The 113,236-nt window shown below is 60.7% G+C and carries 104 protein-coding genes, 2 tRNA genes, 1 other RNA gene, 5 pseudogenes and 1 riboswitch (2 of these 113 cut by a window edge); of the genes and pseudogenes, 58 read left to right on the top strand and 54 right to left on the bottom strand.

The genetic code is table 11. The features are described from left to right. Positions 1-387, top strand: partial view of a PqiB family protein gene (locus E3Z29_RS26795; protein ID WP_134787333.1) — the end only. The gene continues 1,917 nt to the left of window position 1, outside the view; 387 of the gene's 2,304 nt are visible here — the last part of the coding sequence; its start codon lies off the left edge, out of view; its stop codon occupies positions 385-387. 214 nt (positions 388-601) lie between these two features. On the opposite strand, the gene mksF is transcribed toward E3Z29_RS26795, so the two are convergent. The 3 genes from mksF to mksB are packed head-to-tail and all read right to left on the bottom strand — an operon-like array spanning position 602 to position 5,410. Then, complete coding sequence (gene mksF / locus E3Z29_RS26790) at positions 602-3,442, bottom strand: Mks condensin complex protein MksF (protein WP_134787332.1); 2,841 nt, start codon at positions 3,440-3,442, stop codon at positions 602-604. Next, a complete protein-coding gene (gene mksE, locus E3Z29_RS26785; RefSeq protein ID WP_016773189.1) occupies positions 3,439-4,140 on the bottom strand; it encodes an Mks condensin complex protein MksE in 702 nt (233 codons plus the stop codon). Before mksE ends, mksF begins: the two co-directional genes overlap by 4 nt. Then, positions 4,130-5,410, bottom strand: coding sequence for an Mks condensin complex protein MksB (mksB, locus tag E3Z29_RS26780; RefSeq protein WP_167734176.1), 1,281 nt, complete (start codon positions 5,408-5,410; stop codon positions 4,130-4,132). Before mksB ends, mksE begins: the two co-directional genes overlap by 11 nt. A gap of 232 nt (positions 5,411-5,642) precedes the next feature. Here mksB and E3Z29_RS26775 point away from each other — a divergent pair, with 232 nt between their 5' ends. Both E3Z29_RS26775 and rimI read left to right on the top strand, forming a co-directional pair. Continuing rightward, positions 5,643-6,389: an energy transducer TonB gene (locus tag E3Z29_RS26775; RefSeq protein WP_134787621.1), complete on the top strand. Its 747-nt coding sequence runs from the start codon at positions 5,643-5,645 to the stop codon at positions 6,387-6,389. Next, positions 6,382-6,835: pseudogene (gene rimI, locus E3Z29_RS26770) on the top strand (ribosomal protein S18-alanine N-acetyltransferase). The gene E3Z29_RS26775 and the pseudogene rimI overlap by 8 nt, the downstream one beginning before the upstream one ends. A gap of 114 nt (positions 6,836-6,949) precedes the next feature. On the opposite strand, the gene E3Z29_RS26765 reads toward rimI, so the two are convergent. Beyond that, a complete protein-coding gene (locus E3Z29_RS26765; protein ID WP_027612254.1) occupies positions 6,950-7,354 on the bottom strand; it encodes a hypothetical protein in 405 nt (134 codons plus the stop codon). 140 nt (positions 7,355-7,494) lie between these two features. Here E3Z29_RS26765 and can point away from each other — a divergent pair, with 140 nt between their 5' ends. Further along, positions 7,495-8,139 (top strand): carbonate dehydratase, encoded by a 645-nt coding sequence (gene can, locus E3Z29_RS26760; RefSeq protein ID WP_003228196.1) that lies wholly within the window; start codon positions 7,495-7,497, stop codon positions 8,137-8,139. A 6-nt stretch (positions 8,140-8,145) separates the two neighbouring features. Here the strand turns inward: can and E3Z29_RS26755 are convergent, their stop codons facing one another. The 7 genes from E3Z29_RS26755 to E3Z29_RS26730 all read right to left on the bottom strand — a co-directional run bounded on the left by E3Z29_RS26755 (position 8,146) and on the right by E3Z29_RS26730 (position 17,068). Then, on the bottom strand, positions 8,146-8,661 hold the full coding sequence (locus E3Z29_RS26755) for an SET domain-containing protein-lysine N-methyltransferase (RefSeq protein WP_098965607.1): 516 nt from the start codon (positions 8,659-8,661) through the stop codon (positions 8,146-8,148). A 177-nt stretch (positions 8,662-8,838) separates the two neighbouring features. Continuing rightward, positions 8,839-10,020, bottom strand: a complete 1,182-nt coding sequence (locus tag E3Z29_RS26750; RefSeq protein ID WP_134787331.1) for a hypothetical protein — start codon at positions 10,018-10,020, stop codon at positions 8,839-8,841. Between the two features lie 117 nt (positions 10,021-10,137). Continuing rightward, the gene (gene acpA, locus E3Z29_RS26745) at positions 10,138-11,832 is read right to left on the bottom strand and encodes an acid phosphatase (RefSeq protein ID WP_134787330.1); all 1,695 of its coding nucleotides are present in this window, start codon (positions 11,830-11,832) and stop codon (positions 10,138-10,140) included. A gap of 173 nt (positions 11,833-12,005) precedes the next feature. Next, positions 12,006-12,254, bottom strand: coding sequence for a hypothetical protein (locus E3Z29_RS29830; RefSeq protein ID WP_305955828.1), 249 nt, complete (start codon positions 12,252-12,254; stop codon positions 12,006-12,008). A 46-nt stretch (positions 12,255-12,300) separates the two neighbouring features. Next, positions 12,301-13,740, bottom strand: a complete 1,440-nt coding sequence (locus E3Z29_RS26740; RefSeq protein WP_305955827.1) for a J domain-containing protein — start codon at positions 13,738-13,740, stop codon at positions 12,301-12,303. Between the two features lie 12 nt (positions 13,741-13,752). After that, entirely contained in the window at positions 13,753-15,450 is a 1,698-nt protein-coding gene (locus E3Z29_RS26735) for a molecular chaperone HscC (protein ID WP_003228190.1), read from the bottom strand. Between the two features lie 199 nt (positions 15,451-15,649). Further along, positions 15,650-17,068, bottom strand: coding sequence for a short-chain fatty acid transporter (locus tag E3Z29_RS26730; protein WP_134787329.1), 1,419 nt, complete (start codon positions 17,066-17,068; stop codon positions 15,650-15,652). 311 nt (positions 17,069-17,379) lie between these two features. Between E3Z29_RS26730 and E3Z29_RS26725 the strand changes: the two genes are divergently transcribed. After that, positions 17,380-18,693, top strand: a complete 1,314-nt coding sequence (locus E3Z29_RS26725; RefSeq protein ID WP_098968455.1) for an MFS transporter — start codon at positions 17,380-17,382, stop codon at positions 18,691-18,693. A gap of 6 nt (positions 18,694-18,699) precedes the next feature. On the opposite strand, the gene E3Z29_RS26720 is transcribed toward E3Z29_RS26725, so the two are convergent. Then, a complete protein-coding gene (locus E3Z29_RS26720) occupies positions 18,700-20,070 on the bottom strand; it encodes a gluconate:H+ symporter (protein ID WP_134787328.1) in 1,371 nt (456 codons plus the stop codon). A 191-nt stretch (positions 20,071-20,261) separates the two neighbouring features. On the opposite strand from E3Z29_RS26720, the pseudogene E3Z29_RS30080 reads away from it, so the two are divergent. The 4 genes and pseudogenes from E3Z29_RS30080 to E3Z29_RS26705 all read left to right on the top strand — a co-directional run. Beyond that, a pseudogene (locus tag E3Z29_RS30080) lies at positions 20,262-21,038 on the top strand (PAS domain-containing protein); the annotation flags it as partial. Further along, positions 21,018-21,626, top strand: a complete 609-nt coding sequence (locus E3Z29_RS30075; RefSeq protein WP_372241231.1) for a methyl-accepting chemotaxis protein — start codon at positions 21,018-21,020, stop codon at positions 21,624-21,626. The pseudogene E3Z29_RS30080 and the gene E3Z29_RS30075, both read left to right, overlap by 21 nt. Positions 21,627-21,800: 174 nt before the next feature. Then, the gene (locus E3Z29_RS26710; RefSeq protein WP_134787327.1) at positions 21,801-22,400 is read left to right on the top strand and encodes a flavin reductase family protein; all 600 of its coding nucleotides are present in this window, start codon (positions 21,801-21,803) and stop codon (positions 22,398-22,400) included. Positions 22,401-22,475: 75 nt separating this feature from the next. Continuing rightward, positions 22,476-23,102: a LysE family translocator gene (locus E3Z29_RS26705; protein WP_134787326.1), complete on the top strand. Its 627-nt coding sequence runs from the start codon at positions 22,476-22,478 to the stop codon at positions 23,100-23,102. An 80-nt stretch (positions 23,103-23,182) separates the two neighbouring features. Here E3Z29_RS26705 and ggt read toward each other — a convergent pair whose 3' ends face one another. Continuing rightward, a complete protein-coding gene (ggt, locus tag E3Z29_RS26700) occupies positions 23,183-25,018 on the bottom strand; it encodes a gamma-glutamyltransferase (RefSeq protein WP_134787325.1) in 1,836 nt (611 codons plus the stop codon). Between the two features lie 265 nt (positions 25,019-25,283). On the opposite strand from ggt, the gene E3Z29_RS26690 reads away from it, so the two are divergent. Then, positions 25,284-26,393, top strand: a complete 1,110-nt coding sequence (locus E3Z29_RS26690; RefSeq protein WP_134787324.1) for a DUF2817 domain-containing protein — start codon at positions 25,284-25,286, stop codon at positions 26,391-26,393. A gap of 109 nt (positions 26,394-26,502) precedes the next feature. On the opposite strand, the gene E3Z29_RS26685 is transcribed toward E3Z29_RS26690, so the two are convergent. Together E3Z29_RS26685 and E3Z29_RS26680 are read right to left on the bottom strand one after the other, a co-directional pair. Continuing rightward, positions 26,503-26,579 (bottom strand) — tRNA-Met (locus E3Z29_RS26685). Between the two features lie 115 nt (positions 26,580-26,694). Next, the gene (locus E3Z29_RS26680; RefSeq protein WP_134787323.1) at positions 26,695-28,752 is read right to left on the bottom strand and encodes a methyl-accepting chemotaxis protein; all 2,058 of its coding nucleotides are present in this window, start codon (positions 28,750-28,752) and stop codon (positions 26,695-26,697) included. A 428-nt stretch (positions 28,753-29,180) separates the two neighbouring features. Here E3Z29_RS26680 and E3Z29_RS26670 point away from each other — a divergent pair, with 428 nt between their 5' ends. Beyond that, the gene (locus E3Z29_RS26670) at positions 29,181-30,398 is read left to right on the top strand and encodes an MFS transporter (RefSeq protein WP_096797288.1); all 1,218 of its coding nucleotides are present in this window, start codon (positions 29,181-29,183) and stop codon (positions 30,396-30,398) included. A 187-nt stretch (positions 30,399-30,585) separates the two neighbouring features. On the opposite strand, the gene ychF is transcribed toward E3Z29_RS26670, so the two are convergent. From ychF to E3Z29_RS26630, 8 genes are all read right to left on the bottom strand, one after another. Further along, positions 30,586-31,686 carry a redox-regulated ATPase YchF gene (gene ychF, locus E3Z29_RS26665; protein ID WP_047599160.1) on the bottom strand — a complete coding sequence of 367 codons (1,101 nt, stop codon included), beginning with the start codon at positions 31,684-31,686 and terminating at the stop codon, positions 30,586-30,588. A gap of 22 nt (positions 31,687-31,708) precedes the next feature. Then, positions 31,709-32,293 carry an aminoacyl-tRNA hydrolase gene (gene pth, locus E3Z29_RS26660; protein ID WP_095136805.1) on the bottom strand — a complete coding sequence of 195 codons (585 nt, stop codon included), beginning with the start codon at positions 32,291-32,293 and terminating at the stop codon, positions 31,709-31,711. Between the two features lie 169 nt (positions 32,294-32,462). After that, entirely contained in the window at positions 32,463-33,065 is a 603-nt protein-coding gene (locus E3Z29_RS26655; protein WP_095136806.1) for a 50S ribosomal protein L25/general stress protein Ctc, read from the bottom strand. A gap of 141 nt (positions 33,066-33,206) precedes the next feature. Beyond that, positions 33,207-34,148 carry a ribose-phosphate pyrophosphokinase gene (locus E3Z29_RS26650; RefSeq protein ID WP_003171603.1) on the bottom strand — a complete coding sequence of 314 codons (942 nt, stop codon included), beginning with the start codon at positions 34,146-34,148 and terminating at the stop codon, positions 33,207-33,209. A 45-nt stretch (positions 34,149-34,193) separates the two neighbouring features. Next, positions 34,194-34,268, bottom strand: a tRNA-Gln gene (locus E3Z29_RS26645). 37 nt (positions 34,269-34,305) lie between these two features. Next, positions 34,306-35,157 (bottom strand): 4-(cytidine 5'-diphospho)-2-C-methyl-D-erythritol kinase, encoded by an 852-nt coding sequence (gene ispE, locus E3Z29_RS26640; protein ID WP_027612238.1) that lies wholly within the window; start codon positions 35,155-35,157, stop codon positions 34,306-34,308. A 3-nt stretch (positions 35,158-35,160) separates the two neighbouring features. Beyond that, positions 35,161-35,778: a lipoprotein insertase outer membrane protein LolB gene (gene lolB / locus E3Z29_RS26635; protein ID WP_095136807.1), complete on the bottom strand. Its 618-nt coding sequence runs from the start codon at positions 35,776-35,778 to the stop codon at positions 35,161-35,163. A gap of 3 nt (positions 35,779-35,781) precedes the next feature. Further along, on the bottom strand, positions 35,782-37,506 hold the full coding sequence (locus E3Z29_RS26630) for a tetratricopeptide repeat protein (protein ID WP_096797286.1): 1,725 nt from the start codon (positions 37,504-37,506) through the stop codon (positions 35,782-35,784). 182 nt (positions 37,507-37,688) lie between these two features. Between E3Z29_RS26630 and hemA the strand changes: the two genes are divergently transcribed. From hemA to E3Z29_RS26600, 6 genes are all read left to right on the top strand, one after another. Continuing rightward, entirely contained in the window at positions 37,689-38,975 is a 1,287-nt protein-coding gene (hemA, locus tag E3Z29_RS26625; RefSeq protein WP_064589169.1) for a glutamyl-tRNA reductase, read from the top strand. Then, positions 38,972-40,054, top strand: coding sequence for a peptide chain release factor 1 (gene prfA / locus E3Z29_RS26620; protein WP_027612234.1), 1,083 nt, complete (start codon positions 38,972-38,974; stop codon positions 40,052-40,054). The genes hemA and prfA overlap by 4 nt, the downstream gene beginning before the upstream one ends. Beyond that, complete coding sequence (gene prmC / locus E3Z29_RS26615; RefSeq protein WP_098965581.1) at positions 40,055-40,885, top strand: peptide chain release factor N(5)-glutamine methyltransferase; 831 nt, start codon at positions 40,055-40,057, stop codon at positions 40,883-40,885. After that, positions 40,879-41,634, top strand: coding sequence for a molybdopterin-synthase adenylyltransferase MoeB (locus E3Z29_RS26610; RefSeq protein ID WP_134787322.1), 756 nt, complete (start codon positions 40,879-40,881; stop codon positions 41,632-41,634). Before prmC ends, E3Z29_RS26610 begins: the two co-directional genes overlap by 7 nt. Then, a complete protein-coding gene (gene murI, locus E3Z29_RS26605) occupies positions 41,627-42,418 on the top strand; it encodes a glutamate racemase (protein WP_134787321.1) in 792 nt (263 codons plus the stop codon). The genes E3Z29_RS26610 and murI overlap by 8 nt, the downstream gene beginning before the upstream one ends. Positions 42,419-42,530: 112 nt before the next feature. Continuing rightward, complete coding sequence (locus E3Z29_RS26600) at positions 42,531-43,049, top strand: acyloxyacyl hydrolase (protein ID WP_027612230.1); 519 nt, start codon at positions 42,531-42,533, stop codon at positions 43,047-43,049. Between the two features lie 133 nt (positions 43,050-43,182). On the opposite strand, the gene E3Z29_RS26590 is transcribed toward E3Z29_RS26600, so the two are convergent. From E3Z29_RS26590 to E3Z29_RS26535, 12 genes are all read right to left on the bottom strand, one after another. Then, positions 43,183-43,488 (bottom strand): YkgJ family cysteine cluster protein, encoded by a 306-nt coding sequence (locus E3Z29_RS26590; protein WP_007967664.1) that lies wholly within the window; start codon positions 43,486-43,488, stop codon positions 43,183-43,185. Between the two features lie 53 nt (positions 43,489-43,541). After that, positions 43,542-44,033 carry a DUF2878 domain-containing protein gene (locus E3Z29_RS26585; protein ID WP_098965576.1) on the bottom strand — a complete coding sequence of 164 codons (492 nt, stop codon included), beginning with the start codon at positions 44,031-44,033 and terminating at the stop codon, positions 43,542-43,544. After that, on the bottom strand, positions 44,026-45,291 hold the full coding sequence (locus tag E3Z29_RS26580) for a cyclopropane-fatty-acyl-phospholipid synthase family protein (protein ID WP_134787320.1): 1,266 nt from the start codon (positions 45,289-45,291) through the stop codon (positions 44,026-44,028). The genes E3Z29_RS26585 and E3Z29_RS26580 overlap by 8 nt, the downstream gene beginning before the upstream one ends. Then, positions 45,278-46,093: a DUF1365 domain-containing protein gene (locus tag E3Z29_RS26575; protein WP_134787319.1), complete on the bottom strand. Its 816-nt coding sequence runs from the start codon at positions 46,091-46,093 to the stop codon at positions 45,278-45,280. The genes E3Z29_RS26580 and E3Z29_RS26575 overlap by 14 nt, the downstream gene beginning before the upstream one ends. After that, complete coding sequence (locus tag E3Z29_RS26570) at positions 46,090-47,337, bottom strand: NAD(P)/FAD-dependent oxidoreductase (RefSeq protein WP_134787318.1); 1,248 nt, start codon at positions 47,335-47,337, stop codon at positions 46,090-46,092. Before E3Z29_RS26570 ends, E3Z29_RS26575 begins: the two co-directional genes overlap by 4 nt. After that, on the bottom strand, positions 47,334-48,116 hold the full coding sequence (locus E3Z29_RS26565; RefSeq protein WP_095136816.1) for an SDR family oxidoreductase: 783 nt from the start codon (positions 48,114-48,116) through the stop codon (positions 47,334-47,336). The genes E3Z29_RS26570 and E3Z29_RS26565 overlap by 4 nt, the downstream gene beginning before the upstream one ends. After that, positions 48,113-48,535 (bottom strand): nuclear transport factor 2 family protein, encoded by a 423-nt coding sequence (locus E3Z29_RS26560; protein ID WP_027612224.1) that lies wholly within the window; start codon positions 48,533-48,535, stop codon positions 48,113-48,115. Before E3Z29_RS26560 ends, E3Z29_RS26565 begins: the two co-directional genes overlap by 4 nt. Then, complete coding sequence (gene phrB, locus E3Z29_RS26555) at positions 48,528-49,973, bottom strand: deoxyribodipyrimidine photo-lyase (protein WP_098968454.1); 1,446 nt, start codon at positions 49,971-49,973, stop codon at positions 48,528-48,530. Before phrB ends, E3Z29_RS26560 begins: the two co-directional genes overlap by 8 nt. Positions 49,974-49,984: 11 nt before the next feature. Continuing rightward, on the bottom strand, positions 49,985-50,926 hold the full coding sequence (locus tag E3Z29_RS26550; protein WP_096797277.1) for a MerR family transcriptional regulator: 942 nt from the start codon (positions 50,924-50,926) through the stop codon (positions 49,985-49,987). Then, positions 50,926-51,888, bottom strand: a complete 963-nt coding sequence (locus E3Z29_RS26545; protein ID WP_027612221.1) for a DUF523 and DUF1722 domain-containing protein — start codon at positions 51,886-51,888, stop codon at positions 50,926-50,928. The genes E3Z29_RS26550 and E3Z29_RS26545 overlap by 1 nt, the downstream gene beginning before the upstream one ends. A gap of 188 nt (positions 51,889-52,076) precedes the next feature. Next, positions 52,077-52,292, bottom strand: coding sequence for a TIGR02450 family Trp-rich protein (locus E3Z29_RS26540; protein WP_027612220.1), 216 nt, complete (start codon positions 52,290-52,292; stop codon positions 52,077-52,079). After that, positions 52,289-53,275, bottom strand: coding sequence for an NAD(P)/FAD-dependent oxidoreductase (locus E3Z29_RS26535; protein WP_134787317.1), 987 nt, complete (start codon positions 53,273-53,275; stop codon positions 52,289-52,291). The genes E3Z29_RS26540 and E3Z29_RS26535 overlap by 4 nt, the downstream gene beginning before the upstream one ends. Before the next feature lie 197 nt (positions 53,276-53,472). Here E3Z29_RS26535 and E3Z29_RS26530 point away from each other — a divergent pair, with 197 nt between their 5' ends. Both E3Z29_RS26530 and hemH read left to right on the top strand, forming a co-directional pair. Continuing rightward, the gene (locus E3Z29_RS26530; protein ID WP_115988916.1) at positions 53,473-54,375 is read left to right on the top strand and encodes a TIGR01777 family oxidoreductase; all 903 of its coding nucleotides are present in this window, start codon (positions 53,473-53,475) and stop codon (positions 54,373-54,375) included. A 13-nt stretch (positions 54,376-54,388) separates the two neighbouring features. Next, positions 54,389-55,416, top strand: a pseudogene (gene hemH / locus E3Z29_RS26525) (ferrochelatase). A 118-nt stretch (positions 55,417-55,534) separates the two neighbouring features. Here the strand turns inward: hemH and E3Z29_RS26520 are convergent. Next, positions 55,535-56,809 (bottom strand): uracil-xanthine permease family protein, encoded by a 1,275-nt coding sequence (locus E3Z29_RS26520; protein WP_003228120.1) that lies wholly within the window; start codon positions 56,807-56,809, stop codon positions 55,535-55,537. Between the two features lie 2 nt (positions 56,810-56,811). Further along, positions 56,812-57,450: a uracil phosphoribosyltransferase gene (upp, locus tag E3Z29_RS26515; protein WP_003228118.1), complete on the bottom strand. Its 639-nt coding sequence runs from the start codon at positions 57,448-57,450 to the stop codon at positions 56,812-56,814. A gap of 161 nt (positions 57,451-57,611) precedes the next feature. Between upp and E3Z29_RS26510 the strand changes: the two genes are divergently transcribed. From E3Z29_RS26510 to E3Z29_RS26495, 3 genes are all read left to right on the top strand, one after another. After that, positions 57,612-58,169: a hypoxanthine-guanine phosphoribosyltransferase gene (locus E3Z29_RS26510; protein ID WP_016987197.1), complete on the top strand. Its 558-nt coding sequence runs from the start codon at positions 57,612-57,614 to the stop codon at positions 58,167-58,169. A 178-nt stretch (positions 58,170-58,347) separates the two neighbouring features. After that, positions 58,348-58,833: a hypothetical protein gene (locus tag E3Z29_RS26500; protein WP_027612216.1), complete on the top strand. Its 486-nt coding sequence runs from the start codon at positions 58,348-58,350 to the stop codon at positions 58,831-58,833. A gap of 63 nt (positions 58,834-58,896) precedes the next feature. Beyond that, a complete protein-coding gene (locus E3Z29_RS26495; RefSeq protein WP_134787316.1) occupies positions 58,897-59,184 on the top strand; it encodes a PA4642 family protein in 288 nt (95 codons plus the stop codon). Between the two features lie 235 nt (positions 59,185-59,419). Here the strand turns inward: E3Z29_RS26495 and mqo are convergent, their stop codons facing one another. After that, positions 59,420-60,928, bottom strand: a complete 1,509-nt coding sequence (gene mqo, locus E3Z29_RS26490) for a malate dehydrogenase (quinone) (protein WP_027612214.1) — start codon at positions 60,926-60,928, stop codon at positions 59,420-59,422. Between the two features lie 709 nt (positions 60,929-61,637). Continuing rightward, a complete protein-coding gene (locus E3Z29_RS26485) occupies positions 61,638-61,871 on the bottom strand; it encodes a hypothetical protein (RefSeq protein WP_003228102.1) in 234 nt (77 codons plus the stop codon). A gap of 205 nt (positions 61,872-62,076) precedes the next feature. On the opposite strand from E3Z29_RS26485, the gene E3Z29_RS26480 reads away from it, so the two are divergent. Continuing rightward, positions 62,077-62,661 (top strand): YajG family lipoprotein, encoded by a 585-nt coding sequence (locus tag E3Z29_RS26480; protein ID WP_003228101.1) that lies wholly within the window; start codon positions 62,077-62,079, stop codon positions 62,659-62,661. Between the two features lie 248 nt (positions 62,662-62,909). Here the strand turns inward: E3Z29_RS26480 and E3Z29_RS26475 are convergent, their stop codons facing one another. Beyond that, a complete protein-coding gene (locus E3Z29_RS26475) occupies positions 62,910-63,116 on the bottom strand; it encodes a hypothetical protein (protein ID WP_027612213.1) in 207 nt (68 codons plus the stop codon). A 194-nt stretch (positions 63,117-63,310) separates the two neighbouring features. Here E3Z29_RS26475 and E3Z29_RS26470 point away from each other — a divergent pair, with 194 nt between their 5' ends. Next, positions 63,311-63,589 carry a hypothetical protein gene (locus tag E3Z29_RS26470; RefSeq protein ID WP_007967709.1) on the top strand — a complete coding sequence of 93 codons (279 nt, stop codon included), beginning with the start codon at positions 63,311-63,313 and terminating at the stop codon, positions 63,587-63,589. A gap of 143 nt (positions 63,590-63,732) precedes the next feature. Here the strand turns inward: E3Z29_RS26470 and E3Z29_RS26465 are convergent, their stop codons facing one another. Further along, positions 63,733-64,896, bottom strand: coding sequence for a 1-acyl-sn-glycerol-3-phosphate acyltransferase (locus E3Z29_RS26465; RefSeq protein WP_171061843.1), 1,164 nt, complete (start codon positions 64,894-64,896; stop codon positions 63,733-63,735). Positions 64,897-65,038: 142 nt separating this feature from the next. Between E3Z29_RS26465 and E3Z29_RS26460 the strand changes: the two genes are divergently transcribed. Genes E3Z29_RS26460 through E3Z29_RS26450 form a run of 3 tightly spaced genes read left to right on the top strand, consistent with a single transcriptional unit; the run spans position 65,039 to position 66,151 of the window. Beyond that, positions 65,039-65,221 carry a CPXCG motif-containing cysteine-rich protein gene (locus tag E3Z29_RS26460; protein ID WP_134787315.1) on the top strand — a complete coding sequence of 61 codons (183 nt, stop codon included), beginning with the start codon at positions 65,039-65,041 and terminating at the stop codon, positions 65,219-65,221. A 9-nt stretch (positions 65,222-65,230) separates the two neighbouring features. After that, positions 65,231-65,491, top strand: a complete 261-nt coding sequence (locus E3Z29_RS26455; RefSeq protein ID WP_003228093.1) for a putative signal transducing protein — start codon at positions 65,231-65,233, stop codon at positions 65,489-65,491. A 36-nt stretch (positions 65,492-65,527) separates the two neighbouring features. After that, a complete protein-coding gene (locus E3Z29_RS26450; RefSeq protein ID WP_134787314.1) occupies positions 65,528-66,151 on the top strand; it encodes an SOS response-associated peptidase in 624 nt (207 codons plus the stop codon). A gap of 459 nt (positions 66,152-66,610) precedes the next feature. Here E3Z29_RS26450 and E3Z29_RS30070 read toward each other — a convergent pair whose 3' ends face one another. Both E3Z29_RS30070 and E3Z29_RS30065 read right to left on the bottom strand, forming a co-directional pair. After that, positions 66,611-67,315 (bottom strand): methyl-accepting chemotaxis protein, encoded by a 705-nt coding sequence (locus tag E3Z29_RS30070; RefSeq protein ID WP_372241230.1) that lies wholly within the window; start codon positions 67,313-67,315, stop codon positions 66,611-66,613. A gap of 198 nt (positions 67,316-67,513) precedes the next feature. Continuing rightward, positions 67,514-67,573 (bottom strand): annotated as a pseudogene (locus tag E3Z29_RS30065) (hypothetical protein); the annotation flags it as partial. Between the two features lie 1,442 nt (positions 67,574-69,015). Between E3Z29_RS30065 and E3Z29_RS26440 the strand changes: the two are divergent. Continuing rightward, complete coding sequence (locus E3Z29_RS26440; protein WP_027612207.1) at positions 69,016-69,834, top strand: M48 family metallopeptidase; 819 nt, start codon at positions 69,016-69,018, stop codon at positions 69,832-69,834. Between the two features lie 200 nt (positions 69,835-70,034). Here E3Z29_RS26440 and E3Z29_RS26435 read toward each other — a convergent pair whose 3' ends face one another. The 3 genes from E3Z29_RS26435 to E3Z29_RS26425 all read right to left on the bottom strand — a co-directional run bounded on the left by E3Z29_RS26435 (position 70,035) and on the right by E3Z29_RS26425 (position 72,869). Next, positions 70,035-70,619 carry a TMEM165/GDT1 family protein gene (locus E3Z29_RS26435; protein WP_134787312.1) on the bottom strand — a complete coding sequence of 195 codons (585 nt, stop codon included), beginning with the start codon at positions 70,617-70,619 and terminating at the stop codon, positions 70,035-70,037. Between the two features lie 89 nt (positions 70,620-70,708). Next, positions 70,709-70,831: riboswitch (yybP-ykoY riboswitch) on the bottom strand. A gap of 40 nt (positions 70,832-70,871) precedes the next feature. Next, complete coding sequence (locus E3Z29_RS26430; RefSeq protein WP_027612205.1) at positions 70,872-71,870, bottom strand: class I SAM-dependent methyltransferase; 999 nt, start codon at positions 71,868-71,870, stop codon at positions 70,872-70,874. 33 nt (positions 71,871-71,903) lie between these two features. After that, positions 71,904-72,869 carry a 2-hydroxyacid dehydrogenase gene (locus E3Z29_RS26425; protein WP_134787311.1) on the bottom strand — a complete coding sequence of 322 codons (966 nt, stop codon included), beginning with the start codon at positions 72,867-72,869 and terminating at the stop codon, positions 71,904-71,906. Positions 72,870-73,112: 243 nt separating this feature from the next. On the opposite strand from E3Z29_RS26425, the gene E3Z29_RS26420 reads away from it, so the two are divergent. Continuing rightward, positions 73,113-73,742, top strand: a complete 630-nt coding sequence (locus E3Z29_RS26420) for a LysE family translocator (protein ID WP_027612203.1) — start codon at positions 73,113-73,115, stop codon at positions 73,740-73,742. Between the two features lie 127 nt (positions 73,743-73,869). Here the strand turns inward: E3Z29_RS26420 and E3Z29_RS26415 are convergent, their stop codons facing one another. Beyond that, complete coding sequence (locus E3Z29_RS26415; RefSeq protein WP_134787310.1) at positions 73,870-74,634, bottom strand: helix-turn-helix domain-containing protein; 765 nt, start codon at positions 74,632-74,634, stop codon at positions 73,870-73,872. 100 nt (positions 74,635-74,734) lie between these two features. Between E3Z29_RS26415 and E3Z29_RS26410 the strand changes: the two are divergent. The 7 genes and pseudogenes from E3Z29_RS26410 to E3Z29_RS26380 all read left to right on the top strand — a co-directional run bounded on the left by E3Z29_RS26410 (position 74,735) and on the right by E3Z29_RS26380 (position 85,862). Next, positions 74,735-75,918, top strand: a pseudogene (locus E3Z29_RS26410) (MFS transporter). A gap of 147 nt (positions 75,919-76,065) precedes the next feature. Beyond that, positions 76,066-77,748, top strand: a complete 1,683-nt coding sequence (locus E3Z29_RS26405; RefSeq protein ID WP_134787309.1) for a fatty acid--CoA ligase — start codon at positions 76,066-76,068, stop codon at positions 77,746-77,748. A 337-nt stretch (positions 77,749-78,085) separates the two neighbouring features. Continuing rightward, positions 78,086-79,975: a DUF1302 domain-containing protein gene (locus E3Z29_RS26400; RefSeq protein ID WP_134787308.1), complete on the top strand. Its 1,890-nt coding sequence runs from the start codon at positions 78,086-78,088 to the stop codon at positions 79,973-79,975. 28 nt (positions 79,976-80,003) lie between these two features. Then, positions 80,004-81,368, top strand: a complete 1,365-nt coding sequence (locus E3Z29_RS26395) for a DUF1329 domain-containing protein (RefSeq protein WP_027612198.1) — start codon at positions 80,004-80,006, stop codon at positions 81,366-81,368. A gap of 201 nt (positions 81,369-81,569) precedes the next feature. Then, positions 81,570-84,302: a LuxR C-terminal-related transcriptional regulator gene (locus E3Z29_RS26390; RefSeq protein WP_134787307.1), complete on the top strand. Its 2,733-nt coding sequence runs from the start codon at positions 81,570-81,572 to the stop codon at positions 84,300-84,302. 63 nt (positions 84,303-84,365) lie between these two features. After that, on the top strand, positions 84,366-85,010 hold the full coding sequence (locus E3Z29_RS26385; protein WP_027612196.1) for an MBL fold metallo-hydrolase: 645 nt from the start codon (positions 84,366-84,368) through the stop codon (positions 85,008-85,010). Between the two features lie 117 nt (positions 85,011-85,127). Then, on the top strand, positions 85,128-85,862 hold the full coding sequence (locus tag E3Z29_RS26380; RefSeq protein ID WP_007961595.1) for an OmpA family protein: 735 nt from the start codon (positions 85,128-85,130) through the stop codon (positions 85,860-85,862). A gap of 253 nt (positions 85,863-86,115) precedes the next feature. On the opposite strand, the gene E3Z29_RS26375 is transcribed toward E3Z29_RS26380, so the two are convergent. Next, complete coding sequence (locus E3Z29_RS26375; RefSeq protein WP_027612195.1) at positions 86,116-86,550, bottom strand: YhcB family protein; 435 nt, start codon at positions 86,548-86,550, stop codon at positions 86,116-86,118. A gap of 144 nt (positions 86,551-86,694) precedes the next feature. Between E3Z29_RS26375 and E3Z29_RS26370 the strand changes: the two genes are divergently transcribed. From E3Z29_RS26370 to zapE, 3 genes are all read left to right on the top strand, one after another. Beyond that, entirely contained in the window at positions 86,695-87,324 is a 630-nt protein-coding gene (locus tag E3Z29_RS26370; protein ID WP_097086289.1) for an alpha/beta hydrolase, read from the top strand. A gap of 24 nt (positions 87,325-87,348) precedes the next feature. Next, on the top strand, positions 87,349-88,704 hold the full coding sequence (locus E3Z29_RS26365) for a tryptophan--tRNA ligase (RefSeq protein WP_134787306.1): 1,356 nt from the start codon (positions 87,349-87,351) through the stop codon (positions 88,702-88,704). A 90-nt stretch (positions 88,705-88,794) separates the two neighbouring features. After that, complete coding sequence (zapE, locus tag E3Z29_RS26360; protein WP_041074841.1) at positions 88,795-89,889, top strand: cell division protein ZapE; 1,095 nt, start codon at positions 88,795-88,797, stop codon at positions 89,887-89,889. Between the two features lie 176 nt (positions 89,890-90,065). On the opposite strand, the gene E3Z29_RS26355 is transcribed toward zapE, so the two are convergent. After that, entirely contained in the window at positions 90,066-90,962 is an 897-nt protein-coding gene (locus tag E3Z29_RS26355) for a GlxA family transcriptional regulator (RefSeq protein ID WP_171061848.1), read from the bottom strand. A gap of 250 nt (positions 90,963-91,212) precedes the next feature. On the opposite strand from E3Z29_RS26355, the gene E3Z29_RS26350 reads away from it, so the two are divergent. Then, positions 91,213-92,349, top strand: a complete 1,137-nt coding sequence (locus E3Z29_RS26350; RefSeq protein WP_003228064.1) for an acyl-CoA dehydrogenase family protein — start codon at positions 91,213-91,215, stop codon at positions 92,347-92,349. Between the two features lie 104 nt (positions 92,350-92,453). Here E3Z29_RS26350 and E3Z29_RS26345 read toward each other — a convergent pair whose 3' ends face one another. Then, complete coding sequence (locus E3Z29_RS26345) at positions 92,454-93,494, bottom strand: NADP(H)-dependent aldo-keto reductase (protein WP_134787305.1); 1,041 nt, start codon at positions 93,492-93,494, stop codon at positions 92,454-92,456. 244 nt (positions 93,495-93,738) lie between these two features. On the opposite strand from E3Z29_RS26345, the gene rplM reads away from it, so the two are divergent. The 7 genes from rplM to E3Z29_RS26310 all read left to right on the top strand — a co-directional run bounded on the left by rplM (position 93,739) and on the right by E3Z29_RS26310 (position 98,625). Then, on the top strand, positions 93,739-94,167 hold the full coding sequence (gene rplM / locus E3Z29_RS26340) for a 50S ribosomal protein L13 (RefSeq protein WP_003228062.1): 429 nt from the start codon (positions 93,739-93,741) through the stop codon (positions 94,165-94,167). A 14-nt stretch (positions 94,168-94,181) separates the two neighbouring features. Continuing rightward, on the top strand, positions 94,182-94,574 hold the full coding sequence (rpsI, locus tag E3Z29_RS26335) for a 30S ribosomal protein S9 (protein WP_007961615.1): 393 nt from the start codon (positions 94,182-94,184) through the stop codon (positions 94,572-94,574). A 270-nt stretch (positions 94,575-94,844) separates the two neighbouring features. Continuing rightward, a complete protein-coding gene (gene petA, locus E3Z29_RS26330; RefSeq protein ID WP_003228055.1) occupies positions 94,845-95,438 on the top strand; it encodes a ubiquinol-cytochrome c reductase iron-sulfur subunit in 594 nt (197 codons plus the stop codon). Further along, positions 95,438-96,649 (top strand): cytochrome bc complex cytochrome b subunit, encoded by a 1,212-nt coding sequence (locus E3Z29_RS26325; protein WP_096797145.1) that lies wholly within the window; start codon positions 95,438-95,440, stop codon positions 96,647-96,649. Before petA ends, E3Z29_RS26325 begins: the two co-directional genes overlap by 1 nt. After that, on the top strand, positions 96,649-97,431 hold the full coding sequence (locus E3Z29_RS26320; RefSeq protein WP_007917027.1) for a cytochrome c1: 783 nt from the start codon (positions 96,649-96,651) through the stop codon (positions 97,429-97,431). The genes E3Z29_RS26325 and E3Z29_RS26320 overlap by 1 nt, the downstream gene beginning before the upstream one ends. A gap of 146 nt (positions 97,432-97,577) precedes the next feature. Further along, positions 97,578-98,195, top strand: coding sequence for a glutathione S-transferase N-terminal domain-containing protein (locus E3Z29_RS26315; protein ID WP_007961620.1), 618 nt, complete (start codon positions 97,578-97,580; stop codon positions 98,193-98,195). 16 nt (positions 98,196-98,211) lie between these two features. Beyond that, positions 98,212-98,625, top strand: a complete 414-nt coding sequence (locus tag E3Z29_RS26310) for a ClpXP protease specificity-enhancing factor (protein ID WP_027612189.1) — start codon at positions 98,212-98,214, stop codon at positions 98,623-98,625. A gap of 134 nt (positions 98,626-98,759) precedes the next feature. Here the strand turns inward: E3Z29_RS26310 and E3Z29_RS26305 are convergent, their stop codons facing one another. The 4 genes from E3Z29_RS26305 to E3Z29_RS26290 form a co-directional block, all read right to left on the bottom strand. Further along, positions 98,760-99,338, bottom strand: a complete 579-nt coding sequence (locus E3Z29_RS26305; protein WP_007961621.1) for a BON domain-containing protein — start codon at positions 99,336-99,338, stop codon at positions 98,760-98,762. After that, entirely contained in the window at positions 99,335-99,928 is a 594-nt protein-coding gene (locus tag E3Z29_RS26300) for a phosphoheptose isomerase (RefSeq protein ID WP_007961622.1), read from the bottom strand. The genes E3Z29_RS26305 and E3Z29_RS26300 overlap by 4 nt, the downstream gene beginning before the upstream one ends. Before the next feature lie 104 nt (positions 99,929-100,032). Continuing rightward, on the bottom strand, positions 100,033-100,395 hold the full coding sequence (locus E3Z29_RS26295; protein ID WP_027612188.1) for a YraN family protein: 363 nt from the start codon (positions 100,393-100,395) through the stop codon (positions 100,033-100,035). After that, complete coding sequence (locus tag E3Z29_RS26290; RefSeq protein WP_003228032.1) at positions 100,395-102,206, bottom strand: penicillin-binding protein activator; 1,812 nt, start codon at positions 102,204-102,206, stop codon at positions 100,395-100,397. The genes E3Z29_RS26295 and E3Z29_RS26290 overlap by 1 nt, the downstream gene beginning before the upstream one ends. A 177-nt stretch (positions 102,207-102,383) precedes the next feature. Between E3Z29_RS26290 and rsmI the strand changes: the two genes are divergently transcribed. The 11 genes from rsmI to ftsW all read left to right on the top strand — a co-directional run. Beyond that, the gene (rsmI, locus tag E3Z29_RS26285) at positions 102,384-103,289 is read left to right on the top strand and encodes a 16S rRNA (cytidine(1402)-2'-O)-methyltransferase (RefSeq protein ID WP_123587826.1); all 906 of its coding nucleotides are present in this window, start codon (positions 102,384-102,386) and stop codon (positions 103,287-103,289) included. Positions 103,290-103,362: 73 nt separating this feature from the next. After that, an RNA gene (gene rnpB / locus E3Z29_RS26280) (RNase P RNA component class A) lies at positions 103,363-103,716 on the top strand. 401 nt (positions 103,717-104,117) lie between these two features. Beyond that, positions 104,118-104,573: a division/cell wall cluster transcriptional repressor MraZ gene (mraZ, locus tag E3Z29_RS26275; protein WP_003228026.1), complete on the top strand. Its 456-nt coding sequence runs from the start codon at positions 104,118-104,120 to the stop codon at positions 104,571-104,573. Continuing rightward, complete coding sequence (gene rsmH / locus E3Z29_RS26270) at positions 104,570-105,517, top strand: 16S rRNA (cytosine(1402)-N(4))-methyltransferase RsmH (protein ID WP_167734174.1); 948 nt, start codon at positions 104,570-104,572, stop codon at positions 105,515-105,517. Before mraZ ends, rsmH begins: the two co-directional genes overlap by 4 nt. After that, the gene (gene ftsL / locus E3Z29_RS26265) at positions 105,514-105,807 is read left to right on the top strand and encodes a cell division protein FtsL (protein WP_007961627.1); all 294 of its coding nucleotides are present in this window, start codon (positions 105,514-105,516) and stop codon (positions 105,805-105,807) included. The genes rsmH and ftsL overlap by 4 nt, the downstream gene beginning before the upstream one ends. Continuing rightward, positions 105,807-107,546: a penicillin-binding protein 2 gene (locus E3Z29_RS26260; RefSeq protein WP_171061849.1), complete on the top strand. Its 1,740-nt coding sequence runs from the start codon at positions 105,807-105,809 to the stop codon at positions 107,544-107,546. The genes ftsL and E3Z29_RS26260 overlap by 1 nt, the downstream gene beginning before the upstream one ends. Further along, positions 107,546-109,009 (top strand): UDP-N-acetylmuramoyl-L-alanyl-D-glutamate--2,6-diaminopimelate ligase, encoded by a 1,464-nt coding sequence (locus E3Z29_RS26255; protein WP_134787304.1) that lies wholly within the window; start codon positions 107,546-107,548, stop codon positions 109,007-109,009. Before E3Z29_RS26260 ends, E3Z29_RS26255 begins: the two co-directional genes overlap by 1 nt. Beyond that, a complete protein-coding gene (gene murF, locus E3Z29_RS26250; RefSeq protein ID WP_134787303.1) occupies positions 109,002-110,369 on the top strand; it encodes a UDP-N-acetylmuramoyl-tripeptide--D-alanyl-D-alanine ligase in 1,368 nt (455 codons plus the stop codon). The genes E3Z29_RS26255 and murF overlap by 8 nt, the downstream gene beginning before the upstream one ends. After that, positions 110,369-111,451, top strand: a complete 1,083-nt coding sequence (gene mraY, locus E3Z29_RS26245) for a phospho-N-acetylmuramoyl-pentapeptide-transferase (protein WP_025109289.1) — start codon at positions 110,369-110,371, stop codon at positions 111,449-111,451. The genes murF and mraY overlap by 1 nt, the downstream gene beginning before the upstream one ends. Before the next feature lie 5 nt (positions 111,452-111,456). Next, complete coding sequence (gene murD, locus E3Z29_RS26240; protein WP_098965541.1) at positions 111,457-112,803, top strand: UDP-N-acetylmuramoyl-L-alanine--D-glutamate ligase; 1,347 nt, start codon at positions 111,457-111,459, stop codon at positions 112,801-112,803. Beyond that, a protein-coding gene (gene ftsW / locus E3Z29_RS26235) for a putative lipid II flippase FtsW (RefSeq protein WP_003228018.1) crosses the window boundary here: on the top strand, positions 112,800-113,236 show its 5' end (the start). The gene runs 781 nt beyond the window's last position; only the first 437 of its 1,218 coding nucleotides appear in the window; its start codon is at positions 112,800-112,802; the stop codon falls past the right edge of the window. Before murD ends, ftsW begins: the two co-directional genes overlap by 4 nt.

Raw genomic sequence — 113,236 nt, 5'->3', positions numbered from 1 at the left:
AGCGCCGCGCGCCGTGGCTCGCTGAAACCGGGCGTACCCGTGACCTACCGCGAAATCACCGTGGGCAAGGTCACCGGTTATGAACTGGGCCAGACGGCTGACCGGGTGTTGGTGCATATTTTGATCGAGCCGAAATACGCGCCGTTGGTGCGCAGTGGCAGCCGATTCTGGAACACCAGCGGCGTTGGTTTCGACATCGGCTTGTTCAATGGTCTGACGGTGCGCACGGAGTCGCTGGAGACGGCGATTCAGGGTGGTATCGCCTTCGCTACGCCGGACGGTGAGCGCATGGGCACCCCGGCACGGCCTGAGCAGACGTTCCCGTTGTTCGACAAGTTCGAGGATGAGTGGCTGACCTGGGCGCCGAAGATTTCGCTCGGTAAATAACCCGCCATTGATGTGGCGTCTGGAAGGACGCCTTCGCGGGCAAGCCCGCTCCCACAGGGTTTGTGTCGTATACAGAATGTGTATTCAACGCAAAAACCTGTGGGAGCTGGCTTGCCAGCGATGAGGTCCTCCTAATCAGCACAAACCCAAAGCCATAAAAAAGGGCCGCGATCCCAACAGATCGCGGCCCTTTTTGGTTTTCAGCTAAAGTCGATCAAACCTCATCCAGCTCCGGCTCATCGGCTTGCACACTGACGGTGGCCTTCACCACATCATGGCGGCGGATGTACTTCCAGTCCGCCTCGTCGATGTAGATCCCCGCCGGGCCGCTGCCGCCTTCCAGGTCGATGGCGACACTGGCGCAGACCTGCGGCTTCACACTCGCCAGAATCGGTACAAAGCCCAGTTGCAGGCTGGTTTCCAGCAGGGCTGCCTGGTTCTTCTCGTCGATGTCCGCCGCCTCATCGAGGTAGTACGGCAGGCGTACGCGGCCGGCCAGATCACGGTCCATCAAGTGCAGCAACAAGTACATGTTGGTCAGCGCCTTGATGGTCATGGTGGTGCCGTTGGACGCGGCGCCGTCGATGTCGGTGTGGATCACTGGCTGGCCGTTGACCTTGGTGATCTCGAACGCCAGTTCGAACAAGTCCTTGAGGCCGAGCTGGTTGTGGTTCGCCGCCACCAGCCGCGCCAGGTATTCCTTGGCCTCTTCGTTCTTGTTGTCCTGTTCGGCGCTCTGGCTCAGGTCGAACACCGACAGGGTTTCGCCTTCTTCGTATTGACCGGCGCTGTGGATGATCTGGTCGATGTGCTTGAGCGCTTCCTTGTTCGGCGCCAGGACGATGCGGAAGCTCTGCAGGTTGGAGACCTGACGCTTGTTGATCTCGCGGTTGAACAGCGCCAGTTGATGCTCGAGGCTGTCGTAGTCGCTGCGGATGTTGCGCAGGGTCCGGGCGATGTCGGTGACCGCCGCACGCCGTGCCTTGCCCAATGTCAGGGCTTCGTCGGTACGGTGCGCGTAAGCGTTGATCAGCAGCGACAGACGGCGCTCCATGTCGTCTTCGCTGTCGAACTTGGCCACGCCTTTGAGGCGCACCTGCGCGTACAGCGCTTCGATCTGACCGTCGGCGCGCAGCAAGCCTTGCCAGCTGTCCTGATAGTCGTTGAGCAGCGGTAGCAGGTTGTCCATCGAATCGTCGACCGGATCCATGAACGGCGTGCCGAATGGCAGATCCGCCGGCAGCAGCTGACGGCGGCGCAGGGCGTCGTCGAGAGTGCGCTGCTTGGCTTCCATGTCAGCGATCTGCCGACCGACCAATTGCAGCTTGGCCGACAGCTGCTGGACGCGCTCGGTGAACGCATCGCTGGAGCGCTTGAGTTCGTCCTGCGCGGCTTCCATCTGCGCCAGTTGCTCAAGCTTGTCGCCTTCTTCGGCGCTGAGGGTCTGGGTGCGACGGAAGTCTTCCAGGGCTTTCTGCGCATCCAGCACTTGCTGGTACAGCGCTTCGGTCTGGGTCTTGCTCGCGGCGCGGTCGGCGGCCACGGCTTGCTGAGTCTTGAGCTGCTTGAGTTCTTTTTCCAGACGCTCTTTTTGGTCACGCAGCGCGGCGCGGTCGGCCAGCGCTTGCAGAGCCGGCGGCTCGATGTGCGAGATGTCGATCGACAGCCCCGGCACTTCGAAACGCTCGCCCTTGAAGCCATCGAGGATCAGCTCGACCGATTTGACCCACTCGCCATCTTCGTCGAGGGTAATGCCGTGTTCGCCCAGCGGCAGGCTGAACAGCGCGCTGTTGAACAGACGCATCAGGCGCTCGACGTCCTGCTGCGAGAACTCTTCGCGCAGGCGGGCGTAGCTGTTGTTGTCGGCGTGATCGAGTTGCTGCTTCACCGACTTCAGGCGTTTTTCCAGATCGCGCAGACGTTCTTCCAGATCCTCGGCGCTGAACTGCCGGGACTGTGCCAGCGCACCGGCCAGTTCGTCGTGCGCGTCCTTGGCGGCGAGCAGTTGCTGCTCCAGCACCTTGACGTCATCGACCAGCGCGAAGCGGTTCTTCAGCACCGACAACTCACCGAGCCAGCGCTGGATGCCGGAGATTTCCCGCTCCAGACGCATCAGTTCCTGGGTGCCACCGCGCTGATCGTTTTGCAGATCGTCCTGCTCGCGACGGTAGTGTTCGGCCTGAATGGTCAGCTCTTCCTTGCGCGCCGTGGCGTAGTCCGACCAGGTGCCGAGCAACGAATCGAGCAGCGGCGACAGGCGATGCAGTTTGCCGCGCAGCACATCGCGCTGTTTCACGCCGTTGGCCAAGGCTTCGACCAGTGGGCCGGCGGCGACCAGCGAGTTGTAGTCCTGCTCCATCCGGCGTACATCGCGGAAGGCTTCTTCGCACGCGGCGATGTAGTCGACGCTGCCGGAACGCAGGCTGTGCTCGAAGGCATCGAGGAACAGCTGCTTCAACTTGGCCGCGGTGATTTCGCGCATGTGCAGCAGGTTGATGAACAGCGCGCGGAAGGTCTTCAGGCTCTGCTCGCTGGTGGAGCGCAGCGGAATCAGGGTCAGATCCAGCGGGATCGAGGTGTGCCCGCCCACCAGCAAACGACGCAATTCATCAGGCTTGAGTTCGTAGGCTTTCAGGCCTTCTTTCTCAAGGTTGCTGAACAGCTCCTTCTGACGCAGGCAAGTGTCGTTCTTCTGGTAATGCGCCAGATCGAGCTTGCCGGCGTAGGCGAAGAACTGGTGACCGAAACCACCACCCGGGCCGCGACCGACCACGCCGATCACGTGCGGGCCGTGGGGCAGATTGACTTCGACGAGGATGTAACTGGTGTCGGAGGCGAAGTAGAAACGTCGCGATTGTTCCAGGCTGTACTTGCCGAAACTCATGTCCGACATGCGCGCCAGAATCGGGAACTGCAAGGCGTTGATCGACGCCGATTTCCCGAGGTTGTTCGCGCCGTAGACCGACAACGGTTCTTCCAGCGGGAACAGGCCGAGGCTGTAACCGGCGGTGTTCAAAAGGGCAAAGCGGCGGATGCCGTAGCGTTCCTGGCTCATGCGTCGGACTCCTGTTCTTCGGCAATGGCCCGGGCCAGTGCGTCTTCTTCGCTCTCTTCCTCAAATTCGCTGAGATCAAGCGGATCGTCGGTCTCGAGGAATTTGGCTTCGGCCTCTTCGTCGATCAGCACCGGTGCCGGCAGCGGCAGCACGCTGTGTACGCTGGCCGCCAGATCGCGGTCCTGCTGCACCGACAGGCACACATCGAGGAAACGGTGCATCGGCGGCAGGAAACGGTACACGCCGTTTTCTTCGCCGGCGAAACCGAGCTGGGTCATGCGACGCATGATTTTTTCTTCCAGTTCTTCGACGGTCTGCACTTCGGCCTGGATGAACAGGTCGCGGTATTTGTCCAGCAACGACGGCAATTCTTCGCGGCCGAGGCTGCCGCCGTCGAGCACGGCGATCGGATCGCGGCCCTGATCGGCCAGATGCTCGACGAGAATGAAGGTGAACAGCGCCAGACGCTGAGCAGTCTTGTTCACCGCCGCAGCGGCCATGTCCGGCACGAAGTAGTAGAAACCACGGGTGTCGCAGACCAGCTCGAACCCCAGCGCCTTGAACAGCGTGCGGTATTGATCCTGGAAGTTCGACAGTTGCGCGTACAACTCCGGGTCGCGGCGGCTGACGTGATAGCCCTTGAACAGCTCGCGGAAGATCGGCGCCAGTTGGGACAGTTCGGATAGATCAAGATGCATTGGGGATGCTCGCAGAATCCTCGGCGGCGGAGTCGCGGGCCGAGAGCAGGGCGAAGGAGCGCAGGCTGACCTGGTGCTCGTGAGTGTGGTATTCGCGGCGTTCCAGACGCTCGCGGGTGAAGCGTTTTTCCCGCGACAGACGCGAGAACCAGTACAGCAATTCGTCGGTGGCGCCGTCCGGTTCCTGCTCCAGCAGCCAGGTCATCAGATCCGGCATCGGCAGGGACTCTTCGCAACGCTCGACCATCTCGCGCACGGTGCGCGGTGCACGCGGGGCATCGCCGGATTTCTGGGTCTTGTGCGCCTTGGGGAAACGCGCCGGTTTCGGCTCGAAACGCGCCAGGGCGTAGACGTAGGCCTCGACCTGACTGGCGCTGCCGAGGAAGGTGCTTTGCGGCCGGGTGAACAGCGGCATCGCCGCTTGCGGCACGGCGTCGATGCCTTTGCGGCGAATCGCCGCCAGCGCCAGCGCTGCACCACGGGTCACGGCGTTGTGCCGGCGCGCCTCTTCACGCAGCGGCAGCAGCAGTTCGCGGGCGTGGCGCAGGGTCAACTGGGCGCTGGTCTGCATTTCGAGGATGCGCGCGTGGGTGCGCAGCAGCATGTCGTCATCGACCAGATGGCCGAGGCGCTGCTGTTCGCTGAGCATCTTCAGCAGCACGGTTTCGACCTTGCGCACGCCTTGTTCGAAGGCGCCGTCGGCGTTCACCAGGTCGATCATCGGCTCGACGTATTCGTCCCACGTCGCCAACACTTCGGCGTATCGCTGACGCAGCGGAATCTGCCGGTCGCTGGTCTTGGCCCGTTCGGCCACGGCGACCAGTGCCTGCTCGTCGTTGTCGAGTTTCTTCAGCACGTCGCGCACGCGCATGTCGAGCAAACGCAACTGACGGGCGAGGTCGTTGCCGTCGCGCACATCGAACGCGTCCTGAATGTAGCCGGCCAGCCGTTCGAGGTGGCGCAGATAGGCTTCGATTTCCAGGCACAGGCCCAGACGATGCTCACGGCGCAGGTAGGCGAGGAAGTCGTGGATCTGCGCGTTGAGCTCGAAACGGTTCGGGCTTTTCGCCACGGGCACCAGAATGTCCAGGCGAATCCACACGTCGAGCAGGCTGGTGATGTCCTGCGGCGTGCTGTCCAGTTGTTGGGCGGCCAGTTGCGTGCGCAGTTCGTTGAGGCTCAGGGTGCCTTGGTCGAAGTGCTCGCACAGTGGCTCCAGAAGTGCCCAGTGTTCAGCGAGGGCGCGCAAGACGCGCTTGGGTTCGATCATCGGAATGGCCGGCTGGTTGGCGATTAAAAGCCGCGATTGTACTGCATCGCGAGGGATGCGATTCACTCTCGGGACGGGCTGTCGCATTTTCTCAGGGAGCGAGCCCGGTAAAGGCTATCGATCAACAGCAAGCGATCTTGAACGAAGGGCTGTAGAATCAGCCCACTTCAGTTATCCACAAGTGGCCGACCCTTTGCTTATCGAGTCCCGCCGCCGCGCCTATTTGAACGCCATGCAGGTGGTCAACTGGCTGCCGCGCACCGAATTGCCTTTCGCCGCCCCGTCGCGGCCCGAGCTGCTGGACATGCCCGAGCCTGAGCCAGAGGTCGTGGTGATGCCGGTTGTGCAGGCCGAAGCTCCGGTGCAGCCTGCCGCCCGTCCGGTCGAACGGCCGAAGATCGAAGTGCCACGCCCGTCGCTCGCCAGTACCCGCAATGGCGCCAAACAGGTGGAAGAGGTCGAGGAGGCGCCAGTTGTCGCCAGACCCGCGCCCGTGCCGCCACCGCGTTTTGCCCTGCAGTTGCTGCGCGCCGGGGCTTGCCTGCTGCTGGTCGAGTTACCCACAGGCGAAGCGTTCCAGAGCCGCGATCCGGCCTATCTGCTGCTTAAAGACATGTTGCGCGCCGCCGGTCTGCCGGATGCGCCACAAATCGTCGGCGAGCCGGTGCGCTGGCCGTGGCTGAACCGCGGCACCATGGATCAGGGCCCGGAAGCGGCGCGCGACTTTGTTCAGGGGTTCCTCTCGGTACAGATGGAAGCGGCACCCTGCGCCTGCCTGTGGCTGATCGGCCTTCCGGCAATACGCTTTGCCGGTGAAGCGGACGCCGAAGCGTTCAATAGTGAATTGCAGATCGAAGGCCTGGGCCTGGCATGGGCCATCCCCGGTCTGGAATTGTTAATGGAAGAGCCACAGCGCAAAGCCGCTGTGTGGCAAGCCATGCGTCGGCTGATGGCGCGCTGGAAACCATCGAATGAGTGAAGCTGTATCGTTCCGCCCGATGACCGAGGCGGACCTGGACGCGGTATTGAAGATCGAATACGCGGCGTACAGCCATCCCTGGACGCGCGGGATTTTTCTCGACGGGCTGGGCAAATACCAGATCTGGCTGATGTTCGAAGGCCAGCAGCAGGTCGGCCACGGGGTGGTGCAGATCATTCTCGACGAGGCGCATCTGCTGAATATCACGGTCAAACCGGAGAATCAGGGACGGGGGCTGGGGGCTGACGCTGCTCGAGCATCTGATGTCGCGGGCATATGCGGCCTCTGCCCGGGAATGCTTCCTGGAAGTGCGCGACAGCAATACTGCAGCGTTCAGGTTGTACGAGCGGTATGGTTTCAATGAGATTGGCCGGCGTCGCGATTATTATCCGGCGGTGGGCGGGCGCGAAGACGCCGTAGTGATGGCCTGCACCCTGGTCGACTAATCTTGTTTAAAAGCTTCGCGAGCAAGCCCGCTCCCACATTGGTTTTGAGCCGAGTCTCAATTCTCTGTGTGGGAGCGGGCTTGCTCGCGAAGGCGTCCTTACAGGCAATACAGATCAGCGATTGCCATCCAGCGGATCACGCCGCGCCAGCTCCGCCTCATCCAGACCATTGCCGCCGCCGATGTCATCCTCATCGACAATGCTCAGATCCCAATCGGCCTGATTGCCCTCGCCAGCCTCTTCGGCATCGCGTGCGCCATCCTCGTGAATCAGTGTTTCCGGGCTCAAGTCATCGTCGGTCGGTTCGTGATCAGCCGTCGATGCACCGGTAAGCCCGGCCTCGCGCACCCGTTCAGCGGGCATCAGTTGCTCGCGTTCACGTTCCGGAATCTCGTCACCGATTTTCGCGCTGGGTTCGTCTTCATCGAAATCCAGCTCATGCACCGAGCCCATGCGGTCTTCGTTGTCATCGATGGGTTCCGGTTGCACCGCATCGAACGGACGTCGTGAATCAGTCATGGCAAATCCTCATACTGTGGGCCTTACTGAGTGGACTCACCGGGCACCCGAGAATTCCAAAGAAAAACACCTGCGGTTCTTGCGTGACCCCGACGGGCGGTCGTCTGTCATACCAGCGCATCTTTCTTGAGGCCTTAACCATGCACGACTTACAAGACCTGATTGATAACAACGAGCGTTGGGCTGACGCGATCACCAAGGAAGACCCGGATTTCTTCGCCAAGCTGGCGCGACAGCAGACCCCGGAATATCTGTGGATCGGCTGCTCCGACGCGCGGGTGCCGGCCAACGAGATCGTCGGCATGCTGCCGGGCGATCTGTTCGTACACCGCAACGTCGCCAACGTGGTGCTGCACACCGACCTCAATTGCCTGTCGGTGATCCAGTACGCGGTTGATGTGCTCAAGGTCAAACACATCCTGGTTACCGGCCACTATGGCTGCGGCGGTGTGCGCGCCTCGATGCAGGATCGCCAGTTCGGTCTGATCGATGGCTGGCTGCGCTCGATCCGCGACCTGTACTACGAAAAACGTGAAGAACTGGCCAAGCTGCCGACCGAGGAAGAGCAGGTCGATCGGCTGTGCGAACTCAACGTCGTCCAGCAAGTGGCCAACGTTGCGCACACCAGCATCATCCAGAACGCCTGGCATCGCGGCCAGAGCCTGTCGATTCACGGCTGCATCTACGGCATCAAGGACGGTCGCTGGAAAAGCCTGAACACCACCATCAGCGGTTTCGAGCAACTGCCGCCGCAATACCGTCTGCGTCCGGTCGGGGCGTTGTAATCCCGATCAGTGTGGATGCCGCCAGTGCTGTAGAAAGTGCTGGCCCTCGATACTGGGTGGCTCATCGTAGCCGGTGATCCACCCACGACAGCGCGGCGAGCCACAGGTGCAGGCGAACTGCTGCAACAAGCGATCTTCGGTGGCGGCGACGTCGATGGTCAGGCGTTCACCCGGCTGAATGTCGCGAAGTGCCCACAGCCACAGCTCACTCATGTCCAGAAACACATTCGGATCGCAGGCGTGTTCGAGCAACCCGCAAAAGCGCGGATCGTAGAGATGGATGCCGGCCAGTAACTGACGCGTCTGTCGGCAGCGATAGGGCAACAGTTGTCCGGATACCCGACACATCCGGGTGATGCGCAAGAACGCCCGGCGCGCCACCACTGCCGCGTGACCGTGGTGGTCCTGCACGATTTCGAAATCCTCGGTGGATGGGAAACCCAGACGCACCGGCAATCCGGCAAACGGGTAGATGCCGGGTGCGTCGCGTGGGATGTTGTGTTGATGGGCCTGATTATTCATAACGGTCCCTGTCGGCAAATGCTGCGACTTCCCTGGTCTGACGTCCTGTCAGCGCTGCAACATGTTTGGATCCAATATTCCGGTGTATCCCTCAAACTGTCTACTGTCAGATCTGACAGGCGTGATTGGCTGCTCCCCGCGTCAGCATTGACTGACACGGGAAGCTTTTTCAGCGGATCAGAGGTGTGGTGCAGGAACGGCGGTGGCCGGCAATTCGCCCTGAAGCTGTTGCAACTGGGCCTTGATTGGCGTGGTCGAGCACTTGGCGGCGGCCTGTGCCGGGGTCAGGTTGCGGATCGAGGTGTAGAACAGTTCGCAGGTCTTGCCCTTTTGCGTCACTTGCCAGGTCTGCGTGCAGATGTTGAGCAGGGCTTTCGCATCGGTGCCCGGTTTACTGCCCATCCCGGCTTGCCAGCAAGCGGCGCTCAAGTCCTGACCCATGACCTTCAAACCGGCGGCATCGGCCTTGGCCTCATCGCCGTCATAGCTGGCCGGGTCGGCGGCGTACCAGATGTAGCTCGGATGGTTCGATCCCAGCACCGGCACGCTCACCCCCGCGCTCGGGCTGATGGTCGCCAGACCCAATACGGCCACGGTCGGGCCGTATTGCTGCTTGATCCAGTTACGCACCGGCGCACCGAACGCGACCATCGGCAGGGTGGTGCCGGCGCTGGTCTGGCTGAACTGCTTGACCAGCGTGGTCTGGTAATCCTTGAAGTAGTCGTAGACGCCCTCCAGATCACTACCTGCGTTGGACGGCGCCGCGATTGGCGCGATGTCGATGATGGTCTGATAGGCCGGCGTCTGCTCGGCCGGGATGCCGTTGGCGGTCAGCAGCGTGGCCCAGCGGTCGGTGGTGTTCGAACGCAGATAATCCTGGGCCTGAGTCAGCGAGTAATCCGGCGGGAAGTGCAGCAGTTCGACGCTCTTGCGGTTTTCCAGAGCCATGCCCAGCGGCAGGAACAGGTACCAGCTGTACGCCCATTTGCCATCGGCATTGAGCTTGCTGGCGCCGGTATACGCCAGATCCCCGGCGTCGAGCAGTGCCGACAGCGGCTTGTCGTAGCCTTCGGGAACGCCGCTGATCTCGGCGTAAATCTGCCCGTTATCGTTCTTCACCAACACCTTGGCATCGCTGTAACCATCGCGCTGCACGCTCTGGCTCAGGTAATGGGCGACGGTCTGCTCCAGCGACCAGTTGCGATAACAGATCACGCTGCAATTGTTGGGGTAGGCGAAGAGGCGGGTGACGCGCTCGGTGCTGCCCAGCTTCAGGTCGACATCGGCGTGGGCAGCCGCGCTCAGGGTGAGCGCGGCGAGGGTAAGAATTGCGGGGGTAAATCCTGCGAGTTTGAACATGCTCAGATCCTTTTCAGCGTGGGTTCCCCGGGTTCGGGGCGCTTCATATTGGATCAGCCGTGTTGCACAGAGAAGCGGTCATTCACGGATTTTTGCGTCAGCTCGCAGAACTCGGTTTCACGCCTGAAAATGCAGGGCGTTGGTCAGATCGCCCATCGGTTTCTGGCCACGGGCGATCATTGCCTCATCGCGCTGCTTGAGGCCGTCGAGGGTTTCCAGTTGGAACACTCGGGTGATCAGGCGCAGGATCGACGCCGTGTCGTAAACCGTGTGATCCACCGTGCCTTTGCGGGCGAATGGCGACACCACCAGCGCCGGCACCCGCGACCCCGGGCCCCAGCGATCGCCCTTGGGTGGCGCCACATGATCCCACCAGCCGCCGTTTTCATCGACCGTCACGACCACCACCATGTTTTTCCACTGCGGACTTTCGCGCAGCACCTTCAGGGCGCGCACGATGTGCCGGTCACCGGAGGCGACGTCGGCATAACCGGCGTGCATGTTCAGGTTGCCCTGCGGTTTGTAGAAAGTTACCGCCGGCAGCTTGCCGGCCTCGGCATCGGCGAAGAACTTGTTGGTGCTCGACTCATCGCCCAGACCCGCGTCGCGCAGACGTTTGTTGCGCTCTTGCGGGTTCTCCGGGCCTTGCCGCTTGAAGTAGTTGAACGGCTGGTGGTGGTACTGGAAGTTGGGGATCTTCGGAATCCCGCCCGAATCCTTGTATTGATCCAGCGTCGCCTGCCAGGCGCCGGCGTACCAGGCCCAGTCGACATTCTTCTTCGACAGCTTGTCGCCGATATGCTCGTGGGTCTGCGGCACCATCACATTGGGCAGATCCGGCTTGGAGTACGCCGGACGCTCCGGATCGCGAATCCACGTCGGCCAGTACGGCGGGGCGAGGGTGTTGACGCCGAAGCCGTCCGGGGTCAGCGCACTCGGGCCGAACTGCGGCGGGCCGGTCATGGCGCTGGCGGGTGACTGTTCCAGTGGCTTGAGGCGCGGGTCAGTCGGATCATCGCTTTGCAGGGCGGCGATCTGGGATTTGGCCACCGAATTGGCCGCGTCCGGATAGAACGGCGCGGTGGCGCTGATCAGGTACTGGTGATTGAGGAACGAGCCGCCGAATGCACCCTGGAAGAAGTTGTCGCACAGCACGAATTCCCGGGCCACGTCCCACAAACGCAACGAGTAGCGGCTCTGGGCGTAGTGACCCATGGTCAAACCACCGGAGTCGGCCCAGGCGACGAAGCCATCGTTCTTGCCGCCATTGATCTGCATCTGGTTCTGATAGAACACGTGCCACAAATCGCGGGTCACCAGACCGAACGGCAAGTCTTCGGCATTCGGGCCCTTGAGGGCGAAAGGCGCGTTGGGCAGGTTTTCCTGAAACTGCGTGGCGCTGGGGTAGGTCACGCCATCAAGCGTTTGCGGGCCGATCTGCAACACGCCGCCCCAGACTGGCGGTAACGTCTGCAGCAGACTGCCGTCGCGGTCACGTTGCTGGTAATCGGCAGGCTTGAGCGCCGACAGCGGCTTTTCGACACCGGGGAAATCACCGAACAGGTTGTTGAAGCTACGGTTCTCGGCGTAGATCACCACCACGGTTTTCACCTGATCGCGCAGGGCCTTGTTCAGCTCGGTCGGGGTCAGCGGGCGCTCGACTGGTTTACCCGGTTGATCGCTGGCGTTGCCGCAGCCGGCCAGGGTCGCGCCCACGCCGAGGACGGCGACACCGCCGAGAAAGCGGCGGCGACTGGTGTCGGTGGGGTTGTCGGATTCAGGTGCGTCAGTGCCGTCTGTCTCGTCTTTCATCTGTCAGCCCGTTCTGCTTAATTGTTTCAGTTTGTTTCGGGCGGACGCTAGCAAGGCAATGTGACAGTTGGGTGACGCTTTCAGGTGCAGCAAAACAAATGTGGGAGCGACCAGGTCGGCTCCCACAACGATTCACTCGATTACAACAGGCGCAACGCAAGCCCGCTGCTGTTCTAGCCGGGCATCAGCGAGTGCAAGGAATAGCCGAGCCTGCTGGCCGCCGTTATCGCGGTCATCACCACCAGAAACAGCAGTTGCAGCGGACTGAAGTGCGCCCAGTGCAGCGCGGTCAGCCAGGGGTGGTTATTGCTCAGCTGCGGGTCGAGCGAGCCGATTCGTCGTTTGTGCACCAGTCCGATCAGGATCACGCCAATGTAAGTGAATGCGCCCAGTGGCCCGAGCAGCAGCGAAAACAGCAGCACCATGACCACCTGCGGTAGCCCGTGGCGTATTACCAGCCAGCGGGTGTCAGGGTTCCATCGGCGCGGAATCAGCCCTTCGGTGAGCCAAAGATCCGCAACGATCACGTGAGACGTCAGCACCACCCACCAACTCAGCGCAAAACGAAAAAACCACACCGGCACACACGCTAACCCCAGCGGAATGAAGGCCAGGGTTGCCGCATCTTTTTGTGGCGAAGCCAGATAGAACAGGAACAGCGCCAAGGCAATGGCCGTCCAGACCCGCACCCAGGTCTCGTCGGCGATGGGCCGTGGCAAAAACCGCCGCCAGTAAAAAACGTCGGCGTAGGGCAATCGCGCGAGCGAGCTCCGGGAAGCGCCATTTGAGCTTTTCCGACAGATCGTGGCAGGCCTGCCATTCATTCTGACCAAAGCCGTCGATGATCTTCTTCTGCTGCATCGTTTTGAGCGGGTTGATCAACAGATGCGCTGCCTGCACGTCGGCCGCCCACGTACGATCGCTTTCAGCCTTGGCCCGCAGGTTGTCGTAGAAACTTTCCTGATTGCAGCGTTCGATCAATTTTTCCCAAAGCCAGTCTGGTTGCGGGTGCAGACCTTTGGTGTGATCCCAGCCGAACAATTGGCCGATACGGTCGAACAGCGGCACGCTCCACTCATGGTCGTTAAGCAGATGCAGCAGATTTTGTTGCCATTGCTCGCGGCGATCGAATACCTGGAGCCACGGCTGGCCGCTGTAGTGTTTGAGCAAGTTGAGGAATTCGCGCTCGCTTTGGCTTTCGAGCAGCGCCTGCAAGGCGTTTCGATAGTCGGACATCAGGCTCTCGGCGAGCATGTCGCGCTGGCGATCATTCATCAGCACTTCTTGCCAGGGGCCCAACCATCCCAACTGCTCGACGGCCCAGTGCAGTACCGGGCCGCGCAGTTGTGGATGCTCAAAACATAATTGCAGCAACAGCCTTTCGAATGCCTTGGCGCAGCCTTGTTGTTGCGCCTGCTCCCAGCGCTCGCCGAGGTTGTCTGGCGACAGATCTTCAAGCAATCGCCATGCGGCCTGCGCTTCAAGACTCTGCGCGTCGGCGCCCGCGTCCGCCGCCAGCGGCTCGACACGCAGGGCGTCGTCCTTCGATGGCGGCACAAACGGCTCCGGGGCTGCCGGACTGACGGGCGAAACCTCCAGAGAGGCGAAATCCCACGCCTGGTTTTGCGCCTGGCTGGAGCTGTTGGCCAGGGCATTATCGAGCGCCAGTGCAGCAAAGGCGCTGGACGCCGTGGCGACAGCGACGTCGGCGTCCTGCTCGTCTTCCTGTTCGGCGTTTTCCAGGCGCCATTGGGCAATCGCCAGCGCGCGTTCGTAGGCTTCGCGCAAGCGCTGGAAGCCTTCGGGATCTTCATCGGGCCTGAAGGTTTTCAGCAGGCGTGCATAGCTGCGCTTGATATCGCGGACGTCAGCGTCATCGGGCAAATGCAGGAAGGACCAGCAATCCATGTCAGCGCTCCCTTATTGCCACGGCGTGCGATCAAGTTCGCTCAGGTGCCTGCTCAGCTCGGTGCGCACTTCACGAATCTGGCGCTCGTCCTGCGAGTCGAGCGCGATCTGGAATTGCTTGGCCCAATGGCCAATCTGATCGCGCAGGTCGCCCAGGCTTTCCTGGTAGAGCCGTTCGAGACGGGCACTGAGCAGCGTGTTGACCTGTTGCTCGCGCGGGTGAATCTTGAGCTGAGCGAGGTTCTGCAAGCGTTGCTGAATCTCTTCAGGCGTGAGCACGCCGGGGTTGTTTTCGATGACCAGCGAATGTTGTTGCCCGGTCAGCGGAATATTCACCTGGGCCTCCAGCAGGCCGTTGTTGTCATAGGTGAAACGGACATCGAGGGACACTTCGCCGGCCTTGCGTTTCGGCACCTTGATCGCCAGTTCGCCAAGCGCAACGTTGTCTTTGACCAGACGGCTTTCGCCCTGGAAGATCCGCACGACCACCTGCTCCTGATTGTCCTGCAAGGTGTACACGGTCTTGACCCGGCTGACCGGGACGATGCTGTTGCGCTCGATGATGGGCAGGTAGTGACCGGCCTCATAATTGCGGCCAATCTGAGTCGAAGTTTCGATGCCTAGGGTGTAGGAGCAGACGTCGGTCAGCACCACTTCTTCAAGTGCGGCCGAGCGGGCCTTGAGTGCTGCCTGAATGGCTGCGCCTTGCGCCACCACCTGATCCGGATCGAGGGTGATCGACGGAAAGCGGCCGAACAACCCGGCGGCAAGTTTGCGCACCAGCGGCATCCGGGTAGTACCGCCGACCAGCAGAATCTCATCAAGGTCGCTGACCCGGATGCGTGCGTCGCGCAGAGCCCGTTCGATCGGCGCGCGCAGGCGCTCGAGCAGTGGCATGTAAAGCGTCGCCAATTCTTGCTGGGTGATGGTGTGGGTCCAGTGGCGGTCACCCAGTTGCAGCCGGAACTCGGCGCTGCTGTCCTGACCCAGGGCCTTGCGCACACGCTCAGCCTCGCGGCGCAGGGGCTGGATGACGCTGTTGCGGTCAGGAAAGTCGGCGACCGAGCGGTGCTGGTCGATAAAGTGTTCCAGCAGCACGCTGTCGAAGTCTTCACCACCGAGGAAGTTGTCGCCGGCGCTGGCGCGGACCTCCATGACCCCTTCGAACAACTCCAGAATCGACACGTCGAACGTGCCGCCCCCGAGGTCGAACACCAGGAACGAGGTTTCCTTGTCGCGTTGGTGCAGCCCATAAGCGAGGGCGGCGGCAGTCGGTTCGTTGATCAGCTTCTCGACTTTCAGCCCGGCCAGCTCGCCGGCGATCCGCGTGGCTTTGCGCTGGGCGTCGCTGAAGTAGGCCGGGACGCTGATCACCGCTTCAGTGACGGTTTCGCCATAAGCCCGTTCGACGTCTTCTTTCAGACTTTTCAGCACCAGCGCGGACAGCTCTTCCGGACGAAACGCCTTGTCGGCCAGATAGACTTCCGTGGCGCTGCCCATGTGACGCTTGAACAGCGACGCCGTCAGGCGCGGATGGGTGTGCAGACGCTCGCGCGCAGCCTGGCCGACCAGAATCCGGCCCTGATCATCCAGCCCCACCACGCTCGGTGTCAGGAACTGACCGAGGGCATTGGGCACCAATTCGGAGGATTCGCCACGCCAGACGGCGACGAGGCTGTTGGTGGTTCCCAGGTCAATCCCTACGATCATTGCAACAACTCCCTTGGCGCTTGGCAAAAAAATGAAACATATTTTCGGCGCGCAAGGATATTACCGAGGCGGTAATGCGGTAAAGGACGATGATGGCGCTGAGCCATTATTTGCGACAGAAAGCCATGTCGGCCTCAACACGGCGCTGTCAGGAAGGGAAAGGCGGGGCGTCGGCCGATTGACCGCGCCCCGCACTGACTCAAGGAATGACCGGCGGCGTATACGCCAATGTCGTGCCCAGCACCCACAGCAAGAACAGCACCAGCGGCGTGTGCACCAGCAATTGCACGAACGAGAAGCCGATCAGGTCGCGCGCCTTCAGGCCAAGCACGCCCAGCAGCGGCAACATGTAGAACGGGTTGATCAGGTTCGGCAGCGCTTCGGCGGCGTTGTAGATCTGTACCGCCCAGCCGAGGTGGTATTGCAGATCGTTGGCGACTTGCATCACGTACGGCGCTTCGATGATCCACTTGCCGCCGCCGGACGGGATGAAGAAGCCGAGAATCGCCGAGTACACGCCCATCAGCAACGCGTAAGTGTCGTGGGAGGCGATGCTGACGAAGAAGGTCGAGATGTGATGCGCCAGCGTCTGCGCGTCGGCGCCTTTGACCGTGGTCAGCAGCGCGGCGATCGAGCCGTACAACGGGAACTGGATCAGCACGCCAGTGGTGGTCGGCACCGCCCGGGCCACTGCATCGAGGAAGCTGCGTGGGCGCCAGTGCAGCAGGGCGCCGAGCATGATGAACAGGAAGTTATAGGTGTTGAGCCCGGAAATCGCGGTGATCGCCGGTTTGCTCGAGAACTCGTGGAACAGCCAACCGGCGGCCAGCAGCACCAGCAAGATGATCAGCAGCGGACTGTGCTCCAGCCATTCGCCGGGCCGGGTACGCGGTTGCAGCGGTGGCAGGTTGAACGCCGGGTCGATGCCACAATCCTTGGCATCGCGCGCAGAGTTCTGGCCGGGTGCGGTGGCGTAGGCGACGATGATCGAAATCACGATCAGCGCCAGCAGCATGGCGCCGGACTGCCAGAGGAAGATGGTTTGGGTGAACGGAATCACCCCGGTGATCGACAGGATCGCCGGCGGCAGGCTGGCCGGGTTGGCCTGCAACTGCGCCGCCGATGAGGACAGGCCCAGCGCCCAGACCGCGCCCAAGCCCAGATACGCCGCCGCACCGGCCGCGCGGTAATCCATTTTCAGATCGGTGCGGCGGGCGAGGGCGCGCACCAGCAAACCGCCGAATACCAGCGACAGGCCCCAGTTCAGCAGCGAGGCGACCATCGAGATCAGCGCGACCCAGGCCACGGCAGAGCGGCCGTTTTTCGGGATGCGCGCCAGTTTGTCGATCAGCTTGACCGCTGGCGGCGAACTGGCGACGACGTAGCCGCCAATCACCACGAAAGCCATTTGCATGGTGAACGGGATCAGGCTCCAGAACCCGTCACCGAACGCCATCGCGGCATCGGTGGGTTTGGCGCCCATGGCCAAAGTGGCCAGCGCGACAATGATCACCGCCAGTGCGGCGAATACCCAGGAGTCGGGGAACCAGCGTTCGGCAAAGCTTGAACAGCGCAAGGCAAAGCGCGCAGAGCGGCTATCTTCGATATCAACGGCCACAGGGAGTACCTCGGATTTTTATGGTTATTGTGGGTCTGCAGCACGCTGAGTGCTTTGGGTGGGAGCGGGCTTGCTCGCGAATGCGGTGTGTCAGTCGACGCTGATTTGGCTGACACAGCGCATTCGCGAACAAGCCCGCTCCCACAGGTTTTCACCAGGTGCGGCTGGAGACTGGTCTAAACAGTAAATCAAGCCTGGCTGTTTTGTGAGCTGGTTTTGCGAAACCGGGACTATGGTCTAACGGGTTGTCCCCAGGCAGATTTGCGTAGACCATGGGCGCCTTGGTTTTTTGCCTACCAGAGTTCTTTGCCATGACTGCCCAATCCACAGCCCGACCGGCGCCGTTCAGCCGCTCCGACTACAAGACCCTCGGTCTTGCGGCCCTCGGCGGGGCGCTGGAGATCTACGATTTCATCATTTTCGTGTTCTTTGCCCTGACCCTCAGCCAATTGTTCTTCCCGCCGGAAATGCCCGAGTGGCTGCGTCTGCTGCAAAGCTTCGGGATCTTCGTCACCGGTTATCTGGCGCGCCCGCTGGGCGGAATTCTGATGGCGCATTTCGCCGATCGCCTGGGCCGGAAAAAGGTTTTCAGCCTGAGCATCCTGATGATGGCGCTGCCGTGCCTGCTGATCGGGATCATGCCGACTTATGCCCAGATCGGCTATTTCGCGCCGCTGCTGTTGCTGGCGCTGCGCATCCTGCAAGGCGCGGCGGTCGGCGGCGAAGTCCCGAGCGCCTGGGTGTTCGTCGCCGAGCACGCGCCTGCCGGGCATCGCGGTTACGCGCTGGGCTTTTTGCAGGCCGGGCTGACCTTTGGTTACTTGATTGGCGCGCTGACCGCGACTTTCCTTGCACAAGTGTTCACCCCGGCGGAAATCCTTGATTACGCCTGGCGTTATCCGTTCCTGCTCGGTGGTGTGTTCGGCGTGATCGGTGTCTACCTGCGCCGCTGGTTGAGCGAAACCCCGGTGTTCATGGCCATGGAAGCCCAGCGTGAAGCGCGGGTCGAACTGCCGTTGCGCACGGTGCTGCGCGAACATCGTCTGGCGATGTTGCCGGCGATGCTGCTGACCTGTGTGCTGACGTCGGCGGTGGTGGTGTTCGTGGTCATCACCCCGACCATGATGCAGAAAACCTTCGGCATGACCGCCAGCCACACCTTCGCCCTGAGCGCGTTGGGCATCGTCTTTCTCAACATCGGTTGTGTGATTGCCGGATTGCTGGTCGATCGCATCGGTGCCTGGCGCACGGTCATGCTTTATAGCCTGCTGCTGCCGTTGGGCATTGGTGTGCTTTATAGCTGTCTGATCATGGGCGGCAATTGGGTCGGGCTGGCGTATGCCGTCGCCGGCTTGGGCTGCGGTGTGGTCGGCGCGGTGCCATCGGTGATGGTCGGACTGTTTCCGGCGCGGATTCGCGTGTCGGGCATCTCCTTCACCTACAACATTGCCTACGCCGCGTGGGCGAGCATCACACCGCTGTTGCTGATCGGTCTGATGCCTTGGAGTCCGTGGATCTGCGTAATGTTCTGTGCGGTGATGGGCGCAGTCGGCATTGTCAGCGCGGCGTATTTCGGTTCGCGCATGAGCAGTGTCGGGCGCCAAGCCGTGGCGCCCTGTTCCTGACGAGTGTCAGGTCAACCAGTGCCACCACAATAACGTCCCCACCAGTCCCACCACCGAGACAATGGTTTGCAGAATCGACCAGACCCAGATCGTCTGTTTGAGTTGCAAGCCAAAGTACTCGCGAACCATCCAGAAGCCGGCGTCATTCACGTGGCAGAAGAACACGGAGCCGGCGCCAATCGCCAGCGCCACCAGTGAGCTTTGCGTCGCGGCGAGCCCCGCCATCATCGGCGCCAGAATCCCCGCCGTCGTGGTCGTGGCGACCGTCGCCGAACCCGTAGCCTGACGCAACGCCACGGCAATCAGCCAGGCCAGCAGCAGGTAGGGCATGTGCGCACCCTCGGCGACTTTGCTGATGGTCTGGCTGACGCCGGCGTCCAGCAAGGTCTGCTTCAAGCCGCCGCCGGCACCGATGGTCAGCAGCAACACGGCAATCGGCGCCAGGCTTTTGCGCAGCGTGCCGCCGACTTGCTCGCGCGGCATGCCGTTGGCCCAACCGAGGCAGATCACTGCCGCCATCACCGCAATGCCCAGCGCCACCAACGGTTCGCCGAGGAACTTCAGGGTCAGGGCGACGCTGCTTTCCGGACTCATCGCGACTTTCGCCAGGGTGCTGCCGAGCATCAGCAGCACTGGCAACAGAATGATCAGCAGCGACATGCCGAAACTCGGCTGGCGCGGCGCTTTCGGCGGGGCGCTGAACAGTGCGCCGAGCTCTGCCGGCTCATCGACGTGCATGCGTTTCGACAGCCAGTTGCCGTAGATCGGCCCCGCCAGGATCACGGCCGGAATCGCGATGCTGAAACCCAGCAACATGGTCAGCCCAAGGTCGGCATGCAACGCACTGACCGCGATCAGCGGCCCGGGATGCGGCGGCATCAGGGCATGCAGGGTGGTCATCCCGGCCAGCGCCGGAATGGCGATTTTCAACAATGGCTGACCCGAGCGGCGGGCCATGACGAAGATGATCGGCACCATCATCACCAGCCCCACTTCGAAGAACAGCGGCAGGCCGATCACCATCGCCACCAACGCCATGACCCACGGCAGGTACTTGCCTTTGCCCAGCCCGAGCAGCGTCGAGGCGATACGGTCGGCCGCGCCGGACTCGGCCATCAGCGCACCCAGCATCGAACCCAGGGCAATGATGATCCCCGCTTCTCCGAGAATCGCCCCGGCGCCTTTGCTGAACGCCTTGGCCACGTCTTCTGGTGGCAGACCGGCGCCGACACCGGCAATGAAAGTGCCGATCAGGATCGAGAGAAAAGGTGGAAGTTTGGTGGCGCTGATCAACACGATAATCGTCGCAATCGCCAGCAGGCAGCAAAGAATCAGGCGGGTGTCATGCACCATCCAGGCAGCGGTCGATAAATCCAAAACGGCACTCCTTATCGGGCGGTTACCTGCAACATGTTGTTGCAATTTGACCTGAGAATACCTGAAGTGGCCGGGCCAGAGCGGCGGCTTTTGTAACGGCTCAGTGGAGTGATCGATAGGAGTAAAAGCCCGGCGGGATTATTTTTGACTGGCCGGTCTCAAACGCTCTTCAGAAAAGTTTTCCAAGGCCGATGGTTAAGCTGCATCCCGCTTTCTACCCTGCCTATCGGTACTTTCCCATGTTCAACAAACGCCTCAAGCAAGAGCTGGCTACGCTTCGTGAAGAACTCTCCAGCCTGCTGCAAGTGAAGGAAAGCCTGGAAAGCGAGATGCTGGTGCTGACCCTGGAACCCGATGGCCGGATTCAGTCGGTCAATCAGAACTTCCTTGGCGAGATGCTCTACAAGAGCCAGGATCTGGTGGGGCGCGCCATTGAAGACATCGTTCCGGCGCATGTGAAGGCCGATGACTTTCATCATCGCTTCAAGGCCGCACTGACCCGTGGCGAACATTTCGCCGGGGCCGTGCGCCTGTTGCGTGGTAATGGCGAAGAGGCGTGGCTGCGCTCCATCGTGCAGCCGGTGCGCTCTTCGGACGGGCGGATCAAGCATTTCTCGATTTTCTCCAGCGACCTGACCCGCACCATCGAAGCCTCTCGCGAACACGAAAACCTGATCGGTGCGCTGGTGCGTTCGACGGCGGTGATCGAGTTCGATCTCAATGGCAACGTGCTCAATGCCAACGAGCGCTTTCTGCAGGGCATGGGTTACAGCCTGGCGCAGATCAAAGGCAAACATCACCGGATGTTCTGTACGCCCGAGGAGTACAACAGCGCCGAGTACCAGAATTTCTGGCGTCGCCTGAACAACGGCGAGTTTGTCGCCAACCGCTTCAAGCGCGTCGACAGCCATGGTCGTACGGTGTGGCTGGAGGCGTCCTACAACCCGGTGGTCGATGCCAACAACAAGCTGTACAAAGTGGTGAAGTTCGCCACGGTGATTACCGATCAGGTCAACCGCGAACAAGCGGTGGCCGACGCGGCCAGCATTGCCTATAGCACTTCGCAGCAAACCGACAGCACTGCGCAACGTGGCACCACGGTGGTCACCGAGGCAGTGAATGTGATGCGTGATCTGTCGCGCCACATGCAGGCGGCCGGTGAGGGCATCGAGGCGCTGAACGAGCAGTCGCAGGTGATCGGCACCATCGTCAAGACCATCAGCGGCATTGCCGAACAGACCAACCTGCTGGCGCTCAACGCCGCCATCGAGGCGGCTCGCGCTGGGGAACAGGGCCGGGGCTTTGCGGTGGTTGCCGACGAAGTGCGGCAACTGGCCTCGCGCACCAGTCAGGCGACCGAAGAGATCGTCACCGTGGTGCGACAGAACCAGGAGATGGCGCGCAATGCCGTGGCCCTGATGACCGACGGCAAGCTGCAGGCTGAACAAGGGTTGGCGCTAGCGGCGGAGGCGGGCACGGTGATCGTCGAGATCCAGGACGGCGCGCAGAAAGTGGTGGATGCGGTCGGCCAGTTTGCCAATCAACTCTCTAACTAATCTCCATTGATCCCATGTGGGAGCGAACTTGCTCGCGAATGCGGTATGTCATTCAACATAGATGTAACTGACCTATCGCCTTCGCGAGCAAGCTCGCTCCCACAGGTTTTTCATCCGCCTTCTTTCTGTGGTCTGGCGCTACAATCTGTTCCTTTTTCCCCGGAGCAGATCCCCATGAGTGCTTCCCACCGCCGCCCGGTGCCCTTGAACAAAGCCTATCGTCTGCTCAATCACGGGCCGACCGTGCTGGTCAGCGCTGCCCATGACGGCCAGCGCAACATCATGGCCGCCGCGTGGGCGATGCCGCTGGATTTCGAACCGCCGAAAGTTGCGGTCGTCCTCGACAAGTCCACCTGGACCCGCCAGTTGCTCGAAGCGTCCGGCACTTTTGTGCTCAACGTGCCGTGCGTCAATCAGGCTGACATCGTGCAAACCGTCGGCAATACCTCGGGTCTGGAAATCCAGCAGAATCAGGGGCAGGACAAGTTTCAGGCTTATGGCCTGCAAACCTTCGCCGGTGAAACCGTCGAGGCGCCTCTGTTCGAAGGCTGCGTGGCCTGGCTCGAATGCCGCTTGCTGCCCGAACCGCGCAACCATGAGCAGTACGACCTGTTCCTCGCCGAAGTCATCGCCGCTCAGGCGGATGAACGGGTGTTCAGCGACGGGCGCTGGCATTTCGACGGGCATGATGGCTTGCGCACGCTGCACCACGTGGCCGGCGGGCATTTCCTGACGATTGGCGATGCGGTGGACGGTAAAACCCTGCCGCTGTGACCTGCATCTGATGGAAAAGGCGCGCCGGATGTAGCAAGGTGTGGGGCATTGTCGAACCAATCAGGCGCTCGCCCCATGGACCTTTCGCTTTATCTCGCCCCGTTGCTGTCGCTGGCGCTGTTGTGGACGGTCGCGGTGGTCACCCCCGGCCCGAACTTCTTCAACATCGCCCAACTGGCGGTCAGCCGTTCCCGACGCCATGGCGTGGTCGCGGCGCTGGGCGTCGCCACCGGCACCGTGTTGTGGGGCCTGGCCGGCGGTTTGGGGATTCAGACCTTGTTCAGCGCGGCGCCAACCCTGTACCTGAGCTTCAAGATCGCCGGTGGCTGCTACCTGATCTACCTCGGCCTCAAGCAGTTCAAACGCAAAGCGCCGATTGCCGCCGGTACGCTGGATGAGTCGCAGCAGACCCTGCTCGGCGCCTACGGGCGAGGCTTTCTGGGCAACATGACCAACCCCAAGTCGGCACTGTTCGTCGCCACCATCTTCGCCACCGCGATGCCGGCCCACGTCCCGCCGCTACTGCTGACGCTGGCCGTGCTGACCATGACCACGCTGTCGTTCAGCTGGTATTGCAGCGTCGCGCTGTTCTTCGCCAGCCGCCGGATCGCGAGCGTTTACGAACGGTCGCGGCAATGGCTGGATCGCTTGGCCGGTGGTTGTTATCTGCTGTTTGGAGCGCATCTGGTGGCTAATCGCTGAGCCGGGTGATATTGCGCGTTAAACCCGTTGCATAAAAAAGGCTTACCTCGCGGTAAGCCTTTTCTTTTTCCTGCGTCGCCTCAATCCCCCAACGCTTCCCCCTCACGCCGTGGATCCGCGCCACCTTCCAGCGAGGCTTTCCCTTGCGCATCCTTGACCCGCACGATCGCCTGCGTGCCGCTGGTCATGTCGATTTCATTCACAACATGTCCCTTGTCCTTCAGCGCCTGAATCAGCGCCGGGCTGAACTGGCCCTGTTCCAGTTCGGTCGGGCCGTTGCGGCTGCCGAAGTTGGGCAGGCTGATGGCGCTTTGCGGGTCGAGGTTCCAGTCGAGCAGGCCGAGGGTGGTCTTGGCCACGTATTCGATGATCTGCGAACCGCCCGGCGAGCCGACGCTGGCGAGGAATTCGCCGCTGTTGCGGTCGAAGATCAGCGTCGGCGCCATCGACGAGCGTGGGCGTTTGCCGGGTTCGACGCGGTTGGCGACTTTCTGCCCGTTCTCTTCGGGGATGAACGAGAAGTCGGTCATCTGATTGTTCAGCAAAAAGCCCTGCACCATCAGATGTGAGCCGAATGCCGCTTCGATGGTGGTGGTCATCGACACCGCGCCGCCCAGATCATCCACGGCAACGACTTGCGAGGTGGAGATGCGCAGCGGCGAGCGATCCGGCGCGTAGGCCACCTGCACGCCCGGCGGTGTGCCCGGCTTGGCGCTGCCCATGCTGCGCTCGCCGATCAGGCTGGCGCGGCTGGCGAGGTAACCCGGGTCGACCAGGCCTTTGACCGGCACCGGGACGAAGTCGGTATCGGCCACGTATTGCGCGCGGTCGGCGTAGGCCAGGCGTTCGGCTTCGGCGATCAGGTGCACGGCTTGCGGTGCCGGTTCGATGCCGGCGGGTTTGTCGGTTTTCAGCGGTTTGAGCGGTGTCAGCGACAGACGCGGGTCGCGGCTTTCCAGCGCCTGCAACGTGCCGAGAATCTGCGCCACGGCGATCCCGCCCGACGACGGCGGCGGCATGCCGCAGACCTGCCAGCGCTTATAGTCGGTGCACAGCGGTGCGCGTTCCTTGGCCTGATAGCGCTGAAGATCATTCAGCGACAGGCTGCCGGGATTGGCGTGGCCCTGCACCTTGGCGACGATCTCTTCGGCGATCGGACCTTTGTACAGCGCGTCCGGACCTTCGGTGGCGATGCGCTTGAGCACGGCGGCCAATGCCGGGTTTTGCAGACGGGTGCCGACGGCTTTGACGCTGCCGTCGCGGTTGAGGAAGTAGGCGGCCATGTCCGGCGATTTACGGATCACCGGGTCGGATTCCAGCAGCGAATGCAGGCGCGGTGAAATCGCAAAGCCCTGCTCGGCGAGTTTGATCGCCGGTTCGAACAGCGTGGCCCACGGCAGGCGACCGTGTTGTTTGTGTGCCATTTCCAGCGCACGCAGCACGCCCGGAGGAGTACCCACCGAGCGCCCGCCGATCTGCGCCTGCGGGAATGGCATCGGTTTGCCGTCGGCCTGCAGGAACAGCTTCTCGGTGGCACCCGCCGGGGCGGTTTCACGTCCGTCGTAGGTGCGCACCTGTTTGCCGTCCCACAACACGATCATCGCACCCCCACCGATCCCGGAGGATTGCGGTTCTACCAGGGTCAGCACCGCTTGCATGGCAATCGCCGCGTCGATGGCCGAACCACCCTTGCGCAACATCTCGCGACCGGCCTCGGCGGCCAGCGGATTGGCGGCAGCGGCCATGTGTTGACTGGCGTGGCGAGTCTGCAGATCGGTGCGGTAACCGGAAGCGGCCTCCGGCGCCAGCGGCAAGGTCGAGGAGGGCGGGGCGTTGCACGCGGTGAGGGTCAGGGCGCTGATGATCAGCGTCAGGGCAGGCAGGCGAAAGCGGCTCAGGGGCAGGGCTGGAAACACGTGGGGCTCTCCGTCCGTGGGGTGAAAGGTCTGACGGACTTTATCGACCGCTCGGTCGCGACGCAAACCGGTGGGCATTTTTGTCTTTCTTTTCCGGGCGGATATTCGCTAGGGTCAACGTCAAACTCATCGAACTGAAACAAAGCCCCTGTGGGAGCGAGCTTGCTCGCGAATGCGGCGTGTCAGGCAACCAAAATGTTGAATGCACAATCGCTTTCGCGAGCAAGCTCGCTCCCACAAATACAAAACCAACAAGAGGCGACGCATGCACAGCGAGTTCCCCACCGAATCCAGTTACCGCGATCAACGCGAACGGTTTCTTGCCGCCACCAACGCCGCTGGCGCCACGCTCACCTCCTACGCCCATCCGCGCTGTGGCCCTTTCGGCGAACCGCTGCGCACTGATGTCGCGGTGCTCGGTGATCCGCAGGCAAAGCGCCGGCTGGTGGCGCTCAGCGGCACTCACGGAGTTGAGGGCTATTACGGCTCGGATTGCCAGATCGACTGGCTGAAGACCTTCGTGCCGGGCTCGCTGCCCAAGGATGTCGCGGTAGTGATGATCCACCTGATCAACCCGTGGGGTACGGCGTGGCTGCGGCGGGTCAACGAAGACAACATCGACCTCAACCGCAATCACCTGGATTTCGCAGGATCGCTACCGGACAACCGCGCCTACGCCACGCTGCACAAGATCTACGCCTGCACCGATTTGCACGGCCCCGAGCGTAAGCGCGCCGACGCCTTGCTCGACGGGCAAATTACCGAACACGGCTGGCCGGCGGTGATGTCGATTGTCGAGGGCGGTCAGCATAGCCATCCCGATGGACTGTTCTATGGCGGCCGCGCGCCGAGCTGGTCGAATCGCACGTTGCATCAGATCATCGACGCGCATCTGGCAGGCGCGCAAACCGTGATGTGTTTCGACCTGCACACCGGCGCCGGCGAATACGGTCATCCGATGTTGCTCACCATCACCCAGGCGCCTTACCCGGCGTTGGCGCAAGCACAGTCGATCTACGGCCCATGGTTGTACACCTTGCACACCGGCGCCGAAACGTTGAGCGAAACCGGTGTCGCCGCGACGGCTACCGGCTACACCTCACAGGCATTGCTCAATGCGTTGCCGGGCGTGCAACTGATGCCGTTCGTGATCGAATGCGGGACGTATCCGGGGCCGGAGGTGCATCGTTATTTGCGCGATGATCACTGGTTGCATCTGCATGGCGATCCGCTGGATGCGACGGGGCGGGCGATCAAGTTGAAACTGCTGGAGCAGTTCTATCCGGCCGATCCGGACTGGCGGGCGATGGTCGGGTTGCGTACTCGGCAGATCTGGGCGAAGGGGCTGATGGCCCTGTCGGCAGAGCAGACCTGAATAGGTCAGGATTGGCATTGTGGTGAGGGATTTATCTCCTCACCACAGAGGGCGGTTTTCTCGAGGCATAAAAAAACGGCCTACCCTTCGGTAAGCCGTTTTTAGTACTTGGTGGCTACACAGGGACTTGAACCCCGGACCCCAGCATTATGAATGCTATGCTCTAACCAACTGAGCTATGTAGCCAAGTGGCGCGCATTATTCCCCTGAAATGGAAAAGCGTCAAGCGTAAATTTAAAATATTTCTTCTTATTTTCAACCGCTTATCCTCCGCCCCCGGAAATCGGGGCTGGGCAGGGCGTCAACGCAGCTGGAATCTCGCGGTATTGGCGCTCAACGCATGGCTGCCTTGGCTCAGCGTGTCCGCTGCGAGGTTCACCGCCCGCGCACCTTCAAGCAAACGCATCGCGGCCTGATCGACTTGTTGAATATTGCCGCTGACTTCATCGGCGGTGCTCGCCTGTTCCTCAACGGCGGTGGCGATCTGCGCCAAAGTGTCAGTGACACTTTGCACCGCGCTGGCGATTTCACCAAGACGTTCACCGAGGCCGGTCACGGCTGCGGCATCTGATTGTGCCTGGCCGCATGCGGCTTCCATCAGACTCACCGCTTCGTTGACCGTGGCGCGCAAGCTGTCGACGGTGCCGGCGATCTGCGCGGTCGACGATTGGGTGCGCTGCGACAGGCTGCGCACTTCATCGGCGACCACGGCAAAGCCGCGTCCCTGTTCGCCGGCGCGTGCCGCCTCGATCGCAGCATTGAGCGCCAACAGATTGGTCTGCTCGGCGACGCCACGAATGGTGTCGACCACCAGTTGAATCTGCTGGCCCTGTTCGCTGACTCGACCGAGTGCCGCTGCGGTTTCGTTGAGGCGTTGATTGAGCTGCTGAATGCTCGCCGTGGTGCGCTGGCTGTCGCGGCTGCTGTCGGCGGCGATGCGCCGGGTGTGCTGGGCGCTGCCGGAAGCCTGTTCGCAACTGGCCGCCACACCTTGCGAAGTGGCGGCCAGTTGCGTGGCAGCGGCGGCGATCTGGCTGATCTGCAACTGTTGTGCTTCGACTTCGCTCAGCGCGCCGCTGGAATGATCGTTGAGGCTGCGCACCGCGTGGCTCAGTTGCGAGGTTTCGTGATCGACCCCGAGCATGCTCGCGCGCAGTTGCACCACCGCGACGTTGAGCGCGGTGCTGATCGCCGCCAGCTCATCGCGGCCCACCACCGGCACTTGCAGGCTGAGATTGCCGTCACGCAGGGCCTCGGCCAGCAGAGTAATGCCGCTGGCGCTGCGGCGGATCGAAGCCTGCAGACAGACGAACAGGTACAACGCCGCCAGCAGCAGGCAACCGAACACGGCGGCGACCACAATGAACTGGCGAATCGCTGAGGCGTGGTAGGCGTCCAGACGCTGATCCAGCGACAGCAGCGATTGCTGGCGCAACGACGCGAGATCACCCAGCAGAGCATCGAGGCTGCGTTCGAAGTCTTCAGGCTTGAGGGTAATGCTGCCGCCGAACACGCCGTCATCCAGCACCTTCAGCCCAGCGTCCAGACGCTTGAGGCTGTCGTGGTATTGACCGGCCCAGGTTTGCAGATCGCTCGGCAGGCGCGCTTCGAGCAGGCCTGCCGTTTTGACAAGCTGCTCGCGGGCGTCGCCGATGCGGCCGCGCAGGTCGCGTAGCTGCAAGCGACTTTGCAGGGTGAATTGTCCCGAGACCACCGAAGCCTGGCCGACGGCGGCGAGGCGGCCCACACGCTCGATCAGATCCGGTGCGTGCTGCGTGGAGATCTGCGTCAGCAGATAGGTCTCCAGCCATGGCGCCAGCGTCAGGCGGTTGTCCATGACGATCTGCTCGCGCAAGGCTTGCAGGGCGCTGAGGGCGTTGGTGAAACGATCGTAACCGTCCGGCCACCAACCGACGCTGCTCAGGCTTTTCGAATCCAGACCACCGAGCGCGGTTTGCAGGGCTTGATAGCGGGCGAGGGTTTCGCCTTCGGCACCTTCATTTTTCAGCGCGTTGCCCAAATCGCTGGTGGCTTGCTGGACGGCTGGTTGCACCGCGTCAAACGCCGCCATGGCAGCGAGGGTGGCCGGGGTTGGCTGGCGATTGGTTTCGGTGGCGCGCCAACGGGCGGCGCGGTCACGCTGGGCGGCGAGCAGGTTGTCCAGCGCATCAAGGCTGAGCAACTGGCGTACGCCGGCGCGTTCGCCGGAAATCAGGTTGAGCTTGTCGCGATAGTCCTGGCCGATCATCAACAGGCTGCCGGCCAACGGCAGAATAAATAGCAGAAACAACAGCTGGAATTTACGCGCGAATCCAAACCGCCCCAGCAATTTGATCCCCGGTGACAAGAAAGCCTGCATGCCTCATGACTCCTCTGGACACCACGCACCATTGGCGTGCATCACGGTCGTGCGACCTCGATGTCGTGCCCTGCTAAAAGGCCCCGAAAGTTCACTCTCGCCCGCTCTGTAGGCCGGCTCTGTAGCGAAACTTCCCATTCTCGGAGGCCTTTGTAAGGCCGCCGCGTTCGAGGGGAGAAGCAAGGCAAGATTCAGACCATGGCGTTGCGCTATCACCTATCCCATGTAGGAGCTGCCGAAGGCTGCGATCTTTTGATCTTTGTTTTTAAGATCAAGATCAAAAGATCGCAGCCTTCGGCAGCTCCTACAGAGATTGGTCTGTTATTCGGTTGATTAGTTAGCTGGCTAAGGGGATGGCGCTGGCGCACCGAAAAATGGCACATTGACGCACCTGCCTGCGTGCACCCATCTGCTGTACGGAAACTTTCATGGCTATCAGCAACGTTCAGACCGCCGCTGCCTCGGCGTCCGCTCCTCCGCAAAGCAGCCCGTTGGTGATGCGTATCATCGGCGCGGTGGCGCTAGCGCATTTGATCAACGACCTGATTCAGTCGGTGCTGCCGTCGATTTATCCGATGCTCAAAGCCAACTATGGCTTGAGCTTCACCCAGGTCGGCCTGATCACGCTGACCTTCCAGTTGACCGCGTCGCTGTTGCAGCCGTGGGTCGGTTATCACACTGATCGCCATCCGAAACCGTGGCTGTTGCCGGCGGGTTCGATCTGCACGCTGATTGGCATCGTGATGATGTCGGTGGTCGGCAGTTTTCCATTGATTCTGCTGGCAGCGGCGCTGATCGGTATCGGTTCCTCGACCTTTCACCCCGAGGCGTCACGGATTGCCCGGCTGGCCTCGGGCGGACGCTTTGGTCTGGCGCAATCGACCTTTCAGGTCGGCGGTAACGCCGGTTCCGCGTTCGGCCCATTACTGGCAGCGGCGATCATTATTCCGTTCGGTCAGGGCAACGTGGCGTGGTTCGGTCTGTTCGCGGTGTTTGCGCTGTTCGTGCTGTATCGCATCAGCCGCTGGTACGCCCATCACCTGAACCTGTTCAAGCTCAAGGCCGGGCAGGCGGCGACTCACGGGTTGTCGAAGGGCAGGGTGATCAGTGCGCTGGTAGTGCTCGGCCTGCTGGTGTTCTCCAAGTATTTTTACATGGCCAGCCTCACCAGCTATTTCACCTTTTACCTGATCGAGAAGTTCGACCTGTCGGTGGCCAGTTCACAGCTGCACCTGTTCCTGTTTCTCGGCGCGGTGGCGGCGGGGACGTTCTTTGGCGGGCCGATCGGCGACAAGATCGGGCGTAAGGCGGTGATCTGGTTTTCGATCCTCGGCGTGGCGCCGTTCACGTTGCTAATGCCGCACGTCGATCTGTTCTGGACCACTGTCCTCAGCGTGGTGATCGGCTTCATTCTCGCTTCGGCGTTCTCGGCGATTGTGGTTTACGCGCAGGAGTTGGTGCCGGGCAATGTCGGGATGATCGCCGGGGTGTTCTTCGGCTTGATGTTCGGGTTTGGCGGGATTGGCGCGGCGCTGCTTGGGCATCTGGCGGATGTGCACGGTATCGAGTACGTGTATTTCCTGTGCTCTTTTTTGCCGTTGTTCGGGGTGTTGGCGATTTTCTTGCCGCGCACCAAAAAAACCTGACCTACACAATTCCAACTGTGGGAGCGGGCTTGCTCGCGAAGGCGGTATATCAGTCGATATTAATGTGGCTGACCCACCGCCTTCGCGAGCAAGCCCGCTCCCACAGGGGGATTGGTGGTATTGCAAACAAATCTGTCAGGCACAAAAAAGCCGCGTATCAAACGCGGCTTTTTCTTGGGCGTGTCGCTTACACGTTGAAGCGGAAGTGCATCACGTCGCCGTCTTTGACGATGTAGTCCTTGCCTTCCAGGCGCCATTTACCGGCTTCCTTGGTACCGGCTTCGCCCTTGTACTGGATGAAGTCGTTGTAGGCGATGACTTCGGCGCGGATGAAGCCTTTTTCGAAGTCGGTGTGGATCACGCCGGCGGCTTGTGGTGCGGTGGCACCGACGCGGACGGTCCAGGCGCGGACTTCTTCGACACCGGCGGTGAAGTAGGTCTGCAGGTGGAGCATTTCGTAGCCGGCGCGGATCACGCGGTTCAGGCCAGGCTCTTCCAGGCCCAAGGCCTCGAGGAACATGTCTTTCTCTTCGCCGTCGTCGAGCTCGGCGATTTCCGCTTCGATCTTGTTGCACACCGGAACCACCATAGCGCCTTCTTCTTCGGCGATGGCCTTGACCACGTCCAGGTGCGGGTTGTTCTCGAAACCGTCTTCAGCGACGTTGGCGATGTACATGACCGGTTTGGTGGTCAGCAGGTGGAAGCCCTTGATCACCGACTTTTCGTCCGCGCTCATGTTCTTCATCAGGCTGCGCGCAGGCTTGGCCTCGGTGAAGTGCGCGATCAGTTGCTCAAGCAGAGCTTTCTGAACCACGGCGTCCTTGTCACCGCCCTTGGCGTTGCGCGCGACTTTCTGCAGTTGCTTCTCGCAGCTGTCGAGGTCGGCGAAGATCAGTTCCAGGTCGATGATTTCGATGTCGCGCTTCGGGTCGACGCTGTTGGACACGTGGATCACGTTGTCGTCTTCGAAGCAGCGCACCACGTGAGCGATGGCGTCGGTTTCGCGGATGTTGGCCAGGAACTTGTTGCCCAGACCTTCACCTTTCGACGCGCCGGCCACCAGGCCTGCGATGTCGACGAATTCCATGGTGGTCGGCAGGATGCGCTTCGGATTGACGATGGCCGCCAGGGCTTCCAGGCGCGGATCCGGCATCGGCACGATGCCGCTGTTCGGCTCGATGGTGCAGAAGGGGAAGTTCTCGGCCGCGATACCGGATTTGGTCAGGGCGTTGAACAGGGTGGACTTGCCGACGTTAGGCAGGCCGACGATGCCGCAATTGAATCCCATGGTGTTTCCCCTCGGATTAGAGTCAGGCCTTCTGGCTGTGCAGGTTTTTCATCGCGCGGTTCCATTCACCGGCGAGGATATCCGGCAGCACGCCGAGGGCAAAGTCGATGCTGGCATCGAGTTTTTCCTGTTCGGCGCGTGGCGCACGACCCAGGACGAAATTTGAAACCATACTGGCGACGCCCGGGTGGCCGATGCCAAGCCGCAGGCGGTAGAAAGTATTCTGATTGCCCAGTTGCGCAATGATGTCGCGCAACCCGTTGTGACCGCCATGGCCGCCGCCCTGCTTGAGCTTGGCGACGCCCGGAGGCAGGTCGAGTTCGTCGTGCGCCACCAGGATTTCTTCAGGCTTGATGCGGAAGAAACCGGCGAGTGCCGCCACGGCCTGGCCGCTGCGGTTCATGTAGGTGGTGGGAATCAGCAGACGAACATCCTGACCCTGATGCGAGTAGCGCCCGGTCAGGCCGAAATATTTGCGATCGGCCACAAGGCTCACACCTTGCGCGGCAGCGATGCGCTCAACAAAAAGGGCCCCTGCGTTATGCCGGGTCTGTTCGTATTCAGCGCCTGGATTACCCAGGCCAACGATCAGTTTGATGGCAGTCACGATAGGGGCCCTTCCTTGGAGTGGTGGTTAACATCGCCGCGATCAGTGAAGGCGGCGAAAGTGGACGAAAGTTGCTCATTTACCATGAATGTAAACTCCGCGTTCTCGCCCGCTTTCTCGCTACGTTCCAGTCCGCGATGTTTCACTCACTCCGACGAACAGAGTGAAATTACTCTGCTGCGCCTTCTTCGGTAGCTTCTGGAGCAACACGTGGAGCGTGGACGTTGGCTACTGCCTTGTCATCGCCGTGTGCCAGAGCAACGAACTCGACACCTTTAGGAGCTTTGAGGTCCGACAGGTGAACGATGGTGCCGATTTCAGCGTCAGCCAGGTCGACTTCGATGAACTCAGGCAGGTCTTTTGGCAGGCAGGAAACTTCGATCTCGGCAACAACGTGCGAGATTTCGCCGCCTTTCTTCACTGGAGCAGCTTCGTTGATGAAGTGCACAGGAACGATAGCGGTCAGTTTCTGGCCAGCTACAACGCGTACGAAGTCAGCGTGCATCACGTGGCCTTTGGCCGGGTGACGTTGCAGAGCTTTGATGACGACGTTTTGTTTCTTGCCACCAACGTTCAGCTCGATGATGTGGCTGTAAGCCGCTTCGTTTTCGAGCAGTTTGGCAACTTCTTTGGCCAGCATGCTGATGGATTCAGGGGCTTTGTCGCCACCGTAAACAACAGCTGGAACCAGAGCGGCGAGACGACGCAGGCGGCGGCTCGCACCTTTCCCCAGGTCGGAACGCACTTCAGCATTCAGAGTAAAATCGTTCATTTTGTATCTCCAAAATAGCCATGACCGAGTGGCGTTTGCGACCAGCGCCAAACACGGTATGGGCAAAAAAGCCCCGCCCCGACAGGAATGCCGGGGCGGGGCGCTTTTCGTCAACGAGACATTTCGAGAAGGGCAGGGCCCTTAACGGAACATCGCGCTGATCGATTCTTCATTGCTGATGCGGCGAACCGCTTCGGCAACAACCGGTGCGATATCCAGTTGACGGATACGTGCACAGGCTTGTGCTGCAGCGGACAGCGGGATGGTGTTAGTCACCACCAGCTCGTCCAGCACGGAATTTTCAATATTCTCGATGGCCCGACCCGACAGCACAGGGTGTGTGCAGTAGGCAAAGACCTTGGCTGCGCCATGCTCTTTCAGGGCCTTGGCCGCGTGGCACAGAGTGCCGGCGGTATCGACCATGTCATCGACCAGAATGCAGGTACGCCCTTCGACATCACCGATGATATGCATCACTTCAGAGTGATTGGCTTTCTCACGGCGTTTGTCGATGATCCCGAGATCCACGCCCAGGGATTTGGCAACGGCCCGTGCACGCACGACGCCACCAATGTCCGGGGACACGATCATCAGGTTTTCGAAGCGCTGATCTTCAATGTCATCCACCAGAACCGGGGAGCCGTAGATGTTATCTACCGGAATATCGAAGAAGCCCTGAATCTGGTCAGCATGCAGATCAACCGTGAGAACACGGTCGATGCCGACTACGGTGAGCATGTCAGCAACGACTTTCGCGCTGATAGCCACACGTGCGGAACGCGGACGGCGATCCTGACGGGCATAACCAAAATAAGGAATAACAGCAGTAATACGAGTAGCCGAGGAGCGGCGGAAGGCATCAGCCATCACTACCAGTTCCATCAGGTTATCGTTGGTCGGAGCGCAAGTCGGCTGAATAATGAAAACGTCTTTACCGCGAACGTTTTCATTGATCTCGGCAGTAATTTCGCCGTCGGAGAATTTACCGACAGAGATGTCACCGAGAGGGATATGCAGCTGACGTACAACACGCCGAGCCAGATCGGGGTTAGCGTTCCCCGTAAAGACCATCATCTTGGACACGCGCAGTACCTAGAGGCTGAGGGTAACCTGGATGAGTATAGAAAATGGCAGGGGCGGCTGGATTCGAACCAACGCATGGCAGGATCAAAACCTGCTGCCTTACCGCTTGGCGACGCCCCTGTATCTGTTGCTTCAAGTGCCTGGCACTTGATTCCTTTTAGAGCAGACTTTGCAGCTTGCGATGCAACATCGAAACGTTGCTTCCTTTCGCTACAAACCCTGTAAGGGTCTCTGTCAGAAGGGCCGAGACTTTATCAGCTTCAGCTTTGCTTGGGAAGCCCCCAAACACACAACTTCCAGTTCCGGTGAGTTTTGCTTCGGTAAATTTACCTAACAAATCCAATGCGTTACGTACTTCTGGATAACGCCTTGCAACCACCGGCAAGCAGTCATTTCGACTGTTTCCCTCGGGAACGGGGCGCACTTTAATGGGCGGCGTGTTACGTGTCAACAAAGGATCGGAAAAAATTTCTGCCGTACTTACAGAGACTTGCGGCACGAGTACCAGATACCACGGTTCTTCGGGGTCGACCGGGGTCAGTTTCTCGCCCACGCCTTCGGCAAAAGCTGCATGGCCACGGACGAAAACCGGCACGTCTGCACCGAGCGAAAGGCCCAGTGCCGCGAGGCGATCTTCATCCCAGCCCAGTTGCCACAAGTGATTGAGGCCTAGCAGGGTGGTCGCGGCATTCGAGCTGCCGCCACCGATGCCGCCGCCCATGGGCAGCACCTTGTCGATCCAGATGTCGATGCCGAGTGTGCAGCCGGACTGTTGCTGAAGCATTTTCGCCGCGCGCACGATCAGGTTGCTGTCGTGGGGCACGCCAGCGAATTCGGTGTGCAGATGAATCACGCCGTCATCGCGCACGGCGAAGGTGATTTCGTCGCCGTAATCGACAAACTGAAACAGCGTCTGCAGTTCGTGGTAGCCATCTGCGCGGCGCCCGAGAATGTGCAGCATCAGGTTGAGCTTGGCCGGCGACGGCAGCGTCAGACGTGGAGCGGTCATGCTTTATTGCCCCAATTTACGCGGTTGCCAGGTCTTGATCACCAGCGTCACGTCCAGATCGGTGCCGTGCAGTTTGATCCGCTCGGGCAGCCAGTAACCGTTTTGCTCGGCGTAGCTGAGGTACTCGACCTTCCAGCCGTCCTGTTCCAGATTGGCCAGGCGACTGTCGTTATCGAGGGTCAGACGGCTTTTGCTGCTGGGGGCCGGCAGGCCACGGACCCACCAGGCCAGATTGGATACCGGCAGCTTCCAGCCGAGTTGCTCTTCGAGCAGCGCTTCCGGTGACTCGGAGTCATAGCGGCCCTGATTGGCGACTTCCAGCGAAACCTTGCCCGGGCGCCCGGTCAGACGTGCCGCGCCACGACCCAGCGGGCCGGACAGGCGAATGTCGTAGTAGTCCTGGCGTTGCAGCCAGAACAGCGTGCCGCTACCGGAATCTTTCGGTGCGCGAATGCCGATCTTGCCGTCGATCTGCCAGCCGTCGAGGCCGGTCAGCTGTTGTTTGTTCGCGGCCCACTGAGCCGGACTGCCGTGGCCCTCGACCGATTCGCGAGCGCCGAAACCCGCGCAACCGGCGAGCAGGGCGATGAAGCTGAAAACAATAACGTGGCGCAAAAACATGAGTTAAAGAGTCTCGGATCCGGTCAGGCGCTTGATGGTGCTGCGCAGGATGGTGCTGTCGGGCTGATCTTTGAGGTACTTGCCCCAGACTTGTTTGGCCTCACGCTGATTGCCCTTGACCCACAGAACCTCGCCCAGGTGCGCGGCGACTTCGTGGTCCGGGAAACGCTCGAGCGCCTGACGCAGATATTTCTCGGCGTCGTCCAGATTGCCCATGCGGAAATTCACCCAGCCGAGGCTGTCGAGTACCGCCGGGTCTTCCGGATTGATCTGGTGCGCCTGTTCGATCAGGGCCTTGGCTTCAGCGTAGCGGGTGGTGCGATCGGACAGGGTATAGCCCAGCGCATTGAGCGCCATGGCGTTGTCCGGGTCGCGCTTGATGATCAGGCGCAGGTCTTTTTCCATCTGTGCCAGATCATTGCGTTTTTCCGCGAGCATGGCCCGGGTGTAGAGCAGATTCAGATCGTCCGGGTATTGCTGCAAGGCTTTATCCAGGGTTTTCCAGGCCTTGTCGTCCTGTTTGTTGGCCGACAGGGTTTCGGATTCGATCAGATACAGCTGGATCGCGTAATCCGGCTGGGCATCGCGTTCGGCGGCGAGTTTGCTCTGGGCTTCGGCGGTCTTGCCGTTGTTCATCAGAATATCGGCCTGGCGCAGTTGCGCCGGCAGATAGTCATTGCCAGGGCCGACCTGCGCGTATTCGATCAGCGCGCCCTGCGGGTCGTTGCGTTCTTCGGCGATGCGACCGAGGTTCAGGTGCGCCGAGTCAACGTGGCTTTCCCGGGCGATCAGGTCTTCCAGGTAACCCTTGGCCTCGTCCCAGGCCTTGGCTTCCAGGCACACCAGTGCCAGCGAATAACGCAGTTCGTCGTCTTCCGGGTATTGCTGAACGAGGGTGGAGAACTCGACCTTGGCGTCATCCATCCGGTCCTGTTCAACCAGCGTGCGCGCATAAGTCAGGCGCAGGCGTTTGTCGTCCGGGTATTTCTTGATGCTTTTGCGCAACAGCGGCAGGGCTTCGTCGCCACGATTCATGGTTTGCAGCAGACGCGCGCGCAGCAGGATCGGCGCAATCTCGCCTTCTTCCGGCGGGTTGTCTTCGAGCAGTGTCAGGGCGGCTTTATTGTCGCCGTCCTGTTGCAGCAGCAGGGCCTTGCCGAAAATCAGCTGGCTGTTCTTCGGGTGGCGCTGTAGCAGACGGTCGAAACTTTTCATCAGGCCGTTGCGGGTTTCCTGATCGGTATCGGCGGCCGACAGGGCGAGGAAGTCGAAATGGGTGTCGCCCTTGCCCTGCAGGACTTTCTCCATATAGACCATGGAGTCGTCGTAACGCCCGGCGCGGGCCAGTTGCACGGCGGCGGCGCGTTGCGCTTCAAGGTCGTCCGGGGCGTTTTTTGCCCAGATCAGTGCGGTGTCCAGCGCAGGCTGGTCGGCACCGAGGTATTCGGCGATGCGGAACGCGCGCTCGGAAACCCCCGGGTCCTGAGTATTGATCGCCTGGGTCACGTAGTTGTCCAGGGCAATGTCGAACCGATTGCGCTGGCCGGCGAGTTCGGCGCTCAGCAGGCTGAAAACGGTTTCCTCGCTGAACGAGCTGTAAACCTTGGGTTTTTCAGGCGTGGACGCGGTGTCTTCGACCGGCGGGGTACCGTCCGGCGAAACGGGTGCCATGGCCTGGCAGCCGCTGAGGAAGACAAAAGCAAGGAGCAACGCGGAAGATCTATTCATATAGGAAGAGGACGACTAACCTGCGGTCGGATCATCATGACACAAGCCTTCGGCCAAACATAACCGAGTCTCGAATGTGGCCTTTATAGTGGCCGACAATTGGGACAATAGTCAGCGGTAGTTGTTCTGAATCTGACGAAGTAGGACAATTGCCGGCTTCACGTCACCATCAGCGACCTTGAATGGCCTTCCTTGCACTCGGTATTAACCACAAGACTGCTTCAGTAGACGTCCGCGAGCGCGTGGCCTTTACCCCTGAGCAGCTGGTGGAGGCCTTGCAGCAGCTCTGCCGACTCACCGACAGCCGCGAAGCTGCGATCCTCTCCACCTGCAATCGCAGTGAGCTGTATATAGAACAGGATCAGGTTTCGGCTGATCTGGTTCTGCGCTGGCTGGCCGATTATCACCATTTAAGCCTCGATGAGCTGCGCGCGAGTGCTTATGTGCATGAAGATGATGCGGCAGTTCGTCACATGATGCGCGTCGCCTCCGGGCTCGACTCGCTGGTGCTGGGCGAACCGCAGATTCTCGGCCAGATGAAATCGGCTTACGCCGTGGCTCGCGAGGCCGGGACCATCGGCCCGCTGCTGGGGCGGCTGTTTCAAGCGACGTTCAATGCCGCCAAGCAAGTGCGTACCGACACCGCCATCGGCGAAAACCCGGTGTCCGTGGCGTTTGCCGCGGTCAGTCTGGCCAAACAGATTTTCAGCGACCTGCAACGCAGCCAGGCCCTGCTGATCGGTGCCGGCGAGACCATCACTCTGGTCGCCCGCCATTTGCATGAGCTGGGGGTCAAGCGCATCGTGGTCGCCAACCGTACGCTGGAGCGCGCCAGCCTGCTGGCCGAGCAGTTCGGCGCGCACGCGGTGCTGCTCTCGGACATTCCGGCGGAACTGGTGCGCAGCGATATCGTGATCAGTTCGACCGCCAGCCAGTTGCCGATCCTCGGCAAGGGCGCGGTGGAAAGCGCGCTGAAGCAGCGCAAGCACAAGCCGATCTTCATGGTCGACATCGCCGTACCCCGCGACATCGAGCCGGAAGTCGGCGAACTCGACGACGTGTACCTGTACAGCGTCGACGATCTGCACGAAGTGGTCGCCGAGAACCTCAAGAGTCGTCAGGGCGCAGCCCAGGCGGCGGAAGAGATGGTCTCGGTCGGCGCCGACGATTTCATGGTGCGTCTGCGTGAGCTGGCGGCGGTCGATGTGCTCAAGGCTTATCGGCAACAAAGCGAACGCCTGCGCGACGAGGAGCTGCAAAAAGCCCTGCGTCTGCTGGCCAACGGCGGCAACGCCGAAGAGGTGCTCGGGCAACTGGCCCGTGGCCTGACCAATAAACTGTTGCATGCGCCCAGCGTGCAATTGAAAAAGCTTTCTGCCGAAGGCCGCCTCGATGCGCTGGCCATGGCCCAGGAACTCTTTGCCCTCGAGGGCTCACCGGATAGTTTTTCGGATAAAAAACCGCAATGAAAGCGTCACTGCTCAACAAGCTGGACACCCTCCAGGACCGTTTCGAGGAACTGACCGCGCTGCTCGGCGACGGCGAAGTCATTGCCGATCAGGCCAAATTCCGCGCCTATTCCAAGGAATACGCCGAACTCGAGCCGGTGGTACAAGGCTACAAAAAGCTGCTCGGCGTACAAAGTGATCTTGAAGGCGCCCAGGCGCTGCTCAAGGACAGCGACCCGGACATGCGTGAAATGGCCGTGGAAGAAGTCCGCGAAGCCAAGGAATTGCTGATCAGGCTGGAAGATGATCTGCAGCGCATGTTGCTGCCCAAGGATCCCAATGACGGTCGTAACGTCTTTCTCGAAATTCGCGCCGGTACCGGTGGCGACGAGGCGGCGATCTTCTCCGGCGATCTGTTCCGCATGTACTCGCGTTACGCCGAACGACGTGGCTGGCGCGTGGAGATCCTTTCGGAAAACGAAGGCGAGCACGGTGGCTATAAAGAAGTCATCGCCCGCATTGAAGGCGACAACGTTTACGGCAAGCTGAAGTTCGAATCCGGCGCGCACCGCGTACAGCGTGTACCCGCTACCGAATCCCAGGGCCGTATCCACACCTCGGCCTGCACCGTGGCGGTGTTGCCCGAACCGGACGAGCGCGAAGCCATCGAGATCAACCCGGCGGATCTGCGTGTCGACACTTACCGCTCCTCCGGGGCCGGTGGTCAGCACGTCAACACCACCGACTCGGCGATCCGCATCACGCACATACCGACCGGCACCGTCGTCGAGTGTCAGGAAGAACGTTCCCAGCACAAGAACCGTGCCCGGGCGATGGCCTGGCTGTCGGCCAAACTCAACGATCAGCAAACCGCAGCGGCGGCGAATGCGATTGCCAGCGAGCGTAAGTTGCTGGTGGGTTCCGGTGATCGTTCCGAGCGCATTCGCACGTACAACTTTGCCCAGGGCCGGGTCACTGACCATCGCGTCAACCTGACCCTGTACTCCCTTGATGAAATCCTCGCCGGTGGCGTTGAAGCGGTGATCGAGCCTTTGCTGGCCGAATACCAGGCCGACCAGCTTGCAGCGATAGGTGAATAAATGACCATCATCGCCAGTCTGTTGCGCGCTGCCGAATTGCCGGACTCGCCCACCGCGCGCCTGGATGCCGAATTGCTCCTGGCCGCGGCACTGGGCAAATCGCGAAGCTTCCTGCACACCTGGCCCGAGCGCATCGTACCCAGCGAAGCGGTGCTGATTTTTACCGAGTACCTGCAACGGCGTCGAAGTGGCGAGCCGGTGGCCTACATCCTTGGTCAGCAGGGGTTCTGGAAGCTCGATCTGGAAGTCGCGCCGCACACGTTGATCCCGCGCCCGGACACCGAGTTGCTGGTCGAGGCCGCACTGGAACTGCTGGCGGCAACGCCGGCGAAAGTCCTCGATCTGGGCACCGGTAGCGGCGCGATTGCCCTGGCCCTGGCCAGCGAACGCCCGGCGTGGAACGTCACGGCGGTGGATCGCGTGCTGGAAGCCGTGGCCCTTGCCGAACGCAACCGTCAGCGCTTGAACCTGAACAACGCCACGGTGCTGAGCAGTCACTGGTTCAGCGCCCTCGAAGGCCAGCGTTTCAACCTGATCATCAGCAATCCGCCGTACATTGCGGCTGCCGATCCGCATCTGGTCGAGGGCGACGTGCGCTTCGAACCGGCCAGTGCGCTGGTGGCCGGTGTCGACGGGCTCGACGATCTGCGCCTGATTGTCGCGCAGGCTCCGGATCATCTGGAAGCCGGCGGCTGGCTGATGCTCGAACACGGCTATGATCAAGCCGAAGCCGTGCGTGATCTGTTGCTCACTCGCGGTTTTGAACAAGTCCACAGCCGCACCGATCTGGGCGGCCATCAACGGATCAGCCTGGGGCGCCTGCCGTGCTGAATGATCAGGAGTTGCTGCGCTACAGCCGGCAGATTCTGCTGCAACACATCGATATCGATGGGCAACTGAAGCTGAAAGACAGCCGCGTGCTGATTGTCGGCCTTGGCGGTCTCGGTGCGCCGGTTGCGCTGTATCTGGCGGCGGCCGGTGTCGGTGAGTTGCATCTGGCGGATTTCGACACGGTCGACCTGACCAACCTGCAACGCCAGATCATTCATGACACCGACAGCGTCGGCATGAGCAAGGTCGACTCGGCGCTCAAGCGCCTGAGCGCGATCAATCCCGAGATTAAGCTGGTGCCTCATCGTCAGGCGCTGGACGAGGATTCCCTGGCCGCCGCCGTTTCGGCGGTGGATCTGGTGCTCGACTGCTCCGATAACTTTTCCACCCGCGAAGCGGTCAATGCCGCGTGCGTGGCCGCGTGCAAGCCGCTGGTCAGCGGCGCGGCGATTCGTCTGGAAGGGCAGTTGTCGGTGTTCGACCCGCGTCGCCCGGAAAGTCCGTGCTACCACTGCCTGTACGGGCATGGCAGCGAAGCCGAACTGACGTGCAGCGAGGCCGGTGTGGTCGGGCCCCTGGTGGGGCTGGTTGGCAGCCTGCAGGCGCTTGAAGCGTTGAAAGTGCTGGTGGGCTTTGGCGAACCGTTGGTGGGGCGTTTGCTGTTGATCGATGCACTGGGTTCGCGCTTCCGTGAATTGCGGGTCAAGCGTGATCCGGGGTGCAGCATCTGTGGTTCGCAGCATGCGTGAGGCGCCGATCGCGGTGTTCGATTCCGGTGTCGGCGGCTTGTCGGTACTGGCGGAAATCCAGCGTTTGCTGCCCCATGAGTCATTGCTGTATTTCGCCGATTGCGGGCATATTCCCTACGGCGAGAAATCCCCCGAGTTCATCCGCCAGCGTTGCAACGTGATGGCCGGTTTTTTCCGCGAGCAGGGCGCCAAGGCCCTGGTGATCGCCTGCAATACGGCGACGGTGGCCGCTGTCGCCGATCTGCGCCGGGATTTCCCCGATTGGCCGATTGTCGGCATGGAACCAGCGGTCAAACCCGCAGCTGCCGCCACCCGCAGCGGTGTGGTGGGCGTACTCGCCACCACCGGCACGTTGCAGAGTGCCAAGTTCGCCGCGTTGCTCGACCGCTTCGCCGCTGACGTTCGCGTCATCACCCAGCCATGCCCCGGTCTGGTGGAACTGATTGAAAGCGGTGATCTGCACAGCGCCGAGTTGCGCACGTTGCTGCAGCACTACGTCGATCCGCTGCTCGCCAACGGTTGCGACACGATCATTCTCGGTTGCACTCACTATCCGTTTCTCAAGCCAATGCTCAAGACGATGATTCCCGACAGCATCAGCCTGATTGACACTGGCGCAGCCGTAGCGCGGCAACTGCAACGGTTGCTGGCCGAACGTGATCTGCTCGCCAAGGGGCCGAACCGCCCGGTCAGATTCTGGACCAGTGCCGACCCCGCGTTCTTCCGCAAGACCCTGCCCCTGTTGGGTCAGGTTGCCGGCGACGTCGAAAAATTCAGCTTGTAAAAAAAATGTGAAATAACTAGAAAAACAGCTGAACTTCTAATCAGGCGCTAGCTTCTATAGCGATGAGTTATCTAGAAAACCAAACGATCGTTCCGGAAAAGGAAGTTTCAAAGTGAAGCGACTATTCTGCTTGGCCGCGATTGCGGCCGCACTGATGGGGCAAAGTATTACCGCGCAAGCTGCAGGAGTTGAATTTGCAGTGGGTGCGACCAGCGATTCGACCATGACTTATCGCCTGGGCATGAATTTCGATTGGGACAAGAGCTGGCTGCAAAGTGATGTCGGTCGCCTGACCGGTTACTGGAGCGGCGCTTACACTTACTGGGAAGGTGACAAGACTTCCAGCAACAACAGCCTGTCGTTCTCCCCGGTATTCGTTTACGAGTTTGCCGGTCAGTCGGTCAAGCCGTACGTTGAGGCGGGCATTGGTGTGGCAGCGTTCTCCAACACCAAGTATGAAAGCAACAACATCGGCGGCTCTTTCCAGTTCGAAGACCGTATCGGTTTTGGTCTGCGCTTCAATGGCGGGCATGAAGTGGGGATTCGGGCGACGCACTATTCCAACGCCGGCCTGGCCAGCAGCAACGACGGTGTAGAAAGCTACGCGCTGCATTACACGATGCCGCTGTAACTGCAGCTTGCACAAATCTTTGTGGGAGCGGGCTTGCTCGCAAATGCGGTGTGTCAGTCGACAACACAATTGACTGACACACCGCATTCGCGAGCAAGCCCGCTCCCACATTGGTTTTGAGCTGCTGTTGAAATCAACGGTAAGCAGTGGCAATGCCTTTGCGTTCTTCAATGCACTCCGGTGCACCCATCTCGAATTCGCGACAGATCAGCGGGCGTTTCTCATAGATCGTGCACATCATGCTGTCGCGATCCAGCGCCGCGCACCAGCCGTCGTCCAGACGCAGCATCACTTCACCACCCCACTCATCAGTATCGATAAAGCGCTCAGGCACGCCGGTGTCGGTGATCAGCATCACTTCGAGCTGGCAACAGCACGCTGCGCAGGTCGAACAGGTGACCGCTGGCTCGGTGATTTGCTGGTGGGGAATGGTTTTCATGCTGCGCAGTGTAAGGCAGCCGCCGGTTGCTGTGTGAAAGGCCTGACAGACGCTCAGTGGGCCAACCGCCGAGCCATCGCATGCAATAACGGAAACAGCAGCGCCCACAGCAGGCCGATGCCGATCAGGGTCGGCAGTTCACCGTAGGGAAACTGCACCCCGGCCAAACGTCCACCGCCGTAATAGGACACCGCACCACCCACCGCACCGAGCACACTGGCCAGCCACCACGGGCGGGCGCTCCATTGCAGACAGTGACGCAACGTGGTCGCGAGCAAGGCCCAGAGCAGCATCAGCCACAGCGGAATCAGTGGCGACAGATCCTGAAATTCGAACACGCCGGCAGCGCGCAACAGACTGTCTACGGCTGTACCGACAAGCACCACGCTGAGGATCAGGCGACCTTCCTCCGCCCAACTGCTGATCCAACCAAAATGGACCACCAGCACCGCCAGCGCCAGCAGCAGCCACAGACTGTCGCCGCCGATGACACAGGCCAGCCAGCCGACCTGGAACAGCACGGCATTGGTCAGCCGCTCAAGCATCGAAGCGTCCGAGCAACGGCGCCGGCATCGCGGCCGGTTTGGCCAGCAGCAGTTGCGCGGTGCCGATGGTGCGCTCCAGAAACCCGCCCTCGCAGTAGCACAGGTAAAACTCCCACAGTCGCAGGAAGTAATCGTCGTAACCCAACTCGCTCAAACGGCCATGGGCGCGGCGAAAGTTTTCGTGCCACAGGCGCAGGGTGCGGGCGTAGTGCAGGCCGAAATCTTCCATGTGCAGCAGGTTCATATCGGTCTCGCGGCTGACCACTTCGAGCATCTTCTGCACGCAGGGCAGGGCGCCGCCGGGGAAGATGTAGCGCTGGATGAAGTCGACGCCGCGCTTGGCCTGCTCGTAGCGCTGCTCGCGGATGGTGATCGCCTGCAACAGCATCAGGCCGTTGCTCTTGAGCAGGTGCGCGCATTGCTTGAAATAGGTGGGCAGGAAGCGGTGACCGACCGCTTCGATCATCTCGATCGACACCAGTTTGTCGTATTCGCCGGTGAGGTCGCGGTAGTCGGTGAGCAGCAGCGTTACCCGATCCTGCAACCCCAGTGCTTCAATGCGCCTGGCGGTAAACGCGTACTGCTCTTTCGACAGCGTCGTGGTGGTGACACGGCAGCCGTATTGCTGCGCGGCGTACAGCGCCATGCTGCCCCAACCGGTGCCGATCTCCAGCAGGTGATCTTCGGGTTTGAGCGCGAGCTTCTGGCAGATCCGTTCCAGCTTGTTCAACTGAGCCTGTTCCAGGCTGTCGTCGGGGCTGAGGAACTGCGCCGCCGAATACATCATGGTCGGGTCGAGAAACTGTTCGAACAGGTCGTTGCCGAGGTCATAGTGCGCCGCGATGTTTTTCTGCGACCCCTTGCGCGTGTTGCGGTTGAGCCAGTGCAGGCCTTGCACCAGCGGCCGGCTGAGGCGGGCCAGACCGCGCTCCATGGCGTCGAGCACGTCGAGGTTGCTGACGAACACGCGCACGACCGCCGTCAGGTCCGGTGAACTCCAGTAACCGTGGATAAACGCTTCGCCGGCACCAATCGATCCGTTGCCGGCGACCATGCCCCACACCGCTGCATCCTGCACATGGATTTCGCCGAGCAGGTGGCTGCCCGGCGTACCGAACATCAGGCGTTCGCCATCCTCGACCACCAGCAATTGCCCGTGTTTGAGTTGGCTCAGTTGCCGCAAAACGCCGCGACGCAGCAGCGAACCGGTCAAACCGTTGGTGCTGAAGCGACTGACCGACAGGCTAGAGGATTTCATGGCGGTGCTCCTTGGGAGGCACAGTGGCGATCTGAAAGCTGCCGTCGGCAGCCTGATGAGCAAAAATCGGGGCACGCTTGAGCAACAGGCGCACGGCTTGCCAATAAATCGCCAGACAAGTTTTCGCGGTCATCCACGGAAAACGTCGCAAGTAGCGGTGCAGGCTGTGGCGGTCGAGGGGTTCGCGCTGCAGATTGAGCGTGGCGTCGAACAGCTTGTGCTCACCCTGCCAGTCGGCCATGTGCACGCCGAGCTTTTGCGCAGCCGGGCTGAAGCTCATGCGGTACTCGAGGTCACGCGGCAAAAACGGCGAGACATGAAAGGCCTTGGCCACGGCGAAGTGCTGGTGAAAGTCTTGCAGGTTGGTCGGCGGCCGGGCCGGCAGCACGTAGTGATAACGTTCGCGCCACGGCGTGTTCGTGACTTCGCAGAGAATCGCCGCCAGTTGTCCGTCCGCCTCGTGGCAATAAAAGAAACTCACCGGATTGAACGCCAGACCCCAACTGCGCGGTTGGGTCAGCAGGCAGATCGAACCCTGCGGTTGATGGCCGATGGCGACGCCGACTTGCTGGCGTACCGCATCGATCAGGCGCATGCCGCTGCCGGTAAAGGTTTTCAGGTAGTCGGTTTCGCGAAACGAAAACGGTGCAAAGCGGCTGCGACTGGCAAACGGTGACATTTCGAACACGGCGTCCTGTTCCGCCAGATCGAGGTACAACAGACCGATCCGGTAACGGAATTCGTGGCGTCTGGGCGAAAAGCGCCGATGGCCGATCCAGCCGCTGTACAGGGCGCTGTTCATAAGCTTTCCCCGAACGCGGCGGCCACGCGCAACGCGCTGACCACGCCGTCCTCATGAAAGCCGTTGGCCCAGTAGGCGCCGCAATAATGGGTGTGCTGCTGACCGTCGAGTTCGGCCCAGCGGTTTTGCGCCGCTACCGCCGCGAGGCTGAATTGCGGGTGGGCGTAGGTGTATTTGGCGAGCACCTTGAACGGGCTGATCCCGGCGCTCTGATTGAGGCTGACGCAGAACGTGGTGTCGCTCTGAATACCCTGCAGGATGTTCATGTCGTAAGTGACGGCCGCGTGGGTATGGCCGGCGCCGCTCAAGCGATAATTCCAGCTGGCCCACGCCAGTTTGCGGGTCGGCAGCAGACGGGTATCGGTATGCAGCACAACTTCGTTATCGGCATAGGGCAGGGCGCCGAGGATCGAGCGTTCCGCCTGGCTTGGCGTGCCAAGCAATTGCAGAGCCTGGTCGCTGTGGCAGGCAAGCACGACTTTGTCGAAACGCTCGATGCCGGCCGGGCTGTGGATAACCACGCCGTGTTCATCGCGATCGATGCGCGTCACCGGGCAACTGAGGCGGATCTTGTCCTGGAACGCTGCGGTCAGTGGCGCGACATAGGCACTGGAGCCGCCCTCGATCACCTGCCATTGCGGGCGATCACTGACTGACAGCAGGCCATGATTCTTGAAGAAGCGCACAAAGAATTGCAGCGGGAAATTGAGCATCTCGGCCATCGGCATCGACCAGATCGCCGAGCCCATCGGCACGATGTAATGCAGGATGAAACGTTCGCCATAACCGCCAGCCTTGAGGTAATCGTCGAGCGTGGTATCGGCGGCAATGCGCTGTTCGGCGAGGTCGCGCTGGGCTTCTTTATTGAAGCGCAGAATGTCGCGCAACATGCCCCAGAACCCCGGGGACAGCAGGTTGCTGCGCTGGGCGAAGAGGCTGTTGAGGTTGTTGCCGTTGTATTCCAGACCGGTGTCCGGGTCGGTGACCGAGAAGCTCATTTCCGTCGGTTTGAACGACACGCCGATCTGGCCAAGCAATCGAATGAAGTTCGGATAGGTCCAGTCGTTGAACACGATGAACCCAGTGTCCACGGCGTATTCGCGGCCATCGACGGTCACCTGCACGGTATGCGTGTGACCGCCGACCCAGTCGCTGGCCTCGAACACCATGATGTCGTGTCGGCGATTGAGCAGGTGGGCGCAGGTCAGGCCGGCGATTCCGCTGCCGACAATGGCAATCTTCATATCGGGTCCCGCAGCGGTGGGTTGCTGCGCACCATGCGCTTGCCGATCGCCAGTTGCAGGCGCGCCGGCAGCTTCGACAGTGGCCACAGCGCCGCCATGAACAGTGCCGGAAAGGCGATCTCCAGCGGACGATCCTTGAGCTTGGCGAAGATGTGCCGCGCCGCTTTATCCACAGGCCAGCTCAACGGCATCGGGAAGTCGTTCTTGGCGGTCAGCGGGGTTTCGACAAAACCCGGGCTGATGATGGTGACATCGATGCCCTCGACGGCCAGGTCGATCCGCAGCGATTCGAACAGATAGCGCAGCCCTGCTTTCGACGCGCCGTAGGCTTCGGCTCGGGGCAGCGGCAGGTAGGTCACGGAACTGGCCATGCCGATCAGATGCGGCGCGGTGCCTTTGCGCAGCAACGGCAGGGCTGCTTCGATGCAGTAGCTGCTGGCGAGCAGGTTGGTGCGCACCACGTGTTCGATGATCGAGGCATCGAACTGTCGCGCATCGACGTACTCGCAGGTGCCGGCATTGAGAATCACGCTGTCCAGCGAGCCCCAGGCCTGTTCGATCTGCTGGCCGATTTCGCGCACGGTCTGACTGTTGGTCAGGTCGCCGGCCACCACCAGCACTTGCCCCGGGTAGCGTTGCGACAGCACTTTGAGCGGTGCCACCTGACGCGAGCTTACAGCCAGATGCGCGCCGCTTTTCAGAATGTCTTCAGCCAGTGCTGCGCCGATGCCACTGCTGGCACCGGTCAGCCAATAACGCCGTGGAGGTGTACGACTCATCCCATTCTCCTTTTCAACCAGGCGATCACCCGGCCCAATACGGGTAAATGTTCATACAGCATGGCCCCGGCATCGAAATAATCCCGGTGGCGATAAACCTTGTCCCGCCACAGCAGGTGCGAACACCCGGCGACGCGAATCAATTGACCACCGGCCAGACGCGGGTGGCGGTAACTCATGACCCAGCGCAGGTAACCTTCACCGTCAGCGATCTGGTCGAAGCCGTGGAAATCGAAGCGCAGCTCGCTGACGTTGGCGTACAGCTCGCTGAAGTAATGGCGCAGTTGCACCAGCCCCTGCACTTCATGCAGCGGGTCGGTGAAGTGAATGTCATCGCTGTACAGCTCGCCCAGACGTTGCAAGTTGTCTTTGTTCAACTCGGCGAACTGGCGGGCGAAGCGGCGCAGGAATTCACTCATGAACTTCTTCCATAGACGAGCGCGACGGCAGGTTCTTGAACGCCGCCAGCGCGCGTTCGCGCGAAGCCCCGAGATTGACGATCGGCGCCGGATAATCCGCCACGCCGAACAGTCCGCCGGCGCTGGCCGGGTTGTGTACTTCCTTCTTGTTCAGGCCGGCCAGTTCAGGCAGCCAGTGCTTGATGAACAGGCCTTCGCTGTCGAATTTTTCCGATTGACTCAGCGGATTGAAGATGCGGAAGTACGGCGCCGAATCGGTGCCGGTCGAAGAACTCCATTGCCAGCCACCGTTGTTCGCCGCCAGATCGCCGTCGATCAGGTGGCGCATGAAAAAGCGCTCGCCTTCACGCCAGTCGATCAGCAGATTCTTGGTCAGGAACATCGCCACAATCATCCGCAGACGGTTGTGCATCCAGCCGGTTTCCAGCAGTTGGCGCATGGCCGCATCGATGATCGGCAAACCGGTACGCGCCTCTTGCCAGGCCGCCAAATCGTCCGGCGCATCACGCCAGGCCAAGGCTTCGGTTTCCGGGCGAAATGCGCGGTGGCGCGAAACCCGTGGGTAGCCCACCAGAATGTGTTTGTAGAACTCGCGCCACAGCAGCTCGTTGATCCAGGTCACCGCGCCGACCTTGCCGCTGTCGAACTCGCCCTGATTGCTTTGCAAGGCCGCATGCAGGCATTGGCGCGGCGAAATCACCCCGGCGGCGAGGTACGCGGAAAGTTGACTGGTGCCGGGTTTGGCCGGGAAGTCGCGTTCGCTCTGGTAGTAGTCGATCTGCGCGTCGGCGAAGGTGTCGAGACGGCGCCGGGCTTCCTGTTCGCCGGCCGGCCACAGTGTGCGCAAAGACTCGCTCGGCGTTGCAAAACCGGCGACGGATGCCGGCACCGGATCGCTGTCGATGTTCAGCTTTGCCTGTTTGCCGGGCGTCTTGACCAGCGCCGGCATCGAGCGGTGCAGGCGTTCATAGCAGACCTTGCGGAACTGGCTGAACACCTGAAAGTAGGTTTCGGTTTTGGTCAGTACCGTGCCGGGCTTGAACAGCAGTTGGTCAAGGTAGCTGTGGAAAGCGATGCCTTTGGTTTTCAGGGCCACCGCCACCGCGGCGTCGCGCTGGCTTTCGTGGATGCCATATTCTTCGTTGACGTGCACAGCTTGAATATTCAATTGCACACAAAGTTCGAGCAGCACCGCCGGGGCCTGATCCCAATGATTGGCGGTGCGCAGCAGCAACGGGATGTTCAGCTCGCCGAGGCGACTGCTCAGCTCACGCAGGTTGCGCAGCCAGAAGTCGACCTTGCACGCGGCGTCGTCATGTTCCAGCCATTGCTGCGGGCTCAACAGATACACGGCAACCGTCGGACCGCGCGCTGCGGCGGCCGCGAGGGCGGTGTTGTCATGTTGGCGCAAGTCGCTGCGCAGCCAGATCAATTGCATGGCGGTTTCCATTAAATCAGCCCACGCTGAACCAGTTCCTGATGTGCCGAGAGCGGGTCTTCGGCCAGGATCAGATCAGCGATCTCAGGGGTTCTTACGGACAACTCGGTCTGGTGGATGCATACCGTTGGTCCGACGAGCATTTTTGCAGTGCCGATGCCATTCAGCAGTTTTGGCAGCTGCGCCAGATTCATCGCCTTGCTGGAATACAGCAGCACTCCCCGCGCTTGCAGATGATCGACCGCGAGCGCCAGTTCTCCGGCCGGTAGCGGCCAGTCGAACACTTGCACCGGGCAGTCGGCACTGCTGATCAGCCACGCGCATAGCCACAGGTGAGGTTCCAGTGCCAGGTCCGAGTGATTGATCAGCAGCAACGGCGCAGCGTGTAATTGCCGATTGTTATGGTAGATGCGCGCGCCGAATTTGCTGCGTAACCAGGAATAAAAGAACACCCGTTCCATCTGTGCGCCGAACTGGCCTTGCCAGCGCTGCTCGAGTTCGGCCAGCAGCGGCAGGAGCAATTGCTCGCACAGGGTGCGTGGCGGGTACAGGGCCATGGCCTGGTTGATGCTGTCGTCGAGGTTGCGCTCATTGAGCTGGATGACGGCGCCGAGCAAGGACTGGCGCTGCCGTTGCCAGTCGTTTTCCACCGTCTCGGTAAAGGCTTGCGGAGCATCGAGCAACGGTTTGACCTGACTGACAGCCACGCCTCGATTAAGCCAGGTCAGGATGGTCAGGATTCGTTGCACATGTTCGCTGGAATACAGGCGATGGCCCTTGGGCGTGCGCTGCGGCACGATCAACCCGTAACGGCGCTCCCAGGCGCGCAGGGTGATGGCGTTGACCCCGGTCTGCCGCGCCACTTCGCGGATCGGCAGCCAGCCCTCGTCGAGGGCTTTCTTGAAGTCGGCGCCGAGGTCTTCCTGGGCGCTGGTGTCGAGTTTATCGTTCATCAAATGGCGTTTCGCAGGCTGAGGTTTTCCGGATGCGGCTGCAAGTAAACCTGCCGCGCAATGTACGGATCCGGGTGTTGGCGAAAGTGGTGTTTGAGCAGAGTCAATGGCACCACCAGCGGCACGATGCCGTGGCGGTACTGGCCGATGACATGCTGCATTTCCTGTTTGTCTTCCGGGCTGATCGCCTGTTTCAGGTAGCCGCTGATGTGTTGCAGCACGTTGCTGTGGGTGCGGCGGGTAGCGCATTTCTTCAACGCGCTCATCAACTCGCTGAAATAGCGCGGGCCGAGTTCGACCGGATCGGTCTTGGCCATGTTGCCCAGCAGTTTGCCCAAGGCTTTGTATTGCTCAGGGTTGTGTGCCATCAGCAGGTATTTGTAGCGTGAGTGGAATTCGGTCAGTGCGCGGCGGCTCAAGCCTTGTTCGAGCACCTGCTGCCAGGCGCTGTAGGCGAGCACGCGGGTGATGAAGTTTTCCCGCAACACCGGATCGTTCAGGCGTCCGGCTTCTTCCACCGGCAGGTCAGGGTGCTGCGCACAGAACGCCTGAGCGTAGATGCCACGGCCGCCGCCGTTCACCGGCGCGCCGTTGGCGTGATAGACCTTGACCCGCTCCAGACCGCACGAAGGCGACTGCTGCATGAAGATATAGCCGCAGATGTCATTGAGCTCGCCGGCCATTTTCTGCCCGTAGGCTGCCAGTGGTTCGGTGACATTGATTTGCGGATTGACCGTACCGATAGCTTCAGGAGCATCGGGATCGCCAACCAGGCGGATCGGTTCGCGCGGGATGCCCAGGCCAATCGCGACTTCCGGACATACCGGCACGAATTCGAAATACTCGGCAAGGGTGCGGCTGCACAACCGCGATTCCTTGTGCCCGCCGTTGTAGCGCACTTCGGCGCCCATCAGGCAGGCGCTGATGGCGATTTTGGGCCGGGAAGCAGAAAGATCGGACATGCACACCTCGAATCTATTCCTGTACAGATATTTATCTCTGTACAACTTTTCCTCAGCATAGATTCATGCGTGTACAAGTCAACTCATTTGTATAAGTTTTTCCAGGTTTACCACGATCGACTGTGGGAGGCAGCATTGATGTTGAATGATGCGACGCCATCGCGAGCAGGCTCACTCCTACAGGATCTTTATTGCCAGCCCAGTAACCAGTGATCGTTGTTCTTCAACGTCTGCCAATCGAGGCGTTCGGCGCGCTTGGTCAGCACCGCCTGCAACTCAATCTCCAGCACCGTGCCTTCCTCATCCCGGAACAGTTCGGTGACCAGAAAATGTTTTTCGCGGTTTTGCGGGTGGGCTGCTGTCCACTTCGACAGCAGCAATTTTTGCGGATTGATGCGATTCATTGCAGGTGTTCGTGCAAGCGGCGTGCAGCTTCCTGGCCACTGAGCCAGGCCCCTTCGACACGCCCCGACAGGCACCAGTCGCCGCAGGCGTACAAGCCCAGATCGGCGTCGGCCAGCGTGCCCCATTCGTGGCCGGTCGCAGGGCGTGCGTAGAGCCAGCGGTGGGCGAGGCTGAAAGTCGGAGCGGGCATCGCGCTGTGCAGCAGTTCGGCGAATGCACCGTGCAGTTGCTCGATGACCGCTTCCTTGGACAGGTCGATGTGTTGCCGACTCCAGGCGCTGCTGGCGTGCAGCACCCAGGTGTCGCACATGGTATCGCGCCCCGGTTTACTGCGGTTGCGTGCCAGCCAGTCGATGGGGCTGTCCTGCACGAAGCAACCTTCGATCGGCGTATCCAGTGGCGTATCGAAGGCGAGGGCGACGGCCCAGGTCGGGTCCATTTTCACCCCGGCGGCGGCGCCAGCGAGTTTTGGTGCGGCAGCCAGCAACGCCGTGGCTTGCGGCGCTGGCGTCGCAATCACCACGTGACTGAAGGGGCCGTGGGTGAAGCCTTCGGCGTCCTGCAGGTGCCAGTGTTCTTCACCGCGAAACACCTCGGTGATGCGGCAGGCGAAGTGCACTTCCAGACCGTCGAGCAAACCCCGGGTGATCGCGCTCATGCGTGGCGTGCCGACCCAGCGCGTCTGTTCGTCTGGCGACAGATTCAGTTGCCCGCCCTGAAAGGTGTAGAGCTGCGGCGTCCACTCGGCGACCCAGCCCAGGCTCTGCCAGCGTTGCACCTCGGTGACGAAACGCCGGTCGCGGGCGGTGAAGTATTGCGCGCCCATGTCCAGCGAACCGGCGTCGCTGCGTTTGCTCGACATGCGTCCGCCACTGCCGCGGCTTTTGTCGAAGAGCTGGACGGTGTGTCCGGCCTCTGTCAGCGCCTGCGCGGCGGAGAGTCCGGCGATGCCGGTGCCGATGATTGCGATAGGTACAGTCATAGGGGCCTCGTTTACCTTTCTGTACAGACTACGCCGTCAATGAAACCTGTACAATTTTGTTTTTTGGTATAACTTCTAGCGTTCTCGTTCTGACAGCTTGGCCTATGGTTAAACAATAGAGCCTGCCCGATAGAAAAGATCCCTGCTTATAAAAATAGACTAGTGATCCGGGTAAAACGCCACGCGAGGAAGAAGTCATGCGCATATTGCTGACCGGCGGTACTGGTTTGATAGGCCGTCAGCTCTGCCGACACTGGTCGGGGCAGGGCCATCAATTGACGGTGTGGAGTCGACGCCCGGAAAAGGTCGCGAAAATCTGTGGCGCGCAGGTGCGTGCAATTGCGCGTCTCGAAGACTTCGGCAACGAGCCGCTGGACGCGGTGGTCAACCTGGCCGGTGCACCGATCGCGGATCGGCCATGGACCCACCGGCGCAAGGCGTTGCTGTGGAGCAGCCGCATCACCCTCACCGAAACCCTGCTGGCCTGGCTGGAAACACGGCAGCAGAAACCGGCGTTGTTGATCTCCGGTTCGGCTGTTGGCTGGTACGGCGACGGCGGCGAACGCGAGCTGACCGAAGATTCGCCGCCAGTGATCGACGATTTTGCCAGTCAGTTGTGCATTGCCTGGGAGGAAACCGCCCAGCGTGCCGAAGGTCAGGGCATCCGCGTGGTGCTGGTGCGAACCGGGCTGGTGCTGTCGGCCGAGGGCGGCTTTTTGTCGCGGCTGTTGCTGCCGTTCAAACTCGGGTTGGGTGGGCCGCTGGGCAATGGTCGGCAGTGGATGCCGTGGATTCACATCGATGATCAAATCGCCCTGATTGATTTTCTTCTGCACCGCGATCAGGCGAGCGGTCCTTATAATGCGTGCGCACCGAAACCGGTGCGCAATCGCGAGTTTGCCAAGACGCTGGGCAGCGTACTGCACCGCCCGGCGTTCATGCCGATGCCGGCCCTGGCGCTGAAGGTCGGGCTTGGCGAAATGTCATTGCTGTTGCTGGGTGGCCAACGGGCCGTGCCGGCACGCTTGCTGGAAGCGGGTTTCACTTTCCAGTTCACGGATTTGCGCGCGGCTTTGGATGATCTCTCCGGCCGCCTTTGAAATAGGACGATGCATGACCGATCACGCCTTGCTTCTGGTCAACCTGGGTTCCCCGGCCTCCACCTCGGTGGCCGATGTACGCAGCTACCTCAATCAATTTCTGATGGACCCGTATGTGATCGACCTGCCGTGGCCGGTGCGGCGGCTGTTGGTGTCGCTGATCCTGATCAAGCGCCCCGAGCAATCGGCCCACATGCCTACGCTTCGATCTGGTGGGAGGAGGGCTCGCCGCTGGTGGTGCTCAGCCGTCGTCTGCAGCAGCAGATGACCACCCAGTGGACCCACGGCCCGGTGGAACTGGCCATGCGTTATGGCGAGCCGTCGATTGAAACCAAATTGCTGCAACTGGTGGCTGCGGGGCACAAGCGCATCACGCTGGCACCGCTTTATCCACAGTTCGCTGACAGCACCACGACCACGGTGATCGAAGAAGCCAAGCGGGTGATTCGCGAGAAGAAGCTCGATGTAAAACTCTCGGTGCTGCAACCGTTTTACGATCAGCCTGAGTACATCGACGCGCTGGTCGCCAGCGCTACCCCGCATTTGCAGCAGGACTACGATCACTTGCTGTTGAGCTTCCATGGCTTGCCGGAGCGGCACCTGACCAAGCTCGATCCGACTGGCAATCACTGCTTGAAAAACGCGGATTGCTGCAAGAACGCTTCGCCGGCCGTGCTGGCCACCTGTTACCGCGCCCAGTGCATGCGCACCGCCGCAGAGTTCGCCAAGCGCGCGGGCATTGCCGATGGCAAATGGTCGGTGTCGTTTCAGTCGCGTCTGGGGCGGGCGAAGTGGATCGAACCCTACACTGAAGCGCGGCTGGACGAGCTGGCGCAAAGCGGGGTGAAGAAGATTCTGGTGATGTGCCCGGCGTTTGTCGCCGATTGCATCGAGACGCTGGAAGAGATCGGTGATCGCGGCAAGGAACAGTTCCGCGAAGCGGGGGGCGAGGAGTTGGTGCTGGTGCCGTGCCTGAATGACGACCCGCAATGGGCGAAGGCGTTGGCAACCCTGTGTGAACGAGCGCCGCTGGCGCTTTAAAGCCAAAAGCTTCGCGAGCAAGCCCGCTCCCACATTTGATCTACGGTGCGCTGAAGATCAAATGTGGGAGCGGGCTTGCTCGCGAAAGCTATCTGTCAGACAACAAGGATCTAGACCCTTAAATCAGCGGCTCATCGGCCTTCTTGTTCTTCCAGCCATCATTGCCCGGCAGAATCAGGTTCAGCGCAATCGCCACCACCGCGCACAGCGCGATGCCTTTGAGGCCGAAGTCGTCCGGGCCAGTGCCGGTGCCGACCAGCACACCGCCGATACCGAACACCAGGGTCACCGACACGATCACCAGATTGCGCGCCTCACCGAGGTCGATCTTGTGACGGATCAGGGTGTTCATCCCCACCGCCGCGATCGAGCCGAACAGCAGGCACAGAATCCCGCCCATCACCGGCACCGGAATGCTTTGCAGCAGCGCGCCGAACTTGCCGATGAACGCCAGGGTGATGGCGAAGATCGCCGCCCAGGTCATGATTTTCGGGTTGTAGTTCTTGGTCAACATCACCGCGCCGGTCACTTCGGCGTAGGTGGTGTTCGGCGGGCCGCCAAACAGACCGGCCGCCGTGGTGGCGATGCCGTCGCCGAGCAGGGTGCGATGCAGGCCCGGTTTCTTCAGATAGTCACGACCAGTCACGCTACCCACCGCGATCACTCCGCCGATGTGCTCGATGGCCGGAGCCAGCGCCACCGGAACGATGAACAGGATCGCCTGCCAGTTGAACTCCGGAGCGGTGAAGTGCGGCAGGGCGAACCATGGCGCCGCCGCAATCTTCGCGGTATCGACCACGCCGAAATAGAACGACATGGCGAAACCCACCAGCACCCCGGAAATGATCGGCACCAGACGGAAGATGCCTTTACCGAACACTGCCACAATCAACGTGGTCAGCAGCGCTGGCATCGAGATCATCATCGCGGTCTGGTAGTGGATCAGCTCGGAGCCGTCGCCCGCCTTGCCCATCGCCATGTTCGCGGCAATCGGCGCCATGGCCAGGCCGATGGAAATGATTACCGGACCAATCACCACCGGCGGCAGCAGGCGGTCGATGAAACCGGTGCCCTTGATCTTCACGGCGAGGCCGAGGAAGGTGTAGACGAAACCGGCTGCCATCACGCCGCCCATGGTCGCGGCGAGGCCGAACTGGCCCTTGGCGAGAATGATCGGGGTGATGAAGGCAAAGCTCGACGCCAGAAACACCGGCACCTGACGCCCGGTGACGATCTGGAACAGGATCGTCCCCAGACCCGCGGTAAACAGTGCCACGTTCGGGTCAAGCCCGGTGATCAGCGGCATCAGCACCAGGGCGCCGAAAGCCACGAACAGCATCTGGGCGCCGGACAGCACCGTGCGCCAGAGCGGATCGTTGAACTCTTGCTGCATGCTCACGCGTCCTTCTGCTTGGTACCGAAGATCTTGTCACCGGCATCGCCAAGCCCTGGGATGATGTAACCGTGTTCGTTCAGACGCTCATCGATGGAAGCGGTGTAGATGGTCACGTCCGGGTGAGCCTGTTCCACAGCGGCAATGCCTTCCGGCGCGGCCACCAGCACCATTGCGCGGATGTCCTTGCAACCGGCTTTCTTCAGCAGATCGATGGTCGCGACCATGGAGCTGCCGGTGGCGAGCATCGGGTCGATGATCATCGCCAGCCGTTCGTCGATTTCCGGAACCAGTTTTTCCAGATAAGTGTGCGCTTGCAGGGTTTCTTCATTGCGGGCAACGCCCACAGCGGAAACCTTGGCACCCGGGATCAGGCTCAGCACGCCTTCGAGCATGCCGATGCCGGCGCGCAGGATCGGCACGACGGTGATCTTCTTGCCGGCGATTTTCTCCACCGACACAGTGCCGCACCAACCTGCGATATCGTAGGATTCGAGCGGCAGATCTTTTGTAGCTTCATAGGTCAACAGGGCGCCGACTTCCTGAGCAAGCTCACGGAAATTCTTGGTGCTGATATCGGCGCGGCGCATCAGGCCGAGTTTATGGCGGATCAGCGGGTGGCGGATCTCGAGGATGGGCATGGAAAAACTCCGGCGGCGGGCAAAAAAACCGGCCTAGATTAATCTATCCGAGGGTGATGTCCTATAGGACATTGAGTACGTTAGTCCATTAAGGCTTGATTCGACCTCACGGGATGCGTACCTTTGCCCGCTTTTCCGAAAACATCCCCCTGGAGAGCGCCATGTCCGCTGATCTCGAGCATATCCGTCAAATCATGCGAGAGGCTGACTGCCTGTACACCGAATCTGAAGTCGAGGCCGCCATCGCCCGCGTCGGTGCACAAATCAACGAACAACTGGCCGACAGCAACCCGGTGGTGTTCTGCGTGATGAACGGCGGCCTGATCTTCTCCGGAAAACTGCTGACTCACCTGCAATTCCCGCTGGAAGCGTCCTACCTGCACGCGACCCGTTATCGCAACGAAACCAGCGGCGGCGACCTGTTCTGGAAAGCCAAGCCGGAAGTCTCGTTCATCGACCGCGACGTGCTGATCATCGACGACATCCTCGACGAAGGTCACACCCTGGGCGCGATCATCGACTTCTGCAAACACGCCGGCGCGCGCAAAGTGCACACCGCCGTGCTGATCGACAAGGATCACGACCGCAAGGCGCGTCCTGATCTGAAGGCAGACTTCGTCGGCCTGCCGTGCATTGACCGCTACATCTTCGGTTACGGCATGGACTACAAAGGTTACTGGCGCAACGCCAACGGGATCTTTGCCGTTAAAGGCATGTAAGAACCCTGCACTATCCCCTGTAGGAGTGAGCCTGCTCGCGATAGCGATCTGTCAGCAATGTTGATGTTGACTGATACGACGCTATCGCGAGCAGGCTCACTCCTACAGTTGTTTTGTGTGTGCTGATCCATCTGCTACACCCATGCTAGAGTGCTCCGCCCCGCCCCCGGAGCCTGTCATGAGCCTTCTGATCCGCAGTCTTGCCGCCCTGTTGCTGACCCTCAGCCTGCCTCTGGCCGCCGCCCCGGCACCGATGCACAGTCAATTCCTGCCGCCGGACGACCTGACCCTGCGCGATGCCGAACCCGAGCAGCAACAATTGCTGCAGGTCACCGATTATTCGGTGGTGGTCGGCGCACAACGCCAGTCCAATCAGCAGCCGATTCCGGTCACGTCGCCGCTGATGATCCGCCTCAAGGGCAAGTCGCTGAACAAGGGCGCAACCATCGCCCAGGTGCTGGTCAATTTCGATGGCGAAAGCAAAAGCCTGAAAAAACCGGCTTATGACGACAAGAGCAAAACCCTGACCCTGTTTTACCCGCTGGCCCAGTACCGGGTGGTGATCGATCTGCTGCGCAACGACACGGTGTATGTACAGTTCCTCAGTTACGCCAACGGCCACATCTGGGCCGATCTGCACACCGGGGCCGTTCGTGCGCGTTGAGCCTGGTGGCTGGGCAGGGGTAAACTGCCCGCCCCGTGTAATGTCTGCGAGCTGGAGTCGGCAATGCGTAAAGATAAGAAACAGGTGATTGGTGACGAGATCGGCGATGAGCAGATCAAGCTGTTCCTCGATTTTGAACCGGTCGACGCCACTTCGCCGTCGCTGCACAAACTGATCAAGGCCTACCGTGGCCTGCGCATCGACGATTTCGAGCGCTTCCTGACGTTCTTCGTGGCTGCCGGTTATGACGTGGATGGCAAGGACGAGCACGGTCAGACCTTCGTTGAGCTGATCAAGGATCAGCGTAACGCGGCCGAGTACATCGAGCTGATCGACAAGGCTCGCGGTTGAGATCACCCGATATCTGTGGCGAGGGGATTTATCCCCGATGGGCTGCGTAGCGGCCCCGAAGCCTGAGTGCAAGGGTGTCAGGTAAATCGCATCAATGGTTTTGCGACTGCTGCGCAGCCGATCGGGGATAAATCCCCTCACCACAAGTGTTGGTGAGCCAGCAGTATTGGTTTTTATCCCAGCAAAAAAAACGCCCCGCACTCACTGAGTACGGGGCGTTTTTTATGTCGCAAGATCAAGCGAAGCTTGGGGTCTCGCTGCTTTCTTCAACCAGTTCCAACGCGATGTTGTTCTGCGTGTTGATCTTGCGATACAGCGCAGCATCGGTTTCCAGAACCTTCTCGCGGGCCGGGAAGATTTCCGCCAGTTTGGCCGCCCACTCACCCTTGGCCTTGGCCGGGAAGCATTTCTCGATCAGCTCGAGCATGATCGAAACGGTTACCGAAGCACCTGGCGAAGCGCCGAGCAGGGCGGCGAGGGAGCCGTCTTTCGCCGCAACCAGTTCGGTACCGAATTGCAGGATGCCGCCCTTTTTCGGGTCTTTCTTGATGATCTGTACCCGTTGGCCGGCCACTTCCAGGCGCCAGTCCTCGGCTTTCGCCTCAGGGTAGAAGCGGCGCAGGGATTCCAGACGCTGCTCCATCGATTGCATCACTTCGCTGACCAGATATTTGGTCAGGTCCATGTTGTTCTTCGCCACTGCCAGCATCGGGCCGATGTTGCCGGCGCGAACCGACAGCGGCAGGTCCATGAAGGAACCGTGCTTGAGGAACTTGGTGGTGAAACCGGCGTATGGCCCGAACAGCAGGGATTTCTTGCCATCGACCACACGGGTGTCCAGGTGCGGCACCGACATCGGTGGCGAACCGACTGCCGCCTGGCTGTAGACCTTGGCCTGGTGGTGCTTGACCACCTCCGGGTTGTCGCAACGCAGCCATTGCCCGCTGATCGGGAAGCCGCCGAAGCCTTTGCTTTCTTCGATGCCCGAAGCCTGCAGCAATGGCAGAGCCGCGCCGCCAGCGCCGAGGAAGACGAACTTGGCGTCGACTTCACGGCTGGCGCCGCTGTTGACGTCCTTGATGCTGACGGTCCAGCCGGCGCCGTTACGCTTGAGGCCGGTGACGCGCTTGCAGTATTTGACCTGGGTGTCCGGTGCGCTGGTCAGGTGCTTGAGCAACTGATTGGTCAGGGCGCCGAAGTTGACGTCGGTGCCATTCATCACGCGGGTCGCGGCCAGGACTTCATCCGGCGAGCGGCCCGGCATCATCAGCGGCATCCACTCGGCCATCTTGGCCTTGTCTTCGGTGTATTCCATGTCGGAGAAGGCGTGGTGCTTGTGCAGCACGTTGAAGCGTTCCTTGAGGAACGACACGCCTTTGTCACCCTGAACGAAGCTCAGGTGCGGCACCGGGCTGATGAAGGATTTGCACGAGCCGAAGGTGCCTTTCTTGGTCAGGTACGACCAGAACTGTTTGGACACTTCGAACTGGGTGTTGATGTGCACGGCTTTCTTGATATCGACGCTGCCGTCGGCTGCCTGCGGCGTGTAGTTCAGCTCGCACAGGCCGGCGTGGCCGGTACCGGCGTTGTTCCACGGGTTGGAACTCTCCGCAGCACCGGAATCCATCAACTCGACGACTTCCAGCTTGATCGCCGGGTCGAGCTCTTTGAGCAGTACTGCCAGGGTGGCACTCATGATGCCCGCCCCAACCAGAACTACGTCGACTGCTTCGTTATGCGCCATTTAACGCGTCTCCAAAATCTGCAGCACCAAATTGTCGGCATGACTGCCAGGGAGTGACGGGGCAGGTCAGTTGGGCCCCGGGTACCCATGGTCAGGTTCGTCATGTCCGAATCTTCGCAATTTTTCGCAACTTCGACGGATGCATGCGGCCTGGCTTCAAGAGCTCCATGAACTCATTTCAGCACGCGGCTGGCAATTCGACTTATGGTCGAGACATCCGTTTTTGTGCAACCAAATCCGTAGCGGACAGGCTTCAGGCTCCGATGTTCGAGGTATACCCGGTCCTGTGTCGTTGGGCTGTTTCAGACGCTAATGGTGCATGTTCAGACGCAAAACTTTTCATTTGCTCGCCACACTCTTGTGAAGTTGTGAAAACCCGTTTTTTTCACGCTCTTTTGAAGACGTGAACCTCAAAAAAGGGCTGTCCAGGCCTGGCACCCTGCCCGCAAGGGCAAAACAACGCGGTGGCCGAGCGTCATGACAGCTCTGCAGATTCGCGAAAAGCGGGGTTTTTGCCGGAAGAACAGGCAAGCGCGCCAACTTCACTCGATCTGTGTGGGCGGCTCTCTGTGGGCGATTTGGGTGTCGATGCATGCGCATTGACGGTGTTGCGGGGCCCGATCAGGAGACGTCCTTATAATCGGGGGGAGATTGTATCGAAGAAATGCGGGCAGTTGCTCGTGTTTAATGACTTTTATTAGGCATCCGGTCAGATGCTCAACATCGCTTGCACGCGTGCGCGGGGCTGCGACGGTATGACGCGGGCGCTGGCGGGCAGTGGCTGGTGCAACCAGTTGAGGCGGATTTCTTCGATTTCCACCCAACCATCGCCCATCGGTTGCAGGCTGCACTGTTTGAATGCCTGGCAATGACCGTTGCGGTCGAGCAGGGCAAAGCTGCGGTGCAGTGGGCGTGGGGCGAACAACGAGATCAGATAGCGCATGGCCGAGTACCTTGTTGGAGGACTGGTTTGAAGCTTGCCGGGCGGCCGTGACGCCAACGTGTATGGGCGGTGAATAATCTGTGACAGGAACCGCATTCCCACGGCTGGGTCAGACATTTGAGTATTCACTGTCGGGTGCTGGTGACCCGCAGTGGCCCACCGCTATACTGCCGGCCTGTTTGTGCCTGATTCTGGAGAAAAGAGCATGTTGCAACGCCTGTTGTTCGGTTTGATCACTGTGACCAGTTTGACCCTGGTTGGCTGCGCCCACAGCCCGCAACAACTGAGCCCGGAACCGAAGCTGACCACGCAGTTGGCCCCGGTCGGCCATGGCCAGCAAGTGGTGGTGCGTGTGGTTGACGGTCGTCCGTCGCCAACCCTCGGCACCCGCGGCGGCCTGTACCCGGAAACCAGCGCGATCACCGTGCAGCGTGAGCAGATCCTGCCCAAGTTGCAGGCTCAGGCTGAAGCCGCCGTGCGTCTGCTCGGCTTCACCCCGACCAGCAACGGGATGAACGCACCGCAACTGACCGTGACCCTGACCGAGCTGAAGTACCAGTCGCCGAAAGAAGGCATGTACGTGACCGAAGCCACCATCGGCGCGACCTTCCGCTCCGACGTGCAGAGCGGCAACCGTCGCTACAGCGGCCGCTACGGCGCTTCGCTGGACCAGCGTTTCGGCATGGCGCCGAACCAGGAAACCAACACCAAGCTGGTCAGCGACGTGTTGAGCGATGCCTTGACCCGTCTGTTCAAGGACCCGACCGTGGGTCAGATCCTCGCCGAGTAAGCTGTGCGGTTGATGTGAAAAAGCCCGGCGCCAGTGATGGCTCCGGGCTTTTTTGTGGGGCATGGAATCGTACCCCCTCACCCCAGCCCTCTCCCCCAGGGGGGGGGCGAGGGGGGGAAGGGAGCCGATCGGGGGCTTTTCAGAACCGGCGTTCACCTCGAGTTTTCAGGTCGATGCACCTCGAATAAACAACTCGGTCAGTCCCCTCTCCCTCCGGGAGAGGGTTAGGGTGAGGGAGCTTTTACTTTTCAGGCTGCTTGGGAATAAAAATCAAGCACGCTGACACCCGTCAGCAAATCCGTCTCCGGCAAATCCGCATGCTGATGCCCGCCGAGGGCGCAATACACCAGCCAGTGGCGATCCTGAACATTGAAGGCGAGGCTGCCGACGAGGCTTTGTTGTTCGTCGGTCGGGGTGATGAGGTACAGACGATCCTGGTTTTCGGCGTGCAGCATGTCGCGTTCCATGTGTGTTTCGAGGCGCGCATGGTGGCCGATGTAAATGACGATGCCGTGACACAGGACAGCCATCGGTCGATTGTCAGGTTATTTGTCGCAAAGGGTAGGGTAGTGGAGGCGTGTTTCGGTAGAATCCGCGCCGCGGTCGTCGATCGGGCGCCTGCCACACCGATTCAGTTCCGAGGTCTGTGATGTCGCTGCACTTGATGACGCTGTTTACCGCCCATCCCGCCAAATTGATCAACCTGCTGGCGTTGGCACTGGCCTTCCCCGGCAGTTGGCTGCTGCACGCGACCCGCCGTCGTGAACAACGCGCCATGGCCAGCATCGCCGCGCAACGCCAGGCCCAACCCAACGCCGAACCGATTCTGGATTGGGCGACGTTGCGCATGAACCGCTTTTTCTACCGCTTCGGTTTTGCCTGCCTCGGGCTGGCCCTGATCGTCTCCTGGATCAGCACGCGCTTCTGAAGCGAATGCAAAACCTTGTGGCGAGGGGATTTATCCCCGATGGCCTGCGCAGCAGGCCCATGATTATTCAGGCAGAATCCTGGGGCCGCTTCGCGACCCATCGGGGATAAATCCCCTCGCCACAGGGGCTCCGCTATGCCTGTTTACAACGGTAACCCAGCCTTCACTCGGTACTGATTGCGCACCGGCGTCGCATATTGCAGCACCAGATACGGACGGTGCTCTTCAGGGCAGGCGTCCAGTCGGCGCTGCCATTCTTCCTGCGCCTTGGCCAGTTCATCCGCCGGGAACACTTCGGCAGCCTTCGGCACGTTCAATTGCGGATCGGCATCGGCCCACTGCGCGTACGCCAGGTAATGCACCGGGAACAGGCGGTATCCGCCGAGAATCTGCTTGTCCATCTCGACCGCCAATTGCTTGGTGTCTTCGAACAGCTCGGTGATCGGCGCAGCGAAGTTCACGTGCACCCGGCCCTTGTAGCCGGTGATGCCCTTGGCAATGCTCACGTCATCCTCGCCCGGCGCCTTGGCGTAGGTGCCGGTGGTGGCGCGGATGTACAGCTCACGTGCCTTGGCCTGGTCGCACGGGTCGTATTCGTAGCTGATCGACACCGGGGTCAGGTTCAGCGACTGAATCACTTCACCGAACGGCTCGTCCTTGCGGCTCATGTGGAACATCTTGAGGATCGCCGACTCGGTACGGTCGTCGCCGTCCTTTGCCCGGCCTTCAGCCTGCGCGATCCAGATCGAGGCGCAATCGTTGCGGATCGAGTGGTTGATGTACGCCGACAGCAATTGATACGCCGCCATCTTCTCGCGACGTCCGGTGATCGAGCGGTGCACGATAAAGCTCTTGTTCAGGCGCATCAGATCGCTGACGAAGGGTTTCTGCAGCAGGTTGTCGCCGATCGCGATGCGCGGGGTCGGCAGGCCGGCGTGGTACACCGCATAGTTGACGAAGGCCGGGTCCATCACGATGTCGCGATGATTGGCAATGAACAGGTAGGCGCTGCCGGACTTGAATTGCTCGACACCGGTGTAGGTCACGCCATCAGTGGCGCGCTCGATGGTGTGGTCGACGTAGAACTCGACTTTGTCCTGCAAAGTGGCCACGGAGGTCACGTCGGCAAACTCACGACGCAACCGATGGGCTATAAGTGGTTTGAGCATCCAGCCGAAGGCACCGGCAAAACGCGGGAAGCGGAAGTGGGTGAGGATATCTAGAAACGCCTTGTCGCCGAGCAGTCTTGCCAGTACCGCAGGTACTTCGCTGTCGTCGTAAGGTCGGATGGCATCGAATTCGCCCATCATGCTCTCTTGTTGGAAACGGCTAGGGTAAGTAAAGGTTTTGATCGAAAACCAACGGGGCACGGTCTGAAAAGGTAGCCAGACAAAAATAGCCCTGCAAATAGACCGGCGATTATACGCACAAGTCACCTGGGAGACCGCGATGCTGGAAAGCGCACTGTATGAATGTCCGTATTGTGGTGAAGAGGTCGAGACGACGGTGGACCTGTCCGGCGGTGATCAGACCTACATCGAGGACTGCCAGGTGTGTTGTCAACCGATCAAGTTTGTCTTGCAGGTGCATGGCGAGGATTGGTTTCTGGAAGTCTTCAGCGAAAACGAGTGAGGGGCGCCCATGCAGCGAATCTACGAGCCGGAAAACCTGATGGAGGGCGAGATGCTCAAGGGCATGCTCGCCAGTGAAGGCATCGAAGCGCACCTGGTGGGCCGCGATCTGCTCGGCGGCACGGGGGAATTGCCGATTTTTGGCCTGCTGGGGCTGTCGGTCGAAAACGATCAGGCCGAATACGCCCGCGAACTGATCACCGCGTACAATGCCGCGCTGCCGCTGCCCGGCGATGAACCGGAGAGCTTCCCCGGGACGCTGGTCTGTTAGGCTGACGTTCGTTTTATTTTTGAGTCGTGTTGCGCCATGTGTGGACGTTATGCCCTGTTTCGCTGGAACCGCGATTTCGCGGCCCTGCCCGGATTTCCCGCCGATCAGCAGGCGCAGTGGAACATTTCCCCCAATGATTCGGTGTTGATGCTGCGTGCCGAGGCCGACGGCCAACGCACCCTGGCCCGCGCCCGTTGGGGGCTGACGCCACCGTGGCTGACCGATCTGTCGCGTACCCCGGCGCATGCCCGGGCCGAAACCGTCGCCGAGCAACCGATGTTCCGCGAGGCGCTGCGCCTGCGTCGTTGTCTGTTGCCGGCCAACGGTTTCTACGAATGGCGCGGCAATCTGCGCAAGCGCCCGTACTGGCTGACGCCGGGGGAGGGCTCGTCGCTGTTTTTCGCGGCGATCTGGGAGGCGTATCCGGTGCAGGAGCAGGTGTGGCTGAGCACCGCCGTCATCACGCAGCCGGCGGCCAGTCAGCGCCGACCGTTGATTCTCGATGAGGCGGGGCAGGCGGCCTGGCTCGATCCCGCGACGCCGTTGCATGTGCTGCAGGGCTTGCTCGCCAGTGAGCCGGCGGTATTGCGCGAGCGGGTGTTGGCGAATCTGGTGAATGATCCGAAGCTCAATGGGCCGGAATGCCTGACCCCGGGTTAAGTCAAAAGCCCCTCACCCTAACCCTCTCCCTGAGGGAGAGGGGACTGATTGGGGGATATTGACGAAATATACCGACTTGAACGCTCAGCTTTGAATCCATAATCGACTGGTTATTTCAGGTCGATGTATGACGGGAGACAACTCGGTCAGACCCCTCTCCCTGAGGGAGAGGGGACTGATTGGGGGATATTGACGAAATATACCGACTTGAACGCTCAGCTTTGAATCCATAATCGACTGGTTATTTCAGGTCGATGTATGACGGGAGACAACTCGGTCATTCCCCTCTCCCAGAGGGAGAGGGGTCTGATTGGGGGATATTGACGAAATATACCGACTTGAACGCTCAGCTTTGAATCCATAATCGACTGGTTATTTCAGGTCGATGTATGACGGGAGACAACTCGGTCAGTCCCCTCTCCCTCTGGGAGAGGGTTAGGGTGAGGGGCTTTTCGCTTTTCAGACCTTGAACTGATTGATCAACCGCCGCTGCTGCTCCGCCAATTTAGTCAGGCCGGCACTGGCCGAACTCGACTCATCCGCACCGCCCGCCACTTCATTCGCCACCTGACCGATATTGATCACATTACGGTTGATGTCATCGGCCACTGCGCTCTGTTCTTCCGCCGCACTGGCAATCTGCGTATTCATGTCATTGATCACCGACACCGCCTGAGTAATTGTCTCCAGCGCTTCAGCCGCTTTCGCCGCGTGCTGCACGCTTTCGTCGGTGCGGTTCTGGCTGTCCTCCATGACCCGCACCACATCGCGGGTGCCCTGTTGCAGCTGCTGGATCATGCTCTGGATTTCTTCGGTGGCCTTCTGGGTTTTCTGTGCCAGATTGCGCACCTCGTCCGCCACCACCGCAAAGCCGCGACCCTGCTCGCCGGCCCGCGCCGCTTCGATCGCTGCGTTCAGCGCCAGCAGGTTGGTCTGCTCGGCGATCCCGCGAATCGCGATGAGGATTGCGTTGATGTTTTCGCTGTCCTTGGCCAGCGTCTGCACCACCTCCACCGCTTTGCCGATTTCCACCGCCAGTACGCCAATCGAGTTCGACGTATCACGGACGATCTGCATGCCTTGGCCGGCAGCCTGATCCGCGTGGCTGGCGGCTTGCGCAGCCTGAGTGGCGTTGCGCGCCACGTCTTGCGCAGTCGCGGTCATCTCCTGCACCGCGGTGGCGACCTGATCGATCTCGGCCATTTGTTTCTGAATGCCGATGTTGGTGCGAATCGCGATGTCGGCAGTGTGCTCCGAGGAATCGCTGACGCTCTGCACCGACGTCACCACCTGCGTGATCATCGCCTGCAACTTGGCGAGGAAGGTGTTGAAACCTTTGGCAATCGAGCCGAGTTCATCGCTGCGATCACTGCTCAAGCGACGGGTCAGGTCGCCTTCACCTTTGGCGATGTCATCCAGCATGGCGACCATCTGCTTCAGTGGCCGGGCGATGCCGTGCCCCACCAGCCAGATCACCAGCAAACCGATGGCGGCGATGATCAGGCCGACCATGGCCATGCCGAAGGTGTCGGACTTGCGTTGCGCATCAAGGTCGGCCTGGAGTTTTTGCAGATCCGCCATCACCGCGTTCAACGGCAGTTGCAGCATCAGGGTCCAGCGCGCGTCGGTCTGGCCGATGCCGAACGGCAGGTACAGCTCGATGCGGCCCTTGTCCTTGTTGACCGAGTAGGTGACTTCGCCGCGTTTGAGATTGGCCATGTTGGCGATCTGCTCGGCGTCGAGAATGTCGCTGACCTTTTCACCGAATTTGCTCGGATCCTGGGTGTAGGCCACGATCCGGCCGTTGCCGCCAATCAGAGCCATTTGCCCGGCGCCGCTGTACAACTTCTGGTTGGCGCCGAGGAGCATTTCCTGGATGAAGTTCACCGACAGGTCGGCGCCGACGATGCCCTGGAATGCGCCGTTGAGCATGATCGGTTCAATAAAGGAGGCGAGCATGACGATCTTGTCGCCGACCTTGTACGGCGCCGGATCGATCACGCAGGATTTCTTGCTCTCTTTCGAGCACAGGTAGTACTCGCTGGCCCGTACGCCAGTGGACAGGACTTTCTGGTCATCGACGTCCGCCAGTTTGTCCAGGCCCAGGGTGCCGTCGTCATTGCGGAACCACCAGGGCAGGAAGCGCCCGTTGGCCGCGTCGATACCGACCACGCGGGTGCCGACGTAGGCCGCGTCATTGTGGTCCAGGGCGTTTTTTTCCCAGCCGATGTAGGTGCCGAGAATTTTCGGGTTCTGCTCGACGTTCTCCTTGATCAGGCTGATCAGTTGCTCGCGGCTGATGGTCAGTCGCGGCTGGCCGTCGGCGCCCGGCGTGCCGAGCAGCGCGTTGACCCGCACCAGTCCGCCGGCAATCAGCAGCGGTGCTTCGAGTTCGCGCTGGATCTGGCTGACCTGAGTCTGCGCCAGCGAGGTCAGGCGTTGTTCGATGACTTGTTCGAACTGCGCCTGGGTGCGCTGTTGCACCATGTCCTGGGTGCGGGCACCGGAAAACAGCGCGTACAGCACCAGCGCGGCGACCACGCTGAGCACGATGGCGCCGGCCAGGGCGGCGACGGAAAACTGGATCGACTTGAACTTCATGGGAGCTCCGCACGCAAGAGGACGTCTGCGCTGTTGTATCGGCAGCAGGCATGGCGCCATGAGCGTTGAGCGGAACAAAGGGCGGAGGATGTCGCAAATGGATCGGTGCGCGACGCAGCGGCAGCAGACTTGCCGGTTGCTGTGAATTTTTTACGACAACAGCGGTGGGAAACTTCCGAAAGACGCTGCAACACGTCTGTTGTATCTGGCGCCGATACAATTCACCCCCTACGATACGCGGCAGGTTTTCAGGGAGCTTTTGAATGAACAAGACATTGGTTGTAAGTGCACTGAGCGCAGCGCTGTTGCTGGCCGGTTGTCAGTCGGTCAACACCACCAGCGGCGGAGCCGTGGGGGTGGAGCGCAAGCAGTACATGTTCAGCATGCTGTCCTCGCAAGAGGTCGACCAGATGTATGCCCAGTCCTATCAGAAGACCGTCGGCGAGGCGTCGAGCAAAGGCGTGCTGGACAAGACCAGCCCGGAGGCCAAGCGGGTTCAGGCGATTGCCAACCGGCTGATTGCCCAGGCACCGAACTTCCGCCCGGATGCGGCGCAGTGGCAGTGGGAAGTCAATCTGATCAAGAGCGACGAGCTCAACGCCAACTGTGGCCCTGGCGGCAAGATCATTTTCTACACCGGGCTGATCGACAGCCTGAAGCTGACCGACGATGAAATCGCGGCGGTCATGGGCCATGAAATCGCCCACGCCCTGCGCGAGCACGGTCGTGAGGCGATGTCCAAAGCCTATGGCATTGAAATGGCCAAGCAGGGTGCCGGTGCGTTGCTCGGTCTGGGTCAGGACAGCCTGGCGCTGGCCGACACCGTGGCCAACTACGGCATGACCTTGCCCAACAGCCGTGCCAACGAAAACGAAGCCGACCTGATCGGCCTGGAACTGGCCGCCCGCGCCGGGTACAACCCGAATGCGGCGATCACCTTGTGGAACAAGATGAGCAAGGCTTCGGAAGGCGCACCGCCGGAGTTCATGAGCACCCACCCGGCCTCGTCCAGCCGGATCGCCTCGCTGCAGGCGGCGATTCCAAAAGTCATGCCGCTGTACGAGAAAGCGCCGAAGTCCTAAGAGTCGAAGGACACAACGATTCTTCAGGTTGGGAGGGCTGTTGTGGCGAGGGGATTTATCCCCGATGGGCTGCGAAGCAGCCCCAAAACCTGCAAATGCGTTATGTCTGACACTCTGAGGAGGCAGGTTTGGGGGCGCTTCGCGCCCCATCGGGGATAAATCCCCTCGCCACAGTTAATTGTCAGATCACGGCTCAGGGGTTAAATCCAGCCACTGCTCTGCATCGCCTTGTACACCGCAACGATCGCCAGAATGAAAAACGCCGAAGCCGCCAGGCGACGGATCAAGGTCAGTGGCAATTTCTCCGCAGCAAAGTTACCCGCCAATACCACCGGCACGTTGGCAATCAACATGCCCAGGGTGGTGCCGATAATCACCAGCCACAGCTCAGGGTATTGCGCCGCCAGCATCACGGTGGCGATCTGCGTCTTGTCACCGATTTCCGCGAGGAAAAACGCGATCAGCGTGGTCAGGAAGGGGCCGAACTTGCGTGCGGTGCTGGCTTCATCGTCGTCCATCTTGTCCGGGACCAGCGTCCACAGCGCAGTGGCGGTGAAGCTCGCGGCGAGAATCCAGTGCAGCACCGAATCGGAGAAGAAGCTGCCGAACCAGGCGCCTACCGCACCGGCTGCCGCGTGGTTGGCCAGGGTCGCAGCGACGATACCGGCAATGATCGGCCAGGGTTTGCGAAAGCGAGCGGCGAGAATCAGCGCGAGCAGTTGCGTCTTGTCGCCGATTTCGGCCAAGGCAACGATTGCGGTGGGAACGAGTAACGAGTCCAGCATCAGGATTTTCCTAAGGGGCGGGTCGACACGGCTATGACACGTACAGCCTTCCCGCCCCGGGTAAGGTGTGCGTGTCATAGGTCTTGTCAAACCCTGCGATCCGTCTGGTGCGGACGCTTGGGTCGCATACGCCATGATCTGAGGATCAAGTATGTTGACGTATGCCGGACGAGCTTGGCGCTCGTGGGAGACTACTCCCCTAGGACGGAGCGGATTCTGCCTTCGCAAAACCGATAGAGCAAGAACAAATTTTCAGCCGCGCTTGGCCCGGTAAATCCGGAAACCATTGCCTTCGGCCTTGATTGCACACACGCCCAGATGCTCTTCGATCAGCGGCTGATACTTCAGGAAGCTGTTCGCAACCAAGCGCAGTTCGCCGCCGTTTTTCAGATGTTTGGCCGCTTTTCGCAGCAAGTTTTCGGTAGCGAAATAATCGGTGTGCACGCCGACATGGAACGGCGGGTTGCTCAGAATCGCGTTCAAACCCATCGGTGCAGCGTCGATACCGTCGCCGGTCAGCACTTCGGCGTCCAGACCGTTGGCCGCCAACGTCAGGCGACTGCTGGCGGCGGCGAAGGCATCGACGTCGAGCAAAGTCACCTGATTGTGCGGATAACGCCGTTTGACCGCCGCGCCCAAAACCCCGGCGCCACAACCGAAATCCAGCAGATGACCGCTCGGCAGTTTGTCCAGATGCTCAAGCAGCAGGGCGCTGCCGCGGTCCAGTCGACCATGGCTGAACACGCCCGGCAGGCTGATGACTTTAAGCGGGCCTTCGGCCAGCGGCAGCTCATAAGTCTGCGCCAGGCTTTCCAGCGATTTTGCTTCAGGCGCGTTGGCCACGGTGACCTGCCACAGTTGGCAGTGACGGGCGCTGTCGAGTTTGCGCGGCTTGCCGAACGGGTTGAGTTGCTTGGACGCACCCTCGATACCGCTGCGTTTTTCCCCGACCAGAAACACCTCGCGCCCGGGCAGACGTGCGGCCACGGCATTGAGGATGTAATCGGTCAGATCCTTGGACTTGGGCAAAAACACCACGGCGCTGTCGAACTCGCGCTCCGGCACGTTTACGCCGAAATGGCTGCGACCTTCGAAGCGCGCATCGAGAGCGGCCTGATCGCCGGCATGCCAGCACCAGCCGAACGCATTGGGCAGGCGCCCGAGCAGATCGTCGGCAGGCAAACCGGCCAACAACAGCGAACCCTGGAATAACTCGGCCTGACGAAGCAGTACTTCACTGCGCGGATCCATAACTGCTCCTTGGAAAAAAAGTGCCGCAGTTTATCAACTGACGACCCGCAGCGCTTTACCGCTGAAGAATGCCTGGGCGTTTTCGGTCAATTGGCCGACGATGCGTTGCCGCGCTTCGCGACTGCCCCAGGCGTTGTGCGGAGTGACGATCAGCCGTGGAATGTCGGCGGCCAGCAGCGGATTGCCGTTGACCGGCGGTTCGACGCTGAGCACGTCGGTGGCGGCGCCGCCAAGGTGACCGTTGCGCAACGCGGCGGCCAAGGCTTGCTCGTCGATCAAACCACCGCGAGCGGTGTTGACCACAAAGGCGCCGGGTTTCATCGCCGCCAGCTCGCGGGCGCCGATGAAGTGCCGGGTGTGTTCGTTGAGCGGACAGTGCAGGGTCAGGGCGTCGATCTGCGGCAGCAATTCGTTCAGCGGCAGACGGTCCGGCCGCGCCGGGCGGCCCGGAATCTGTCCGAGCAATACACGCATGCCAAATGCTTCGGCCAGTCGCGCGACCGCACCGCCGAGTTCGCCATGACCAAGCAGGCCGAGGGTTTTGCCCTCCAGTTCGACGATCGGATAGTCGAGCAGGCAGAACTGTCTGGCCTGCTGCCAGCGACCTTCGCCGACGGCTTTTTGATAATCCGCGAGGCGGGTGGCGAGGTTGAGCAGCAGCATGATCGTGTGTTGCGCCACCGACGGCGTGCCGTAACCCTGACAGTTGCACACGGTGATGCCGTGGGCGCGAGCCGCGTCCAGATCGACGTTGTTGGTGCCGGTGGCGGTGATCAGGATCAGTTGCAGATCCGGGTTGGCGGCCATCGTGGCGGCATCGATGCGGATCTTGTTGGTGATCGCCACGCTGGCCCCGTGCAGGCGTTCGGCGACTTGATCAGGCGCAGTCTGGGCGAACAGTTGCAGGTCGCTGAAGCAGGCGCGCAGCGGGCTGAGGTCGAGATCGCCGAGATCCAGAGACGGGTGATCGAGGAATACGGCGCGGCGCGGGTTCGTCATCAACTGTACCTTTTGTGCTTGGAACGGAAGGCGTAATCTGCCGAGCCTACCAGATGAAACAAAACGTTACGCAGTGCCCGAGGTGCTCACAAAACCTGTGGGAGCGGGCTTGCTCGCGAAGAGGGCGTGTCAGACCCATAAAGGTTGCCTGACACAACGCCATTCGCGAGCAAGCCCGCTCCCACAGGGGAAAAGCATTCAGGCGATGTGTTCAAGTTGATGATCACCCCCAGAGGAGCCCCCATGTACTGGACCGAGTTCTTGACCGTTGCACTGATCCATCTGCTGGCCGTGGCCAGCCCCGGCCCGGACTTTGCCGTGGTGGTGCGCGAGAGCGTGACCCATGGTCGTCGCGCCGGCACCTGGACCGCGCTGGGTGTGGGCACGGCGATTTTCCTGCATGTGGGTTATTCGCTGCTCGGCATCGGCCTGATCGTTTCGCAGTCGATCGTGCTGTTCAACGCCTTGAAATGGGCCGCCGCCGCGTACCTGCTGTACATCGGCTTCAAGGCCTTGCGCGCGCAGCCGGCGAAAACCGTTACCGATGATCTGCACAAGGAAGCCGGCGTGCGCACCGCGCGCGGCGCGTTCACCTCGGGCTTCGTGACCAATGGTCTGAATCCGAAAGCCACGCTGTTCTTCCTGTCGCTGTTTACCGTGGTGATCAACCCGCACACGCCACTGGCGGTGCAGGCGGGTTACGGGGTTTACCTGGCCGTTGCGACCGCTTTCTGGTTCTGCCTGGTGGCGATGCTGTTCAGTCAGCAACGTGTACGTGCCGGTTTTGCCCGCATGGGCCATTGGTTCGACCGCACCATGGGCGCGGTGCTGATCGCTCTCGGCGTGAAAATCGCGTTTACCGAGATGCACTAAGAGCTGAAACCCGATCAAAACTGTGGGAGCGAGCTTGCTCGCGAAGGCGTCGGATCAGTCGATATCACAGGTGACTGGAAGATTGCTTTCGCGAGCAAGCTCGCTCCCACAGGGAAATGGGGAATTCCTACACGAGTTGGCTGAGTTTGCTCAGATTATTCAGGTACTCCCGGGGATTGTCCCCGAGCAACCGGCGAAACATCGCGCTGAACGCCCGCGCGCTGCCGTACCCCAGATCCCGCGCCACGCTCTGCACGCTGTCCCCGGCGAGCAGGCGCGGCAGCGCTTCCATCAGGCGCAGTTGCTGGCGCCAGGCGTTGAAACTCATCTTCAGTTGTCGCTGGAACAGCCGCGCCAGAGTGCGTGAGCTGGCGCCGACCTGCTGCGCCCAGTCTTCCAGGGTGTTGGGGTGATCCGGTGTGTGCAGCAACGCCAGACAGATGTTCTGCAGGCGTCGGTCAGTAGGCATTGGAATGTGCAGCGGCAGGTTGTCCAGGCTGGCGAGCTCTTCCAGCATCAACTGCTGGATCAGCGGATTGTCCGCGTGCGGCGGGCCCTGCACGGCGCGCAGGATCAACTCGCGCAGTAGCGGCGTCACCGCCAGCACGCAGCACTGTTGCAGGCTGGCCGGTGACAGCTCGGGGGCAATGAACAGCGAGCGCATCTGCACATCGCCGGACATGAAAATCTCGTGCGCGACTTGCGGCGGAATCCACACTGCGCGGCTTGGCGGAATCACCCAGGCACCGAGGTCGGTGACCACTCGCATGATCCCTCGGACGGCATACAGCAACTGCGCCTCGCGGTGCAGATGCAGCGGCTGGTGCGCGCCGTCCAGATAATCCCGGGGATAGGCGCTCACCGGACCGTGTTCGAAGTGGCTGATCAACATGTCGGATTCGATGACCTGGTTGGCAGGTATGCGCTTTTTCGCCAACTTAGCATAAAGCCGCTGACAACAATCCGCCCATAACAAACACAAGCGTGCCGCCATGAATCAATCTCGAAACGTCATTCGCTACGTCAACGCCGCCCATGTGATCGATCACATGTTCATGCTGATTTTCCCCGCCGCCGTGCTCGGCATGACCCAGGCCTTCGGCCTCGACTACGCCGCGCTGATCGGCCTTTCGCTGGGTGGGTTCATTGCCTTTGGCGCCTGTTCGTTACCGGCCGGCTGGCTGGGCGATCACTGGAGTCGGCGGCAGATGATGCTGGTGTTTTTCTTCGGCATCGGCGCCTCGGCGATCTTCACCGGGCTGAGCACCAGCCCGACGATGCTGGTGATCGGGTTGACCCTGATCGGCATTTTCGCCGCGATCTACCACCCGGTGGGCACCGCGATGCTGGTGGCCTACGCGCAGAATCGCGGGCGGGAGATCGGCATCAATGGCATGTGGGGCAACCTCGGCGTAGCGTTCTCGGCGCTATCACCGGGTTGCTGGTGGCGCAGTTCGGCTGGCGGTCGGCCTTTGTGTTACCGGGGGTGGTGGCGATCATGCTGGGAATCGGCTTTGCCTTGCAGGTGCGTGAAGAGCCGATCCCGCAGCGTCCACACACCGCACTGAAGGGCGCTGCCGGGCAGCGGATTTCGATGCTCATGGTATTCGGCGTGCTGGCGCTGGCGACGGCCACCGGTGGCGTGGTGTTCAACGCCACCACCATGACCTATCCGAAGCTGTTTCAGGAACGTCTGCATGACCTGTTCGCCTCGCCGCAAACCCTCGGCGTGGTGGTCAGCCTCGCGTATGCCTTTGGTGCAGTCGCGCAGTTGAGCATTGGCCAGGTGCTGCACCGAGTCAGCCTGAAATGGCCGTTTATTGTGTTGACGCTGTTTCAGGCGCCGCTGTTGTACGCCATGGCGTATGTCGATGGCTGGGCAGTGATCGTGCTCGGTGCGGCGTTCATGTTCGTGGTGTTCGGTCAGGTGACGGTGAACGACTCGATGGTCGCCAATTTCGTCGCGCCGCAGTGGCAATCGCGGGTCTTCGCCCTGCGTTACTGCCTGTCGTTCGGCGCCAGTGCGACGGCGATTCCGCTGATTGCCTACATCGAGCCGCGCCATGGGTTTGTCGGGCTTTACTTGATTCTGGCGGGTTTCGGCGCATTGACCTTCCTTGCTGCGCTGGTTTTCCCACGGACGCCTTCAGAAGCGGCTGTAGGGCAAACGGCCTGAACGGCGCTGAAATACCGACAAATGCTGGCGCAAAGCTAGCATTTGTACGGCTGTGCAAATCATTCCTTCGGCTGATTTGACTGGGGTATAACGGCTCTAGAGTAACGCTCTCTACGCCAACACCGTGCAGCCAGAAAAGGGATTCATATGTTGCAGACTCGCGTCATTCCCCCGGCCGATGGGGCCTACCAGTATCCATTGCTGATCAAACGGCTGCTGATGTCCGGCGCCCGTTACGAGAAAACCCGCGAGATCATCTACCGAGACCAGTTGCGCTACAGCTATCCGACCCTGATCGAGCGGGTGGCGCGGCTGGCCAACGTATTGACGGCGGCCGGGGTGAAGGCGGGTGACACCGTGGCGGTGATGGACTGGGACAGCCATCGCTACCTCGAATGCATGTTTGCCATTCCGATGATCGGCGCGGTGATCCACACCATCAACGTGCGTCTGTCGCCGGAGCAGATCCTCTACACCATGAACCACGCCGAGGACCGCTTCGTGCTGGTCAACAGCGAGTTCGTCGGGCTGTACCAGGCCATCGCGCCGCACCTGACCACCGTCGAGAAAACCCTGCTGCTGACCGATCTGCCGGAAAAGACCGCCGAGCTGCCGAACCTGGTCGGCGAGTATGAGCAACTGCTGGCCGCTGCGAGTGCGCAATACGACTTTGAGGATTTCGACGAGAACTCGGTCGCTACCACCTTCTACACCACCGGCACCACCGGCAACCCGAAAGGCGTGTACTTCACCCATCGGCAACTGGTGCTGCACACCATGGGCGTGTCGACGATCATGGGCGCGATCGACAGCGTGCGCCTGCTCGGCACCAACGACGTGTACATGCCGATCACCCCAATGTTCCATGTGCATGCCTGGGGTTTGCCGTACGTGGCAACCATGCTCGGGCTCAAGCAGGTTTACCCGGGGCGTTACGACCCGGAATTCCTCGTCGAGCTGTGGCGCAAGGAGAAGGTCACGTTCTCCCACTGCGTGCCGACCATCCTGCAGATGCTGCTCAACGCCAAAGGCGCACAGGGCACCGATTTCGGCGGCTGGAAGATCGTCATCGGTGGCAGTGCGCTGAACCGTTCGCTGTATGAAACCGCCAAGGCCCGGGGCATTCAGCTGACGGCGGCGTACGGCATGTCGGAGACCGGGCCACTGGTTTCCTGCGCGCATTTGAACGACGAGTTGATGGCCGGCACCGAAGATGAGCGCACCACTTACCGGATCAAGGCCGGTGTGCCGGGGCCGTTGGTGGAAGCGGCGATCGTCGACGCCGAGGGCAACTTCCTCCCCGCCGACGGCGAAACCCAGGGCGAACTGGTCCTGCGCGCGCCGTGGCTCACCGAAGGCTATTTCAACGAACCGCAGAAGGGCGCCGAGCTCTGGGCCGGCGGCTGGCTGCACACCGGCGATGTGGCAACGCTCGACAGCATGGGCGTGATCGACATCCGCGACCGCATCAAGGATGTGATCAAGACTGGCGGCGAGTGGATTTCCTCGCTGGACCTCGAAGACCTGATCAGCCGTCATGTGGCGGTACGTGAAGTAGCAGTGGTGGGCATCGCCGATCCGCAATGGGGCGAGCGGCCGTTTGCACTGCTGGTGATCCGCGAAGGGCACGAGATCGGGGCGCGCGAGCTCAAGGAACACCTCAAGCCGTTCGTGGAGCTGGGGCACTTGAGCAAGTGGGCGATTCCAAGCCAGATCGCCCTTGTTACGGAAATTCCCAAGACCAGTGTCGGCAAGCTCGACAAGAAGCGCATCCGCCTCGACATCACCGAATGGCAGGCCAACAACAGCACCTTCCTCTCGACACTTTGAGTGTCTGCTGGCGCGCCGAAACCGGCGCGCCAGACCCACCAAGCAAGCGCTTGGCTTGTTAAATCGAAAAATTCAGCCATCCTTGCCGTGCCGACATGTGTCGGACTGGCGAAAGGACTGTTCCAGAGTGGCCGGCAGCTGCAAATCACACTTTAGAGGGATCAAGCAGTACCCCCTGCTGGCTATAGTCCGCTCAAGGATTTTTAAGAACGGGGCACACGCACGAACAGGGGCGATGCAACTTTGGAGTGACGTCGGGTGGCTACTGGCTCCCGGTCTTCCAGGCGTTTTTAAAAGTACTCACTGCCATAACAATAATGCACATGGAGTAGCGTCGATGACATCAGTAAACCAGTTCTGGCGCCGGGCTAAACTGCCTCTGGCCGTCAGTCTTGCCTCTACGCTCGCCGGGCCCGCATTCGGCGTCAGTTTCAACGTCGGTGAAATCGAAGGTCAGTTCGACTCCTCGCTCTCCCTGGGCATGAGTATCTCGACCCAGCAGCCGAACAAGGACCTTATTGGTGTCAACAACGGCGGCAAGGGCCTGTCCCAGACCTCCGACAACGGCCACCTGAACTTCAAGAGCGGGCAAGCCTTCTCGAAGATCTTCAAGGGCATCCATGATCTGGAACTGAAATACGGCGACACCGGGGTCTTCGTCCGGGGCAAATACTGGTACGACTTCGCGCTGCAGAATCAGGACCTGGAATACAAGGACGTCAGCAACCACAATCGAGACGTCGCGGCGCGCTCTTCCGGCGGGCAGATCCTCGACGCCTTCGTTTACCACAACTACTCGATTGCCGATGAGCCAGGTTCGGTGCGTCTGGGCAAGCAGGTGGTGAACTGGGGCGAAAGTACCTTCATCGGCGGCGGCATCAACTCGATCAACCCGATCGACGTGTCCGCGTTCCGCCGTCCGGGTGCCGAGATCAAGGAAGGTCTGATCCCGGTCAACATGTTCTACGTGTCCCAGAGCATTACCGAAAACCTCTCGGCCGAAGGTTTCTACCAGATCGACTGGCAGAAGACCGTGACCGACAACTGCGGCACGTTCTTCTCGCAGCCGGACATTGTCACCACCGGTTGCGACGACAACCTGCGGGTACTGAACAAGCGTTCGACCATTCCGGGTATTGCGCTCGGGCCGTTGGCCAACGCTGGTGTCGACGTCAACGAAGAGGGCGTGCTGGTGCGCCGTTCGCCCAACCGCAACGCGCGTGACAGCGGGCAGTGGGGCGTTTCCGCCAAGTACATGTTCGACCCGCTGGCCACCGAGTTCGGCGCCTACTTCATGAACTACCACAGCCGTGCGCCGATCTTCAGCGCCACCGGCGCGCCCCAGTCGATCTATAACGGCGTCAAGGCATTGCCAGGGCCGTTCCAGGCACTGGGCCCGCTGGTCGTGGCAGGCAACTCGGAATACTTCATCGAATACCCTGAAGACATTCGCCTGTACGGTCTGAGCTTCTCCACTACCCTGCCTACCGGTACGGCGTGGAGCGGTGAAGTCAGCTACCGGCCGAATGCTCCGGTGCAGTTGAACTCCACCGACATCCTGTTCGCCGGCGTCCGTCCGTTGGGAGGCGCGTTGACCAACGCGTCGGTCCTCAACGGCGTGCCGGGCCAGGATCTGCACGGTTACAACCGTAAAGAAATCACCCAGCTGCAAACCACCCTGACGCACTTCTTCGATCAGGTGATGGGCGCCAACCGGCTGACCCTGGTGGGTGAAGTCGGCGTGACCCACGTCGGTGGTCTGGAAAGCAAATCCGAAGCCCGTTACGGCCGCGATCCGGTGTTCGGCCCGGGCGAACTGCCTGCCACGGGAGGTCTCAACACCTGCTCGCAGATCCTCAACACCTCCACCATCAACGGTGCCGGGCCGGGGGCTTCGCGCGACAACGTTTCCAGCAACTGCAACAACGATGGTTTCACCACGGCCACTTCGTGGGGCTATCGCGCTCGTGCCATTTGGGATTACAGCGACGTGTTTGCCGGTGTGAACCTCAAGCCGAACGTGGCCTGGTCGCACGACGTGAAAGGTTACTCGCCAGGCCCTGGCGGCAACTTCGAGGAAGGTCGCAAGGCCATCAGCCTCGGTCTCGATGCCGAATACCAGAACACCTACACGGCGAGCCTGGCCTACACCAACTTCTTTGGCGGCGACTACACGACCGTGGACGATCGTGACTTCGTGGCCTTGAGCGTCGGCGTGAACTTCTAAGCACAGTTTTTTCAGGACGAACACACATATGAAAATAACAAAGAGTCTGTTCCACGCGAGTGTTCTGGGTTTGTCGCTGCTGGCGACCAGCGTCATGGCGGCCGTTCCCGCCGCCGAAGCCGACAAGCTGGGCAAGAGCCTGACCCCGATGGGCGCCGAAATGGCCGGCAACGCCGACGGTTCGATCCCTGCCTGGAAACCGTTGGCGAAAAATGCCGGCACGGTCGACAGCAAGGGCTTCCTGTCCGATCCGTTCGGCAGTGAAAAACCGCTGTTCACCATCACCGCGCAGAACGTCGAGCAGTACAAGGACAAGCTTGCTCCGGGCCAGTACGCGATGTTCAAGCGCTACCCGGACACCTTCAAGATTCCGGTTTATCCGTCCCATCGCGGCTCGACCGTGCCGGATGACGTGTTCGCCGCGATCAAGAAAAACGCCACCACCACCAATCTGGTCGCAGGCGGTAACGGTCTGGAAAACTTCGATACCGCCGTGCCGTTCCCGATTCCGAAAAGCGGTCTGGAAGTGATCTGGAACCACATCACCCGCTATCGCGGTGGCAGTGTGACCCGTCTGGTGACCCAGGCGACTCCGCAAACCAACGGCTCGTTCAGCCTGGTGTACTTCCAGGACCAGTTCGTGTTCCGCGACAAGATGAAGGACTACGACCCGGCCAACCCGGGCAACATCCTGTTCTACTTCAAGCAGAAAGTGACCGCGCCGGCACGTCTGGCCGGTACCGTGCTACTGGTCCACGAAACCCTCGACCAGGTGAAGGAGCCGCGCAAGGCGTGGGTCTACGCCACTGGTCAGCGTCGTGTGCGTCAGGCACCGCAAGTGTCCTATGACGGCCCGGGCACTGCGGCGGACGGTCTGCGTACCTCCGACAACCTCGACATGTACAACGGTGCGCCGGATCGCTACGACTGGAAGCTCGAAGGCAAGAAAGAGATGTACATTGCCTCCAACAGCTACAAGATCGACTCGCCGACCCTCAAGTACGCAGACATCATCAAGGCCGGCCATATCAACCAGGACCTGACCCGTTACGAGTTGCGTCGTGTCTGGCACGTGGTCGCCACCCTGAAACCGGGTCAGCGCCATATCTATGCCAAACGTGACTTCTACATCGACGAAGACACCTGGCAGGCAGCAGTCATCGACCACTACGACGGTCGCGGTCAGCTGTGGCGTGTCGCCGAAGCGCATGCCGAGGACTACTACGACAAGCAAGTGCCGTGGTACGCGCTGGAAGCCCTGTACGACCTGCAATCGGGCCGCTACCTGGCGCTGGGCATGAAGAACGAAGAAAAATCAGCGTATGACTTCGGTTTCTCTGCCACCAAGAGCGAATTCCAGCCGGGCAACCTGGGCCAGGACGGTATCCGCTAAGCTTTGACCCGAGGCCGCATCCTCGAAAAAACGCCCCGACTGGTTCGGGGCGTTTTTTTTGGCGTTGATTTTGTAGGAGCTGCCGGCTCGCGACAGTCTTTTTGTAGCCATTTGTAGCAGCAACCTTCATAACCGCTACGTTTAAGGCTAGGCTGCGGACATCTGCTACGCCGCCAATAGCCATTCGAACAAGAGCCGGCCATGACTGATCTGTCCCCACTTCCGGGTCCCGCAAGCGTTGCCGTCGCGGCACTGGACGGACGTTTTTTCCGTCCTCCGCTGCCGGACGGATACGTCTTGCGGCCACGTCTCTGCGAGCGCCTGCAAACCGGGCTCGGTGGACGTCTGTTACTGGTCTGCGCTCCGGCCGGGTTCGGCAAGAGTTCGCTGGCGGTGGAGTTCTGTCAGAGCCTGCCGGGGCACTGGCAAAGTCTCTGGCTGGGATTGAGCCCACGGGATAACGATCCGGGGCGGTTTCTCGAGCGATTGCTGGAGGGACTGCAGGACTACTTTCCGGATCTGGGCAGTCGTGCACTCGGCCTGTTGAAGATGCGCCAGCGCCATCAGCCGTTCGCCTTCGAAGAATGGCTCGACGGCTTGCTCGATGAGTTGGCCCTGCAACTGCAACCGACGGCGCCGCTGTTGCTGGTGCTCGACGACTACCATCTCGCCCAAGGCCCGGTACTCGACCGTTGCCTGCAGTTTTTCCTCAATCATCTTCCCGATGGCTTGCTGGTCATGGTCACCAGTCGGCAGCGCCCGGACTGGCATCTGGCGCGTCTGCGCCTGTCGCGCCAGTTGCTCGAACTGCATGAGCAGGACTTGCGCCTGACCCACGATGAAGCCCTGACGCTGCTCGATCGACACAGCAGTTCATTGCGCGGCGAAGCGCTGGAAAACCTGATCCAGCGCAGCGAAGGCTGGGTGGCCGGACTGCGTTTCTGGTTGCTTGCGGTCTCCGAGGCTGGCAGCGGGGCTCCGCTGCCACCCGCGCTGAACGGCGGGGAAGGGCTGATCCGCGATTACCTGCTGGAAGAAGTGATCGATTGCCTGCCGGCCGAGGTGCAGGCGTTTCTCTACGACACCGCCCCTCAAGAGCGCTTTTGCAGCGAGCTGTGCGACGCGGTGCGCGAAGCCCACGACAGCGCCGAAATCCTGCGGTTTCTGTTGGCGCATCAGGTATTTCTGGTGCCGCTGGACGAACACGGTCACTGGTATCGCTATCACCATTTGTTTTCCGATCTGCTGCGCAGCCGTCCCGTGACCCAGACGCTGGTGCCGGCGGCGACCCTGCACCTGCGCGCCTGTCGCTGGTTCAATGCTCAAGGGCTGCTCGACGAAGCGGTGGAGCAGGCCTTGCGCGCCGGCCATCTGGATGTCGCAGCGAATCTGGTGCAGAACCTGTCCGAGGAACAACTGCTCGCCGAGCAGAACGTGGGCATGCTGCTGCGCTGGAAAATGGACTTGCCCGACAGTCTGCTGATCAGCACGCCACGCTTGATCGTGCTCTACAGCTGGGCGCTCGGGCTGGCCTGTCAGCTGGATGCCGCTGAAGAGCTGGCCAGTCATTTAAGTCGTTTCCTGCCGGCGCCTTCGGCCTCTGCGCAGAAGTCGATGCTCGCGCAATGGCTGGCGCTCAGCGGCATCATCGCCCGCGGGCGCGGGCATCGTGAGCTGACCCAGCGCTATTGCAGCGAAGCACTGGAAAGCCTGCCGGTGAAACGTTACGGGCAACGCCTGATGTGCCTGTCGACCTTGTCCAATCTGGCGATCGCCGACGGTGACCTGTGGCGTGCGCGGGGCTTGAATCGAGAATCCCTCGAGCTGGCGCAGCGGGTCGGCAATCCGTTGTTCGAAGCCTTGGCGCATTACGACCGGGCGCGGGTCCTGCAATCGCGCGGGGAAATTCTGCGGGCACTGGATGAGGTGCATCAGGGTCTTGATCGTCTGCGCGGGTTGTCGGCGCAACGTCTGTACGCGGTGCGTGCGCGATTGACGCTGTATGAAGGTTTTCTGCTGTCGATGCGCTTGCAACCGCAGCAGGCCCGGGCCCGATTGCTGAGCGGTCTGGCCGAAGCGCGGGCCTGTCGCGATATCAGCGTATTGATCGGTCACTGCGTGATCGCCCGTCTCGACGGCAGCCTCGGCGAATTCGCCAAGGCCTTCGCCGAACTCGCTGAAGCCGAGCGTCTGATGCATATATGGGATGTGCCGCCGATCTACTATCTGGCGATGATCACCCTGGTCAAATGCGAACTGTGGCTGGCGCAAGGCCGCACTGATCTGGCCGAAGCCTGGCTGGCACGACTGGGCCAGACCTACACCGGCGAACGTGCAGCCGCACCACCGGAATTTCATCCACAGCTGCCGCTGCATGTGGAATTGCAACAAGCGTTGCTCGACGTGATCAAGGGCCAGCCGATGCTCGCCGAAGGGCGGTTGAATGTGTTGCTGGAAAACGGTCAGCAAACCGGGCGCCAGTTGCTGTGTGTGATGGCGCTGGCGCAGAAAGTGAATTTGCTGCTGAGCAGTGGTCGCGAATCCGAGGCACGCAAAGCATTGAACCAGGCGCTGGAAGCGGCGACGGGCGGCGTGATACAGCCATTTGACGCCTTGATCAACGCGCATCCGGACTGGCTGCGCAGCCAGCTGCAAAACTCGCCAGCACTGGCAGGACAGCAGTTGCTGACGCATTTTCCGCTGGTGGTTGCCCGTCCTGTCATTGAATGTGGATCTGCCGAACAACTCAGCAGTCGCGAGCTGGCGGTGCTGCGTTTGATTGCCCAGGGCTGTTCCAATCAGGAAATCAGCGAGCAACTGTTCATTTCGCTGCATACGGTGAAAACCCATGCCAGCCATATCAACAGCAAGTTGGGGGTTGAGCGGCGTACTCAGGCGGTGGCCCGCGCCAAGGCGCTGGGGTTAATGATCTAGTCCCGCTAAAATCTTCGGCATCAGCGGTTTTCGCCGCCGTCGAATATTGATCAGGATTGCCCCATGACTGTTCCAGCGCCTGCGCTCATCCGCGAAACCTTCCCTGTCGGCCCGCTGCAATGCAACTGCACGATCATCGGCGACCCGATCACTAAAAAAGCCATCGTCGTCGATCCGGGCGGCAACCCCGATCTGATCATGGCGCGCCTCGATGCCCACGGTCTGAAAGTGGTCAGCATCATCCACACCCACGCGCATCTCGATCATTTTCTCGCCTCCGGGCAGATGAAGGAAAAGACCGGCGCAACCCTGCATCTGCACAAGGAAGACCAGTTCCTGTGGGACAACCTTGAAATGCAATGCCAGATGTTCGGTGTGCCCTACACGCCGGTGCCGTCGCCGGATCGCTGGTTGAGCGACGATGAAGAACTGGCCTGCGGCTGCGGCGTGGCGCTGCATACGCCGGGACATACGCCCGGTTCCATGAGCTTTTGGTTTTCCGAGGCTAAGCTGTTGATTGCCGGCGACACGCTGTTTCGTCGCGGGGTAGGGCGCACGGATTTGTGGGGCGGCGATCAGGCGACCATCGTGCGATCGATCAAGCAGCGGCTGTACACCCTCGACGAAGACGCAATCGTGGTTGCCGGGCATGGCCCGGACACGCGTCTCGGAGATGAAATGCGCGAAAACCCGTTCGTTCGCGCCTAAACATTTTGTCACGAGTGTGCAGCGGAATTTTTCGGCATTGTCATGATCCAACGCCCGCACAGGTCTATTGCCTAGGGCCGCTGCCACACAGAATGCGAAAAAAACCAGGAGCTCTTCATGTTCACCACGCCTCGTTTGATTATTGTTGCTACCGCTGTGGCCATGTTGGCCGGCTGCGCCTCGCCCAACCCGTATGACAATCAGGGGCAGGCCGACGGTGGCTCGCAAGGCATGAGCAAAACCGCCAAGTACGGCGGTCTCGGTGCGCTGGCCGGCGCCTTGGCAGGTGCCGCCATCGACCACAACAACCGTGGCAAGGGTGCCTTGATCGGCGCGGCGGTCGTTGGTGCCTCGGCGGCCGGTTACGGTTACTACGCCGACCAGCAAGAGAAAAAGCTGCGCGCCAGCATGGCCAACACCGGGGTTGAAGTGCAGCGCCAGGGCGATCAGATCAAGCTGATCATGCCAGGCAACATCACCTTCGCCACCGATTCGGCGAACATCGCGCCAAGCTTCTATCAGCCGCTGAACAACCTGGCGAACTCGTTGAAAGAGTTCAACCAGAACCAGATCGAAATCGTCGGCTACACCGACAGCACCGGCAGCCGCCAGCACAACATGGACCTGTCTCAGCGTCGTGCGCAGAGCGTGGCCACCTACCTGACTTCTCAAGGTGTCAGCGGTGCCAACCTCTCGGCCCGTGGCGCCGGCCCGGATAACCCGATTGCCAGCAACGGTGACGTCAATGGCCGCGCGCAGAACCGCCGCGTCGAGGTCAACCTGAAAGCGATTCCGGGTCAGCAGTATGGTGGTCAGCAGCAACAGCCGGGGACGGTTCAGCAGTATCCGTAAGTGAATGCTTGAGTGAAGAAATGCCCGGTCTTGTGACCGGGCATTTTTTTGGGTTGCCCGTGCTGGCCCTTTCGCGAGCAAGCCCGCTCCCACAGGGATGGGGGTTGTTCACAGAATCTGCGTTCACCACATGACCCTGTGGGAGCGGGCTTGCTCGCGAAGGGGCCGGACCAACACCCTCAAATCATCAGATACAAAAAAGCCCCCGGACAACCGAATTGTCCGGGGGCTTTTTGCTTGCAGCGAAGACTGATTACTTCTTCAAGCCATAATGCTCATCGAGCATGCCAGGCGAGTTCGGGGCTTTCGGTGCGTAGTCGCGTGGCGGCTCCTGATCGCGCGGCGGCGTCAGGCGTTCGCGCGGTGCCTGCGCGGCATCGGCGTGCAAAGCGGCGATCAGGCGTTGACGGGTCTGCTCGTCCAGGGCCAGGCGGTTGGCACCCTCGGCGAGATGATCCTGCACTTCCTGATAGCTCTGGGTCAGCTTCTTGACCAGCGTCGCGGTGCTGTTGAAGTGAGTGACCACCTCGTTTTGATAGCTGTCGAAACGCTCCTGGATATCATCCAGTTGACGCTGCGTGCGGCTCGGCGCGGCATTCGGTGCGACGCGAGCGATCAGGAATCCAATGGCGACACCCACAACCAGGGCAAGAGTCGGTAACAACCAAACTAAGAGCGAGTGTTCCACGAGTCCTTCCTCTATAAACGGCTTTGCTTTACGTTAACGGCTCGAACCTGCGCTGTATACCGCGATTCACTCGCAATAGATTGGCACAGACAATTTGCTAGACGAGTCGACCCGATTCGAGGTCACGGAGTTCCTTCCTTGCTGATGCGTGAAACCCCTGTAGTGATTGCCGGCCCAGTCGGCCAAATCGAAGCGCTGTACCTCGATAACGAGCAGCCAGTCGGCATCGCGCTGATCTGCCATCCAAACCCGGTGCAGGGCGGCACCATGCTCAACAAGGTCGTCTCGACCCTGCAGCGCACCGCGCGCGACGCCGGGCTGATCACCTTGCGCTTCAACTATCGCGGCGTCGGTGCCAGCGAAGGCTCCCACGACATGGGCAGCGGTGAAGTCGACGACGCTCAGGCTGCCGCAGCATGGCTACTGGAAAAGCATCCGGAGCTGCCGCTGACCCTGTTCGGTTTCTCCTTCGGCGGATTTGTTGCAGCAAGTCTCGGCGGTCGTCTCGAAGCCCAAGGCGTGCAGCTCAAGCAGTTGTTTATGGTCGCGCCGGCGGTGATGCGCCTGGGCGATCAGGATCAACTGCCACAGCACGGCGAGCTGACCGTGATCCAGCCGGAAACCGACGAAGTGATCGATCCGCAGTTGGTCTACGACTGGTCGGAAAAACTCCAGCGCCCCCATGAGCTGCTGAAAGTGGCAGAATGCGGACACTTTTTTCATGGCAAGCTGACCGATCTCAAGGATCTGATCCTGCCGCGTCTCTCGAATTGATTGCAGTCTGACAAGCGATTACCCATGACGAACCGTACCCGTATCCTCACCGGCATCACCACCACCGGCACGCCGCACCTGGGCAACTACGCCGGCGCCATCCGCCCGGCGATTCTCGCCAGCCGCGACAGCAATGCCGATTCGTTCTACTTCCTGGCCGACTACCACGCCTTGATCAAATGCGATGACCCGCTGCGCATCCAGCGCTCGCGTCTGGAAATCGCCGCGACCTGGCTGGCCGGTGGCCTGGATGTCGACCGTGTGACCTTCTATCGCCAGTCCGACATCCCGGAAATCCCCGAGCTGACCTGGCTGCTGACCTGCGTCGCCGCCAAAGGCTTGCTCAACCGGGCGCACGCCTACAAGGCCTCGGTGGACAAGAACGTCGAGAGCGGTGAAGACCCGGATGCCGGGATCACCATGGGTCTCTACAGCTACCCGGTGCTGATGGCGGCGGACATCCTGATGTTCAACGCGCACAAGGTCCCGGTCGGTCGTGACCAGATCCAGCACGTGGAAATGGCCCGCGACATCGGCCAGCGCTTCAACCACCTGTTCGGCCAAGGCAAAGAGTTCTTCACCATGCCTGAAGCGCTGATCGAGGAGAGCGTGGCGACCTTGCCCGGCCTCGACGGGCGCAAGATGTCGAAGAGCTACGACAACACCATCCCGCTGTTCTCCAGCGCCAAAGAGATGAAGGACGCGATCTCGCGGATCGTCACCGACTCCAAAGCGCCGGGCGAAGCCAAAGATCCGGACAACTCGCACCTGTTCACTCTGTTTCAGGCGTTCGCCACACCGGCGCAGGCGGACGAATTCCGCAGCGAACTGCTCGGCGGTCTGGGTTGGGGCGAGGCGAAGAATCGTCTGTTCCAGTTGCTCGACAATGAACTGGGCGAGTCCCGCGAGCGCTATCACCAGTTGATCGAGCGCCCGGCGGATCTGGAAGACATCCTGCAACACGGCGCGAAAAAGGCTCGTGCGGTGGCGACGCCGTTCCTCAACGAACTGCGTGAAGCGGTCGGCCTGCGTTCGTTCGTCAATCAGGTGCAAGTCGCGGCGACCACCAAAAAGAAAGCCGTGAAAGCTGCACGTTTCGTGAGCTTCCGTGAAGACGACGGCAGCTTCCGCTTCCGTCTGCTGGCGGCTGATGGCGAGCAACTGCTGCTGTCGCGCAACTTTGCCGACGGCAAAACCGCCGGTCAAGTGACCAAGCAACTGCAGGCCGGTCAGGCGCTGGACATTCGCAATCAAGACCTGAGCTTCAGCGTGTGGCTGGAAGGCGAGTGCGTTGGCGACAGCCCGGCGTTCGCCGATGCTGCTGCGCGGGACGCGGCTGTCGAAGCTCTGCGCGTTGCACTGACCCCGGTTCAGGACTAATCCGCGGCGCGGCCCGACCAAGGGCTGATTGCCATTCCTACGGGCCGTCGCTACAGTGACGGCCCGTTTTTGTTGCCTTGCTAACGAATTATGACGCCCCTAGAACGATATCAAGCTGATCTGAAACGCCCGGACTTCTTCCATGACGCCGCGCAGGAAACTGCCGTGCGTCATCTGCAGCGCCTGTACGACGATCTGATCGCGGCCGAGCAGAACAAGCCGGGTTTGCTGGGCAAGCTGTTTGGCAAGAAGGATCAGACGCCGGTCAAGGGCCTGTACTTCTGGGGCGGCGTGGGTCGCGGCAAGACTTACCTGGTCGACACCTTCTTCGAAGCGCTGCCGTTCAAGGAAAAGACCCGCACCCACTTCCACCGCTTCATGAAGCGTGTGCACGAAGAGATGAAAACCCTGGGCGGCGAGAAAAACCCGCTGACCATCATCGCCAAGCGCTTCGCGACCGAGTCGCGAGTGATCTGCTTCGATGAATTCTTCGTTTCGGACATCACCGACGCGATGATCCTCGGCACGCTGATGGAAGAGCTGTTCAAGAACGGCGTGACCCTGGTCGCGACCTCGAACATCGTTCCGGACGGCTTGTACAAGGACGGCCTGCAACGCGCACGCTTCCTGCCGGCTATTGCGCTGATCAAGCAGAACACCGAGATCGTCAACGTCGACAGCGGTGTCGACTACCGTCTGCGCCACCTCGAACAAGCGGAGCTGTTCCACTATCCGCTGGATGAAGCCGCCCATGAAAGCCTGCGCAAGAGCTTCAAGGCCCTGACGCCGGAATGCACCGCCGCGGTGGAAAACGATGTGCTGATCATCGAGAACCGTGAAATCCGTGCCCTGCGCACCTGCGACGACGTGGCCTGGTTCGACTTCCGCGAACTGTGCGACGGTCCGCGCAGCCAGAACGACTACATCGAGCTGGGCAAGATCTTCCACGCGGTGCTGCTCAGCGGCGTCGAGCAGATGAGCGTCACCACCGACGACATCGCCCGGCGTTTCATCAACATGGTCGACGAGTTCTATGATCGTAACGTCAAGCTGATCATTTCTGCCGAAGTCGAGTTGAAAGACCTGTACACCGGCGGACGCCTGACGTTCGAATTCCAGCGTACGCTCAGCCGTCTGCTGGAGATGCAATCGCACGAATTCCTGTCCCGGGCGCACAAGCCTTAAACAGATTCGGCATACAAAAAAGGGCCTGCAATTGCAGGCCTTTTTTTATGCGACGCAGTACCCCTGTGGGAGCGGGCTTGCTCGCGAATGCGGTGTGTCAGCTAAATAGATGCCGACTGAAAGTATGCTTTCGCGAGCAAGCTCGCTCCCACAGGAGGCCTTGTGTCGTTCAAAAGCTACGCAGCCTGCTGAAACTGCTGCCGATACTGGTTCGGCGACAGCTCGGTGTGCTGGCGGAACAGCCGCGCAAAGAAGCTCGCATCGTCGTAGCCGACCTCATAACTGATGGTCTTGATGCTCTTGCGGCTGCCGGACAGCAAGCCCTTGGCGGTCTCTATACGCAACCGTTGCAGGTAGTGCAGCGGCTTGTCACCAGTCGCGGTCTGGAAGCGGCGCATGAAGTTGCGGATGCTCATGCCGTGCTCGCGGGCCACGTCTTCGAAGCGGAACTTGTCGGCGAAATGCTCTTCAAGCCAGTGCTGGATCTGCAGGATGATCACGTCCTGGTGCAGCTTCTGCCCGCCGAAACCGATGCGACCCGGCGAATAACTGCGCTGCACTTCATACAGAATGTCGCGGGCCACGGCTTGCGCCACGTTGGCGCCGCAGAAGCGTTCGATCAGGTAGATATAGAGATCGCAGGCCGAAGTGGTGCCGCCGGCGCAATACAGGTTGTCAGCGTCGGTCAGGTGCTTGTCCTGATTGAGGTACACCTTGGGGAAGCGCTCGGCGAAGGCATTGAAGAAACGCCAGTAGGTGGTCGCTTCCTTGCCATTGAGCAGTCCGGCCTCGGCCAGCCAGAATACCCCGGTGGCTTCGCCGCAGAGCACGGCGCCGCGGGCATGCTGCTCGCGCAGCCACGGCAGGATTTGTGGATAACGGCCGCACAGGGTTTCAAAGTCGTCCCAGAACGCCGGGAGGATGATGACGTCGGCGTTTTCCAGGCCGCCGTCCACCGGCATCATCACGTCACTGAAACTGTTCACCGGTTTGCCGTCGGGGCTGACCAGGCGGGTTTCGAACGCCGGTGTCAGGCCGTGGCCCAGTTGTTTGCCGTAACGCAGGCTGGCCAGATGGAAGAAATCCTTGGCCTGCATGAGAGTGGATGCGAAAACCCGGTCGATTGCCAGGATGCTGACGCGCCGCAAGGGCGTGGAGACTTGCTTGGACATAATTCAACTTTTGTTTTGTTTTTATAAGGGAAAGTGGTCACCAGACGGCTGGATCGTCTTATTTTTTGTCGGATGTGTCCAGTGTCCTGTGTCGGAGGTGAGGCTTAGTCTCTGAAGGTCATATCCCTCCAACAAGAATGAAAGGTGCCGCATGATCCCCAGAACCTTGTTCAGCTCCGAGCACGAATTGTTCCGCGACAGCGTACGAACCTTCCTCGAAAAAGAGGCTGTCCCGTTCCATGCGCAATGGGAGAAACAAGGCCACATCGACCGCAAGCTGTGGAACAAGGCCGGGGAGGCGGGGATGCTCTGCTCACACCTGCCGGAAGAATACGGCGGCCTGGGCGCGGACTTTCTGTACAGCGCGGTGGTGATCGAAGAGGTCGGTCGCTTGGGTCTGACCGGTATCGGCTTTTCGCTGCATTCGGACATCGTCGCACCGTACATCCTGCATTACGGCAGCGAAGCGCTTAAGCACAAATACCTGCCGAAACTGGTCTCTGGCGAGATGGTCAGTGCGATTGCCATGACCGAACCGGGCGCCGGCTCCGACCTGCAAGGGGTCAAGACCACGGCGGTGCTGGATGGCGACGAGTACGTGATCAACGGCTCCAAGACTTTCATCACCAACGGCTTCCTCGCTGATTTGGTGATCGTCGTCGCCAAGACTGATCCGAAGGCCGGTGCCAAGGGCACTAGCCTGTTTGTGGTAGAGGCGAATACGCCGGGCTTCGAGAAGGGCAAACGCCTGGAGAAGGTCGGAATGAAGGCTCAGGACACGTCGGAATTGTTCTTCCAGGACGTGCGTGTTCCCAAGGAAAACCTGTTGGGTCAGGCCGGGGCAGGGTTCGCTTATTTGATGCAGGAATTGCCACAGGAGCGACTGACGGTAGCGATCGGTGGTCTGGCCTCAGCCGAAGCTGCGCTGAAATGGACGCTGGATTACACCCGTGATCGCAAGGCGTTCGGCAAGGCGATTGCCGACTTCCAGAACACCCGCTTCAAACTGGCGGAAATGGCTACCGAGATTCAGATCGGCCGGGTCTTTGTCGACAAGTGCCTGGAACTGCACCTGCAAGGCAAGCTCGATGTTCCAACAGCGGCGATGGCCAAATACTGGGGCACCGACCTGCAATGCAAGGTGCTCGACGAGTGCGTGCAGTTGCATGGCGGCTACGGCTTCATGTGGGAATACCCGGTGGCCCGGGCGTGGGCGGATGCGCGCGTGCAGCGCATCTATGCCGGCACCAATGAAATCATGAAGGAGATCATTGCGCGCTCGTTGTGAGCTTTGCAGTGAATTGACAGGCCCTTTCGCGAGCAAGCCCGCTCCCACAGGTACGGAGTGATCTTTGTGGGAGCGGGCTTGCTCGCGAAGCTTTTAGCGGTCGATCAAGGTGCCGGATTCGGGTGATCCTTGTGAATCGCCTCGATCCCCGCCAGCACTTTATCGGAAAGTTTCAGATCAAAACTGGCAATGTTGCTGTCCAGTTGCTCCAGCGTCGTCGCGCCAATGATGTTGCTGGTGACGAACGGTTGCTGGGTGACGAACGCCAAGGCCATTTGCGCCGGGTCCAGACCATGTTCCCGGGCCAGTGCCACGTAACGGCTGCAAGCAGCTTCCGACTGCGGGTTGAAGTAGCGGCTGAAGCGGCTGTAGAGGCTCAGGCGGCCTTTCGGCGGGCGAGCGCCACCTTCGTACTTGCCGGACAGGAAGCCGAACGCCAGCGGCGAGTACGCGAGCAGGCCGCACTGTTCGCGAATGGCGATTTCCGCCAGGCCGATTTCGAAGCTGCGGTTGAGCAGGTTGTACGGGTTCTGGATCGACACCGCGCGCGGCCAGCCACGGGCTTCGGCCAGGGCAAGGAAACGCATGGTGCCCCACGGGGTCTCGTTGGACAGCCCGATGTGGCGGATCTTGCCGGCCTTCACTTGTTCGTCGAGCGCTTCGAGGGTGTCTTCGAGCGGTGTCAGGTTGGCTTCGATCTTGTGCTTGTAGCCCAGCTGTCCGAAAAAGTTGGTGCTGCGCTCCGGCCAGTGCAATTGATAAAGGTCGATGTAATCGGTCTGCAGGCGCTCGAGGCTGGCATCCACCGCGGCGGTGATGTGCTGGCGGTTATGGCGCAGGTTCTTGTCGCGGATGTAGTCGATGGTGTTGCCGGGGCCGGCGATCTTGCTGGCGAGGATCCAGTCGGCCCGATCACCACGGCTTTTGAAATAATTGCCGATGTAGCGCTCGGTGGTGGCGTAGGTTTCGGCTTTCGGCGGCACCGGGTACATCTCGGCGGTGTCGATGAAATTGATCCCGGCTTCCTTGGCCCGTTCGATCTGGGCGAAGGCTTCAGCTTCAGTGTTTTGCTCGCCCCAGGTCATGGTGCCGAGGCAGATTGCACTCACGTTCAGGTCGGTACGGCCTAGCTGGCGATAGTCCATCGGGTGCTCCTTGGGCAAAACAATCATAAAAGCAGGTTGAAAATTTTTTCGCAATCTGCATAATTGCCGACCTCTTTCTGCAGTGGAAGTGATGCGCCGCCGCCGAAGAATCTTGCCGTTGAACGGACGCGCCGACCCGAGCCCCCGAAAGCGTCTGTATCCGGCTGCCTTTGACTTGTCAAAGTACGCACTATTCAGTAAGATCCGCCGTCTTATTTACAGGCGGCCCCTGAGGCTATAAAGAATGAAAACTTTTACTGCTAAACCGGAAACAGTAAAGCGCGACTGGTTTGTCGTCGACGCTGCTGGTCAGACCCTGGGTCGTCTGGCCACCGAAATCGCGAGCCGTCTGCGTGGCAAGCACAAGCCTGAGTACACTCCTCACGTTGACACCGGCGACTACATCGTCGTAATCAACGCCGAGCAGATCCGTGTAACCGGCGCTAAAACCACTGACAAAATGTACTACTCCCACTCCGGTTTCCCGGGCGGCATCAAGTCGATCAACTTTGAAAAGCTGATCGCCAAAGCCCCTGAGCGCGTGATCGAGACCGCGGTTAAAGGCATGCTGCCTAAGAACCCGCTGGGTCGTGACATGTACCGTAAGCTGAAAGTCTATGCGGGCGCTGCACACCCTCATACTGCTCAGCAGCCCCAAGAACTGAAGATTTAACGGAATAGTTCATTATGTCGGCGACTCAAAATTACGGCACTGGCCGTCGCAAGACCGCAACCGCACGCGTTTTCCTGCGTCCGGGTACTGGTAACATCTCCATCAACAACCGCTCCCTGGACTCGTTCTTCGGCCGCGAAACTGCCCGCATGGTAGTTCGTCAGCCGCTGGAACTGACCGAGACTGTCGAGAAGTTCGACATCTACGTCACTGTCATCGGTGGTGGTGTAAGTGGTCAGGCTGGCGCAATCCGCCACGGCATCACTCGCGCTCTGATGGACTACGACGAAACCCTGCGTAGCGCTCTGCGCAAAGCTGGCTTCGTTACTCGCGACGCCCGTGAAGTTGAACGTAAGAAAGTTGGTCTGCGTAAAGCGCGTAAGCGTCCGCAGTACTCGAAGCGTTAATTCGTTTCCACGTTCAAAAAAGAACGCCCGATTCCTCACGGAACCGGGCGTTTTTTTATGCCTGCGATTTATCAAAAGAATTGCGCTGTGACAACTTGCCACATTCGTAGACCCCCTATACTGCAAGGCTTGAGGGTATGAGCTCCGGGTAATTCCCTTGTCAGAATTGGGGCTTTTCATTACCATCTCGGCAAAATTTTTATAAGTAACATTGATTTATTTAGTAGATGCCTGATTTAACAGGCCACAAAGCTGATGGGAGAGGACTGAATGAGCAATGACGGCGTGAATGCAGGCCGGCGTCGCTTCTTGGTAGCAGCCACATCCGTGGTGGGTGCTGCAGGAGCGGTGGGGGCTGCGGTCCCGTTCGTGGGGTCATGGTTTCCCAGTGCCAAGGCGAAAGCCGCCGGTGCACCGGTGAAAGTGAATGTCAGCAAGATCGAGCCAGGACAGCAGATGATTGCCGAGTGGCGCGGCCAGCCGGTGTTCATTGTCCGCCGTACTGCGGAAATCCTGGGGAATCTCAAGAAGATCGAGGGCCAGCTCTCCGATCCGACTTCCAAGAACTCCACGCAACCCACCTATGTCGACCCTGAAGTGCGTTCGATCAAGCCGGAAATTCTCCTGCTGATCGGGATCTGCACTCACTTGGGTTGCTCACCAACCTTCCGTCCCGAAGTGGCGCCTGCAGATCTGGGTAAAGACTGGGTCGGTGGCTATTTCTGCCCTTGCCACGGCTCCCACTACGATCTGGCTGGCCGCGTCTACAAGTCGCAACCCGCGCCTTTGAACCTGCCAGTTCCCCCGCATTCCTATGAGACCGATGACCTGATTGTCATTGGCGTCGATACGGAGAAAGCGTGATGAGCAAGTTCATGGATTGGGTGGATGCGCGCTTCCCTGCGACCAAAATGTGGGAAGACCATCTCAGCAAGTATTACGCGCCAAAAAACTTCAACTTCTTCTATTTCTTCGGCTCGCTGGCGCTGCTGGTGCTGGTCAATCAGATCGTCACCGGTGTCTGGCTGACGATGAGCTACACGCCGTCGGCAGAAGAGGCGTTCGCTTCCGTCGAATACATCATGCGCGATGTCGAGTACGGCTCGATCCTGCGTCTGCTGCACTCCACTGGCGCTTCGGCGTTCTTCATCGTGGTCTATCTGCACATGTTCCGTGGCCTGCTCTACGGTTCGTACCAGAAACCACGTGAACTGGTCTGGGTATTCGGCATGCTGATCTACCTGGCGCTGATGGCCGAGGCCTTCATGGGTTATCTGCTGCCTTGGGGTCAGATGTCCTACTGGGGTGCCCAGGTGATCATCTCGCTATTCGGTGCGATTCCGGTGATCGGTAACGACCTGACCCAGTGGATTCGGGGTGACTACCTGATCTCCGGAATCACCCTGAACCGCTTCTTCGCCCTGCACGTGGTGGCGCTGCCGATCGTGATTCTTGGTCTGGTGGTGCTGCACATTCTGGCGCTGCACGAAGTCGGCTCGAACAACCCTGATGGCGTCGACATCAAGAAGCACAAAGACGAAAACGGTGTCCCGCTGGATGGCATTGCTTTCCACCCGTACTACACCGTGAAAGACATCGTCGGCGTAGTGGTGTTCCTGTTCATCTTCTGCTTTATCGTGTTCTTCTTCCCGGAAATGGGCGGCTACTTCCTCGAAAAACCAAACTTCGAGCAAGCCAACCCGTTCAAGACGCCTGAGCACATTGCACCGGTCTGGTACTTCACACCGTTCTACGCGATCTTGCGTGCGATCCCGGACAAACTCATGGGCGTGATCGCCATGGGCGCCTCGATTGCCATGCTGTTCGTGCTGCCGTGGCTGGATCGCAGCCCGGTCAAATCGATGCGTTACAAGGGCTGGATGAGCAAAATCTGGCTGGTGGTGTTCTGCATTTCCTTCGTGATCCTCGGCATTCTGGGCGTACTGGCCCCGACGCCGGAGCGCACGCTGGTGTCGCAGATCTGCACCTTCCTGTACTTCGCCTACTTCATTCTGATGCCGTTCTACACCAGGCTCGAGAAGACCAAACCGGTTCCGGAAAGGGTGACTGGCTGATGAAAAAGTTATTTTTTGCTCTGATTTTTGCTGCTCTGCCTGTGCTGTCTTTCGCCGCTGAACACGGTGGTCCGGAGCTGGAAAAAGTCGATATCGACGTGTCCGACAAGGCTGCCCTGCAAGATGGTGCGCGGACCTTCGCCAACTATTGCATGGGCTGCCACAGTGCCAAGTTTCAGCGTTACGAGCGGGTGGCCGATGACCTCGGCATTCCCCACGAAATGATGCTCGAGAAGCTGGTGTTCACTGGCGCCAAGATCGGCGATCACATGAACATCGGCATGCAGCCGGCGGACGCCAAGACCTGGTTCGGTGCTGCTCCGCCGGACCTGACTTTGGTGGCTCGCGTGCGTGGTACTGACTGGCTCTACGGTTACCTGCGCTCGTTCTACGAAGATCCGGCACGTCCTTGGGGCGTGAACAACAAGGTCTTCCCGAACGTCGGCATGCCTAACGTGCTGGTCGGCCTGCAAGGTCGCCAGGTGGTTGGCTGTAAGCAAGTGCAGATCGTCGAGGACGGCAAGAAGCAATACGATCCGCTGACCGGTACGCCGCTGACCCATGAAGCGTGCGATCAGTTGACCATCGTGCCGAAATCCGGTGCTCTGAACGAAGAGCAGTTCGATGAGAAGGTCAAGAATCTGGTAACCTTCCTGGCTTACTCGGCTAACCCGGTTAAGCTGCAACATCAGCGCATCGGTACTTACGTCTTGCTGTACCTGGCGTTCTTCTTTGTGTTCGCCTACCTGCTCAAGCGTGAATACTGGAAAGACGTGCACTGATACGCTTCAAGCATTGCTGTTAATCGCGCGCGCCCAAGGGTTCCTCCGATAACGCAAGGTCTGGTTCGCCAGACATTGCGGGAGGCGCCCTCTGGGCGCGCGCGTTTTTCCGGTTCCGATAATTTCAACAAGCGAGGAGGATCGCCATGGGCGTGACCAATCGGTTGGCCTGTTACTCCGACCCCGCCGACCACTATTCCCACCGAGTGCGCATCGTGCTTGCAGAGAAGGGTGTCAGCGCCGAAATCATTTACGTGGAAGCTGGTCGCCAGCCGCCTAAACTGATTGAGGTGAACCCTTACGGCAGTCTCCCGACACTGGTCGATCGCGACCTGGCGTTGTGGGAGTCGACCGTGGTGATGGAATATCTGGATGAGCGTTACCCGCATCCGCCACTGATGCCGGTTTATCCGGTGGCGCGTGCCAACAGTCGTCTGCTGATTCACCGTATTCAGCGCGACTGGTGTGGTCTGGTGGATCTGATTCTTGATCCCAAGTCCAAGGAGGCCGCGCGTGTCGTGGCGCGTAAGGAATTGCGTGAAAGCCTGACGGGCGTGTCGCCGCTGTTTGCCGACAAGCCGTTTTTCCTCAGTGAGGAACAAAGTCTGGTGGATTGCTGCCTATTGCCAATACTCTGGCGTTTGCCGATTCTGGGTATTGAACTGCCGCGGCCGGCCAAGCCGCTGCTTGATTATATGGAGCGCCAGTTTGCGCGTGAGGCTTTCCAGGCGAGTCTGTCTGGCGTCGAACGCGATATGCGCTAAGGCTTAAGGAGCCGCTATGAACTCCAGTCGACCTTATCTGGTCCGCGCGCTCTACGAGTGGATTGTGGATAACGATTGCACCCCGCACATGCTGGTCAATTCCGAATACCCGGCAGTGCAGGTGCCGCAGGGCTTCGCCAGTGACGGGCAAATTGTCCTGAACATTTCGCCCAGCGCCGTGCGTCACTTGCACATGGACAACGACGTGGTGACCTTTGAGGGTCGCTTTGGTGGCGTTCCGCACAGTCTGTATGTGCCGATCAGCGCGATTCTGGGCATCTACGCCCGGGAGAACGGGCAGGGCATGGTGTTCGATCTCGAGTCGCCGATGGATGACGAAGACGATATCGAACCCGATGACGACTTGCCGCCACCGGGCAGCGAGCCGCCGCGCCCAAGCGGCCGGCCAAGCCTGAAAGTGGTGAAGTAATAAAAAAGGCGACCCGAAAGGGTCGCCTTTTTTATTACGTAGGAGCTGCCGAAGGCTGCGATCTTTTGATCTTGTTTTTGACGATCAAAAGATCGCAGCCTCGTTTCACTCGACAGCTCCTACAGAAGTGCACCTCAGTCGATGTATTCGAACAGCTTCACGATTTTCTGCACACCGGAAACGCTCTGCACCAGGTTGGTCGCTTGTTGGGCTTCCTGCTTGGTCAGCAGGCCCAGCAGGTAGACGATGCCGTTCTCGGTCACGACCTTGATGCGCGAGCCGGGAATGCTGGCATCGGTCAGCATCTGGGTCTTGATCTTGGTGGTCAGCCAGGCGTCGTTCTGGCGGGCGAGGAAGCTCGACGGCGCAATCACTTGCAGCTCGTTGTGCACCTTCTTCACGCGCTGGACGTTGGCGGCGGCCTGTTCAGCCTTGGCCTTGAGGTCTTCGCGCGGCGTCTGGCCGGCGAGCAGCACCACGCCGTTGAAGCTGGTGACGACGATATGCGAGTCCTTGTCCAGGCCGGGGTCGGCCTTGGCCACGTTGACGCCGACTTTGGTCTCGATCAGCGAGTCGTCGATTTTGCTGCCGAAGGTTCGGGTGCCGCGGTCGTCTTCAATCGGCGCTTCACGGCTGGCATTCACCACCGAGGTGCAGCCGCTGATGCCGAGGCACAGGGTCAAGGCCAAAAGGCCAAGGCGATTAGGGGTCATTCTTCACTCCCGAACAGTTGGCTGTCGATCAGATCGCAGAGGCAATGGATCGCCAGCAGATGGACTTCCTGAATACGTGCAGTGACATGGGCCGGTACGCGAATCTCGACATCTTCAGGCAGCAGCAGCGAAGCCATGCCGCCGCCATCGCGGCCAGTCAATGCTACGACAATCATTTCGCGATCATGTGCGGCCTGGATCGCCTGAATAATGTTGGCCGAGTTACCGCTGGTCGAAATCGCCAGCAATACGTCGCCTGGTTGACCCAGTGCGCGGATCTGCTTGGAGAACACTTCGTTGTAGCTGTAGTCGTTGGCGATCGAGGTGATCGTCGAGCTGTCGGTGGTCAGGGCGATGGCCGGCAGACTTGGACGTTCGCGCTCGAAGCGGTTGAGCAGCTCCGAGGAGAAGTGCTGGGCGTCGCCGGCAGAGCCGCCGTTGCCGCACGAAAGCATTTTGCCTTCGTTGAGCAGGGCGTTGACCATGATCTGGCTGGCTTGCTCGATGTGCGGTGCAAGTACGTCCATCGCCTGTTGCTTGGTGTCGATACTGGCCTGGAAAAGCTGGCGAATTCGGGATTGCATGTCCATCTGTGTGACCTTAAGTAGCGCGGCTGTTCGGCACGTGAATGTGCAGCCCGCAAAGCAAAGAGCAAAAATTGTCGGTGAAAGTGTCCGGGGTGGTGTGCAGAGAATCAACCATCGAACGCATTCTGCAACCAGTTCAATTGATCCGGGTGCCTGTCGATGGCCACCACGTCGAAGCGGCAAGGGGAGTCGGCCCAGCGTGACTCACGCTGAAGAAAATACTGTGCGGCGAAAATCAGTTTCTGCCGTTTGCGCTCATCGATGCTAGCGAGCGCGCCACCCCATTGAGTGTTTTTTCTGTAGCGGACTTCGACGAATACTACTGTATCGCCATCAAGCATGACCAGATCAAGCTCGCCCCGTTTGCATGACCAGTTCTGCGCCAGCAGGCGCAGACCGTGGTGTTGCAGATGCTCGAGCGCCTGGCGCTCGGCATCCTTGCCGCTCTGCAGGTGCGAGCCGTCGGGCATCAGCGCGGGGTGTCCGGCAGGCGCTGAACCTGACCGTTGACGAACTGCGCCCATGGCAACTGACGTACGACGCGTTGGGTCTGGGTCATGCCCAGGCTGCCCGACTGACCTTCGATGCGGCTGTCCGGCAGCGCCTTCAACTGACCCAGGCGCGGTGCCAGACGGTAGGCATCGACGCCCATGGCGTACAGGCGGCCGAGGCTGCCGGCCGCTTGTGGCCATTGCGCGGTGACTTGCTGGCGCAGCGGGTCATTGGCTTCCAGCAACCACGGGGTTTCGCAGAAGCGCACACCGTTCATGTCGTTGTACTGGTTCACATCGCCGCTGGCGCTGTAGACGTGGGACGTTGCGTACACCGGAACGTCACCGGCGTACTGGAAGTTCAGGGTCGGCTTGATCTGCTGCGCCTGTTGCGGGGTGGCTGCGAGGAAGATGAACTCGATGTCCTGACGACGCGACGGCTGCGCGGCTACGTTGGTGCCAGCGGCGTTCTGCAGGCTCTTGGCGCGGGCTTCGCTCTGACGCAGCTGGAACATGTCGGCGATCTGCTGGGCCAGTTGCACCGGCTGATCGACACGTTCGGTGGCGACGATGCTGCCGCCATTGGCCTGCCAGTCCTGGCTGAACGCACGCAGTACGCGGTCGCCCCATTCGCCTTTCGGCACCATGATCGCCGCGCGGTGCAGGCCGTCGGCGCGGGCACGACGCGAAACTTCGCGGGCTTCGTCTTCAGCCGCCAGGCCGAACTGGAACAGTTGCGCCGGACCTTGATCACCTTCGCTGTAGTTCAATGCGAGGGTGGTGATCGGCAGTTGCGGACGGGTGCTCAGTTGTTTGACCAGCGGTTTTTCCAGCGGGCCGACCACCAGTTGCACGCCGTCAGCCTGAGCCTTGCGGTAGAACTCGTCCATCGAGGTCAGCTTGGAGCTGTCGTAGAACTCGATGGCGGGCGGCTTCTGGCCGGCCTGTTGCGCTTGATAGTGCGCCGCCATGAAACCTTCACGCAGGGCCTTGCCGACCGAGGCCAGTGGGCCGTCTTGCGGCAGCAGCAGGGCGATCTTGCTCAGGGGCTGGCTGGCCAGTTCCTTGAGTTTGGTCAGGGGCAGCGGCAGGTTGATCGCAGCGGGGTGTTTTGGATTCTGTGCGCGCCAGGTATCGATTGCGGCTTGCTGCTGTTCCAGGGTGCCGGCAGTTTTCACTGCCAGGGCCAGGCCCATCCAGCCACCGAGATCGTCGGAGGTATTGGGTTGCAGTTGATCGGTTGGCAGCGAGGCGATCAGGGTCCAGATCGCTTCGTGGTTCTTGCTCGCGGCTTCGCCTTTGAGCATTGGCGCGATGAAGATGCGCTCGCGAGCCGCAGCCAGGGTCTGGCCATCGGCTTCCAGTGCGCGGGCATGCACGGTGCCGGTGCGCACTTGCTGGTCTTCCGGCATTTCGCTCAGATGCTGCAGGCTCGGATGGCTCAGGGCCGTCAGCGCGGCTTTCGGCTGATTGCGAGTCATCGCCAGCTCAGCGGACAGGGTGCTGGCGAAGATCTGCTGGCCTGGCTTCAACTGCTCCATCGGCACTTGTTGCAGGATCTGCGCGGACTGGCCGGCGTTGCCCTGGCGATATGCCAGGTCTGCCGCGCTCAAGCGCAACAGCGCGGCTTTTTCCGGCGTCTTGGCCTGAGTAGCCTGTTCGAGCAGTTGCTCGATGCTGGCATCCGGAGTCCGTGGAAGTTCGCCAAGGCTGGAGGAAGGGGAGCTGGCGCAGGCCGCCAGCAAGGCAGCGAGGCAGAGGGCAGTGAACAGCCGCAGGCAAGCGATCATGTAAGTGTTCCTGATACTCGATCAAATTAGCGTGGAATTGTACCCAAGCACTGGCCGGGGCGCGATGTTACTGGCGTGAATCAATCAATTTAGCTGGAGTAAATGTTGCAGCGGCGCACAACTGCGTGCAAAACCGCGCTTGGCTCATACGGTTCGCAAGCCTCGTGACGCGCTACAATGCCGGCTTTTACCGAACACGAGGTGTGCGCTTTGACTGCTCCAGGTCCTTTGAATTCCGCTGCTGGCTCGCTTTATGTGGTGGCGACGCCCATCGGCAACCTGGACGACATCAGCGCCCGGGCTCTGAAAATCCTTCGCGAAGTGGCGTTGATCGCCGCCGAAGACACACGGCACTCGGCGCGGTTGATGCAGCACTTCGGCATTGCCACGCCGTTGGCCGCCTGCCACGAACACAACGAACGTGATGAAGGTAGCCGCTTTATTACCCGTTTGCTGGCGGGCGATAACGTCGCGTTGATTTCCGATGCGGGGACGCCGCTGATTTCCGATCCGGGTTACCACCTGGTGCGTCAGGCGCGGGCGGCGGGGATCAATGTGGTGCCGGTGCCGGGCGCCTGTGCTTTGATCGCGGCGCTGTCGGCGGCGGGCCTGCCCTCCGACCGATTCATCTTCGAAGGCTTCCTGCCGGCCAAGTCGGCAGGGCGCAAGGCGCGCCTGGAAGCGGTCAAGGAAGAGCCGCGCACGCTGATTTTCTACGAGGCCCCGCATCGTATTCTCGAATGCCTGCAGGACATGGAAGCCGTGTTCGGTGGAGAGCGTCAGGCATTGCTGGCCCGGGAAATCACCAAGACTTTCGAGACGCTTAAGGGGTTGCCGCTGGCTGAGTTGCGTGCGTTTGTCGAGTCCGACAGCAACCAGCAGCGCGGCGAGTGTGTGGTGCTGGTCGCCGGCTGGTCTGCACCGGAGTCCGAAGACGCCGTCAGCAGCGAAGCGATGCGCGTGCTCAATCTGTTGCTCGAAGAGATGCCGCTCAAGCGTGCCGCCGCTCTGGCCGCGCAAATCACCGGCGAGCGCAAAAACGTGCTGTATCAGGTCGCACTGGAACAGCAGAAGGGCGAGTAACCCGTCGCGCAGACGGGTTTCACGGCTATTAGCGCTTGTTCTTCGGGCGCTCTGCCGTTAACCTGCGCGGCGGAGAGTCGATCGGACAGTCGCTGCCCTCTATGAAAATTAGGGGGGGGAGGAAAGTCCGGGCTCCATAGGGCGAAGTGCCAGGTAATGCCTGGGAGGCGTGAGCCTACGGAAAGTGCCACAGAAAATAACCGCCTAAGCGCTTCGGCGCCGGTAAGGGTGAAAAGGTGCGGTAAGAGCGCACCGCACGTCTGGCAACAGTTCGTGGCTAGGTAAACCCCACTTGGAGCAAGACCAAATAGGGTCCCAAGGCGTGGCCCGCGCTGGGACCGGGTAGGTTGCTAAAGATGTCCAGTGATGGCCATCGTAGACGAATGACTGTTCAAGACAGAACCCGGCTTACAGATCGACTCTCCACCTTTTTCTTTCCCTGCTTGAATCAATGGCATCAGGGCTGGTTATTATCGGCAGGCCTGCGCTAAAGTCCGGCAGCGGCAAATGCAGTAATAGCCATTTCCCACCTTGCTTCAATCAACAGCAGAAGCGCTTTTGTAATACCGAAAAAATCTTACTCTTAACAAATTACTTTAACTTCCGTGCGCAGCTTTCAGTGCTGCATCAAGTTATTGGTCAAAAGTGTCCGCCAAATTGTCGTTACCCCTCCTTTTAAGCTCCTAAATCTCCGTTCTGTAAGGGTTTTCCTTTGATCCGCGCCTTGACGGTGTGGTGGGCGCATTCCTATAGTGTGCGCAAGTGGCGGAAAGTGGCATGAAGTGGGTTTTTTGAGCTCAAAACGATAAAAATTGGAGAAACGCTGACGTGTTTCGCGGAGCTAACGCTATCAGTCTCGATGCAAAGGGCCGTCTCGCCATGCCGAGCCGGTACCGTGACGAGCTCGTTTCGCGTAGTTCCGGCCAATTGATCGTGACCATTGATGCCGTTGATCCGTGCCTGTGTGTCTACCCGCTCGACGAGTGGGAAATCATTGAAACCAAGTTGCGCGCACTCCCTTCGCTTCGCGAAGAGAACCGTCGCCTGCAGCGTTTATTGATTGGTAATGCCGTCGACCTCGAACTCGACGGCAGTGGTCGTTTTCTGGTTCCACCGCGTCTGCGCGAATACGCCAAGCTTGATAAGAAAGCGATGCTGGTGGGCCAACTGAACAAGTTCCAATTGTGGGACGAGGATGCATGGAACGCGGTGTCTGCCGCTGACCTTGCTGCTATTCAACAACCGGGCGCCATGCCTGACGAACTGCGTGATTTGATCCTGTGACTATTGATAGCGGCTTTAACCACATCACCGTACTGCTTGACGAAGCCGTCGAGGCTCTCGCCGTACGTCCTGATGGCTGCTATCTGGACGGTACGTTCGGGCGCGGCGGGCACAGTCGGCTGATCCTCAGCCAGCTCGGGACGGACGGTCGGCTCATCGGGTTCGACAAAGATCCACAAGCGATTGCCACCGGGCAAACGCTAGCGGCCGAAGACGGCCGCTTTGTCGTTGTGCAGCGCAGCTTTGCCGAGCTGGGTTCGGTGGTTGCCGAGCGAGGTCTGAGCGGCAAGGTCAGCGGTATCCTGCTCGATCTCGGCGTGTCTTCGCCGCAGCTCGACAACGCCGAACGCGGCTTCAGTTTCCTTAACGACGGCCCGCTGGACATGCGCATGGATCCGTCCCGTGGCATCAGCGCCGCCGAGTTCGTCAACACCGCGCCGGTGGAAGAAATCGCCCGGGTGTTCAAGGAATACGGCGAAGAACGTTTCTCCGGGCGCATGGCCCGTGCCGTGGCCGAGCGCCGCGACATCAAGCCGTTCGAGCGCACCGCTGATCTGGCCGAAGTCTTGAAAGTCGCCAACCCGGCGTGGGAGAAGGGCAAGAACCCGGCGACCCGTGCATTCCAGGGTTTGCGCATTCACGTCAACAACGAACTGGGCGATCTGGAAGCCGGCCTCGAAGCCGCACTGGATGCTCTGGAGATCGGTGGCCGTCTGGTGGTCATCAGCTTCCACTCGCTGGAAGACCGCATCGTCAAACTGTTCATGCGCAAGCTGGTGAAAGGCGAAGCCGACAACCTGCCGCGCAACCTGCCCGTGCGCCACGTGGCGTTCGAACCGAAAATCAAAATCCACGGCAAAGCGCAGACGGCCTCCGACGCCGAACTCAAAGCCAACCCACGTTCCCGTAGCGCTGTCATGCGTGTCGCGGAGAAGTTGCGGTGAGCAAGCTTTTCGCCAAGCCCCTGCCGGGCGGCAGCTTTATCATGCTGCTGCTGTTTATCGGCGTGCTCGTGTCGGCCATCGGCGTGTCTTACAGCGCGCACTGGAACCGCCAGTTGCTCAACAATCTTTATAACGAACTCAGCGTGCGCGACAAGGCGCAGGCCGAGTGGGGGCGCCTGATTCTCGAGCAAAGCACCTGGACTGCGCACAGCCGCATCGAAGTGCTGGCCACCGAACAACTGAAGATGCACATCCCTGGCGCGGCTGACGTGAAGATGGTGGCGCCATGATGAAACTCGAAGGGGCACTCTTCCCGTGGCGCTTCCGCCTGATGGTGGCACTGCTGGGCGTGATGGTCGCGGCGATCTGCTGGCGCATCATCGACCTGCAAGTGGTTGACCGTGACTTCCTCAAAGGTCAGGGCGATGCGCGCAGCCTGCGTCATATTCCGATTCCTGCTCACCGTGGTCTGATCACCGACCGTAACGGCGAGCCGTTGGCCGTGAGCACCCCGGTGACGACCCTGTGGGCCAACGCCAAGGAAATGCAGACCGCCAAAGAGAAGTGGCCGGCGCTGGCCGCTGCGCTGGGGCAGGATCCGAAAGCCCTGGCCGAACGTCTCGAAGCCCAGGCCAACAAAGAATTCATTTATCTGGTGCGCGGGTTGACCCCCGAGCAGGGCCAGGCTGTGCTCGACTTGAAAGTGCCGGGCGTTTACGGCATCGAAGAATTCCGCCGCTTCTATCCGGCCGGTGAAGTTACCGCGCACATGGTCGGCTTTACCGACATTGACGATCACGGGCGTGAAGGCGTCGAGCTGGCCTACGACGAGTGGCTGGCCGGTGTCCCGGGCAAGCGGCAGGTCATCAAGGATCGGCGCGGTCGGCTGATCAAGGATGTCCAGGTCACCAAGAACGCCAAGGCCGGCAAGCCCTTGGCGTTGTCGATTGACCTGCGTCTGCAATACCTGGCCAACCGCGAGCTGCGCAACGCGATCATCGAGAACGGCGCCAAGGCCGGTAGCCTGGTGATCATGGACGTGAAGACCGGCGAGATTCTCGCCATGGTCAACCAGCCCACCTACAACCCGAACAACCGTCGCAACCTGCAGCCGGCGATGATGCGTAACCGCGCGATGATCGACGTGTTCGAACCGGGTTCGACCATGAAAGCGATCTCGATGAGTGCCGCGATCGAAACCGGCCGCTGGAAACCGAGCGACACCGTCGAGGTGTACCCAGGCTCCCTGCAGATCGGCAAGTACACCATCAAGGACGTGTCGAAGACCGAAGGTCCGGTACTCGACCTGACCGGCATTCTGATCAACTCCAGTAACGTCGGCATGAGTAAGGTCGCGTTCGATATTGGTGGCGAAACCATTTTCCGCCTCGCGCAGAAAGTCGGCCTCGGCCAGGACACCGGCCTCGGCTTCCCGGGCGAGCGCGTCGGCAACCTGCCGAACTACCGCGAATGGCGCAAGGCTGAAACCGCGACGCTGTCCTACGGCTACGGTATTTCCGTGACCGCGATCCAGTTGGTGCACGCGTTCTCGGCGCTGGCCAACAACGGTCGTCTCGCACCGCTGACCCTGATCAAAACCGACAAGCCGCCGCAGACCACCCAGGTACTGCCGGAAGCGGTCGCGAAAACCATGCAAGGCATGCTGCAGCAAGTGATTGAAGCACCGCGCGGCGTGTTCCGTGCGCAGGTGCCGGCGTATCACGTGGCCGGCAAGTCGGGTACTGCACGTAAAACGTCGGTGGGCACCAAGGGCTACGCCGAAAACTCGTACCGTTCGTTGTTCGCCGGTTTCGGCCCGATGAGCGATCCGCGTTACGCCATCGTGGTGGTGATCGATGAACCGTCCAAGGCAGGTTACTTCGGTGGTCTGGTGTCGGCACCGGTGTTCAGCCGCGTGATGTCCGGCACCCTGCGTCTGATGAACGTGACCCCGGACAACCTGCCGACCACCCAACAGGCCAACGCTACCCCGGTCGTTCCGCTGAAAGCCAATGGAGGGCGCGGCTGATGTCTCTGAGTCTGAACAAGATATTCCCCCACGCCGGCCACGATCTGCTGATCCGTGAGTTGGCGCTGGACAGCCGCAACGTACGCGCGGGTGACCTGTTCCTCGCCGTGCCGGGCGGCAAGTTCGATGGCCGTGCGCACATCGCCGATGCCTTGCAGCGTGGCGCGGCGGCAGTTGCCTATGAAGTGGAAGGCGCCACCGTGCTGCCGATCACCGAAGTGCCGCTGATCCCGGTCAAAGGCCTGGCGGCGCAGCTGTCCGATATCGCCGGGCGCTTTTATGGTGAGCCAAGCCATCATCTGAACCTGGTCGGGGTCACTGGCACCAACGGCAAAACCAGCGTGACCCAACTGGTTGCGCAGGCTCTGGATCTGCTCGGCCAGCACTGCGGCATCGTCGGTACGCTGGGTTCCGGCTTTTATGGCGCGCTGGAAAGCGGTCTGCACACCACGCCGAATCCGATTGCCGTGCAAGCAACCTTGGGCGACCTGAAAAAGGCCGGGGCCAAAGCCGTGGCCATGGAAGTGTCGTCACACGGTCTGGACCAGGGCCGCGTTACCGCATTGGCATTTGATGTGGCGGTGATGACCAACTTGTCCCGCGATCACCTGGATTATCACGGCACCATGGAGGCGTACGCCGAGGCCAAGGCCAAGCTGTTCGCCTGGAATGACCTGAAGTGCCGCGTGGTCAACCTCGACGACGATTTCGGCCGGCAACTGGCCGCCGATAAACGCGATTCGCGCCTGATCACTTACAGCCTGCTCGACAGCAGCGCCTACCTGTTCTGCCGTGAAGCGCAGTTCGATGACCACGGCGTGCGCGCCACGCTGGTCACGCCGCAGGGCGAGCATCACCTGCGCAGCACGCTGCTCGGTCGTTTCAACCTGAGCAACGTACTGGCGGCAGTCGGCGCCTTGCTCGGTCTGGATTACGCCCTCGACGAAATTCTCAAGGTGCTGCCGAAACTCGAAGGCCCGGCCGGACGCATGCAGCGTCTGGGTGGCGGCACTCAGCCGCTGGTGGTGGTCGATTACGCCCACACCCCGGATGCCCTGGAAAAAGTTCTGACTGCATTGCGCCCACACGTCAAAGGCCAGTTGCTGTGCCTGTTCGGCTGTGGCGGTGATCGTGATCGCGGCAAGCGTCCGCTGATGGCCGAAGTGGTCGAGCGTCTGGCTGATCGCGTGCTGGTCACCGATGACAACCCGCGTACGGAAGATCCGGCACAGATTTTCGACGACATCCGCGCCGGTTTCAGCGCTGTGGATAAAGTTACTTTCGTCGCCGGCCGTGGTCAGGCGATTGCCCAACTGATCGCAGGTGCTTCAGCGGATGACGTGATCGTGCTGGCCGGTAAAGGTCACGAGGACTATCAGGAAATCAACGGCGAGCGGCACGCTTTCTCCGATCTGGTCGAGGCCGATCATGCCCTCACCGCGTGGGAGGTGGCCCATGCTTAAGGCCCTGACATTGAGCGAACTGACCAACGTGCTCGACGCCCGTCTGATCAGCAGCGATGCCAGTTTCGATGGCGTCAGCATCGACAGCCGTGCGATCACCGCTGGCCAACTGTTTATTGCCCTGACCGGTCCGCGCTTCGATGGTCACGACTATCTGAACGACGTCGCCGGCAAGGGCGCGGTCGCGGCACTGGTCGAGCGCGAAGTACCCGACAGTACCTTGCCGCAACTGCTGGTCAAGGATACCCGCCAGGCCCTCGGCCAGTTGGGTGCGCTGAACCGTGCCGCATTCACCCAGCCAGTCGCGGCCATCACTGGCTCCAGCGGCAAGACCACGGTCAAGGAAATGCTCGCGAGCATTCTGCGTACCCGCGGTCCGGTGCTGGCGACGCGCGGCAATCTGAACAATGATCTGGGCGCACCGCTGACCCTGCTCGAACTGGCCCCGGAACACACCGCCGCCGTGATCGAACTGGGCGCTTCGCGTCTGGGCGAAATCGCCTACACCGTCGGGCTGACCAAGCCACACGTGGCGATTCTCAACAACGCCGGTACCGCCCACGTTGGCGAGTTCGGCGGGCCGGAAAAAATCGTCGAAGCCAAAGGCGAGATCATCGACGGGCTGGCAGCGGATGGCATCGCTGTGCTCAATCTCGATGACAAGGCCTTTGGTATCTGGAAGCTCCGCGCCGGCGCACGCAAAGTGCTGACCTTCTCCCTGAACAATCCTCAGGCAGACTTCTACGCCAGCGACCTGAGCACCGATGCCCGGGGCTGCCCGGCCTTCAACCTGCATACACCTGAAGGTGTGGAGCACGTTCAGCTGAACCTGCTCGGCACCCATAACGTGGCCAACGCCATGGCTGCCGCCGCTGCCGCTCACGCCCTGGGCGTGTCGCGGTTCGGCATTGCCACCGGGCTTGGCGCGGTACAACCGGTCAAGGGTCGCACCGTCGCGCAACTAGCGAAGAACGGCATGCGCGTGATCGATGACACTTACAACGCAAACCCCACCTCCATGTGCGCGGCCGTTGATATACTCGCCGGCTTTTCCGGCCGCACCGTCCTGGTGCTCGGAGATATCGGCGAGTTGGGCGACTGGGCGGAGCAGGGGCACCGCGACGTGGGCGAATATGCCCGGGGCAAGGTTTCCGCGCTTTACGCGGTCGGGCCGAACATGGTCCACGCCGTGAACGCATTCGGCAAAGAGGCGCATCACTTCGGCACGCAAGCCGAACTGATCCAGGCCCTCGACGCCGAGCAGGACACAAACACCACCATTTTGATCAAGGGTTCGCGCAGTGCAGCGATGGAAAACATCGTTGCGGCTCTGTGCGGGTCCAGTCTGGAGAAACATTAATGCTGCTGCTGCTAGCGGAGTATCTGCAACAGTTCTACAAAGGCTTCGCGGTCTTCCAGTACCTGACCCTGCGCGGGATCCTCGGTGTGCTGACCGCGCTGGTTTTGTCGCTGTGCTATGGCCCGTGGATGATCCGCACCCTGCAGAACCGTCAGATCGGCCAGTCCGTTCGTAATGACGGCCCGCAATCGCACCTGTCCAAGTCGGGTACGCCAACCATGGGTGGCGCACTGATTTTGTCTTCCATCGGTGTCAGCACCCTGCTGTGGGCTGACCTGAGCAACCGCTACGTCTGGGTCGTGCTGCTGGTGACGCTGCTGTTCGGTGCCATCGGCTGGGTCGACGACTACCGCAAAGTGATCGAGAAGAACTCCCGTGGCTTGCCAAGCCGCTGGAAATATTTCTGGCAGTCGGTCTTTGGCCTGGGCGCAGCGATCTTCCTTTATATGACCGCGACCACGCCGGTTGAGACCACGCTGATCCTGCCGATGCTCAAGGACTACAGCATTCCGCTGGGCGCCGGTTTCATCGTGCTGACCTACTTCGTGATCGTCGGTTCGAGCAACGCGGTCAACCTGACCGACGGCCTCGACGGTCTGGCGATCATGCCAACCGTGATGGTCGGCGGCGGTCTGGGGATCTTCTGCTACCTGTCGGGTAACGTGAAATTCGCTGAATACCTGCTGATCCCTTACGTGCCGGGTGCGGGCGAACTGATCGTGTTCTGCGGCGCGCTGATCGGTGCCGGTCTGGGCTTCCTCTGGTTCAACACCTACCCGGCGCAAGTGTTCATGGGCGACGTCGGTGCTCTGGCACTGGGCGCGGCACTGGGCACCATCGCAGTGATCGTCCGTCAGGAAATCGTCCTGTTCATCATGGGCGGCGTGTTCGTGATGGAAACCCTGTCGGTGGTTATCCAGGTTGCCTCTTTCAAGCTGACCGGGCGCCGTGTGTTCCGCATGGCACCGATTCACCACCACTTTGAACTCAAGGGCTGGCCCGAGCCACGCGTGATCGTCCGTTTCTGGATCATCACCGTGATTCTCGTGTTGATCGGCCTTGCCACCCTGAAGCTGAGGTAGAACGAGTGTCTCTGATCGCTTCTGACCACTTCCGCATCGTTGTCGGCCTCGGCAAGAGCGGCATGTCCCTGGTTCGCTTCCTGGCGAACCGGGGCGTGTCGTTTGCCGTCGCCGATACGCGGGACAATCCACCGGAACTGGCCACGCTCAAGCGTGACTATCCGCACGTGGAAGTGCGTTGTGGCGAGCTGGACGTCGAATTCCTGTGCCGTGCCGACGAGCTCTACGTGAGCCCTGGCCTGGCGCTGGCGACCCCGGCCCTGCAAGCCGCTGCCGCCCGTGGCGTGAAAATGGCCGGCGACATCGAGTTGTTCGCGCGTAACGCGCGGGCGCCGATCGTGGCCATCACCGGTTCCAACGCGAAGAGCACCGTCACCACTCTGGTCGGCGAGATGGCGGCTGCGGCCGGCAAGCGCGTCGCGGTGGGCGGCAACCTCGGTACGCCAGCACTGGAATTGCTCAGCGATGACGTCGAGCTGTACGTGATGGAGCTGTCGAGCTTCCAGCTGGAAACCACCGACCAGCTCAACGCTGAAGTGGCCACCGTGCTCAACATCAGCGAAGACCACATGGACCGCTACAGCGGCCTGCCAGCGTATCACCTGGCCAAGCACCGGATCTTCCGTGGTGCGAAGCAGTTCGTGGTCAACCGTCAGGATGCACTCAGCCGTCCGCTGATCGGCGAAGGCCAGCCATGCTGGACCTTCGGCCTGAACAAACCGGATTTCAAGGCCTTCGGCCTGCGCGAAGAAGACGGCGAGAAATACCTGGCCTTCGAATTCCAGAACCTGATGCCGGTGCGCGAACTGAAAGTACGTGGCGCGCACAACCAGGCCAACGCCCTCGCGGCGCTGGCGCTGGGGCATGCGGTCGGCCTGCCGTTCGACGCCATGCTTGATGCCCTGCGTAACTTCACCGGCCTCGAACACCGCTGCCAGTGGCTGCGTGACCTCGACGGCGTCGGTTACTACAACGATTCCAAAGCCACCAACGTCGGCGCCGCTCTGGCTGCCATCGAAGGCCTGGGTGCGGACATCGACGGCAAGGTTGTGCTGATTGCCGGCGGCGATGGCAAGGGTGCCGAGTTCAAGGATCTGCGTGATCCAGTGGCGGCCAACTGCCGCGCCGTGATCCTGATGGGCCGCGACTCCGACAAGATCGGCGAGGCCATCGGTGACGCCGTGCCACTGATTCGCGCGACCTCGCTGGTCGACGCCGTTGCGCAATGCCGCGCGGTCGCCCAGTCGGGTGACGTGGTGCTGCTGTCGCCGGCTTGCGCCAGTTTCGACATGTTCAAGAATTACGAAGACCGTGGTCACCAGTTCGTCCGCGCCGTGGAGGATCTGGCATGAGCCTGCGCAATATCATCAAGCCGTACCCGTCGCCGATCATCACCGGCCGTGGCATCGACCTCGACTTCCCGATGCTCGCCGGTTGCCTGGCGCTCCTGGGCCTGGGCCTGATCATGATCGCCTCGGCCTCCACTGAAGTGGCGGCGGCGCAGTCGGGCAGCGCGCTGTATTACATGATTCGCCACCTGATCTACGTGGCACTGGGCCTCGGCGCGTGCATCATCACCATGATGATTCCGATTGCCACCTGGCAGCGTCTGGGCTGGATGATGCTGATCGGCGCATTCGGTCTGCTGGTGATGGTGATCGTCCCGGGGATCGGCCGTGAAGTGAACGGGTCGATGCGCTGGATCGGTTTCAGCTTCTTCAACGTTCAGCCGTCCGAGATCGCCAAGGTGTTTGTGGTGATCTACCTCGCCGGTTATCTGGTGCG

This window comes from Pseudomonas sp. S150, from assembly GCF_004526365.1.
Taxonomy (GTDB): domain Bacteria; phylum Pseudomonadota; class Gammaproteobacteria; order Pseudomonadales; family Pseudomonadaceae; genus Aquipseudomonas; species Aquipseudomonas putida_A.
Note: the sequence above shows the minus strand (reverse complement) of the source record. Positions and strands in the feature narration are given on the sequence as shown.

Excerpts from the sequence above, each read along its gene's own strand:
- E3Z29_RS26390 (WP_134787307.1), top strand. The coding sequence starts at position 81,570 with ATGACTGATCTGTCCCCACTTCCGGGTCCCGCAAGCGTTGCCGTCGCG.
- E3Z29_RS26425 (WP_134787311.1), bottom strand. The coding sequence starts at position 72,869 with ATGACGAACCCGCGCCGCGCCGTATTCCTCGATCACCCGTCTCTGGAT.
- E3Z29_RS26545 (WP_027612221.1), bottom strand. The coding sequence starts at position 51,888 with ATGTCCGATCTTTCTGCTTCCCGGCCCAAAATCGCCATCAGCGCCTGC.
- mraY (WP_025109289.1), top strand. The coding sequence starts at position 110,369 with ATGCTGCTGCTGCTAGCGGAGTATCTGCAACAGTTCTACAAAGGCTTC.
- E3Z29_RS26655 (WP_095136806.1), bottom strand. The coding sequence starts at position 33,065 with ATGAACGATTTTACTCTGAATGCTGAAGTGCGTTCCGACCTGGGGAAA.
- murI (WP_134787321.1), top strand. The coding sequence starts at position 41,627 with ATGCGTGAGGCGCCGATCGCGGTGTTCGATTCCGGTGTCGGCGGCTTG.
- E3Z29_RS26680 (WP_134787323.1), bottom strand. The coding sequence starts at position 28,752 with ATGCAGGCTTTCTTGTCACCGGGGATCAAATTGCTGGGGCGGTTTGGA.
- E3Z29_RS26725 (WP_098968455.1), top strand. The coding sequence starts at position 17,380 with ATGACTGCCCAATCCACAGCCCGACCGGCGCCGTTCAGCCGCTCCGAC.
- E3Z29_RS26485 (WP_003228102.1), bottom strand. The coding sequence starts at position 61,871 with ATGCGCTATCTGATCTCGTTGTTCGCCCCACGCCCACTGCACCGCAGC.
- E3Z29_RS26710 (WP_134787327.1), top strand. The coding sequence starts at position 21,801 with ATGAGTGCTTCCCACCGCCGCCCGGTGCCCTTGAACAAAGCCTATCGT.
- prmC (WP_098965581.1), top strand. The coding sequence starts at position 40,055 with ATGACCATCATCGCCAGTCTGTTGCGCGCTGCCGAATTGCCGGACTCG.
- E3Z29_RS26520 (WP_003228120.1), bottom strand. The coding sequence starts at position 56,809 with ATGCAGCAAGAGTTCAACGATCCGCTCTGGCGCACGGTGCTGTCCGGC.
- E3Z29_RS26260 (WP_171061849.1), top strand. The coding sequence starts at position 105,807 with ATGAAACTCGAAGGGGCACTCTTCCCGTGGCGCTTCCGCCTGATGGTG.
- E3Z29_RS26470 (WP_007967709.1), top strand. The coding sequence starts at position 63,311 with ATGTCGCTGCACTTGATGACGCTGTTTACCGCCCATCCCGCCAAATTG.
- mqo (WP_027612214.1), bottom strand. The coding sequence starts at position 60,928 with ATGGCGCATAACGAAGCAGTCGACGTAGTTCTGGTTGGGGCGGGCATC.
- E3Z29_RS26385 (WP_027612196.1), top strand. The coding sequence starts at position 84,366 with ATGACTGTTCCAGCGCCTGCGCTCATCCGCGAAACCTTCCCTGTCGGC.
- petA (WP_003228055.1), top strand. The coding sequence starts at position 94,845 with ATGAGCAATGACGGCGTGAATGCAGGCCGGCGTCGCTTCTTGGTAGCA.
- E3Z29_RS26465 (WP_171061843.1), bottom strand. The coding sequence starts at position 64,896 with ATGGGCGAATTCGATGCCATCCGACCTTACGACGACAGCGAAGTACCT.
- zapE (WP_041074841.1), top strand. The coding sequence starts at position 88,795 with ATGACGCCCCTAGAACGATATCAAGCTGATCTGAAACGCCCGGACTTC.
- E3Z29_RS26740 (WP_305955827.1), bottom strand. The coding sequence starts at position 13,740 with ATGGATTGCTGGTCCTTCCTGCATTTGCCCGATGACGCTGACGTCCGC.
- lolB (WP_095136807.1), bottom strand. The coding sequence starts at position 35,778 with ATGTTTTTGCGCCACGTTATTGTTTTCAGCTTCATCGCCCTGCTCGCC.
- E3Z29_RS26370 (WP_097086289.1), top strand. The coding sequence starts at position 86,695 with ATGCGTGAAACCCCTGTAGTGATTGCCGGCCCAGTCGGCCAAATCGAA.
- rpsI (WP_007961615.1), top strand. The coding sequence starts at position 94,182 with ATGTCGGCGACTCAAAATTACGGCACTGGCCGTCGCAAGACCGCAACC.
- E3Z29_RS26405 (WP_134787309.1), top strand. The coding sequence starts at position 76,066 with ATGTTGCAGACTCGCGTCATTCCCCCGGCCGATGGGGCCTACCAGTAT.
- E3Z29_RS26440 (WP_027612207.1), top strand. The coding sequence starts at position 69,016 with ATGAACAAGACATTGGTTGTAAGTGCACTGAGCGCAGCGCTGTTGCTG.
- E3Z29_RS26560 (WP_027612224.1), bottom strand. The coding sequence starts at position 48,535 with ATGAGTGAATTCCTGCGCCGCTTCGCCCGCCAGTTCGCCGAGTTGAAC.
- E3Z29_RS26450 (WP_134787314.1), top strand. The coding sequence starts at position 65,528 with ATGTGTGGACGTTATGCCCTGTTTCGCTGGAACCGCGATTTCGCGGCC.
- E3Z29_RS26475 (WP_027612213.1), bottom strand. The coding sequence starts at position 63,116 with ATGCTGCACGCCGAAAACCAGGATCGTCTGTACCTCATCACCCCGACC.
- E3Z29_RS26670 (WP_096797288.1), top strand. The coding sequence starts at position 29,181 with ATGGCTATCAGCAACGTTCAGACCGCCGCTGCCTCGGCGTCCGCTCCT.
- E3Z29_RS26300 (WP_007961622.1), bottom strand. The coding sequence starts at position 99,928 with ATGGACATGCAATCCCGAATTCGCCAGCTTTTCCAGGCCAGTATCGAC.
- E3Z29_RS26455 (WP_003228093.1), top strand. The coding sequence starts at position 65,231 with ATGCAGCGAATCTACGAGCCGGAAAACCTGATGGAGGGCGAGATGCTC.
- murF (WP_134787303.1), top strand. The coding sequence starts at position 109,002 with ATGCTTAAGGCCCTGACATTGAGCGAACTGACCAACGTGCTCGACGCC.
- can (WP_003228196.1), top strand. The coding sequence starts at position 7,495 with ATGCACGACTTACAAGACCTGATTGATAACAACGAGCGTTGGGCTGAC.
- E3Z29_RS26495 (WP_134787316.1), top strand. The coding sequence starts at position 58,897 with ATGCGTAAAGATAAGAAACAGGTGATTGGTGACGAGATCGGCGATGAG.
- E3Z29_RS26550 (WP_096797277.1), bottom strand. The coding sequence starts at position 50,926 with ATGAACGATAAACTCGACACCAGCGCCCAGGAAGACCTCGGCGCCGAC.
- E3Z29_RS26585 (WP_098965576.1), bottom strand. The coding sequence starts at position 44,033 with ATGCTTGAGCGGCTGACCAATGCCGTGCTGTTCCAGGTCGGCTGGCTG.
- E3Z29_RS26575 (WP_134787319.1), bottom strand. The coding sequence starts at position 46,093 with ATGAACAGCGCCCTGTACAGCGGCTGGATCGGCCATCGGCGCTTTTCG.
- E3Z29_RS26430 (WP_027612205.1), bottom strand. The coding sequence starts at position 71,870 with ATGGATCCGCGCAGTGAAGTACTGCTTCGTCAGGCCGAGTTATTCCAG.
- E3Z29_RS26570 (WP_134787318.1), bottom strand. The coding sequence starts at position 47,337 with ATGAAGATTGCCATTGTCGGCAGCGGAATCGCCGGCCTGACCTGCGCC.
- E3Z29_RS26290 (WP_003228032.1), bottom strand. The coding sequence starts at position 102,206 with ATGATCGCTTGCCTGCGGCTGTTCACTGCCCTCTGCCTCGCTGCCTTG.
- E3Z29_RS26705 (WP_134787326.1), top strand. The coding sequence starts at position 22,476 with ATGGACCTTTCGCTTTATCTCGCCCCGTTGCTGTCGCTGGCGCTGTTG.
- mksF (WP_134787332.1), bottom strand. The coding sequence starts at position 3,442 with ATGAGCCAGGAACGCTACGGCATCCGCCGCTTTGCCCTTTTGAACACC.
- E3Z29_RS26345 (WP_134787305.1), bottom strand. The coding sequence starts at position 93,494 with ATGGACTATCGCCAGCTAGGCCGTACCGACCTGAACGTGAGTGCAATC.
- E3Z29_RS26460 (WP_134787315.1), top strand. The coding sequence starts at position 65,039 with ATGCTGGAAAGCGCACTGTATGAATGTCCGTATTGTGGTGAAGAGGTC.
- E3Z29_RS26590 (WP_007967664.1), bottom strand. The coding sequence starts at position 43,488 with ATGAAAACCATTCCCCACCAGCAAATCACCGAGCCAGCGGTCACCTGT.
- hemA (WP_064589169.1), top strand. The coding sequence starts at position 37,689 with ATGGCCTTCCTTGCACTCGGTATTAACCACAAGACTGCTTCAGTAGAC.
- rsmI (WP_123587826.1), top strand. The coding sequence starts at position 102,384 with ATGCCGGCTTTTACCGAACACGAGGTGTGCGCTTTGACTGCTCCAGGT.
- E3Z29_RS26750 (WP_134787331.1), bottom strand. The coding sequence starts at position 10,020 with ATGTTCAAACTCGCAGGATTTACCCCCGCAATTCTTACCCTCGCCGCG.
- E3Z29_RS26255 (WP_134787304.1), top strand. The coding sequence starts at position 107,546 with ATGTCTCTGAGTCTGAACAAGATATTCCCCCACGCCGGCCACGATCTG.
- E3Z29_RS26510 (WP_016987197.1), top strand. The coding sequence starts at position 57,612 with ATGTCCGCTGATCTCGAGCATATCCGTCAAATCATGCGAGAGGCTGAC.
- ychF (WP_047599160.1), bottom strand. The coding sequence starts at position 31,686 with ATGGGATTCAATTGCGGCATCGTCGGCCTGCCTAACGTCGGCAAGTCC.
- prfA (WP_027612234.1), top strand. The coding sequence starts at position 38,972 with ATGAAAGCGTCACTGCTCAACAAGCTGGACACCCTCCAGGACCGTTTC.
- E3Z29_RS26395 (WP_027612198.1), top strand. The coding sequence starts at position 80,004 with ATGAAAATAACAAAGAGTCTGTTCCACGCGAGTGTTCTGGGTTTGTCG.
- E3Z29_RS26565 (WP_095136816.1), bottom strand. The coding sequence starts at position 48,116 with ATGAGTCGTACACCTCCACGGCGTTATTGGCTGACCGGTGCCAGCAGT.
- mksE (WP_016773189.1), bottom strand. The coding sequence starts at position 4,140 with ATGCATCTTGATCTATCCGAACTGTCCCAACTGGCGCCGATCTTCCGC.
- E3Z29_RS26630 (WP_096797286.1), bottom strand. The coding sequence starts at position 37,506 with ATGAATAGATCTTCCGCGTTGCTCCTTGCTTTTGTCTTCCTCAGCGGC.
- E3Z29_RS26415 (WP_134787310.1), bottom strand. The coding sequence starts at position 74,634 with ATGTTGATCAGCCACTTCGAACACGGTCCGGTGAGCGCCTATCCCCGG.
- E3Z29_RS26350 (WP_003228064.1), top strand. The coding sequence starts at position 91,213 with ATGATCCCCAGAACCTTGTTCAGCTCCGAGCACGAATTGTTCCGCGAC.
- E3Z29_RS26365 (WP_134787306.1), top strand. The coding sequence starts at position 87,349 with ATGACGAACCGTACCCGTATCCTCACCGGCATCACCACCACCGGCACG.
- E3Z29_RS26400 (WP_134787308.1), top strand. The coding sequence starts at position 78,086 with ATGACATCAGTAAACCAGTTCTGGCGCCGGGCTAAACTGCCTCTGGCC.
- phrB (WP_098968454.1), bottom strand. The coding sequence starts at position 49,973 with ATGCAATTGATCTGGCTGCGCAGCGACTTGCGCCAACATGACAACACC.
- rplM (WP_003228062.1), top strand. The coding sequence starts at position 93,739 with ATGAAAACTTTTACTGCTAAACCGGAAACAGTAAAGCGCGACTGGTTT.
- E3Z29_RS26775 (WP_134787621.1), top strand. The coding sequence starts at position 5,643 with ATGCAGGTGGTCAACTGGCTGCCGCGCACCGAATTGCCTTTCGCCGCC.
- E3Z29_RS26315 (WP_007961620.1), top strand. The coding sequence starts at position 97,578 with ATGGGCGTGACCAATCGGTTGGCCTGTTACTCCGACCCCGCCGACCAC.
- E3Z29_RS26765 (WP_027612254.1), bottom strand. The coding sequence starts at position 7,354 with ATGACTGATTCACGACGTCCGTTCGATGCGGTGCAACCGGAACCCATC.
- E3Z29_RS26305 (WP_007961621.1), bottom strand. The coding sequence starts at position 99,338 with ATGACCCCTAATCGCCTTGGCCTTTTGGCCTTGACCCTGTGCCTCGGC.
- E3Z29_RS26580 (WP_134787320.1), bottom strand. The coding sequence starts at position 45,291 with ATGAAATCCTCTAGCCTGTCGGTCAGTCGCTTCAGCACCAACGGTTTG.
- E3Z29_RS26320 (WP_007917027.1), top strand. The coding sequence starts at position 96,649 with ATGAAAAAGTTATTTTTTGCTCTGATTTTTGCTGCTCTGCCTGTGCTG.
- E3Z29_RS26295 (WP_027612188.1), bottom strand. The coding sequence starts at position 100,395 with ATGCCCGACGGCTCGCACCTGCAGAGCGGCAAGGATGCCGAGCGCCAG.
- E3Z29_RS26380 (WP_007961595.1), top strand. The coding sequence starts at position 85,128 with ATGTTCACCACGCCTCGTTTGATTATTGTTGCTACCGCTGTGGCCATG.
- E3Z29_RS26325 (WP_096797145.1), top strand. The coding sequence starts at position 95,438 with ATGAGCAAGTTCATGGATTGGGTGGATGCGCGCTTCCCTGCGACCAAA.
- E3Z29_RS26755 (WP_098965607.1), bottom strand. The coding sequence starts at position 8,661 with ATGAATAATCAGGCCCATCAACACAACATCCCACGCGACGCACCCGGC.
- acpA (WP_134787330.1), bottom strand. The coding sequence starts at position 11,832 with ATGAAAGACGAGACAGACGGCACTGACGCACCTGAATCCGACAACCCC.
- E3Z29_RS26540 (WP_027612220.1), bottom strand. The coding sequence starts at position 52,292 with ATGAATCGCATCAATCCGCAAAAATTGCTGCTGTCGAAGTGGACAGCA.
- E3Z29_RS26535 (WP_134787317.1), bottom strand. The coding sequence starts at position 53,275 with ATGACTGTACCTATCGCAATCATCGGCACCGGCATCGCCGGACTCTCC.
- E3Z29_RS26690 (WP_134787324.1), top strand. The coding sequence starts at position 25,284 with ATGCACAGCGAGTTCCCCACCGAATCCAGTTACCGCGATCAACGCGAA.
- E3Z29_RS26435 (WP_134787312.1), bottom strand. The coding sequence starts at position 70,619 with ATGCTGGACTCGTTACTCGTTCCCACCGCAATCGTTGCCTTGGCCGAA.
- E3Z29_RS26310 (WP_027612189.1), top strand. The coding sequence starts at position 98,212 with ATGAACTCCAGTCGACCTTATCTGGTCCGCGCGCTCTACGAGTGGATT.
- E3Z29_RS26530 (WP_115988916.1), top strand. The coding sequence starts at position 53,473 with ATGCGCATATTGCTGACCGGCGGTACTGGTTTGATAGGCCGTCAGCTC.
- E3Z29_RS30070 (WP_372241230.1), bottom strand. The coding sequence starts at position 67,315 with ATGACCGCGACTGCGCAAGACGTGGCGCGCAACGCCACTCAGGCTGCG.
- ispE (WP_027612238.1), bottom strand. The coding sequence starts at position 35,157 with ATGACCGCTCCACGTCTGACGCTGCCGTCGCCGGCCAAGCTCAACCTG.
- E3Z29_RS26480 (WP_003228101.1), top strand. The coding sequence starts at position 62,077 with ATGTTGCAACGCCTGTTGTTCGGTTTGATCACTGTGACCAGTTTGACC.
- E3Z29_RS26500 (WP_027612216.1), top strand. The coding sequence starts at position 58,348 with ATGAGCCTTCTGATCCGCAGTCTTGCCGCCCTGTTGCTGACCCTCAGC.
- mksB (WP_167734176.1), bottom strand. The coding sequence starts at position 5,410 with ATGATCGAACCCAAGCGCGTCTTGCGCGCCCTCGCTGAACACTGGGCA.
- upp (WP_003228118.1), bottom strand. The coding sequence starts at position 57,450 with ATGCCCATCCTCGAGATCCGCCACCCGCTGATCCGCCATAAACTCGGC.
- E3Z29_RS26420 (WP_027612203.1), top strand. The coding sequence starts at position 73,113 with ATGTACTGGACCGAGTTCTTGACCGTTGCACTGATCCATCTGCTGGCC.
- E3Z29_RS26735 (WP_003228190.1), bottom strand. The coding sequence starts at position 15,450 with ATGATCGTAGGGATTGACCTGGGAACCACCAACAGCCTCGTCGCCGTC.